Raw genomic sequence first — 115,343 nt, forward strand, 5'->3', positions numbered from 1 at the left:
ATGGCTGCAGCAAACACCGGTGCAAAATTACGATAATCTCCAAATTCAGCAAAGAACAGGACCAGCATGGCAGCTAAGACCGTTCCCCCTGAGAAAAAAACCGGCATACCAGTTTCTTTCATCGCATGTTTCATTGCATCAAATTTGCTTTCAAATCTCTTCAATTCTTCTCGGTAGCGTGAGAAGACAAATAGGGAATAATCGATGACCGCTGCATACAAAAGAATCGTCATAATTGAAAACGTTTGGCTGCTAATGAGCAAGCCAGCCTTCCCCATCAAACCTAATATCTGATTCACAACCTGGTAGACAAATGCTGCTGCAAACAGCGGAATCAAAGCCAATAATGGAGAACGGTAAATCACGATTAATAAGATTAAGATTAATCCAACAGTTGAAAATAATAAAACTAAATCAGCACGGGAAAAGAGATTAAGAGAATCCACCGCAATTCCTGCTGGACCGGTAGTATATAATGTTAAGTCTGTATTTTTCTCAACAATTTCATCAATTTGTTCTAGCGATGTTCTGATTTCCTTTGACTCCAATGAAGATTCAAACGTTAATGGAAGGATCAAAGTACTTTGATCTTTAGAGAAAAAACTTGCGGTAGCTTGTGGCGGCAATTTAGTTAAAGGAACATATTCTTTTACCCCTTCAACTTGATCTAATTTTTCAAATAATGGGTTTAAATCTGATATTTGCACTTTATCGTCATCAGATTGAAAAACCAGTATGGCTGGTATTCCTTCATTATTTTTAAAATATTCATCGACCTTATTCTGAGCAATGATAGATTTTGCATCTGCAGGAATAGTGTCAATACTTGATACTTCGTATTCTTTAGCACTTGGGGCTAGGACAGACAACAGTATGGTTACTAAAAGCCAGATTCCAAGTGTAATCCACATTCCCTTTTTTGAGGTAACCCGGTCTGTTACTGGCTGTAAGAATGAATTCATGCTTTCGTTCTCCTTCACTTGAGTATAAGTGACACATTTGTAACTTTAGACAAAAAAATAACTGACACAATATCACTTTCATTATCTTTCAAAGTTACACTTGTGTCAATTACTTGTTCATGAACATTCCATGACTAATAACTTCCTTTATTGAATCAATCCAATCTGCCTTCGAAATTCCAAAATGATTGGGAATTGCTACTGTTTGAAGAATAAATCCAATAATTAATCCATCAGGGATATGTTTTTTTAATTTTCCTTCTTCCTTACCTAATAGGATAAATCTTTGTAAAAATTTGTACATGTCTAAAGGCAGCTTCTCCAGCTTTTCTTTATTTGTAAGGGTCGCCTCCATCCTTGCCATAACGTGCTGCGCAGCTCTGATTAATTCGTGTACTTCCGTCTTTTTGAAAATAAGATCAATCAGAAAGTCGAATTGCCTTTCAAAACCTTCAAGATTTTCAATTTCTTTTAATTCATGAAGAAATTCTTCCATTTCGTAAATCATAAAGTCTGTAATTAACTCTTCTTTATTGTCGTAGTATTTATATAAAGCAGCTCTCGAAACCTCCATCCGGTCCGCCAAAAGACTGAATGTAAATCCGTCATATCCATGCTGAAGGAGCAGCTGCTTCGCCTCATGAAATAACTCTACTGTATTAAATTTCCGTTCACGCGCCATCCATTTACCCCCTGAGATACTATGTGAGAATAGTATAACATATTGAATAAAAATTTTATGCTAAGTCAATGCAAGAGGCCTATTGACCTATGATATATATTTGTTATACTCGGAGTGAGTAATCACTCATTTTAGAGAGGATTGATTAACCATGTCATCAACTATAGTCATAAATGAAGTGAGTAAACGTTTCGGAAAAAAGTTAGTTCTCAATCAAATTAGCTTAACCATTGTGCCGGGACAAATTTTTGGACTCATTGGGCCTTCCGGTTCAGGCAAAACAACCTTGGTAAAGATTATCACGGGCATGGATTCTCCCAGCCAAGGTGACGTTCAAGTATTGAATACACCTGTTCCAAATTTAAAACTATTGCAGAGAATCGGCTACATGGCCCAAACTGATGCCTTATACACTGATTTAACGGGAGAAGAAAATCTCGCTTTCTTTTCCTCCCTTTTTAAACTAAAAAAGGATGTCCAAAAAGAACGGATTACCTATGCAGCAGATTTAGTGAATCTTACGGCAGATTTGAAAAAGAAGGTCCAAAACTACTCAGGAGGTATGAAACGACGGTTATCTCTTGCAGTGGCATTAATACAAGATCCTGAGGTCCTTATTCTAGATGAGCCGACTGTCGGAATTGACCCCGAGCTAAGACAGTCCATTTGGGCTGAGTTATATCGTTTAAAAAATGAAGGGAAAACCATTTTAGTAACAACTCATGTTATGGATGAAGCAGAAAAGTGCGACTGTCTCGCTATGGTACGTGATGGAGAAATTATCACAAGCGGATCACCTTCGGAATTGAAAAACCAATATGGGATTACAAGTTTAGAAGAGGTATTTTTAAAAGCAGGGGGTAACCAGCAATGAGAATAACAGCCATGGTAAAACGGATATTTCACCAAATGTTACGTGATAAACGGGCTTTAGCATTGATGATGGTCGCCCCATTACTCGTTTTAACTCTGCTGAATTATCTGCTTTCTGGAAATACAGTTGATCCCCGACTTGGTGTAATCAATGCAGATGATAAACTAGCAGAGAGATTAAAGGATAGCGATATTACCGTATTCCAAGTTGAAGAGAACACAAAAGACATCTTACTTGAAAAAGACTTAGATGGGGTTCTTCATTTTGATGGCGAAGACTTTTCTTTGACCCTTACAAATGACCAGCCTAATACGGCAAAGACTTTACAAGCAAAAGTTCTACAAGCAATTTCAGCTGAAAAGTCAGAAGAACAAGCGTTGAATTTTTCCACATTCATGAAAGATATTCAGAGTAAGCTGCCAATGGATCCGGTAAAGATGAAGATAATAAAAGCACCTGAACTGAATACCTCTTATATCTATGGAAATGAAGATACCATCTTTTTTGACCAGTTAAGCCCGATACTAGTTGGATTCTTTGTCTTCTTCTTCGTTTTCTTAATTTCTGGGATTGCTTTGCTGCGGGAACGTACTACTGGTACCCTTGAACGATTACTGGCCACACCTATCCAAAGAAGGGATATTGTTTTTGGTTATTTGGTGGGATACGGTTTATTTGCATTGGTGCAAACCATTATTGTGGTAACGTATGCAGTTAAAGTATTAGATATTACGCTGGCAGGTTCATTCTGGAATGTTGTGATCATTAACTTAACCCTTGCCCTTGTCGCGTTGTCCCTTGGTATTCTTTTATCAGCATTTGCTAATTCAGAGTTTCAGATGATGCAATTTATTCCGATTGCGATTATCCCTCAGGTCTTTTTTGCTGGTATCTTCCCGTTTGAGTCCATGGCTGGCTGGATGCAGATTCTTGCTAAATGCATGCCGATGTATTATGGTGGCAACGCGTTAGTGGAGGTTATGTATAAAGGTTCAGGATTAAGCGAAATCACAAACGACCTTCTGGTCTTGTTAGGCTTTGCCCTTGTCTTCATTGTTTTAAATGTAGTAGCATTGAAGAAATATAGAAAGATTTAATATGGTTCATTTTGTGATGTATAAAGGAGTATATAATGACTGAAGAAGAATTAATGCTGCAGCAGTTATTTGATGAAGATAAATTGACAGATAAGCAGAAGAAAATCATTGTAGCCGCGATTGAAACCTTTTCTGAAAAAGGCTATGCGGCTTCTTCTACAAGTGAAATTGCTAAAAAGGCAGGAGTAGCGGAAGGAACCATCTTTCGGCATTATAAAACGAAGAAGGAATTGTTGGTTTCGATTGTTGCACCGCTGATGACAAAGTTTATAGCTCCATTAGTGGTAAAGGACTTTAATAAAGTACTAGATCGGGAATTTGAAACAGTAGAGGAGTTTCTGCGGGCAACGATAGACAATAGAAGAGACCTTCTCATCCGAATGCTTCCTGTGGTGAAAATCATGTTTCAAGAGATCCCTTTTCAGCAGGAACTGCGGGAACAATTTCTTGATCTCGTCGTAAAAAATATCTTTAACCGCGTTGAGAGAGTTATTATAGGCTATCAGGAAAAAGGGCTTTTGATTGATATGCCTCCGGAAAGTATCGCAAGGTTAACCATTACCAATATACTTGGCTTTTTATTCTCACGTTATATTCTTTTTCCGCAATTGGAATGGGATGATGAACTTGAAATTGAGCGGACCATTCATTTTATCATGCATGGAGTAGGGAAAAAGAATTAAGTACAAGAGAAAGTCCCCCCAATGGTAAGATTGAGGGGACTTTCTTTTGTGTGGTGTATTTTTTATCCTTTTAACAGGAACTCATTACCGTCTTCGTCATTGAACTGTACAAAGGTTCCCCATTGCATTTCCTGGGGCTCACCTTTGAAATTGACTCCATTGGCTTTCATTTTCTCGTAACTTCCCTTTACATCTTCACAAGCAAAAACAATGGAAGCCATTCTGTTCTCATGACCCTGCATCATTGACTTAGGGTAGATAACTAGATGTGTTTGTGCATTTGGGGGTGCTACCTCAAGCCAGTGTGCATTTGGCCCCATAGGATATTCCGCGTACACCTCAAAACCAACCTTGTTTGTCCAAAATTCCTTTGCTTTTTGCTGATCCTCTACATAAACTGCAACAGTTGCGATATTAGTAATCATATGTATATCCTCCTTAAACATCTTTCAAAACCTATGATATCAGTAATTCAAAGTAATACCAAGACTTCCCTAACCTTTTAATCAAACGTTTGATTAGTTTATTAACCGATTTAATCAAACGTTTAATTAGTTTTCATGGAAGGGTATTATTTTATAATAAAACCCACTATTCCCAAGGGTTGAAGACCATTTAATCAATCGTTTGATTAGTTTACCTCCCAATCTAATCAAACGTTTAATTAGTTTTTAACCCATAAAAAAAACTGGATAGCCCAATCGGCCATCCAGTAAATCCCAAAGTGTCCATACCACACGGACTGTGTCCACGAGTGGTGCCTGTCACCAGGGTGACACCTAAAGGTGTTCACCTTGGTGACACCTAAAGGTGTTCACCTTGGTGACACCTAAAGGTGTTCACCTTGGTGACACCTAAAGGTTGTTCATCTTGGTGACACTTTTTTCATCCTTTTTATGCTTCAACAATATTTGGTTGTTGATATACTTCTTTATCGAATTCACCTGTTGCTTTGCTTGTTAAGACTCCGGATGTGATAGATCCACTAACGTTTAGGGCTGTACGTCCCATGTCGATTAGCGGCTCAACTGAGATTAGGAGACCCACGATGGCAACTGGAAGGTTCATAACAGATAGAACGATTAACGCTGCGAATGTTGCTCCGCCGCCCACTCCTGCTACACCGAATGAACTAATGGCTACAACAAGAATCAATGAAATAATAAATCCAGGGCTTAGCGGATCAATTCCTGCTGCTGGTGCAACCATAACCGCTAACATGGCTGGATACACCCCAGCACATCCATTTTGACCGATTGTTAATCCAAATGAACCTGCAAAGTTTGCAATCCCTTCAGAAACACCTAGGTCTTTCGTTTGCGTTTTAATCGTTAAAGGCAGTGTTCCTGCACTTGAACGCGAAGTGAAGGCAAATGTTAAAGTTGGTAAAGCCTTCTTCACAAAATTAACTGGGTTAATTTTTGCGATTGCTAATAACAATAAATGAACAATAAACACAAGAATAAGTGCTACATAAGAAGCGATAACAAACTTTCCTAATTTTACAATCGCGTCATAGTTACTTGTTGCTGCAACCTTTGTAATAATCGCTAAAATGCCATATGGCGTTAAACGAAGGATTAACGTAACAATTCTCATAGTAACCACGTATAGAGAATCAATAATCTTTGCGAAAAGTTCAGCATGTTCTGGCTCTTTACGTTTTACTCCAAGGTAAGCAACGCCGATAAAAGCCGCAAAGATAACAACAGCAATCGTTGAAGTTGCACGAGCACCTGTTAAATCACTGAATGGATTAGCAGGGAAAAACTCAAGAATTTGTTGAGGAATAGTCATTGATTCGACCGTAACGATTCTTTCCTCTAAGGCAGCATTTCGTGCGGCTTCTTCTTCACCTTCAGTCAGTTCTATACCATCAAGACCAAATCCTAATGATGTACCAATACCGATTGCTGCAGAAATAGCAGTGGTTCCAAGTAATATTCCAATTACAAGGATGCTGATTTTTCCGATATTCTTGGTTAATTTTAATTTTGTAAAAGCTCCTACAATTGAAATGAATACAAGCGGCATAACCACCATTTGTAGTAACTTAACGTAACCTGATCCTACAATAGTAAACCATGCAATTGATTCCGTTGTAACCTCGGAATCAGTACCATAAATTAAATGAATAATAAAACCAAAAATAAGACCTAAACCTAAACCAGTGAATACACGTTTTGAGAATGATACATGTTTCTTTGCCATCATGCGTAAACCGACCATGAGTAAAAGCAATACTGCAACATTCACAATAATAAGAAATGCATTCATCTTGTTCCCCCCTTATGTTATATATATTTCATGTTGCGTAAATTAGTCTATGAAAATATTAGTATATATATTCCTATCAGTCAAGTCGGAATAATATGTTTTTTATTCTAACACTTTGATGAAAACCTCCTCCTAACTATTAAAAACAGAGGGAGATTTAAACACCTATCACCTAATAATAAAAATATGCCTGCTCCTTAAGAAGGATCAGGCATTTTTCATTCGGAACTGTCCGCCTCAGGTGGAAAGTCTCCACGAGCGGTGGACACCTTTTAGGTGTCACCTTGGTGACAGGCACCATTATTTTTTAGCGGAATTCGAATGGTAAATTCTGTTCCAAGTCCGATTTCACTCGAAATGTTGATTGTTCCTTCATGTGTTTCTACAATCCATTTGGCAATGGATAGTCCCAATCCATGCCCTCCCATTTGCCGTGAACGGGATTTGTCTGCTCGGTAGAAACGTTCAAAAACGCGATGGTAATCCTCTTTTTTAATTCCGATACCCGTATCCTTTACTCTGATACACAGTTCCTGCCCTTCCCTTGAAAGTAAGAGCCACACTTCGCCTTTATTCGGTGTGTATTTAATGGCATTGTCCAATAGAATATACAGCAGTTGAGATAATCTTTGCGGGTCTCCCATTGCAACAAGTGAATCGGGAGCTTCTAAATGCAATCTAATTTGTTTTGATTCTGCCAATGACTGGACAGATTCAATCGCTTTCTCCGCATGAGGAAGAAAGTCAAACGTCTCGGTTCTCCGTTCGATGATATTTGAATCTGAACGTGCTAATGTTAACAAGTCACTTACCAAATTTGTCATCCGCTTCACTTCCTGCCTCATATTGGAAAGCAGTTTACCGGCAAATTCCTCCTTCTTCGTATCAATCGTCATTTCAATGGCGTCGAGAGAAGATAACAGCACACTTAAAGGAGTTCGCAGCTCGTGCGATGCATCTGCAACAAACTCCCGCTGTCTCGTAAAAGCTCTGCTAATCGGATTCATAGCTTTTTTGGACATGGCTGCACTAATGAAAAGCGCAACCCCTACAAACACAAATCCAATTATTAAAAGAATAATCAAAAGCCAATGGAAAAGCTGGTAAGCAAAGGTAATATCCTTGCCAATAAACAATTTACCAACAAAACGGCCATTATTAAATATCGACTGGCTGGCAATGATTAGGCGGATATCTCTCTCGGGCTCACGCTGAAAAAATTCGCCCGGTTTTCCTCTGCCCTTCTCGTTTCCTTCTAGATGTAGTGTCTCCTTAAGAATCTCTCCATCTTTGAGGCCTCTTCGATTCAAAATATCTAGCACTGCAGATCGTATTCGCTGATCTGCTTCGTTTCCCATAATCAATTCTCCATTTGAATTCACAACATAATAAAAAAGCTGGTTTACTCCGGCAAACACGACCTCTTGGTTTTCAATCCCGCGAAAATCACTTTTTTCATTAGTTGTTAAATAATCCTCTAGGAAACCTGCTTCCTGCTTCACTAATGTTTCAAGTTCAGTCTCCTGATTCCTAAGAATACTAAAATAAAGGACTGAATAAACAATCATAATAAACAGGATCAGAAATAGAATAAGCAATCCGCTATAAATACGGGTAAGCCGGCCTTGAGTACTTTTGAAAACATCTTTCTCACCAAGGTTTGTTAATAAGCGGAAGAATGAAAGCAGATTAGTTTTCAAGCTTATACCCTACCCCTCTTACACTTTGTATTAACTCTTGTTTCCCCGCCTTATCTAATTTTTTCCGGATTAGCTTTACGGTTGCATCAATCGTCTTAGGCGCAACATCAGAATCCAGCCCCCAAATTCGCTCAAGAATCACCTCGCGCGGGATGACTTGTCCTTTATTTTGGACCAATAAGTCTAATAGTTGATACTCGCGAGGACTTAACTGGATTTCTTCGTTCCCGAATCGAACAAATTGGCCGTTTCGATTCAGCACTAGATCCTGTAACTTAATTTCCTCTTCTAATAGAGGTGCATAATTACGCCGTGAAAGAGCCCGCAATCGTGCCTGCAATTCCCCTATTTCAAAAGGCTTAACAAGGTAATCATCAGCTCCGGAATCCAATCCCTTAATTCGGTCTTCTACTGTATCCTTGGCAGTCAACATCAGGATCGCTCCCGGATATCCTTGTTTCCGTAATCGCCGGCAGACATCCACTCCATCGCCGTTGGGCATCATCCAATCCAGGATTAAGACATCATAGTGTGCATTGGAAGCGTAATAATACGCATCCTCCCCTTCCATCACCCACTCTACCTTGTAACCCGTTTTCGTTAGCATATATACAATTAATTCACCTAGCTGCGAATCATCTTCTGCCAATAAGATTTTCATAATCTAGAAACTCCTTTTAATCAGGTGATAAACTTCTCCATTACCTGGATGATCTCTATCAACTCAAATCTTATCATAGCTGCCTTAAAATTTAGAACTTTACTGAAGATAAAATAAGCTGCAAAGAGCGACTGGCCCAGTAAGGCGATTCCACAAATAATAGCTGGTACCCTTGCTATTTTTGCTAAAGCTCCCGGTTTTCCTCCTGTCTTAAAACTTTGTCCTATTACTTGTAAGGCATTAATAATAGCTTGAATGAGAATAAGTGAGGATAAAAAGATACTTATATGCATAATCGCTGCTTCATTTCTGAAATAAAGCGGTACAGCTAATAGCGCGACAAATGATAACGCCCATAATACCCCAAAAAAGTTTCGAATCCAGAGTAAAATAGAGATCATCATTAGACCGATAAAGAAATATATAACCCAATCAAACTTATTAAATGATAGTAAATAAAATAACCCCATGGCTAGTATCAATGTACCCGTATATCCAATATAAACAATCATTACCTTTTTGATTTTCGAGTCGACAATGCTTGTTGTCTCACCTGATCCGTTTTTGTACAATTTAATCTTATTGGATTTTCCTTCTCTCGTAACAACAACTGCTAAAACATGAATGATCTTCTCAATTAGTGTATTACATAGAGAAAAATAAACTCTAAACATAGGAAGCCTGCTAATAGCCAGTGCCGCGGCCAAATATAGCAGTATAAGGCTTGAAGTACTCACGTTGAATTCTCCTTTCCATTTATATAAAGAAAAAGAAGCACCAATCCTGCAAAGAGTGCTTCCTTTCTCTCGTTATCCTTACAACGTCACTTTTTCACGCTTTAGTTTTTCAAGTTCCTTTTCGAGTTCTTCTTCTCTTACATAGTTTTTAAATACAGCGTCATGCTGCGCTAAAGGACTGGAAAATTGACTGCCAGCTTGTACCTGAGCCTCCATCAACATAATACGCTCTTCCGCACGTGCCACTCCTCTTGCAATGTTATCTGTTTGGAAGGAAACAGTCGCTTTTTGAATTTGTTTAATTGACTGAGCCACATTTGCCCGAGAAGCTAATAAAATTTTCTTATGCTGCAATTCATTATAGGTTTCCTTCAATTGGTTCAATTTTTCTATTAAAATTTGAGTCTGTTCTTTGATTGCCTCAAATTGCTGCTGATACAGGTTAAACTGTTTTTCATGAAGTAGTTTTTCCTGAACCGCTAATTTCGCAATTGTATCCTCTTCTTGTTCAATGGCAAGTTTAGCCTGACGCGTTCTTTTTGCTATTAATTCTTCTGTTTCCAGCAGTAAAGCTGCTTGTTTTTTCTCAACAAGGCATTGCTGTGATAAAGCCTTTTGGCCCTTTAGAATTTCCTGCTCCAATTCCCTTGAATATTCATTCAACATTGCAATTGGATCTTCCATCCCATCTAATAATCCATTAATTTCAGCCTTCGTAATTGTTTTTACTCTTTTAAAAATACCCATTTTTACTATTCTCCTTTTTTTGTTATATTTTTTTCCCACTGGTCTAACATGCTTGCATTTTGATTGATGATTGGAATATGTGAACCTACTACAGGTGTATCAATGAACTGTTGCATAGCAGAATTTTTTGCTTTCCTTCTCACCCATTTCACGATTAGAACTAAAACTGCTAGTCCAATAATCAGAAATAATAAAAGTCCAAGCCAAGAAAAATCCCCTCCGTGATGAGGACCCTTCATAAACTGGTGAGGTCCCCTTCCTCCATGGTGCCCCCGCCCTTCAGGTCGAAACCCATTTTGGAACACCACATTGGTTTGATGTCCTCCTAGTAGATGCAGGAAGAAATTAATTACAACCAGTACAGCAGTAATCATTACACCCCAGATAATGGCTAGCTTAACTCTAGTATTCATCGCTATCTTTCCTCCTTTCGTTCTTGATAGTTTGAAGTTTATCGGACAATGGTGAAAACTTGGTGAAAGGAGGACAAGTACTAAAAATTTTTTAAAAAAATTTGTTCCATTGCACATATATAAAAGAAGTTATTCAATTCTATTAACTATTAGATTATGATAGTGATTGGATGAATTTATATTAATAGACTGAGAGGCTTTTGCCTATGTGGAAAAACAGAAATGTTTGGATTATTTTAACAGGGGAATTTATCGCTGGTCTTGGCTTATGGCTTGGGATTATTGGAAATTTAGAGTTCATGCAGGAAAAGATACCGTCTGATTTCTTAAAATCACTTCTTATGGCCACAGGTTTAGTAGCAGGGATAGTTGTTGGCCCTTATGCAGGCAAAATTACCGACGAAAAAAGTAAAAAGACAGTCATGCTATGGTCTGGGTTATTGCGTACTATCAGTGTCGTCTTCATGCTTATTGCGATCGCTACAGGATCTGTTTGGTGGATGCTTGTCTTTTTCGTAACTATTCAGATTTCCGCTGCTTTCTACTTTCCAGCACTGCAAGCTGCGATACCTCTTATTGTAAAAGATAAGGATTTACTCCAGCTCAATGGAGTTCATATGAATGTGTCCACCCTTTCACGGATTATCGGGACTGCCGTTGCAGGGATTCTCTTAGTACTCCTTCCCTTATCCATGCTCTATATTGGTTCTCTTGCGGCCTACCTAGGATTACTTATCCTAACTTGGTTCCTAAACTTTGAGGAAAATAATAATAGTTCTTCAGCAAAGAAGAATACCAATGGAAAAACTAGTTTTAAAGATGTATTACCTGTTATAAAGGGTCTGCCGATTGTCTTCATGACCCTATTGATGACGCTGGTGCCGCTTTTGTTTCTAGGCGGATTCAACCTTTTGGTGATTAACATTAGTGAACTCCAGGATAGTTCTGCTATCAAAGGCTGGATTTATGCGGCAGAAGGAGTTTCCTTTATGATAGGTGCCTTTTTTATTAAAAAAATCAGCGATAATTTCTCGCCTTACAAGATTTTATTTGGCAGCTCACTCCTGGTTGGTTTTTCCCAGATTATGCTTTATTTTGCGGACGTTTTTGCCGTAACCATAGCAGCTTTCCTCGTTTTCGGTTTTTCAGTCGGCTGCTTTTTTCCAACGGCATCGACGATTTTCCAAACAAAAGTGCCAAAGGATTTTCACGGAAGATTTTTCTCATTCCGCAACATGCTGGATCGGATAGGGTTCCAAGTCGTTCTGCTTTTGACTGGATTCCTCCTGGATTTTATTGGCCTGCAGTTAATGTGTGTCCTTTATGGCGGACTAACGGTCATTATTACGATTATCTTTTATTTGAAAAATAAACAGTTTCGTACCACTAAACTTGAGAATTAACGAAGGCACCATCCATTTTGGATGATGCCTTTTATTTATTCCATGTTTTTTAGATTAGCCTTTCGAAAGCCTTGGTAAATATCGATGGCTGCGAATAGAAGGAACGTAACTATCGCTCCCCAGAAGAACCAAGTGTCAACATCACCTGTGATACTGAATAAGTCAGTCATGTACGTAACAAACGCTGGATTAAACAACTGATGGTTACTGATGATGACGATAAATACAATCGAAGATACACCATGCATAACTGTGTTGAGCACTGCAATTTTCCTAGTCCATTGGCCTTTAAGCAATTTATAGGATGCTGCAGCAATTTCCAATCCGATTACAATGACCACCAATGGCCAGTAGGATAACAGAACCTCTTGATTAAAAGTTGGCATTACAAATTCGAGACCATTATCTCCTTTTTCATAGACTCCTAGAAGACTAGACGCATTGAAATAAACACTTGCCCAGATAGCTGTCCAAAGCAGCCCGAGAAACACCTCTGCCTTTGGTATCGCTTTTTCCTTTGGGATATAAGGAATAGTATATAAATCATCAGGCGTCCATTCTTTAAAACATGCCGTTAATGGGATCTGACTATTCTTATGATCTGTTCGCTCAATGATAGCAAACACCATCGTTAACCAGAAAAATACTTGAATACCAGTGCTAAAAATCCCCCAAATTCCCAAACCTATTGCGTCTAATAGTACATTTAAAACGGCTCCCTCTCCAGAGTAGGATATAATCGTTTTGGCTATTGAAGAAATCAAGGAAATCACTGCGGCAATGGGGAGGATTATTTTTAACAGGCTGATATAGATATCAAAGTAGCGTGGACCAATTAAGTGCATAGGGCGGTCTAGATAGCCGCTGGCAAGGATAGCAGGGCTGCCAAGTTTTTCAAGGACAGGCTTAACCTCCTCCTCTGTGTATTCATCCGGAAGCATATCCTCGATTGTCGAGCGCAGTTCGAGTGCAATGTCTTCACGGCTTTTATCAGGGAGCCTGCGGGTAACCTCTTGAATATAAAGGTCAATAATTCTCATCCGTTATCATCTCCTTTTAATAATAAGGAAAGTTCTTGTGAAGTCTTTTCCCATTCTTTCTTAAGCTGCTGGAATATCTCTATTCCATATGTTGTTAACACATAATACCGGCGTGGTCTGCTTTCAGTTGTATCCCAGCTGCTTGTGACTAACTCTTGCTTTTCCAGTCGGCGAAGCAATGGATATAGTGTACTCTGTTCAATCGATATCCCGCACTGCTCTAATAATTGGACAAGAGAATAGCCATATTGAGGTGTACGCAGCTGGCTTAACACCGCTAATGTCAATGTCCCTCTCCTTAGCTCTGTCGTTAATGAGTTTAATAAGGTACTCATCCATCCACCTCCATTGTTTTTTATGCTGTACATCATACACTATGCTCTATACTATGCATCATACACTATTGTTGTTCGAATAATATTTAACAAACGAGATTATTTTTTCATTGCAGTATGACAAGGAATATTTTTTGTGAAGGTGAATATAAACAGTATTGAATGTCTATTTGAGGAGCGTGCTGGTCATGATTACAAATGTAGTGGAGAATCTTACTAAAACGAGGAATAGGTTGTTAAAAGAGATTTCAGGTTTAAGCTATGAACAGCTGAATAAAAAGCCTGACGAGGGTACTTGGAGTATTGCTCAGGTGTGTCATCATTTGTACTTATCCGAAAGTGTCTTTACACAAGCAATCATTTACGGGCTAAATAAAAGCAATGGAAAAAAAGCAGATCCGAAGCCTGTTCAGCTGGCAGTTGACCGCACACAGAAGGCAAAGGCACCTGATATGATTGTCCCGGGCGATGAGCCGTTGGAGTTGGAGAAGATTACGGAGCTTTTAAATCAATCAAGAAACGTATTTTTTGAGTTTTATCATCAGCTTGAAGACAAGTCCATCCTAAAAGAAAAATCCACCAAGCACCCGCTCCTTGGTTACACGCCTTTAGACCAATGGGTTGACTTGATCTATCTTCATGAAGAGCGGCATATCGAACAAATCAGAGAAATTAAATCATTGTTATAAAAAATCGGTGCCTGTCACCGGAAAGGATGGTAACAGGCACCGAAAGTTTATTTTATTCTTCTTTAAGCTCTCTGCAGCGTTTCAGCTAGAATACGTGCCCCAAGGTCAAGAGCAGATTTATCAAACGTCATTTTAGGATGATGTAATCCTGGTTGAAGGTCTGCCCCGACGCCAATCATGGCTGCTTTTAATGTTGGATTCTTAATGGTATAAAAATGGAAATCATCACTACCAGACGTGATAACGGGTGGTGCAAGCGTCTCTCGGCCAGCAACATTCAGAATTGCTTCTTCGGCAATCGACTCCGCTTCAGCAGAAACCTCAGCTCCAGGAGTAAAATCGCTCCAGTTCCATTCGATATCAACTCCATAAAGGTCTTTTAAGCTGTTAATACCGTGGTCGATTTGGTCCTTAAGTTTTGCTAGAACTTCATTTTTTTGTGCCCGGACATCAATGGCAAATTCGGCTGAACCTGGAATAATGTTTAAGCTCTCTCCGCCAGCAATCACTTTTGTAAGCTTTGCAGAATAGGCTTTGAACGGTGATAGATAAATAGATTTGACGAACTGATGCAATCCAACAATCACATCTAGAGCATTTTTGCCTTGGTGCGGCCTGGCACCGTGCGCGTCTTCACCGTGGACTTTACCTTCTAAAAAGATAGCTGCTCCGTGATGAATGGAGGCTGAAACTCGTCCCATAGGAAGCTCTTCAATTGGTCGAAGGTGGATACCGAATAAATGGCTGACGTTTTCGATCGCTCCCCTTTCAATCATTGCAATCGAACCGTTCCCTTTTTCCTCAGCCGGCTGAAATATAAAACGGAGCTTTTTAGTGAGACGCTGATCCTTCAGGTAAAGCAGGGCTCCAAGCACCATCGAGATAATAGCGTCGTGACCACAGGAGTGATTCCCCTGCCAAACTCCATCCACCTCCTGCCATAAAGCGTCTATTTCCGCTCGAACCGCTATCACTTCGTCTCCCTCACCGATTTCCGCTATAAGTCCGGTTACATCAGAAAAGCGACGGTATTCTACGCCAAGATTATCTAAAATATCTGCAATGGCTTGAGTTGTTTTAACCTCTTTCCAGCTAACCTCGGGGTGAGCATGGAAATGTTCAAACCAAGTCAAAATCTGTCTTTCAAAACTTTCCGCCAACTTCAAACACTCCTATCCACAAAAAACTAATAAAGTCATAGTACATCAAAAGAACTTGTTCCTACAATATTTTTTAAAAAGGTAACATTAAAAAGGTGACAGGCACCACAGAAAGACACTGTCCACCCCAGGTGGACAGTTGGTAACATATTTGATAGTTTGTTGGACTATTTAGTATGGTTTTTACTCATTTACGAAAAATTAACATCCTTCTGAAATAGGCGTAAGAAGTCTTTTTGGGATTTGGTATAAATTGTATTGGACAACTTTATGTGAAGCATGTCCCATTACTGCTGCACAAGAATAATTTTTATTCCATAAAATAATATTAAGAATTGTAAGAGTAATTATAAAAACGAAAGGGAAGATGTGGTGTTCTAAATGAAAAATTATCAGGTTTTTGATTATTCGTTTCAGAATCTGCGTGAAAAGAGTATGTCGTTTGAACAGGTTTTCGAACACATTGTAAAATTCATGAATTTAGCACCCAGCGGGAATTTTCGCTTAATGGTCGGAACGGATTCACAGGTTCATAAAAGACATACCATTTTCATTACGGGTATTGTCATTCAAAATGAGGGTAAAGGCGCATGGGCTTGCATTAGGAAGATTGTGATCCCAAGAAAAATGACACATCTGCATGAGCGGATTTCCTTTGAACTGTCACTTACAGAGGACATTGTGGCCTTATTTACGGAGGAAAGAAAAACACGGTTAATCAATATCGTCCTTCCTTTTGTCTATCAAGGCGCAACCTTCACTATGGAAGGCCATATTGATATTGGAGCCGGAAAACGCAACAAAACAAGAGAATTTGTGAAAGAAATGGTAGCCCGAATGGAATCCATGGGGGTGGAGCCAAAGATAAAGCCAAATGCGTTTGTCGCCTCAAGCTATGCCAACCGGTACACAAAATAGGGACCTGAGCCATGTTGCGTTCACTAAAAAACGCACCAGGGCTCAGGTCTTTACTTTATTTTGGCTGGTAAAAGCGCTTATTCCCTGCCAACTATACAAAGTCTTTACACTCTTTTAACACTAGGTTAAGAAAGATTTTAAACTTTTCAGATAAAATGAAACAAACACTATTATTTGGAGGGATAAGATGAGGATTACAGTTGCAGGAGCAGGAAATGTCGGGCTAGTTACAGCAGTTTGTTTCGCAGAAGCAGGTCATCAAGTAACCTGTTTAGACACTCAAAAAGAGAAAATCGAAATGCTCGAAAAAGGATACTTGCCATTCTTTGAGCCTGGTCTGGAACCTTTGTTAGAAAAGAATCTCTCCAACGGACAGCTCCGCTTTTCGACGAACCCAAAACAAGCCTATTGTAATGCTGAAATCATTTTTATTGCAGTTGGAACTCCTGAAAAAAAAGATGGATCTGTTGACTTATCCTATATTTATATCGCTTCCTACCACATTGCTGAAAATATCGAGAATGACGTTATTGTCTGTACAAAGAGTACCGTCCCAGTTGGAACAAATGAAATCATCAAGCAAATTTTTCAGAATCGTAAGCCACGCCACCTAAAAGTGGATGTAGTGTCAAACCCTGAATTTCTTCGCGAGGGTTCAGCAATAATGGACTTCTATTTAGGAGATCGAATCGTCATTGGCGCTGATAACCCTGAGGCAGCTTCCATTATGGAGCAGCTCTATCTTCCATTAAAAATACCGATAGTAGTCACTGATATTAGAAGTGCAGAGATGATTAAATATGCCTCCAATGCCTATCTTGCAACGAAGATAAGCTTTATCAATGAAATTGCCAATCTCTGCGAAAAAGTTGGCGCAAATATTGAAGAAGTCTCTTATGGAATGGGAATGGATAAACGAATTGGGCCTAATTATCTTCAGCCCGGGATTGGTTATGGAGGTTCATGCTTTCCAAAGGACACAAAAGCACTCGTACAACTGGCAGGCAATGTCCAGCATCGATTCGAATTACTTGAATCCGTTATTAAGGTAAATCAGCACCAGCATTCCCTTCTAGTTAGAAAGGCAAAAGAAATGCTCGGACCATTAAAGGGAAAAAAAGCCGCCGTACTGGGGCTTGCTTTTAAACCAGAAACTGATGATATCCGTGAAGCCGTTTCCTTAACGATTATTAAAGAATTACTAGAAGAAGGTTCACTGGTCACTGCATATGACCCCATTGCTATTCCCAATGCCCATAAGCTGATAGGAAATTCAATTGAGTATACAACAAATATTCGTGAAGCGCTAAAAGGGGCTGACTTTGCTGTCATTGCAACAGAGTGGGACCAAATAAAGCACCTTTCATTGGAAACGTATATCACCTATATGAAGGAACCGATTATTTTCGATGGACGAAATTGCTATTCCCTTAAAGACATTCAACGCTATCCGATTACTTATGTATCCATTGGAAGACCAACTATATCGGCTGTAAAGCCCGTCCAACGTCTGTAACATAGAGGGAGACACAATCATGATGAGAATAATCCAATCCTTTTATCATTTCGAATGCATGATTTTTCATGAGATTAATAGCCATTTTGATAAAAAAGTTATTAATCTCTTTTTTCGTACAATTACTGGAATAGGTGGAGCATTGTTTATAAGTGTAACGACCCTGTTACTCATCATTTTTTCAACGGGTACAACCAGACTTACAGCGATATCAAGCGCGGCAGCCTTAGCTCTAAGTCATATACCTGTTCAAGTGGTAAAGAAGCTTTTCCCTCGTAAAAGACCCTATTTATTATTTGAAACAACAAAGATTTTACCAAATCCATTAAAGGATCATTCTTTTCCGTCTGGTCATACAACAGCTGTATTCTCAGTTATTGTTCCATTTGTTATTCTAAACCCTTTTCTAGCAGCGGTTCTGATTCCGTTAGGACTATGTGTAGGCATTTCAAGGATTTATTTAGGTCTGCATTATCCATCGGACGTGATTGCAGGAGGCATTCTCGGGACGTTCTTTGGCATTCTTTGTTCTTATTTTTTAACCTAAAATGAATTGGAAACTGCGTAGGAGGGGTTTATATGAAAATTGCTATTTTTTCTGACACCTTTTATCCGGATATTAACGGGGTTGCCCAAACCCTCAAAAAATTTACAAACTATCTTGAGGAGCAGCATATCTCCTATAAAGTCTTTGCACCTAATCCTGCGTCAACTGAATATGTTTCAGACCATATTCATAGGTTAAAAAGCCTGTCCTTTTTTCTATATCCGGAATGCCGATTAGCGTTCCCAAACTTTATCCAGGTTAAATCAGAAATCGAGCAATTCTCACCTGATTTGATTCATGTAGCAACTCCGTTTACAGTTGGTCTTTGTGGTGTCTACTTTTCGAAAAAATTAAACATCCCAATTGTCGGCTCTTATCACACCGATTTCAATCACTATTTACATTTTTATGACCTTGAGTTCCTTTCTAAGCCTCTTTGGAAATACATGAATTGGTTTCATAGTCCTTTTAAAAAGCTCTTTGTTCCTTCCATTGATACGCTGGAAAAATTGAAAAACCGCGGGTTTAGTAATTTGGAACTTTTTCCTAGAGGCGTTGACTGCCAGCTATACCATCCAAATTATCAAAAAGAGGTTGTTCTTAATCGGTACGGAATTTCTAAAAGATTTCTCCTTACCTATGTTGGCAGGCTGGCACCTGAAAAAGATTTAAAAACGCTTATGAAAATCGCGAACTCACTGCCACCTGAAATAAATAAGCAGGTACATTGGTTAATTGCCGGGGATGGTCCTTTACTTGAAGAACTGCAAATGGCTGCATTGCCAAATATGACCTTTACTGGCTATTTGAAAGGAGTTGGATTAGCTGAGGTCTATTCAGCGACAGACCAATTTATTTTTCCATCACCTACTGAAACGTTTGGAAATGTTGTTCTTGAGGCTCTTGCAAGTGGAACACCGGTAATCGGGGCCAATGCTGGCGGAGTGAAACATATTATTTCAAACGGTATTACCGGACATTTGTGTGAGCCGGGTAATGCAGAAGATTTTGTTAACCGTATTGTTCAGTTGTTTGGAAATGATCATTTTCGGAATCAAATGTCGGTAAATGCTAGGAAGTATGCACTTACTCAAAGGTGGGATCAGATATTTGATAACCTGCTTAACCATTATTCTGCCGTTATCGATGAACCCTCTAAGAAAATATACGCATGAAGTAATATCGGTAAGGAGGAATATGAATGGATACAGTTTCTCACATTATATTCGGCTTGGGCCTAGGTGCTCTTGCTCAAATTGATCCAGTGATATCAAACAATAGTGCGTTATCAACAGCGGTCCTTATTGGAACAGTAGTGGGTTCTAACGCACCGGATTTTGATTTTTTCTTTCGATTTAAGGGCAAAAGTAGTTATTACCGAAATCATCGGGGATGGTCGCACTCAATGCCGGCAATCCCTTTATGGAGCATACTTACCACAGCTGCCATTTTTCCATTCTTCCCAGGCAGCTCTATTGCCCACTTGTTTTTATGGATATTGCTTGCCGTTACCTTACACGTTCTTTTAGATTTGTTTAATGTTAATGGGACTCAAGCTCTTCGCCCATTTTCTACACAATGGCTGTCCTTAGATTTCCTCCCCTTAATCGACCCATATATCATCATGCTTCATATTCTTGGATTTAGCCTGCTTCCTTTTTTTGGAACTGGGAGAGTCTTTACTTTCATTTATCTAGCAATGTTTTTTTACCTGCTGGTTCGGTTCATTTTTACACAATTTACGAAATGGAAGCTTTCACAGCACTTTCAAAATGCGCTCCGGGTAAAAATGATCCCTAAAACATCACCATTCCACTGGAATATTATTATTGAAACCAATCAGGACTTTTTATTTGGTTCTTACTCAATGGGAGAGTTATGGATAGAGCATACTTTTTCCAAAATGGTAGATTACCCTGGGTTAGTAATCGATAGCAGTCAGAATCCTGAAGTAGAAAGCTTTCTAAGAAGTACCCACTTCGCCTACCCTTTTGTTCAAAAGAGAAAAAGCGGTTATTTCATTTATTGGAAAGACCTTCGGTTCCGGTCTAAGAAATTTTTCCCTAAGCTTGCTATTATGTTCATTTCCTTAGATTATCAAAACCAAGTATCCTACACTGGTAAATTAACCTCTATTAAACACTACAAACGGGTAATAAAAAAATTGGAAACCTCCATAAAATAAAGTCCTGAGCCCCCTTTTGATTACCAAATTCAAGGGGGCTCAGGACTATTCTATTATTATGGAAGTTCAGGCTTTGTAAAAATTGGCGGTTCTCCGCCCAAAATTTTTAGAAAGGCTAGTAAATCGGCCTTCTCCTGGTCTGTTAAACCAATCGGATTCATAAATTTTTGGATAAAAAAGCTCTTATTGGGATGGCTATCTCCTCCGCGGTCATAATAGTCGATTACATCCTCAAGCGTTGCAAGACTTCCATCCCGCATATAAGGTGCTGTATGGGTAATTCCATATAGTCCAGGGGTGCGGATCCTGCCTAAATCCCCTTCTTGCCCGGTTACCACTTGGCGGCCTTTTTCCTCTGTATTGAGACCGATATTGTAAAAATTGTTATCAGACAGGTTCGGCCCATTGTGGCAGGTCACACAAAATGCTTTTCCTGTGAACAAACGGAGACCGCTGACTTCTTGTTCCGTTAAATCCTCTGTTTCGCCCTCAAGGAACCTGTCATAAGGTGTATCCTTTACAACAATTTGCCTTTGGAAAGCAGCTAGAGCTTTTGCAATATTTTGTTCTGTAATACCATCGTTAAAAGCTGCTCGAAAACGTTCCTGGTACCCTTGGATGGCGGATAATTCTTTTAAGAGTTCATCAAGAGGCTGATTCATCTCATCTGGATTTTGAATGGGACCAAGCGCTTGCTCCTCTAAGGAAGCAGCACGGCCATCCCAAAAGTTGGACGTGTAATAACCTGAATTAATCACAGTTGGGCTGTTCCTTGCTCCATTGCCGCCGGTAAACTTATCAAACGTAGGCTGATTATCTCCATAACCCATATTCGGGTCATGACAAGTCTGGCAGCTTACCTCATTATTCCCTGATAAACGGGGGTCAAAAAATAACATTTGCCCAAAGCTCAAGGACTTCAGGCTTCATCGGATTATCCGCCGGGATTGGTACATCACCGATTGGTACAAGTGTTGTATGATTTCGAAGGCTGGTGAGCAGCTCCTCTGGATCAATTTCATTCCCTTGTGCTTTACTCTGTTCCTCCGTTGACAAATTCGTTGGCGCCTTCACCTTCTCCTTCTCCCGACAAGCCGACAAACCAATACAGATTATAAGAGTTAAAACCGTGCCCTTCACTAATCTATTCATAAATAAAGTGCTCCTCTGATTTTTATTATCTTATCACCATTATAAAATTGGTTTTAATAAAAAAGAGCACCACATTGTGAAGAAATTAGTAAACGTTTCAGTAGAAACAACCAACTGTCCGCCTGAGGTGGAAAGTGTCCACGGGCGGTGCCTGTCACCTAGGGGTGTCACTATGTGACATCCCTAGGTGACAGGCACCAACCATTGTATCTGCCTCAACGAAGGATATCAAAGATAACTTTGGCGTGGTCAGTGTTGTCGATTTGGCCTTTCAGGCACTCACTTCCTGGGCCGTAGGCATAGACGTTTACGTCTTCGCCGGTGTGTCCACTGGTTGTCCAGCCTGTGTTGGAACGGGCATTTATGATTTCTTCGATGGCATTGTCGATGTTTTTTGCCTTTTGTGTTCTTGCAGCTCTTTCAACATATCTAATTTCATTTTTTGTTAAAGGAAGCTCAATATATTTCGTTAACGTTTCTTTAACTCCAGCTCCTTTGACGATCTCTGCAGCCATATAGTTAGGTGTCCGATTCACTGCTTTTATTACCGAACTAAACCAATTGTATTGTCCTTGCGCCCCTATTGTGAAACCTCCAGTTGAATGGTCTGCAGTAGCGATAACCAATGTATGTCCATCCTTTTTTGCAAAATCAATGGCAACTTTAACGGCTTTCTCGAAATCTTCCATTTCACTCATCACACCCACGATATCATTATCGTGTGCTGCCCAGTCAATCTGACTTCCTTCCACCATTAGAAAAAAGCCGTTGTCGTTCTTATTCAGCCGCTCGATTGCGGAAGTGGTCATGTCTGCAAGAGATGGAATGTCGTTTGAACGATCTATCATTTTCGGCAGCCCTCTTTTTGCAAAAAGACCTAACACCTGAGCACTTTCGTCGTTATTCATCTCATTAACGTTCGTTACATAGCTGTAGCCGTCTTTAACAAACTCATCCACTAGGTTCCTATCTTTGCGGATAAACCACTCTGAACCCCCGCCAAGCAATACATCTATTTTGTGCCTGCCAGTAACTAAATCATCAAAATAATCATCGGCAATGGCGCTCATGCTCTTTCGCTCGACGACATGGGCACCAAATGCAGCAGGAGTGCCATGGGTGATTTGCGCTGTGGCAACCAGCCCAGTCCCTTTCCCTTTTTCCTTAGCCGCTTCGAGGACTGATTTTAATTTCGAGTGGTCGCTGTTAATCCCAATTGCCCCATTATAGGTTTTGACCCCGGTTGCCATAGCTGTTGCCGAAGCCGCAGAATCTGTTACATTATACCTTGGGTCATTCGGGAAGGTCGTCTGCTGGCCAACAAGGTACGGTCCAAACTCTGTGGATTCTAGTTCTAAAGTGGCAGGATTATCTTTCAAATAACGATACCCCGATGTGAATGAAACACCCATGCCATCACCAATCAGAAAAATAATATTTTTAATATCCCCGTTACCTTCATTAACTTCAGCTTCATATTTTTCTATCGGGCTTGATAACATAACGGAAAAGCCAATAAAAATGGAAAAAGTCCACCTCATATGCCATTTAGCGAACATACATATCCCCCTGAAAACACCTGAATTAAATGTAATTATTATGGATATTAAAAAGAAAAATTATCCATCTCCTAGAACTATCTCTAGCAAATTGCACCATTCACACAAAACATATTCAAAATTAAAAGGATTGAGCAAAATGCCCAATCCTCTTTAAATATTAAGAGTGTCCGCCTGAGGTGGAAAGTGTCCACGAGCGGTGCCTGTCACCCACTTTATCTCCATCTTAGATTTGTCTGCAAAAGGCCTCAATATTTCCTGGTGATGTTATCGGTTTGTCTTGTGTTTCTTGTTTTGAGAACCGGCAGGTGTAAAACATTTCTTGCCGATGTTCATTTTCAAATTGGTTTAAGTCTGATCCGGTTTTAAGTTTTTTCTTAAGGTCTTTTGAGTAATAATCTATCTTAATATTATTGTCACTATACTGTCTATCCTTGACGGTTTCCCATAACTGATAAATTCACTGAAACTCTTTCTCTTTATCAAAGGTATCGTCGAAATTTAATATATGGATGCTTTCAAAGCTTTGATGAGGATTCTCATTGTATATTGTTTGATAGCTGTCTTCAACTGGTACCGCTCCTCTATCTCACTATAAAAAGAACCATAAACATAGTATACCCCTGTACCCTGAAATATGGGTTCAATGATGGGAATCATTTCTTTCCTAAATTGTGCTGACCAATTACTTTCTTTATAGCTGTCCCTTATCACTTGATACTTCTCAGTAGTGTCTACCCCGAAAGTAATATCCGGACTTGCCGCTGGGTGCACAGAAAGGCTATAATCTCCCCCGTCATCACCTAAGATTTTATTGTACTCCACCTCGTCAATTACAAATCGCTCTCCATACTTTTCTTCCAAATATTCTAATGCAGCCTTCTCCGCTTTATCATCATTTGCTTCATAATAGACAAAATCTAAAGCATAAACTCCTAATAGTAAAAATGGTGATATAACGACCAGTCCAGCTAGTATCCCAATAATGATTAGAACTTTTTTCATATATTTCCCCGAATTTATCAATTTTTTTAATGACAATCCTGTATTATCATATCTAAATCTTTAAAAAAATCAAAATAAAACATCTACTAACTAGGAAAAAAATTGTTTTGATTTATTTGTTCTCTTTTAACTACTATTGGAGGATTTTTTTATAGACAGAAACACGGCTTTTTAACCAGCATTTAAGGAATGGCATTATAGCGGATTCCACTGCTATGGCTATTCAACACCATATGTCGCCAAATTTTGAATAGGAAATGTCAAAAAGCCTGGTCAATAGTAGACCAGGCTTTGCTCGTATTATTTATCAAAAATAGCATTGGATAGAAGTCTGAACAGGTAGTCTGTGTGGTCACGGAATCCTGCTTCTAAGCCAATAAGGGTGACGTCTTTATTTTCTTCTTTTACGATTACCGCCTGACCCTTAGCATCGGCCTTTTTATTAATCCAGTGGCCAGCTACAAAGAAGTCGTCCGTGTTAAACAAAGTTGCTCCGACCTCATCATTTCCGTTCACACCATACCATGCCGGGCGATAGACAAAACCAAGATCGTCCCCGTCATAGCCGGCTGTTAATCCTGTACCAGCATAATCGACCTTTACGATACCGTTACTGTTTGATCCAGCACTATTTATTACATTATCAGTCAATTCCAATGTTCTTGTTGCATTGGATGCCCCTGCTCCGACTGCAATATATTTGCCGCCTTGGTCTACAAACTTCGTAACATTATTCTTAAAAGCTGAGAATTGGTCAGCATTTTGGAAGCCAAATTCTTTGTTTGCTTCTGATAGTTTTGTAGAAATAAGGTTCTCTGTTCCACTGTAAACAAATACATCAAAGCCCTCTATACCTTTTTCTGCAACTTCAACAGGCGTTACTTCGGTTACTTCGAATCCTAATCTCTTCAAGGCAAGCTTTGTCCCGCTGTGAGACTGAACCTTCCCCATACCTCCATCCTTTAATATGGCTACCTGTAAACTTGATACCTCGGCAGCATCCCCGGGTACACTTGCAACCGATCCGATCTGGAGACCAGATTCTTTCACAGCTGCTGAGATTTTATTGGCTGAAGTAGCCGTATAAAAATCGCCCGATTCACTGCGAGATACTGCAACTCCCTGTTTAAGCAAGTTATTTACTAATTCAATCGCTTTTACAGAACTATTTGGAATCAAGTAAGGGCCTTTCCCTGTCACAGTCCCTTGAACAGTTACTTGGTTAACCTGTTTAGCTGTAACGTCTACCGGACTGTATGTCTCAACTGCTTCAAAGCCCCAAAGCTCCGGCAGGCTCCATGCAGAAATATCATACATAGCCGGTGTATCATTTGAAATGTCCTCACCATCCCATAGCATTGTATTGGCTAAGCCAGCCTTTGCTTGGTCCAACTGCACTAGATACGTTCCTTTAGGGTAGGTTTTTCCATCAACACTAAATGCTTTCGTTGCTTCTTTTACCTCAATATCGTTATTAAGTAAATGCTTCACAGCCTTAGTTGTTACCGTCGGATCTTTTTCATCAACTGGCAAAATGTAAGCATTAGGGAAGAATCCTTCTTTATGGAAAGGATGATCAAAGTTAATGCCGCGTTTGAACATCTCAATTTGGTCTGTGATCATTGCCTGCTTATTTTCAGTGGCAAAATTCAAGGCACCCATGATGGCATTATACATCCAGCGTACTCCATCCAAGTCATTTGTTGGAGCTTCTAACGTGTGACCGTAAGCACCATGGTACATCGCATACATTGGAGTGAAAATTGGCGGATAGTCATCCCAGCCAGCAGCGTCATCACGCTGTGGCACGTAAACTCCCCCCATACTTTTATACAAATTGCCTGTAAAACTATCCTTGTCTCCCATAATTTCTGCTTCCATTGCTTTTGCCTGATCCACTGCCCACTTATTATAAAGGTCATACTCATAGTTAGGATTATGAGGCGGCGTACATGGTTCAATTAACCCCTGCAGGTTAGGTCCATAATTCTTTACATAACCATGGGTATCAAGGAATACCATTGGATTCCACTCTTTAATCAATTCCACCGTTTCTTGGGTTTCAGGCTGAGACTGTGTGATAAAGTCACGATTCAAATCGATACCTTCCCCGTTAAATCGTGTGGCATCCACGCGGCCATCAGGGTTTTGCACGACGTTAAAAATAAGAATATTATTCTCTAAAATATTTTTTGTTTCTGCATCATTTTGTGTTGCAAAGCGTTCGATTAATTGGATAACCGCGTCACTTCCTACAAACTCGGTACCATGAATCGAGCCATTAATCATAATCGGCACTTTAAAATCAGGATTATTCGCAATCCAATCCTGAGCCTTTTCAGGATTCTTGAACATTTGTTTTCTAAGGGATTGTATTTTTCCAAACTTTCCTTGTGTAGTTGGATCTGCAATTGTAACAACATAAAGAGGATGACCATCAGCAGATGTCCCGCGTACTTCTACCTTTACACGATTGGATTGCTTTTCAATCGCCGTCAATTTAGCCCCAACTTGTGAGAATTTCATAAATTCATAGTTTTCACTATTAAACTTGCTGCCATCCTGCTCCTCATATACATTTACGTTTGTCCATTTCGGTCCCTCAGCAAATCCTGTAGAAAAGGGAACAGCCGTAAGTAAACTTACTGCTAATAAACCTGCAATTTTTTTCTTCTTCATAAAATAACCCCCATAACCATATGTATTTTTATTAACTATTATGTATTTTTATAACGTAAAATTATTTTAATATTGCTGGAAATAAATTACTATCCAACCATTTTCCCGAAAAAACGAATAAATAATATTCTTTTATAGGAATAAAGTTATACATTACACCCTGAGAAATACTATTTAACAAAAGAGAAGGGCTTCCCACAACGATGGGGATGCCCTGTTCTCTTTATTGCTCAACCGATATATTTTCTACTACTACATTACCTCTTGATTTCTTTAATACCTCTATTCCAAACCACATAAAAGGAATACCCCAAGCAAGGACTGAAAAATCACCAACCACTGGAATAAAGTTTAGAATCGGCGCAAGTATAATCAAAATAGCAGGTACTTTAGAAAATACTTTCGTCTTTAACACCGTAATACCAAGTAATATCATAGAAAGCATGACTGAGAGCATCATCAATGGACTAGCAATTAAAATTGGCAGCGGCGGCATATCCATTTGTAAAACTTTCGGGTCATACACAGCAAATACTAAGCTAGTAAATACCATTCCCATCAGGACAAAGCTTCCAAAGGCATAAAGGATAAACGCTGTGAACCCCAGTTTTCCAAACTCCTTATGAGCAGAGAAGTACAATCCGAAAATACCTAATCCCATAAATAACGTTCCAAGGACTCCTGCTGTTAATTCTTGCGTGCTGTTCATCCCCCATACTAATGCCAGCGGGCACATAAGAGCGCGGAAAAAACCTCCAATGATACTAAAAATGGCTAACAAACGAATCACCTTGTTTAGGTTCATTACTATCAACTTCCTTTCGTTTTATTAACCTAACTGTATCAATCCCGGCGTCCCGGCGTCTTGTGACCACAGTCCCGCCCATGTCGGGAAGTTTTTTTTATAAAAAAGAACCCTTAAAAAGGGCTCCTTAACGACTTATTTGCCATCTTTCCCTAATCCAGCTTCCCTTGCCATGATAATCGCATGTGCACGGTCGCTGGCGTGCAATTTACTCAAGATGTTGGAAACGTGATTTCGGACCGTTTTTTGATTTAATCCTAAAACGCTGGCAATTTCAGCATTATTCTCCCCTCTGGCAATATGATTTAACACCTCTCGTTCTCTTTCCGTTAGCTGCGGAAAAACATCTACACGTACCTGCTTTGATTTTGCCTCAAAATAGTACATCATTCTTCTCGCAATCGATGGACTAAAGATTGCTTCACCATCCCCCACTGCCTGAATGGCTCGAATGATTTCATTTCGATTGGCCTCTTTCAAAAGATACCCTCTAGCCCCTGCTCTCATGGCTGCAAACACAGAGCTATCATCGTCGTACATGGTTAAAACAAGAATTCCAGTTTCAGGCTGTATGTGGATAATCTGTTTTGTGGCTTCTATTCCGCTCATTTTTGGAAGATTAAGATCCATAAGAATAATGTTTGGTCTCAGCTGCTGCGCCAATTGAACGGCTTCTTCACCGGTTACTGCTGCCCCCACTACCTCAAATTCCTCTACACTTTCTAGCATTCTAGCTAATCCATCCCGAAACATCGGATGATCTTCCACAAGTAATATTCGCATTGCTTACTCTCCTTCCGCCCACAATGGCAAACGGACTTCAATCGTCGTACCCATGCCGCTGTTATTTTTTATAAAAAACTGTCCATCCACTTCCTCTGCACGTTCTCTCATTGAATGGAGACCTATTCCATTTTTCCGGTTGCCTTGGAGACCCACTCCATTATCTTCGATCGTCATGATTAAGGATGAATCGTCTAACCCAAGTGAAACTTTACAAAAGGATCCCTTTGAGTGCTTACCTGCATTCGTAACTGCTTCCTGAACAATCCGATAGGCGGCAACTTCAATGGCAGGATGAAGAGGAAAGTCAATTTCTGAAGCCTCCAACGATACTTTTATTGAACTGCCCTCATATTGCCGGCAAAGCTCATCTAATGCAAAAATCAACCCCAATTCATCTAATGCAGGCGGCCGCAAATTGTAAACTAATTGGCGAATCTCAGCAATGGCGGTGCGAAGATTTCCCTGTAACTCTAGTAATCTATTCTTTACCGCCAGATCTACACCATTTTGAAAAACTACGGTATCCAAACTTAGCGAAATACTTGCAAGGCTGGCACCTAATCCATCATGTAAATCCCGGCGAAGCCTTCTTCGTTCTTCCTCTCTAAAACTAACAAGTTTAATTCTTGAGCGTTTCAGCTCACTTGAAATCCTCACCGTTTGTACCGCCATCGTAACCTGCCTGAGTAAATCATTTAATAAATAGACTTTGTCAGGAGGAAGTGTTTCTTGTAAGGAACGAGCCCCGACGATAAGAATACCTATACATTCCCCTTTTAGTTTTAAAGGGAATTCTGATCCAACCTGTAATTCCTCACCAAATACAGCCACGCGTTCAAAGTTCCCGCCGAGTTCCATTTCAATTGCAGCAAAGGGCAGCTTGAGTGCTTTTGCGACTTCTTCCACGATGGTGTTAAGGACGGAGGAATTTGTCATCGTTAACTCCAATCGTTGTGTTAAGGAGGATAAGATTTTATATGGATCCTCACGGTCTCCATAAACTAAGGTGTTAACAGAATGCTGTATTTTTGTACGTAAGGGCTGGAAAAGAATCGCCACAATCCCGGTTGCTAATAAAGAAATAAAAATATTGTTCTGATCATTTAACAGGAATCCGAGTGAACCAACTATTAGTACGTATACACCCATGACAATCAGTGTTACAAACGAATACACAATGGTTCTGCTGAATACCACAGATAAATGACGCTGCCGCTGCTCCAATATCGCTATTCCGATGGAAAACGGCATAAATAAAAGAGCAAGATAATAGACAAACCACATAGATAATTTTAAAAGACCGTTATCCCCAAAAGTTGAGAAAATTAATAAAGACAACACGGATAGAATAAATCCGCTTAAACTAACTGCGAACCAACGTATCTGCCTTTGCAGCTGCTTATTTTCAGCATGACGATAGCGGTAAATTTGCGAGTAAATGACAAAGCCGTGCAATGAAAGCCAAATTCCCGAGCGAACCGCTATTGGCCATGTCGTAGGGTCTATCATTGAGCCTGGCAGAAAGTAAATACCTATATTCCCCACTAAACCAATTAGTGCCGGATAGAGCAGCCACTTTGGCCGAAACTTTCCATCTGGAAATAGAAAGAAAAAGAATAAATATAAATCCCCTACAAAGCTTTCAACCTTTAAAAAACTATCTAAATGCGTTGCCTCAGAGATAATAGGCGTACTTATACTCATAATCGTTCCAGTCGCGATAAGCAGGATCGACGTATATAAACAAATTTGATCCTTCATCCCGTAAATATAGAGCAGGACACCGACTACAAAAAAAGATAGAAACTGTATGAGCAAAAGGACAACGAGAATCCCGCTATAGAAGGACATGGACATTCCATAGGAGAGTAAACTTTGGGCCTCCTCAGCAGTTAAAAGGAAAAGATCCTGACAGTCATCACCACTGCACACATTAAGGAGCAAATCATATACCTTTGTCTCCGAATAAACAAAAAGGGCCACTGATATAACCGTTATGTACCACCAAGCCCCATGAGACAACAAATGTAACAACCCACTAAACGCTCTCTTCATACCCCCGCCTCATTCACAAAGAATTATCATTCAAAACTTGCTAATCTAATACTATTTAGACATATCCCTATAAATTCCTTTATCATTGATGACAATTTGATGGTGATGGTGACACAGTAATGGTGACAGGCACCGCTCGTGGACACTTTCCACCTAGGGTGGACAGTTGCATTATTAAAAAGTCCTAAGGATACATCCTTAGGAACTTTTACTTGTTGTTATTTAATTCTGCAGTTTTTGCATACTTTGATGGTTTGGCTGCTTTCTGTTTTAAACGGATATAACAGTTTTATTCTTGTTCTCCCACACAAAGGACATGTTCCACGCCCTCTTGATGGCAGGTAGTTGATTGTTTTCCCTCTGTTCCTTTTCGCCATTTTCAACCCATCCCTATCGATATTAATCTTGTCTCTTTATCTAATGATGGACTGGCTGAAAGATTGTTAGGCATTTAATTGTTTTTGTAACAAAATTTAAAGATTTCTAATCCACCTATTTTCAATTTCTTCATACATAGTGGACTTCCGGTGGTTCATATAATGGTCGATGGAGGTGGGGTTATGGTGAGGCGAGTGTTGGCAGCTGCTGTGTTTGGCCTTTTGCTTGTTCTAGCTGGCTGTGGGGGAGCGGTTCAGGATGACATTTTAAATTATATAAATGAGGAGATGAAAACGGCACAAACCCTGGAGGATAAGGCTGTTTCAGCTTATGAAGGGGTTGCGGGGGTCAATTATACGGATGATCAAACAATGTATGACGCCTTGGTAAACGAGGTCATTCCAAACTATACGGATTTAATTTCTGAACTTGAGACCGTCAGTATTGAAAGTGATGAACTGAAGGAGGTCCATGAGATTTACCTTTCGGGTGCAAAACTCCAATTTAGTGCGTTTGAAAAAATAATGGAAGCCCTCGAAAAACAAGATGCCAGTTTGGTTGAAGAAGCCAATCAGCTTCTAGAAGAAGGACGTCTGCAAATCGAAGACTATAATGATAAACTGGATGAACTGGCAAAAGAACATAACGTAGAAATCGAAAAAGATTAATCAAAAGAGGCTGACACGTTTCGTTCACACCAAGTGAGCATTCGCGTCAGCCTCTCTCTATTTAAACTTAACCCTTTACATAGTAAAGGTCATGACTGGATTCAACAATATAATCAGGCTTCTCTGCCTTAGGCTTCGCCTTATGGCCGGCAATATGTTCAGGGCTCTTCTCCCAATTTTTCCAATCCTCTTCAGATTCCCATTGAACCATAACCATAACTTCCTCTTCGCCACGGCGAACCTTCTTAACCAAAATCTGTCTGCCAATATATCCAGGACGCTGAGCCAATAAACCTCCTCGGTTTGAAAAGTTCGCGACCACCTGATCGCTAAATCCCTCTTTAACTACAATTCTTCTCACTTGATAGAACATAAATATCCCTCCCTAAGAGTAAAGCCAGGCAGGAAACCTGGCTCGTAATTTTATAACGCCGCTTCAATTTCTTCAGCCATTAGTTTTACAGATTTTAAGCCGCCGCCACTTAGGTACCAAGTATCTGGATCTAAGTAAATAATCTTATCTTCTTTGAAGGAAGTTGTCTTTTTAACAAGCTCATTTTCGATTACTTTTTCAGCACCGGCTTCACCGCCTACTGCTGTGTTACGGTCAATAACAAACAATACCTCTGGATTTGTTTCCATAATGTATTCCATGGTAATGCTTTGACCATGCGTTGATACTTCAATTTTCTCATCTGCTGCAGCAAAACCATACACGTCATGGATAATACCAAAACGGGAGCTTGGTCCGTAAGCACTTACTTTTCCTTCATTCGCTAGGACGATTAATCCTTTTTTACCATTTTCAGAAGCCTTTTTATTTACCTCTTCAACGGTTGTGTTGATTTCTTCTAATGCACTTGCTACTTCTTCTTTTTTATCAAAAATTTCACCAACGAGGTTCATATTTTTCTCAAATGACTCCATGTATTTGGTATAATCTAATTCTACAAATACAGTTGGAGCAATTTCTGCAAACTGTTCATATAATTCTGCTTGACGGCCGCTGATGAAAATAACATCAGGCTGCATCGCATGAATCGCTTCAAAATCAGGCTCTTTTAAACTTCCTAGGTTTGTATATTTCTCACCAGCATATTTTTCTAAATATGGAGGAATAGCTGCTTGCGGAACACCAGTTACTTCGACACCTAATTCATCCAATGTATCAAGAATACCAAAGTCAAAAACAACTACTTTTTCTGGATTTTTATCGATTTCTACGTTCCCATACTTATGTTCAATGGTGATTTTTTCAGCTGCTGCCGGCTTTGCATCTGCTGGCTCTGCCTTACTCTCTTCCTTAGACCCGCATGCTGCTAATACTAAAATGATTGAAACCATTAAAACTAGAAAACTCCACTTTTTCATTCCTAAATCTCTCCTTTTATTATGAGCTAAAATATACACAAATTCTGCATCCATCCATTTTCTGAATGGGGATATCCATATCGTAAATCTCTTTTAATGCCGATGATTCGATAATTTCTTCCGTAGGTCCATCTTTCACGACCTTACCATCCTTCATTGCTACAATGCGGTCCGAATAAACCGAAGCAAAGTTGATATCATGCAACACGATGACAACTGTTTTTCCAAGTTCATCAACAAGCCGGCGCAGGATTTTCATAATTTGAACGGAATGCTTCATATCTAAATTGTTCAATGGTTCATCAAGCAAAATGTACTCTGTATCCTGAGCAATAACCATTGCGATAAACGCACGCTGCCTTTGACCACCAGATAATTCATCTAAAAAACTGTCCTGCATATCGGTGAGGTGCATATATTCAAGCGATTGGTCAACAATCCGTTCGTCTTCCTCCGTTAACCTCCCCTTCGAATAGGGAAAGCGTCCGAAGGATACGAGTTCGCGAATCGTCAGGCGGACATTAATATAATTGGACTGTTTAAGGATTGATACCTTCTTAGCAAAATCATTGGACTTCATCTTTTTTACATCAGATTTATCAATCAGCACTTCACCTGTATCCGAATCAAGAAGACGGCTCACCATTGATAGCAGAGTCGATTTACCTGCCCCATTTGGACCGATAAAGCTCGTAATTTTCCGCGGCTGAATATCCACGGTAACATCCTCAACAACCGACTTTTTACCATATAACTTTGACAAAGCTCGGACTTGTATCATACAGCTTTCCTCTCCTTCAGCAGTAAGTAGATGAAATACACTCCACCGATAAAATTAATAATCACACTTAACGTTGTCGAAAAAGTAAAGACCCGTTCGACCACCCATTGCCCTCCAACAAGAGCGATAATACTCATGAGGATTGCGCCTGTGATCAGTGTATTGTGTTTGTATGTTTTGAAAAATTGATACGATAGATTGGCCACAATTAAGCCAAAAAAGGTAATCGGCCCAACTAGAGCAGTCGAGATTGAAATGAAAACAGCTACGACGATAAGCATGTTTTTGACGATCGAATCATATGGAACCCCTAAATTGATCGCTGTATCACGGCCTAATGACAGGACGTCTAAATACTTTAAAAAACGCCATGCATAAACCATCACAAGAGCAACGATGACAATCGCCAGCCAAACTAAGTCTGAATTGATATTATTAAAACTCGCAAACATGCGGTCTTGAACGATTTGGAATTCATTCGGGTCAATCAGTACCTGGAAAAACGTTGAGATACTGGAGAAAAATGTACCCACAATGATTCCGACAAGCAATAAAAAGTAGATTGGCTGATTGCCCTTTTTAAATAAAAACTTGTATAAAAGAAGGGCAAAAACAATCATTACAACAACTGAAAGTAGGAAATTCACCTGTTTATTGACGATAATCATGTGCCCTGAGCCTAAAAAGAAAATAATTAAGGTTTGCAGGAGCATGTAAAGTGAATCTAACCCCATAATGCTCGGTGTCAAAATTTTGTTATGTGTTATCGTCTGGAAAACAACTGTTGCATAAGCGATTGTGACTCCGGTTAAAACCATCGCCAGTACTTTTATGGTTCGTTTTGGAAGAGCATATCCAAAACTCCCGTTTAATTCATGGAATAAATAGATGGCACACACTCCGGCAGCAATTAAGGCAAAGACAAGTAGTTTGATTGAGTTACGCATATGCCTTCCTCCGGAACAGTAAGTATAAGAAAATTCCGCTTCCAATTACCCCAACCATAAGACTGATTGAAATTTCGTATGGATAAATGAGCACTCTGCCCAAAATATCGCAAATCAGAAGGAAGATGGCCCCAAGGAGTGCTGTATGCGGCAATGTTTTTTGTAAGTGATCGCCTTTAAAAATCGATATGATATTTGGAATAATTAAGCCTAAAAACGGAATAATTCCGACGGTCAGAACTACCGTTGTCGTTACCAGTGCAACCAGGATAAGACCAATATTCACTATACGGCGATACGCAAGTCCAAGATTTTTTGAAAAATCCTCACCCATTCCAGCCACTGTAAAGCGGTTCGCATAGAAATAAGCAATAATTAAAATCGGAATACTTATGTAGAGCAATTCGTATCTGCCCTTCATAATCATTGAAAAATCTCCCTGCAGCCAAGCAGACATATTTTGAATGACGTCAGCACGATACGCGAAAAAAGTCGTCACTGAGGAAAGTATATTTCCGAACATCAAACCTACAAGCGGTATGAAAATGGCGTCCTTAAATTTAATTCGATCGAGAATTTGCATAAAAACAAATGTACCAGCAAGCGCGAAAACAAAGGCTACTGCCATTTTTTCAAGCATGGTTGCATTTGCAAACAACAGCATCGAAACAAGGATACCAAGACGCGTTGCGTCTAGTGTTCCAGCGGTAGTCGGTGAAACAAATTTGTTCCTGCTGAGCTGCTGCATAATCAAACCTGCAATACTCATCCCAGCTCCTGCAAGTAGGATTGCTACTAGCCTTGGCATTCGGCTGATAAGGAAAATCTGTGTCTCCTCTGATTGGAAATCTAACAAATCCAAGGGAGATATACTGCTAACCCCAACAAATAAGGAAGCAGCAGATAAGACGATTAATCCTAGTAGTAAATATCTTTTCTTCATCATTGCAGTCCCCAACATTTCTATTTTTCTATCATTCTCATTTTTAATGAGAATCCTTATCACTCAGAAACAAAAATAAATGACATTGAAAATCATTATCAACGTCTTATACATTTGATTATAAACAGTGTAATTTGTCTAGTCAATAAACAATCAAGAACTATTTTCACTGATTTCTGAATAATTTGTGACATAAACATGGTGTTTACCCCGTAAATCTAATATATGATTCCTAAGTTATCCACCTTTTGGCGGAGGATAACTCCATTCTATGGAGAATAGTAAATAGTATAAGAGACTTATAGAACGTTAGGTAAAATAAAAAGGAGTCGCTTACATGAAGAATCAGCAGCCAAAAAAGATATCATTGTTAAGCCTCCTATTATTCCTTCCAATCTACTATGCTTCTACCTCTCCGATTGAAACGAGCGCAGAATATACAGCTGCGGTTCATGTAGATCGGACAGTAGTTGTATATCAAAAGGAGCCCATTATGAAAGAAAGTATCCTATTAACTGTTCCAGTGCTGCAGCAATTCCCTGAGCTGCCAAGGGGATGTGAAGTAACCAGTTTGGCAATGTTACTTAATTTTGCTGGCGTTTCTGTTGATAAACTTACTCTGGCAGACGAGATTCCTAAGGTGCCTTATTTCAGTGATGGATACTTCGGAAATCCTCATCAGGGATTTGTCGGGAATATGTATACCTATAATCAGCCTGGATTAGGCGTTTACCACGAGGTAATTGAAGACCTTGCAGACAAATACCTCCCTAGCCAAATCGATAATCTTACTGGAGATCATTTTTCTTCTGTGCAAAAAAAGCTAAACGCAGGTAAACCTGTTTGGGTAATTGTCGGCAGTACATTTGCTTTTTTACCGGAAGAGCAATGGGAAACATGGAATACCAAAGAAGGAGAAATCAATATTACTCGCAGAATGCATTCTGTACTCGTCACCGGCTATGATGAAAACAACGTATACTTTAATGATCCATTTTTTCCAGACCAGAATAAATCAGCCAATTTTCAAGACTTTGTTATAAGCTGGACCCAATTTGGAAGCCAGGCGATATCCTATTAAGAATGGTGCCAGGCACCATTTTTTTTGTGTAATTTTTTAGAAAGATGGAAATCCTAGCAAAGGATATTGTTTCATGAATGGAGGAGTTATCTTGGAATCAACCTTGACGGTTGGGGATGCAGCCCCTGATTTTTCATTACCTGCAACAACAAAGGACCCCCTCGCTCTTTCGGATTATCTGGGAAAGACGAACGTGGTTATCGCCTTTTATGGGATGGATTTTACTCCCGGCTGAATTAAAGAAATAGCCTCTTGGAAAGAGGATTACAAGCGATTTGAACAGTTAGGTGCAGAAGTTATCGCAATCAGTGCGGATAGTATTCACTCGCACAGAGTTTTTGCTGCCAGTATGGCGACATTGCCTTATCCATTAGCCTCTGATTGGCAAAGGCAGACGATTAAGGACTATAAGGTGTATAACGAAAAAGGCGGCGTTGCGATCCGCTCCGTGTTTGTTGTCAATCGAGATGGAATTATTACTTATATGAACACCTCGTTTAAAGCCGACAAAAAAGAAGATTACGAAGCAGTATTTTCAGAGCTCGAAAAGCTAGCCTAGGCATAAAAGAAAACATCTTCCGATTATTCGAGAGATGTTTTCTTTATTTAATGAACGAGCTTCAAACCCACTACTGAAAATATAATACCAAGGATACACGCCATACGAAGCCGGCTTTTTGATTCTTTAAAGAAAACCATCCCTACTACTGCAGCTCCCACCGTTCCAATCCCTGTCCATACGGCATAGGCGGTTGATAATGGAATCGTCTCCATCGCCCGGACCAGAAGCTGAAAGCTCATGATGAAGCCGCCTATTAAAATGAAATAATTGATCCAGTTATTTTTTTCGGCGGTCCGTTTAAGACCTATTACTCCAACGACTTCAAAACATCCTCCTAGAATTAACATCAGCCAATCCATTAAACTTCGCCCTCCTTATTTGTTAATTTCAAGCCAATAATACAAGCCAAAAGTAATAAAATAAGGGCAACTCTAATTGGACTAACGGAGCCATTTTCAAACACAATCTCGACTATAACTGTTCCTATGGTGCCAATACCGGCAAATACAGCGTATACCGTCCCAACCGGTATCACTTTTGTCGCTCTTATAATTAATTCAAAACTTAATAAGATCGCGATAAGCACAACAAGAGAAGGAACTTCTTCATATTTAAAACCGCTTGCCCAGACAATCTCAAGAAGCCCCGCTAATATCACGTATAACCATGCTTTTGATTCATTCTTTGCCTTTGAATCAATTAACACTTTTGAATGACTCATCTTTATTATTCCTCTCTTTCCATTACTGCTCTATCTTACCAAATTATCATTTGCATATCATTCCTTATGAACGTATGATTGCTTATGAAAATCATTCTTTTCATATAGAGATTGGAGTCATAATAAATGAAGCAAAACAAGGATGGTTTAAAACCATTTATCTCTCTTATTTTATCTGCTAACATCCCAAAAACTGCGTTAGTTATCGGATTATCTGCAAGTCTTATTACGACACTTGCGGGTCTGCTTGTTCCAGTATTAACGAAAAACTTAGTAGATGGGTTCTCTGTAGCCTCGCTAAGTGTTCCACTCATGATTGGGATTGGCGCTGCATTCATATTCCAAGCAATCATCAGCGGAGTTTCTATTTACCTGTTAAGTTTTGTCGGGCAAAAAATTGTCGCCCGGCTCCGTGAAAAGATGTGGGTAAAATTAATTCGTTTACCAGTCAGTTATTTTGATAAACAATCCAGCGGTGAAACCGTCAGCCGGATTGTAAATGATACAAGTGTCGTTCGCGATTTAATTTCAAATCATTTTCCACAATTCATCTCAGGGATTATCTCCATAATCGGAGCAATCGTTATTCTATTGATAATGGATTGGAAAATGACACTGATGATGTTAATATCTGTTCCTCTCACGTTTAGTATTATGATGCCGCTCGGAAGGAAGATGGCAAAAATCTCCCGCGGCCTGCAGGATGAAACGGCCGCCTTTACAGGAAACATTCAACAAACACTAAGTGAAATACGTTTAATGAAGGCATCAACCGCAGAACCGCATGAACAGACAAAAGGAGTAACAGGCATCGGCAATTTGCTCGGTTTTGGTTTAAAAGAAGCACGAATCACCGCGTTAATCGCTCCCATCATGTACTTGGTTGTCATGATTGTCATCGTGATGATTATTGGGTACGGGGGCATGCGGGTGGCCAACGGAACGATGTCCACTGGTTCACTGGTTGCGTTCTTACTTTACCTTTTTCAAATCATTTTTCCGATTACAAGTTTCGCCATGTTCTTTACCCAGTTACAAAAGGCAAAAGGAGCTACCGAGCGGATTATCGATATCTTAAACCTGCCTCTAGAAGAAGGGCAGGAAGGGCTGGAACTAGACATCACGAATAAACCTATTCTCGTCAGCCATGTTTCATTTGCCTATAGCGATGATGAACCGGTTCTTGAAGATGTATCGTTTGAGGCACAGCCAGGCGAAATGATTGCCTTTGCTGGTCCTAGCGGCGGCGGAAAAACGACCATGTTCGGCTTAATTGAACGCTTTTACGAGCCCACCTCTGGAAAAATAATGGCAGGTGATATACCGATTACAGATTTATCCGTTCAAGCATGGCGCAGTCAGATTGGTTATGTTTCACAGGAAAGTGCGATGATGGCGGGAACCATCCGTGAAAATTTATGTTATGGGCTGCCAAATGGTCAATCGATTTCAGATGACCAGCTGTGGAAAGTGGCAGAGATGGCGTATGCAAGTGAATTTATTAGATCCTTTTCGGAAGGATTGGACACAGAGGTTGGCGAGCGCGGAGTAAAGCTTTCAGGCGGTCAAAGGCAGCGTATTGCGATTGCACGTGCCTTTTTACGTGACCCCAAGATACTAATGATGGACGAAGCAACGGCAAGCCTTGACAGCCAATCAGAAGGAATTGTTCAGCAGGCATTATCCCGGTTAATGGAAGGCCGTACTACCTTTGTAATTGCTCATCGCTTATCAACGATTGTAGACGCTGATAAAATCATTTTCATCGAGAAAGGGCGAGTCACCGGAATCGGGACTCATCTAGAATTAACTCAGTCACATAAATTATATCGTGAATTCGCAGAGCAGCAATTAACAAGCGGAGATCAAGAAAGTCAAAAAAAAGGTGCAGTAAGCTGAGCTTAATGCACCTTTTTATTTTCTAAGCCTGTGGCTGCTTCTCTGCGATTGAGAGGTTTGCCCCCTCCTCTTTTACGTTGAAAAGCGGAACAACCAGTAAGGACCCAATCAGAAATAATACACCAGAAATGGTATAAACACCAGATAATGTCAGCGGGATTTTCACAACACCCGCAGCCGACATTCCAATCACCATCATCCCCATAAACAACGGGCTCAGAACACCATTCACACGCCCTATGAATGCTTCTTCTGAATATTTTAGTATGATGGTGTTAATCCCAATATGAATACATGGAAAGAATATACCATTCAAAACTTGTAATACAAGTGTTACCGTAAAGCTTGTTGACCAGCCAATACTAACTGTAAACACCATGCTTGCGAAAATCCCAATTGCAAGAAGCTTTTGAGGTGAGATTTTCTTGGAAAAGGCCATGACAATACCACCGCCAGCTAGCATACCAATGCCGTTTGCCATTAACAGCCATTGCAGAGATTCCTTAGGCATTCCGAGTTTTTCAATGGTAATAAAAATCATTAACGGTGAAATCAACCCAACGGCTAAACCACAAACAGCAAAAATACCGCCCATTGATTTCAGTACTTTTTTTGACATTACATAACGGAAACCATCTGCTAGTTCTTTTTTAAAGTTGTTTTGAACTTCTGCTTTTTCTTTCTCCAAATCACGTGGCAGGAACATTAACACCAGTCCTGATAGTAAGAACATCGCACCCATAACACCAATCGAAATGTAAATTCCATATTTTTGATAAACAAGTGTTCCAATTACAGGACCGATGACCATGAATATTGCCATCAACGATTGGAATATGGCCATAACGGATTGCAGCTGTTCACCTGGTACATGCTGCTTTAGTAGTTTCATTGCGGAAGGCATGGAAAATTGAGATAAAATAGCTGAAATTAGCGTTGCTAAGAATATTGCCTGCCATGAGCCAAAAAGCAGGGCCAACAGTACCAGTCCGATCGATAAAGCGGACAACATATCGCACCAAACCATTGTCAATTTAGGCTTCCATCTGTCAGCAAAAGTCCCGCCAATAAATGAAAAAATAAATATCGGGGTAAACTCTACAACCGATATCAATGAAACATAAACCGGATCATTATCGGTAATATCGGTCACGTATAGTAAAATCGCAAAATTCCTTATCCAGATTCCTAACTGGAGTAAAAAGTTTGAAGACATAATGGCTAATACAATTCGATTTGAAAATATATTCCCAGTAGAAATGGATGACGTGCCTTGATTGTTAACCTCCATCGTATTCCTCCCTTTAATTCTTTATAAAGTTATTTTTGCCAAAATTCTGCATAATCATATCATATTGGAAAATTTATTTCAGCGGATAACCAAGGTTTCAGAAAATTAATTATTTATTTCCTATTATTAGTTGATAGTATTGTAGAAGTTTTGATAAGTTTAAGAGAGAAGAGTATCTTTTTGAGGTGTTTTCTATGAATAAGATTTCGAGTGCTGGTTTCCATCATCCAATTGTATTGCTATTGTTTGTTTTGTTTATAAAAATTTACGCCTTCCAGGTTGTGGTTTTTGAAAACATATCGTTTTTTCATGTGTTAGTTGTTGAGTTTCCAATGTGGGCTCTTGTTTTATCGGTCCTCATGCTATTTTTCAAAAAACGGACTTGGTTAGCCATATGGCTTTATAGCTTAATCCTGTCAGTTCTGTTCATTGTCGTTGTTTATTATACACGGTATTTTTCAACAGTACCATCTTATTATGATGTCAAACAAATTTATCAATCCAACTCAGTTGGAGGCACAGTTGCCTTGCTTGGCAGTCCTTATGACTTTTTATTTTTCTTAGATACGGTCTTAATCGTCCCACTTATTTGGTTTTTCAAGAAAAAGTCCACGTCCTTTGCCTCAGCAAAGAGATGGGCAGTGAGTTTTGGCTGTATCGGACTGATCATGACTGTTATCGCTTTTTGCTATCCGTTAATTGATGTATCCTATTTTGCAAAGAAGCATGGCTATATCCAATCTCAATTCGTTCAAGCGTATGAAAACAGCGTTGGGACAGCCTTAGCCAGCCAGGAGTACATGTCTGAAAAAGAACTTGAAAGTTTAAAAGGCAATACCTATGTCCCAGCTGCTGAACACAGCACATTTGGTCTTGCCAAAAACCGCCATGTTTTTATTATCCAATGGGAGTCGTTACAGGAATTCACCATTAATCAAAGGATTAATGGTCAGGAAATCACACCACATTTAAATGCACTCTTAAAAGAAAGTGCCTATTTCGATAATGTTTATCAGCAAATTGGGGCAGGTAACACATCTGACGCTGAATGGCTCATGCATACCTCCTTATACCCAGAAGGCATGGATCCAACGGTCAATACCCTTGAGGGTGAAGAGATTCCTTCACTAGTTTGGACTCTAAAAAAGAATGGCTACGGCGCTGCAACCTATCATGCCGATGATATTACCTATTGGAGTCGTGATAAGTTATATCCCGCACTGGGATTTGATTATATCTACACTAGTAATGAGATTCCAAACGAAAAAGAAATCGGCTTTGGTCCCGCAGATGAAGTGCTGTTTAACTTTGTGGACGAACAGCTGAAAAAACAGTTGAAGACTCACGAGAAAATGTATTCGAATATTATTACGCTGACAAGCCATACACCATTTGAAATGCCTGAAGAATACGCGTTTCTAGACTTACCAGAAAACTATAAAGAAACGTATGTAGGGAACTATTTTCAATCAGTTCGTTATACGGATGAACAAATTGGCTTATTCATCAAACAGCTAAAAAAGCTTGGAATCTATGATGAATCGGTTATTCTGATTTATGGTGATCACTCTGGGCTTCATGGTGCACCTGTTACCGAAAAAGATAAAACCCTATTAAAAGAGGTGTTAGGTCATGAATATACTATGCAGGACCGCTTTGTTGTACCCGTGTTATTTACGGTTCCTGGTCTCTTTACTGGTGAAAAATATTCCCACCTCGGCGGGCAAATTGACCTAATGCCGACCCTATTAAACTTACTCGGCATAGAACACGATACCCAGATGATTGGCCACAATCTTTTTCACTATAAAAAGAACCTGCTTGGAATGCGCTATTACCTGCCAGGAGGATCGTTTATTAGTGATAAAACTTTTTACACAGCACCAAGTGCGAAGCATCCTGCCTCCATCTATGACCGAAAAACTATGAAGAAAACAAAAAACACCAATCGACTTCAAGAAAGAATCGATAACACCTTATCCATCATGGAGTATTCCGATTATATCCGCAAAGAACAAACAGAAGATAAGTAAAGGACCTGCATGATGACATGCGGGTCCTTCTTTTTAATGTACCTCTTTTACTCGTCTCCTCAATGGAGGAACCTCTAAATACGTGACAACACGCCAAATCCACTCTAATGGTCCAAATTGGAAGAAACGCAGCCAGATCGAGCTAAAGGTAAGCTGGATAATATAAATGGTTAAACAAACGAAAAGAGATTGAAGATAAGTTAATGACTCAAACAAGTTGAATACATAGCCTGCTGCATAGATAAAGACAGTTTGAAATATATAGTTTGTCAGTGCCATCCGCCCATAGCTCTTCAAAGGGGATAACAGCTTCTGAACAGTCTGGAATTGCAAAAGCAGCATTAGCACCCTAACATATAAAGCAGAAACAAGTGGTCCAATCATAATTCCTATACTTAAAAATTGATAAGTAGCTTCATCTACTCCTGTATAAAATCCAAATGGATATGCCGGCACAAGTTGATACTGATAAATAAGTCCCGTTATACTAACGATTAACAAAAGTGCAGTAAAGATTACCGCCTTTTTTACCTTCCCTGCCACTCCTTCAAACAGGCGATATTGACCAGCAGTAATCCCCAGCAGCATTAGCGGTACAACCATAAACAGTTTCGAAGCCATTATACTTAGGACGATTAGCAGGATTAAGCCAATGGCAAGATTAATTTCTTTTTTCAATTTGTAAAATGGGATTAAAAGCAGCCCAGTTACCGCATAAACGGTCAATGCCTCACCCGGGTGGAATTTAACATGAAACCAGCCTAAGATAAAAAGCGCTGCCACCCGTCGTAAGAATAAAACATAGCCATTTTTCCCCTTCGCATTCGCTCTTGAGATAAATAGAAAAAAGCCTACACCGAACAAAAAAGAAAAAAGCGTATAAAATCGGCCCTCAACAAATAAAAAGAGAAACCTTTGATAGTAAGCATCGCCTGTGCCTTGTTCAGGCATTTTAACAGCCAACAGCGGCAAGATATTTACTAAGATTATTCCCAGCAGGGCAAACCCCCGTAAATAATCGAGAACTTCTATTCGTTCAGTACTTTCCGTCGGCTTCAACAAACTCACCTCCATTAAATTGGAATGAACATATGTACAAGGAAGACTAAAAAAAAGATCAAAGCTGTTGTGAGATGGAATTTCCGTCTAAATCCGGAAGACCTTTTAACTGCTGTTGTTCTTAAATGATATATCTGAGTTAATTGCAATATATCTACGTAAATTGAATTATATCTGCGATGCGCAAAATTTAATATTTTACTAAACTCATACCTTCATTCGTTTTTGGAAAGTATGTATCAATTAACTGTAAATACTCATTCGATAATTTCAGTTCTAATGCCTCAAGATTACTCTTAATATGTGCAATGTTTTTGGCTTTCGGGATTGTAATGAGACCCTCATGTCTTAGGATCCAGTTCAATGCCACTTGGTAAGCTGTTGCTCCATATTTTCCACCAATCTCATCTAACACCTGCCGTCCCTTCGTGCCCTGTTCTGGGAATCCAGCTCCGCCAAAAAACTGTGGAGCATAACCAAATGGAGAGTAGCCCATAACAGTCACCTCATTCTTCTGACAGTATGGAATAACATCGTTCTCAACCCTACGGTCGTTCAAATGATAGCCCACTTGATTGCACGAAAGAACATGATGACCTATGACATTTTGTGCCTCCATCATCAATTCAGGTGTGAAATTACTAACTCCAATGTATTTAACTAACCCATTTTCAACCAAATACGTCATAGCCCTCATCGTCTCTTCTACTTCATGTTCTTTACTTGGCCAATGCTGCAAATAGAGGTCTATATAGTTGGTGTTTAACCTTTCCAGACTCCTTTCAGCAGCTTCAATCACACCCTTATAGGAACAGTTTTTAGCTGAGACCTTCGTTGTCAAAAAAATATCCTCCCGGCAATCCTTAATGACCTCTGCCACTATTCGTTCTGCCCCGCCTTTCGCATATTCCTCAGCTGTATCTATTAACGTAAGTCCGTTTTCGATTCCATAGCTTAAAGCCTTTATTTCTTCTAACGCTTCACTTTTATTTTCTCCATAGGTCCAGGTCCCCTGTCCTATGAGTGGTATCTTTTCATTTGTTGTCCCTAAGCTCCGATATTTCATTACACTCCCCCTTAACAACATTTTTATCTTTGAACCTGAACAAAATAAATGATCAAATCATAATTTATTACTAAAATAAGTATAACAAAAAAAAACCGCAGACCACCTAATACCACGGTTCAACTTTATCGCGCTGGAGCGAAGAATAATCCATCCTTGTCAGCCAAACAAGCTTGGATTATTTTTTGTGTTCATTTTTCACTGGGTACTACTCCTTTACATTTAATATTGATTGCGTTATCACCTTTCCTTCACGCGAAATGTATTGTTTTTACATGCTCTAAATTGCGGTATACGATATCTCTTTCTGCTGTAATAAGTGTTAATTGGTTATTCCAGACTTTCTGAAGTAAGCCTATTTTTTCACTGCTATCACCACCATCAATAACCACCAGCTGATTTTCTAATTTTTTGCACTGATCTTCAAAACTTCTCGCTAATGGAATGGAGGCAGGAGCTGCAGGCAAAGTCTGATTGTTGATGGAATAGGGAGTACTATGTTCTGGATAGGGGATTAACCATTTAACATGGTCCATCGAAATGAACACTGTTTTGTACACGGGTGAGTAAAACACAAAGTGATTATTCATGATACTCGTCAAATAGCCGTGAATGGATTTATTACCTGTTACATATACCTCTACAAACCTTCCCCTGGCATTCGTCAATATTCCACGAAATGAAATAGTATGGGAATCAGGCTCAATCGGTTTCTCTGAAGGAAGGTCATACACAACCGAATTTTGGTCCTGTTTTTCTTCTTTCACACGTTGAATATGCACGGCTGGAATATAAAGGAACCTTTGACTTCTACCCACATATAAAACAAGAATATCCAATCCAGAATCAACTAAAGTCCCCGACTGAAAATTCCCCCCGGAAATCTCTATCTCAATATTTTTTCCAATTAATTCTTTAAACACAATCATGTACATTCTCCTTTGTTCGTTTCTTTTCTTTACTGAAGTGCTCCGCCAAATAACCATGAAACCCAATAATATAAGACAACTAATGTAAACAATGTCGCAGGGGGAATGACAACAAATGTGATTTTTACATATTCCCACCATGTGATTATGACTTTTCCTTTTCTAACGATGTGCATCCACATTAACGTTGCAAGTGTTCCCATTGGCAGTAATAATGACCCCATATCACTTCCAATCACATTGGCTAAATAGGAGACTTTTAATACTAGCGGGCTAAGGTCCATGTTCATTAACGTAAGTGTTCCGACCATGAGTGCCGGATGATTATTAAAGATGTTAGAGAGAACCGTTAATAGTGCTCCCATCATCACACTCGCTTGGAGGAGGCTTCCTGATACTATTGGTCGCATAAAATTAATAAGCAAATCTGTCAAACCAATATTATGCAGACCGTAAATAATGACATACATACTAAAGGCGAAAACAAGAATATACCATGGAGTTTTTTTTAGCATATCGACCGGTGTAATTTTTAAATAAGCCCATCTCCAGCCTAAAAGAACAAGAGACCCAATAACGGCCATTAACGAAACAGGGATGGCAAAGTATGATGCGGCAAAGAGACTAAGGCGTACAGCAAACACGAACAGAAGGACATTTCGCATAAACCGAGACCGTTCTTTTTCAGTGGAATAAGCAGGACTAGGTTTTAGTGGATGATAAGAACTTTGAGTCAATCCGGATACTTTAATTGGAACAGTTTTCGGGATTACCTTTTTAAAGCGAAGGAAAAGGAGTCCTACTAGTAACAAAAGACCGAGCGTTGCAGGTACAAACATCATCGCCGTATGCAAATACAAATCCATATCTACTATTTTTAAAGCAATGAGGTTGACGATGTTGCTTACACCAATCGGAGCGCTCGAGGCTGTAGCAATTAACCCTCCTGATAATAAATAGGGTATCTTTTGATGATTTTTCAACCCCATATTGTTTAACAACATAACAAGGATGGGAGTAGTGATTAAAATACTTCCATCATTATTGAAAAAAAGTGTCATTAAAAAGCATAAAAGGTTTACATACCAGAATAAGCGGATACCTGACCCCTTTGCTTTAGCAGCGAGCTTCTCTGCTACCCAATTAAAAAAACCAAAACTTTCTAAAACAATAGCCATTACGATGGTGGCCATAATGGTAATGGCTGCACCCGAGATGGTTTCGGTAATAACTCCAAGGTCTGTAAGAGAAACACTTCCACTGATTAATACAAAAATCGCACCAATTGTGGCAGGAATGGCTTCATTTATTCCTCTAGGTCTCCAAAGTATAAAGATGAAGGTAGCTGTAAAAGCGAAAATTGTCATCCAAACCATAGGTTGAATCATATTTTTCTCCTTCCAATCTAACTAGTTCTTCATGATGTGTCATGAGATGACTCTACCTCCTCATTGGCCCAAGTCCGCTCATGTCCCCCCCTTCCATCTATCCCTATTGTCAAAGTGTACTTTATTTATATGTATCCTCACTGTTACTGGCATTGGGTTTGTACCCTTTTCCTCAATAAATCCACTAGAATCTATGGACAACTATCTTTCATGAAACAACCCAAGCATTAGAAATTTTATTAATTTTTGCAAAAAAAGACAGCAATGAGAATGTCTCATTACTGTCTGTAAGAAATTGCAATACCTTTGAACAAGGTATTTATCGATTGTAAAAAAATAAGCGATTATAAGTTTCTATTAATTACTGATAAAATGTTCCTTAATTCGGTGACAGGCACCTGACCTGGAGCGGAAGCTTTCTTGGCAGCGCCAAATGTTAATGCAGACCCAAATATTTCACCTGCTAAACGGCTGATCACTCCCTTACCTGCCATTGACATTGTAATGATCGGTCTATCTGCGTATTGCTCATACATAGTATTGGTTGCCTCCAATAAGGTCAACACGTCTGCAGCGTTCCTCGGCATAACAGCAATTTTTGGTATATCTCCGCCTAACTCCTGAGCCCTGCGTAAACGAGAGACAATCTCTTCCTTTGCTGGCGTCTTGTCAAAATCATGATTCGAAATAATGACATACACATTACTATTATGTGATGCAGAAACTAGCTTTTTTATCTCTTCTTCATCATTGAATAATTCAATATCAACAATGTCTACCTGACCGCTTTCTGCCATTGCCTTATTTAATTCGAAATAGTATGCTGGGCTAACTTCCTTTTCTCCGCCTTCTTTTGCACTACGGAATGTAAAAACGAGCGGTGTATCAAGCAGAATGGATCGTATTGCATTCAATGCCTCTTTTACTTTCTCTATATCCTCCACATGCTCAAAAAAATCAACACGCCACTCCACAACATCTAAGTCAATTGTTTTAAGAAATGAGGCTTCTTCTAATAATTCCGTGATGGTTTCCCCAACCATTGGAACACATATTTTGGGTGCACCTTCGCCTATTGTTAATCCTCTAACCGTAACGTTTTTTTTCATCGTCTCCACTCCACTCGAACCTTTTACTTGGTTTCGTGCAACTCCCAAGATAATTTCAGGGTTTTTACAATGCTCTCAGCTAATTCATCCATATCTTGATTACTTATTTCAATCGTTGAGTGATAGTTATTCTTATAAATTACTTTTCTTTTGTAAAATAACTCTTCTATTTCTGCCATTGACTTACCTTGCAGGACAGGGCGGCTGTCAATAATCGAACCTAACCGATTCTTCCATGCATCCCAGGTAATATCTAAATAAAATACAATACTAGAAGACAGGCATACCTTTCGGATTTCTTCTTGAAGGAATGCTCCCCCTCCAACAGAGATAATCTTTAGCTTATAGTCACATAGATTTTGAATTAATTCTTTTTCCTTTTCTCTAAAGGCTTTCTCACCAATTTCAGCAAATATTTTCGGTATTGGCATATTGTACTCTTTTTCAATTTCTTCATCGATATCAATAAAATCTCGATAAAGTTTTTTAGCTACCAGCTTGCCAATGGTTGTTTTTCCCGCACCCATAAAACCAATAAATACGATATTTTTTTCTCTCAATGAACTGTTTGACAACGGCTTCCATCTCCCAAGGACAAATAATATTGATACCATTAATTATAAGCCTTCCAATGCATAAAACCAATCATATGTATTCTGAGTTGATGAGCACCCAATATAAAGAAGCTATGTATGAAATATCGAAACAGGACGAATGGAAAACCTACAGGGATGCCTTTAGGGATTTGCTCAATAAAGGAGCCACGCTTGTAGCTGACCGCGGAAACTTGCATATTAATCAGAAACTCGACGAACCCATACCGGAGGATGCCCAGCTATTTGTTATCTGCGATAAAGAGACACTTCTAAAGATAAACCCTGATTACAAGCCCGCTAAATAATAAAAAGGTCCTATCGATTAGATAGAACCTATTTTTATTGGATACTTAACCTAATTTAATTTTATCTTGCGGCTCATCAAGTTTCATACGTTCCAGCTCTAGTCTCATTCTTTCCGTTTCAATCAAATAATTTTCATGTTTAAGTTTCTCAAGCTCTAATTCCCCTTGAATCATTTTGTATTTAATTTTATTTTGCTTTTGAAAATGGGTTGTTAAAATAGCAATGATTGGAATTGAGAATACCATAATAACTGCAATTGTCCCCGTCATATTACTTCCTCCTTTACATCAAGAAGCTATGTACATTATCCTTAAGATAAATAATACCAAATTTTAGCAACAGTTTGTACAGAATTATCAAAAAATAAAACCCGCAAATAATTGCTTACCTTTAATATTTCTCTAAAAATTTGAGCTCCTTTTCTTTTTTCTAAATAAACTTTCTCTTTGACAAAAGCATGTATGGCTATATAAGATAGTAAGCAGTGAAAAATTTTACACTATAGATATAGGTGTAATTCTTTGTATGAAAGGTGGCTTCTTGATGACAGGAGATCAACGAAAGAAAATCACCATGTTGATGATTAACATGTTTATAGCAATTGGGAGTTTTGGTATCATCATTCCCATTTTACCAGCCTATTTGGAGTCCATTAATCAAGGCGGAACGGCTGCAGGCCTGTTCATAGCCATCTTTGCCGGAGCTCAGTTCATCTTTTCTCCGATTGCAGGTAAATGGACAGATCAATATGGCCGCAGAAAGATGATTATATACGGATTAGCAGGTTTAACCCTGTCGATGTTTATTTTTTACGCGTCCAACTCAATCTGGGTACTATATGCTTCCCGTGCAGTTGGCGGAATCGGCTGTGCTATGCTTGTTCCAGCCATTTTTGCTTATATCGCAGACATTACCACGATGGAGCAACGGGCAAAAGGGAATAGCTTAGTTTCGGCTGCTATGTCTCTTGGTATTGTTGTCGGTCCTGGAATTGGTGGATTCTTAGCAGGGTTTGGCTTAAAATTTCCTATTTTAGTATCAGCACTTGTTTCTCTAGTCTCCGTATTGTTTTCCGTTCTCCTTTTAAAAGAGAGTAAAACAGCTCCTACCGGAGAATCGGCTGAAATGCCCCCTGATGAGTCCATGGTACGCAAAATAGCCCGTTCAGTGACAATGCCTTATTTCATTCCACTTATTATTACCCTTGTAATGAGTTTTGGATTAATTGCCTACGAATCGGTTATAGGTTTATACCTTGATAACCAATTTCAATCATCCGCGAAAGATATTGCCATAATGGTTACGGCAACCGGGGTTGTCAGTGTTATTGTTCAGCTGTTTGTGGTCGATAGAATTGTAAATCGTTACGGTGAAAAATCTGTATTAAATGTATTTATTGCTGTAGCTGCAGCTGGATTTTTATTTTCACTGTTCGCTTCAAGCTACTCACTATTCTTTATCATTTCACTTTTTATTTTCCTATCCACCTCTATACTCCGCCCTGTGTTGAATACGTTGATTTCCAAGCTGGCAGGAAACGAACAGGGCTTTGCGATGGGAATGAATAATGCTTATATGAGTATTGGTAACGTCCTTGGACCAACACTTGCAGGATTACTATATGACGTCAAAATCACCTATCCTTTCATATTGGGGTTTGTATTATTAGTCATAACACTGTTCATTACCTTCACATGGCAAAAGAAATCACTAAAAACAAAAGCGGTTTTATAGTAAAAAAACTGATGCAGAAGCCTGCATCAGTTTTTTTACTATTTAATTGCTTTTTTATATTTATACATCTTCCATTGATAATGAATAAAACAGCCTATGCAAAATCCGAGGATTGCCACTAATGCCGCGGTGGCAACGATAATGGTGAACACATACCCCACTGTATTCCAGCCAAGCAGAAAACTTATGAACCCAGCAGCCAAACAAAATACAGCTATTTTTTGATTAAATTGCTGCTGCTCCCAGTCCTCCGGGATATACTCTTCTGGTTTTTTCCTTAGAAAAAGTTTTGCGATATTCATGATCGGATTATATTTAAAAACAATTCCTGATATTCCTGCAAGTAATGGGATTATTAAAAACCATCCCTCACCGAAAACCAGTGTTAATACGGCACTAATGACAATCACCCATTGGTTTGTTTTCACAAGCGGTCTTGGTATAGATCGTACTTTATCAGACAAACATAACCCACCTTTCTTATAGGAGTTATTGGTAATTTATCTTTTAGTTTACCTGCTTTAAGCTGTTTTGTATAGCTTTGTTTTTAAAAGGTAGACCCATTTTGTTTTAAAATGTAAGATGGTAGTAATAGCGTAACAAGGAGCTGTGGTTTCGTGAAAATAAAAAAAATCCTCAATAACAATGCTGTTGTAGTTTTAGACAACAATGAAGAAAAGATAGCCATTGGTGCGGGTATTGCCTATGAAAAAAGGAAGAATGACATCATCAATCCAAGTAAAATTGAAAAGCTATTTGTTATGAAGGAAAATGAGAAATTCCAACAGCTTCTTCAGCAAATACCTGAGGAACACTTTTCTATCTCTGAAGACATTATCTCCTATGCAGAAGATAATTTGGGATTAAAATTAAACGAGCATATTCATATTGGGCTAACAGATCACTTGTCTTTTGCTATTGAAAGAGCAACAGAGGGAATTCACCTAAAAAATAAACTTTTTGATGAAATAAAGATCCTTTATAAAAAAGAATTTGATATTGGCATGTGGGCAATAAGACATATTGAAAAAATAACAGGAGTAAAAATGCCAGTGGATGAAGCAGCCTACATTGCCCTGCACATTCATACCTCGAAGCCCCAAAGCAACGATATGAAACAAACACTACGGCAGACTGCTATCATTGGTGAAATGATTCAGACCATTAAAAATTCACTTAGCATATCAATAGAAGAAGATGACCTTTCTTATCAGCGTTTAATGACTCATCTGAGATTTACTCTATCCAGAGTAAATGATGAATCCCAGCCAATAATGGATGATGAAATGCTCGCGATGCTGAAGAAAAAATTCGCACTCTCCTACAATGTTTCACAGAAAGTTGCCAAGCTTCTTGCGGAAAACCATGGTATCCACCTCCCTGAACAAGAACTCGGATATATCACCATACATATAGAAAGAATTAGAAATAGATAAGTTGAAAAACCGCTTGAACCAAATGGTCCAAGCGGTATTTTCTTTAATCCTATTTTCCCTTACGGATTTTTGCAATTTCATCCGCTACAAATTGAACATTAGTACCGACAATAACCTGAATGCTGTTTTTACCAACAATATTTATTCCTGGTACCCCAGTTGATTTAATCTTCTTTTGGTCTACTGCATCCATATCCTTCACTTCTAAACGCAGGCGTGTTACACAATTGTCTACAGATGTAACGTTTGCGTCTCCGCCTAAGCCTTCATAAATCTTAGCAGCCATTGCAGCAAACTTATTACCACCTGATTGCACATCCTCCGACACTTCATCAATATCATCTTCACGACCAGGTGTCGTTAAGTTGAACTTTGTAATGATAAAGCGGAATAAGAAATAGTAGATTACAGCAAATACTAGACCTTGAACAAGTAACATATATGGCTGGTTCGCAATTGGAATTTTTAAACTTAACACGAAGTCAACCAATCCTGCGCTAAAGCCAAATCCTGCTGTCCATTGGAACGCAGCTGCAATCGTTAATGAAAGACCTGTTAATACAGCATGTGTTACATAAAGTGCAGGAGCAGCGAACATAAACGCAAATTCAAGAGGTTCTGTAACCCCAGTGAAAAATGAGGCTACACCTGCAGCCATCATTAAGGCAGCTACTGTTTTTTTCTTCGAAGATTTAGCAGTATGGTACATTGCTAATGCAGCTGCTGGTAAACCAAACATCATAACTGGGAAGAATCCAGCCTGATACCTGCCAGTGATACCCTGTTCACCCTTACTAGACCAGAAATTACCAATATCATTAATTCCAGCCACATCAAACCAGAATACAGAGTTTAAGGCATGGTGTAAACCGATTGGAATTAATAAACGGTTGAAGAAACCATATATACCTGCACCGATTGCACCTAGATCACTAATCCCTTTACCAAAAGAAACAAGTCCAGAAAAAACAACTGGCCAAACAAAGAACATGACTAATGATACTGCTAACATCGCTACGGAAGTCATAATAGGAACAAGTCGTTTCCCACTAAAGAAAGATAACGCATCTGGTAACTTCACATGACTGAAACGATTATACATAATTGCGGCGATAATACCGGAAAGAATCCCTGTAAATTGTGTTCCAATTTTTGCGAATGCTGGGTTAACAGCTTCGGGATCAACTCCTTGAAGCAAAGCCACTGAGTTTGTTGATAACACAGTAGTAATAACTAAATAAGCGACCAATCCGCTTATTGCAGCTGAACCATCTTTGTCTTTTGACATACCCAGCGCTACCCCAACCGCAAAAAGGATAGCCATGTTATCGATAATGGATCCACCTGCTTTAATTAAGAAAGCAGCGACTGGACTTTCAGCTCCCCAGCCTGTAGGATCTATCCAGTACCCTATTCCCATCAATATTGCGGCAGCAGGTAAAACTGCTACTGGCAGCATTAAGGAACGGCCTAGTCTTTGAAGATATTTCATCATTGTTTATTCCCCCTATCTTTTTATAAAACAAATAACAGCTTTCTTGTCCCGTTTGACTCCAGGCGCTTTTATCAGATTGAATGGTTTCCTCCCTGCTTTAGACAGTGTAAAAATAAGGAATAATTGCTTTGCGGTATGGAAATCACAAAAGTCAATCTTTATAGCAGATTGGGATCACTGGGAAAATTCTTACACTTTATTTTTAGCTCAACCACCCCCTTTAATAGAAGATTACATCAGGAACCTGAGATAATTACCGTTTTTCCTTGTACGGCTTTTTTCTCCTCTGTAAGAGTATATTGTTTGTTTCTAGCTTCACTATTTGTAATAACAATGGGTGTTATCGTGCTTTTTGCATTTGTACTAATATATTCCCAATCAACCTCCATTATCATTCGGCCAACTGAAATCTTATCTCCTTCTTTGACTGCTGCTCTAAAGCCCTTTCCATTTAAAGATACCGTTTCTAACCCTACATGGATTAGGATTTCTGTCCCATCATTAGCCCGAATGCCGACAGCATGCTTTGTGGCAGCAACGAGGATAACGGTTCCGTCTACTGGGGAATAAATATTTCCCTCTTTCGGCAGTATGGCTATCCCTTCTCCCATCATCTTTTGACTGAATACCGGATCTGGAACCTCCTCTAATGACCTAATGTCTCCATTAACCGGTGCATATATTTGTAGTTTCGCTTTTTTAAATATACTAAATACCATACCAATACCCCTTTACTTTCAGAATTAATAAAAAAAGGCATGGGGGTACAATAAAAGTGCAGAATTCGCCTTTTATTTACCACCATGCCTGTTCGTATCAGTAACATGTGATCATTATTTTACTTTTATTACAATCATACCATGAAATGAGTAAAAAACAAGAGAAAGCGGTATCATTTATGATGAAAATATCACCAATTTTTCTGTATATATTTTTTGCAATAATTCGTTTTATCTAAATAGAACTATTATTTCAAAAAAACTTTCTTTTCACCTGACTAATTTCAATATTCCCGTTATAACAATGTTTCTAATCATTTGATTCCCACTTGCCAAAAATAGTTTTTGACAATTGAAAACAATCGAAAGTATTATAATATAATAAAGGGAGGTAGAATTATGTCGAATTATAATAGGCAGAAAATTGTGGATAGTGTCCCTCAGAAGGGTTTCTTTGGACATCCAAAAGGCTTATTCACACTTTTCTTTACAGAATTCTGGGAGCGTTTCTCTTATTACGGAATGAGAGCCATCCTAGTTTACTATATGTACTATGAGGTCTCAAAAGGCGGATTAGGGCTCGATGAAAACTTAGCTCTTTCCATCATGTCCATTTATGGGTCACTCGTTTATATGTCCGGTATTATTGGAGGCTGGTTAGCTGACCGGATATTCGGTACATCGAAAGCGGTATTCTACGGCGGAGTATTAATTATGCTCGGTCATATTGTCCTTGCAGTACCTGGAAGCGTAGCAATGTTCTTTGTATCCATGGTATTAATCGTTCTTGGTACAGGGATGCTTAAACCGAATGTTTCAACTGTCGTTGGTGAAATGTATAGTGAAACTGATGATCGTCGTGACGCAGGTTTCACCATCTTCTATATGGGAATTAACGCAGGGGCCTTCCTAGCGCCATTAATTGTTGGAAGTGTTATGGACTATAGCTTCCACCTTGGTTTTGGTATTGCTGCTGTTGGTATGTTCCTTGGACTTGTCATGTTTGTATTGACTAAAAAGAAAAATCTTGGTCTTGCAGGTACTACGGTTCCAAATCCTCTTTCAAAGGCAGAAAAGAAAAAGACATTTACTTTCATTGGATTAGGCGTAATTGTTCTTGCGGTTTTATGTGCTGTTTTAATCCCAATGGGAGTCTTAACGTTTGCAAGCTTTATTAATATCGTTACACTCCTTGGTATTATCATTCCAACTATTTATTTCGTTGTTATGTACCGAAGCCCTAAAACTACAACTGTGGAACGTTCACGTATTATTGCCTATATTCCATTATTTATTGCGGCTGTTATGTTCTGGTCGATTCAGGAACAAGGTTCAACAATTCTTGCAAGTTACGCGGACAAACGTACTCAATTAGATTGGATGGGAATCGACATTTCTCCAGCATGGTTCCAATCTTTAAACCCATTATTTATTATCATCTTTGCTCCTATATTTGCGGGGTTATGGGTTAAATTAGGAAAACGCCAGCCAACGGTTCCTCAAAAGTTCTCATTAGCTTTATTATTTGCCGGGCTGTCATTCCTAGTTATCCTTTTACCTGCTTATCTTGGCGGCACAGATACTTTAGTAAGCCCAATGTGGCTTGTTCTTAGCTATTTAATTGTTGTATTTGGTGAATTATGTATATCACCTGTTGGTTTATCCGCAACAACAAAATTAGCACCTGCAGCCTTCTCAGCACAAACCATGAGTTTATGGTTCTTAGCAAGTGCTGCGGCACAAGCACTAAATGCGCAAGTTGTTAAGTTTTATTCACCTGCGAATGAGATGGCGTATTTTGGTGTTATCGGCGGAGCTGCAATCGTACTAAGTATTATCCTTTTTGCATTAGCTCCAAGAATTCAGGGTCTAATGAAAGGCATTCGTTAATAAGTGTAAATAGTGCAGTATCCCATCGTTAGTGGGATACTGCTTTTTTATTGTTCTTGTTTTCTTAAACTAAATCGTGTATGATTAAATCATACGCGATTAATATATATATAACTTTCACCACACAGGAGGAATTACAATGAAAACTGTATATGATTACAATGTGAAAATGACAAATGGTGAAGAAAAGTCTCTTGAGGATTATAAAGGCAAACCCTTACTTATAGTTAATACCGCCAGCAAATGTGGGCTTACCCCCCAATTTAAAGGGCTACAAGAATTATATGAAAATTATAAAGATCAGGGATTAGAAATCCTAGGTTTCCCTTGCGACCAATTTAATAACCAAGAATTTGATAATATTGATGAAACGACTCAGTTTTGTCAATTAAACTACGGTGTATCCTTTCCGATGTTTTCGAAAGTAGATGTAAATGGAGATCATGCGGATCCTTTGTTTACTTTTCTAAAGGAACAGAAAAAGGGGTTACTCTCTAAAAATATTAAATGGAACTTCACCAAATTCCTTGTAGACAAGAATGGTCAGGTTGTTGAGCGTTATGCACCAACCACTGAACCAGCTAAAATAAAGATTGACTTAGAAAAGTTATTCTCTTAATTAGGCCAATAATATGGAAGATTTTATGACATTAGAAAAACAACTCTGCTTTGCCGTCTATGAAACGGCCGGTGAATTTAATAAATTATATACCAGTGTCCTTCAGCCTTTTGGTTTAACCTATCCCCAATATTTAGTCCTGCTAGCTTTATGGAAAGAAGATGGCGTTACATTAAAGGAATTAGGCACTAAATTGAACTTAGGGACTGGAACCTTAACTCCTATGATTTCTCGTATGGAAGCAAATGGTTGGCTAAGAAAAGAACGATCAAAAGAGGACGAAAGAAAGGTTTACATCTATTTACGGGAGAAAGCTGTCTCTGAAAGACAACCAATTACAAGCAAGGTTGCAGAAGTTATATTATCCTGCCAGATAGAACTTGAGGAATATGAACAGTTACTGCAGCAGTTGAATACTTTGCAGAATAAATTAAAAGAGCGAAGGCCGTAATAATGAGTTACCTGCGCAAAAAAGCTGTCCATTAACTTGGACAGCTTTTCTAATATATCAAAAGAATTAAATTAAAGTGCAATAAGTAATGGCAGAATCATTATCCGAACATTTCTAATAATACATACTACTCATACCCAACCCGTTTCAAGTAAATAGTAACATTATTAAGCAGAAGGAGGTTCGCGGATGATCGATCGAAATAATAATGGTAATAATATGTTACCCTTTACGAATGTAGATAGTAATTCTAATAGTAGTGTAAAATTAAATGAGGACCAATATGAGGTTTATGTGAATGGGACCTTTATTGGGCGCAAAACACTTAAAACCCAAGGCGAAGATTTATCTGATATTGACGACTTTTTGCAAAATCAGGGATTCAGTGATTTTACCACATCCGTTGATGGTGACCATTATAAAATTCACGTCGATCACAAAGACGATGATATGGCAAACGCCTTGTCTGTCAACTTTAATAATCGGTAAACATTCCGCTCTATATCTATGAGAGTCCTTCTTCATGAAAGACTCTTCTTTTATTGGTATCATTAAGGAAACCATTGTAAGGGGAATTCATTATGTTAAAGAGTAAGATAACAGCTCCTGGTAAAAGTCAAAAGTTACTGCTAACCGCCATAGCATTAGGCGTTATATTAAATCCATTAAATACGACCATGATTACGGTTGCTATACCTGATATAAAAAGTGAATTTCTTCTAACATCTAAAGATATTTCATGGTTAATTGCCTCCTACTTTATGGTAAGCGCGATTTTTTTACCACTAATAGGAAAGCTAAGCGACTACTATGGCCGAAAAAAAATCTTTATCGTAGGACTGCTATTAGTAGCAATCTCTTCATTTACCGCTCCATTGTCTCCGAATATGGAGTTTCTACTGGGAATGAGAACGATTCAAGCAATAGGAACATCCGCACTTTATCCCGCTGGAATTGGTATTGTTCGTTCGTATATTGAAACAAATCAAAACAGAGTGATTGGTACATTATCTGTATTTGCCACTACCTCTGCTGCCTTTGGACCTACCATTAGTGGATTGTTAATACAACAGGGCGGCTGGCCAATTATCTTTTATGTTAATTTTCCCATAATCGCAACCTCAGCTATTTTGGGTTTCCTATTTATCCCTGCAGATACAAAAAACTCCCAAAAAACCTTTAAATGGGATGGGATAGGCATTATTTTATTTGGTTCATTAATATTCTTATGGATGTTCTTCCTTCAGTCATTAGAAAATGGAGGAAATTACTTGTCGTTAGCTGTCGCCATACTAGTATCATACGTATTTTATAAATTCGAAAATAAGAAATCTGAACCTTTTATTAATGTTAATTTTTTTAAGAAAAACATTAATATAACATTAATTTATTCGTTATATTCAGGAACCACGATTATCTTTTTCTCCATGCTGCTCTCAATGCCGATTTATTTGCAGCTTGTGCTGAACCTAACATCCAAATTAACCGGAATCATTATGCTTTCTATTTCAATATTTGCCATGTTCATTACACCGATTGCCGTACGTTGGATGGAAAAGTCCGGTTACAGATACCCTTTGCTTTCTGGTGGAATTGCAGGATTAATTGGAGTCGTATTATTATTATCCATAAATCATAATTCCCCCCTATTTTGGATTTTTAGTGTTTTATCCCTCTTGGGTTTAAGCAATGGAATAGTAAATATTGGTTTACAGAACCTGCTTTATTCATTTGTTTCTAAATCTGAAAGCGGAATAGCCTCAGGCTTATTTATGACATCAAGATTTATTGGAAACATCCTCGCCTCTAGTATCTTTGGAGTGATGTTTGCAACAGGAATTAATGATGCTAACCAAAATTCGATGTCCATTATATTAGTAATTGTGTCTTTAGCACTTATTCCGGGAATGCTTTATATTACAAGAACCAAACCTTCTCCAAGAAACGGACGGGGGTTACCTAGGAATTCAAGATAAAAGCCATTATTGATTTATCTTCTTTAAAATTCCAGTCTATAAAAATATCCCTGACTGGTTTATGAAAGATGTCTTCAAATCTGCCATATCGGTGAAAGTAACCTTTCTCCAATTCATCCTTGGTGTATTTAAGCTCGTTTTCAAATCCTTTATCAATTAATGCCTTTTCTATTTGAATAAGAATACCTTTTCTTTCAATAAGGAAGATGGTTGGAGAAATCGGGCAGATATTGATTTTATCTGGTACTTTTTCTACCAGTAAGCTGATCCGGCCTACTTCCAATTCTAATCTTTGGATATCAATATCGCTTTTGATTTTCTGATCAGTCTCCGTATCTAAAACAAAAATAAGGATGCCTGAGTTATTAGGTAAATCCCAATCGTGGTAGTATTCTTCAACTTCAAAGTCAAAAGTAATTTGTATTACTCCTTTTATTTCATCCAGCAGGTGAGTAATAATCACGTTTCTTGCATGGTCAACGTACTTGTTCTGTCCATGCTGCAGCATAATATCCTCCATCGGTGATAAAAAACCACCTACATATGTGACAAGATAATTACTGGTAACTGTGGTGTGACAGTTCCGAGGGCCCCTGCCAAAATTTTTTCTTAACAATTTGCTTATGTAACTGCTAATATACTCTTCCTTTTTTAATTCAATCATATATCTTAACTCCTTACTTTCCTTTATTGGAAGGTGACTGTTTATCCAATTAGTATGTACGAAAGCATGCTATGTTAAAATAAGGACATAAAAAAACACATTGTATTTTAGGAAATCCCCCTTACAACATGTTTTTTCATACTAATTCATTGTATATAATCTGTTAAAGATGAAAACAAGAAAATTTCTATTATTTTTATAATCCCACATCATAAACATATCCTCGATTAAACGATTAAAGATACCTTCAAATTGACCTTTGTTTTCCCAGTAACCTTTTTTGATCTCCCGAGCCTGACGGAGCAGTAATTCGAAATTCCCTTTTTCATAAACCAATCTCTCGAGGGGCAGCAGTACCTCGTTAGATTCAATTGCACAAATATTTTGGGTGAACTTTATAACTTTTAAGCTAGCAGGTTTTTTATAGTAACTAGACCCAACATTCTCTATTAAGGCAAAAAGATTACTTTCAAAAGTATTATCTAGATTTTCTTCATGGTCCGATTGGGAATGATCAAACAGAAGGATTCCTGTGTTTTTATCATAATTCCAGTCATGAAAGAAATGATCAAAGGTTATCCCTAAAACCTTCGACACTTCCGTTAAGTAATCCTCCGTTACTGCATTGATGATTGAAGAACGAAAATCCACTGCCAACTCTAACTTGTCCTGTTTAATCAATACCTCCTCAGCAGGGGTAATAAAGTTTCGCATATACACGTAAAATCTATTGCCTTTTAAGAAGACATTACAGGTTTCTGGGCCTTTCCCAAAGCTCCGTTTGAGCAATTTGCTAAATGTACTGCTAAGATATACCAGATTTTCATGATTAGATTTAATACGTACTCCCTCCTTACTAAAATAAAAATGGCCTAACTTCAAAAAGAAGTTAGGCCACGGTTCAGACGACTATTTTAATAGTTTCTTCCATTTACCACACAGATTACGAGTATTGTTGTTTTTATGTAAAATATAAAGACTGCAAAACTAATGACTGCAAGACATTAGACTCTCTTATTTTACCATTATTTTCACTATACTGCAATTGTTTATCCAGTGGTCGGTACTATCACTTCGATACATGTCCCTTCCGTATTACTGGTTATATTTATCTTTCCACGATGCTCCTCAATGATTTCATTGCTTACAAGCATTCCAAGGCCCGTCCCATGTTCTTTGGTTGTAAAAAAAGGTTCACTTATACGTTTCAGAATATCCGGCGGCATTCCACTGCCTTGATCGATAATTCGAATATGGGCGCTTTCATTTAGTCCGATCCCTTCGATGATTAGCTTTCCTCCATTTGGCATTGCTTCGATAGCATTTTTTATATAGTTTATAAACACTTGTTTCAATTGATTTTCGTCCCCTACAATCCTTACCTCTAGTGCATGGAATTTTTTTATAACTTCAATATTATTTAATAAGGTTTGCGATTCCATAAGTGTCAGAACCTTGTCTAAAAGAAGGCGTAAATCCAGTTCTTGATAATTTATTTTTGTTGGCTTTGCAAGAACCATGAGTTCTTTAAGAATCATTTCAACGCGGTCAATCTCTGATTCTACAATTTTAAAGTACGTCGTTTCCCCTTTATGCTCTCCCATCATTAGTTGCAGAAAACCTTTAATCGCGGTAATTGGATTTCGAATCTCATGTGCAATCCCTGCAGCCAGTTGACCTGCGGCTGCTTGTTTTTCTGAAAGCAGCTGCCTCTCTCTCTTAATTAATGTTATATCTTTTAAAACCACATAGCTTCCTACTACTTCATCATTAAATAGGATTGGGAAAGTCGTTACATTAACATCAATCATATTTCCAGGTCTCAAACTGATCTTAGAATCAAAATTCAAAAGCTGTTCACGATTTTTATCAATAAAAAACGTTTGCGTATCGCTTAACACAGATGAGATGAAAAGATTGCCCAGTTTCATGTTTACTAGATCATCTCTAGAACACTGCAAAAGTTCTTCACAGACTTCATTCACATAAATCAGTTGACCCGACATATTCAAAATAAAGAATGGATCAATGTTTTTTGAAAGGACTGAGAAATCTTTATCAACATTCACATCCACATATATTTCAAGTAAAAAATTTAAGCGCTTCATTTCATCATTATCCATTTTTGATACCTCCCGTTTTTAAAATTATATAAATAAGAAAAGCCAAAATAAGCGTAGATTTCCCTACGACTTATTTTGGCTTAAGTTCTAGCGTCTACATATCTAGAAAATCATTACCGAATAATAATAATATATGAAACTCAACATAATAAGAGCTAATAAGTAGTATAGAGCATATATCCCTATATCCACCTTAATAATATACTATATTCATAGAATATTCAAACAGTTTATTTGTTAATCATTTACCTATAAACGCATAAAACTCTTTAGTAACATAAACTTTCCCAAAATAGGAAACACTACGATATGGTCTCTTCCAAAAAAGGAGAAAGTAGTATGTTTAATCTTTTTAGAAACAAAAATGTTGAAAGAGAAAGTTTAGATAAGATTTTAGCGAAATCTGAGGACTTTAAATGCATTGAATTTTTTAACAACAAATCAAACATTACTTTTTCTTTGAAATTTATTGCTACCCTTGTGGATGAAAAAACCATCCAAGAAAGTGTCCTTCCCTATTTATTAGAAGAAAATTTCAAACAAATAGAAGATGTGAAACAAATTATACCACTGGCTGACGTACAGCTTTCAGACGATCTCTCACTAATAGAACAAAAGCTTTTTAATGGGTCTGTCTTATTAACTGTAAACGGTAAAGATAATATGTTTTGTTTTTTGGGAGCTAGGAAAGAAGTCGGACGAAATGTGAGTCTCCCAGAGGTTGAATTCAGTGTAATCGGACCTAAGGAATCCTTTGTAGAATCCATTGATCAGAATTTAAATCTGATTCGAAAAAGAATTCCTGTTAAAGAATTAATCATGGAGAAATTAACGGTTGGGTCGCTTTCTAAAACTAAAGTAGCCATTCTTTACATTGATGGTATTGCGAATCCTGAAAATGTAAATACGGTCCGCCAGCGGATTAAAGGTATTGAATTTGATGAAATTACAGATAGCTCCTATATCGTACAAATTATTTCTGATAATCAAAATTCGCCATTTCCACAGCTTCTTGATACTGAACGGCCAGACCGAATTTCTGCCATTCTCGCCGAAGGCAAAGTAGCGGTATTTGTTGATGGGTCTCCCCATGCATTAATCGGACCTACTACACTTGTTGAGTTTTTTAGCTCATTTGAGGATTATTATTTAAACTGGATCCTTTCTTCCTTTTTTCGCTTGATTCGACTGTTTGCCGTTGTGTTTTCTGTTTTGGTTACACCCGTATATGTGGCAACACTTAGCTATCATTATGAATTAATACCGCAAGACTTAATGAGTACCTTAGTAGCTTCCCGAAGGGCCATACCCTTCCCCCCTTTTCTGGAAGCATTATTTCTTGAATTAACGATTGAACTTTTACGAGAGGCTGGGGCTAGATTGCCGACAAAGGTCGGTCAGACCATTGGTATCGTTGGAGGGATTGTTATTGGAACGGCTAGTGTCGAAGCTGGGCTTACGAGTAACATTCTATTAATTTTCATTGCGTTAGCAGCACTCGCTTCCTTTACAACCCCGGTCTACAGAATAGGCAATACGATTCGGTTACTGCGCTTTCCCTTTTTACTTTTTGCAGAGTTATGGGGACTGCTGGGGATAATAGTCTGCTTTTGTTTTTTATTGACCCATCTTATTCGTCTTACTTCACTAGGAAGGCCCTATTTAGAACCTTTGTACCCTCCTAGGATGCAAGACCTTAAAGATGCTTTTATACGGCTATCTTTTGATAAACAAAGAAAAAGACCATTCCTGCTGAAAACAAAGCAACCCAACCGTTTCCCTAAAAAGGCAGCAAAGGAAAAGAAAGATATAGAAGATGAATAGAGGGACCAGTATGAATTCTAACGTTCCAGATAGTAAAAAGATATCTCCTTTTCTCGTATTTTTTCTTATTCATACCATGCAGGTAGGGGTAGGTATTCTCGGATTTCAAAGATTTATTGCTAAAACCGCAGGATATGATGCTTGGATTTCCATCATTCTAACGGGTTTGGTTATCCATATACTTTTGTGGATGATGTTTAAAATGCTAAAAACAGCAAATGGCGATATGACTTCGATTCATACATTTGTACTTGGAAAAAAAATCGGGAAAATCTTTAGCAGCTTTTTTATTCTTTACTTTAGTTTATTTTCCGTAACCGTCCTGCGCAGCTATATAGAAGTGGTTCAAGTATGGATGTTTCCAGAACTAAGAACTTTTTGGTTTGCACTTGCCTTTCTTATTTTAGTTATCTATATAGTGTTTGGGGGTTTTAGGACGGTTGCAGGGATTGCCTTTTTTTCGATCATATTACCATTCTACATTGCTGGATTGTTTGTTATTATCATTCCGTATGCGGACTTTACCAACCTCCTTCCCATTTTCGATCATTCAATAAAGGAGCTGCTGCTTGCTAGTCATGATATGACGTTTACCGTCTTAGGATTTGAAACCTTATTATTTTTTTATCCGTTTATACAAAACCCAGAAAGGAGCAAGAAGTGGGCACACTTTGGTGCATTATATACAACCATGATTTGTATCTATTTGGCTATTCTAGCCTTTGGCTTTTTTTCGGAGGCACAATTGCAAAAAAACCTATGGCCAACATTAACAATGTGGAAAGTTATTAAATTACCCTTTGTTGAACGCTTTGAATATATTGGAATTGCGAACTGGGGTATAGTGATATTACCCAATGTATGTGTTTCATTATGGTGTGCAAGTCGATTAGCAAAGCAGCTTTTTTCAGTTCGTCAAAAAATGTCGGTGCCGGCCATTGCCACTCTTTGTTTAATAGCCACCAGTTTGATATCAACAAGAGATCAAATTAATATACTGACTGATATTACAGCAAAGGTTGGTTTTTACTTTAATTTCATTTACATTCCCTTATTGTTTGCAGGTACGTTAATAGCAAAGAAGGTGAGAAATCGTGAGACACATACTTAAATTATTCGCTTCTATTTTCCTAGCATTTATCCTAATTGGCTGTGTCGAGAAAGAGATATTAGATGATGTTAGCTTAATGGAAGGGATAGGCTTCGACTATATCGATAAAAAAAACATCCTTGGCACTGTTATCGTCCCCGTTTACCTGCCTGACCAGCCACCTAAAAGTAATACCTTCTCCGCGAAAGCTGAGATTAAAAAGTCAATTCTACAGGAGATTCAACGGCAAACCGCTGACCCGGTTGTAACGGGAAGCCTTGAGGTCGTCTTATTCAGTAAGACATTATCAGAAAAGGTAGGAATTCTCCCTTTGGTAGATCCCTTTCAAAGGGATCCAGGTGTGGGGTCTGGTCTATACTTAGCTGTGGTAGATGGAGAAACGAAGGAATTACTATCAGGGAACTATGGTATAAGGGGTAATGCCACCTACATCTCTGATTTAATGGAACATAATATCAAAAATGAAGATCTTCCAAAAACGAATTTACAACTGTTTCTTGCTGATTTTTATCAAGAAGGAAAAACCCCCTTTATACCGCAGCTAAAACAAATTGGAAAAGATAAATTACAAATTAATGGGATTGCCCTCCTTAAACATGGAAAAATGGTTGATCTGATTGCACCCGAAGAAATGTTTTTTTTCAAGCTGCTAGTAGACAAATACAGTGAAGGTATGCACCAGGTCAAAATAGATAGTGGTGAAGCAGCCGTCCGAAGCATTCATTCTTCCCATAATTTTAAATTGACTAAAAGAAATCCAACTGAAATCATGATTCATATCAAAGTTGATGGAATTATCAATGAATTTACCGGTCAAGAACTCACACCAAAAACGGTAAAGGCATTACAAAAACAATTCGAAAAGGACATTCAGCAGGAATCCCTTAAACTGATAAAGCGTTTCAAAGATAAGCAAATAGATCCTATGGGATTTGGTCATTTTGTAAAAACACAGACAAGAAATTTCGATTTTAAAAACTGGAGAGAGAATCAATCTAAAGATCTTGTCGTAAAGATAAAAACGGATGTCAAAATCTCAGAATCTGGTGTAATTGAATAAAAAAAAAGCAAGTAGACTCGTCCGGTATAAGACTTGATCTACTTGCTAGAAATTGTCCTTAAATTATGCCCGTTAACAGATAAACGGCAATGATGAAGAAAGCAGCGATGGTTTTAATTATTGTTATCGCAAAAATATCTCGATAAGATTGCTTATGTGTTAAACCAGTTATCGCCAATAAGGTAATTACCGCCCCATTATGCGGCAGTGTATCCATACCGCCTGAAGCCATGGAGATAACACGGTGCATAACTTCGAGTGGAATATCGAATTGATTTGCTAATTCAATATATTTCTCTGCCATCATCCCAAGAGTGATGGCAATACCGGCAGAAGCTGAACCGGAGATAGCAGATAGAATATTGGTTGTAACAGCTCCGTTTAGTAATGGATGACCAAATACTTTAGCAATCCCATCTCTTGCGATAGAAAAACCAGGTAAATTTGAAATAACTGCTCCAAATCCATATTCTGTTGCTGAGTTCATAATAGCAAGAAGCGCACCTGCTACTCCGACTCTCATTCCATCTTTGAAATTCATGATAACAGGTTTGCGATTATAAAGAATAGTAGCGATAATACCGACTAAAAGGGCGATTTCAACAGACCAAATTCCGATAACTTTTGAAGTTTCAATGCTCGGAAAACTCATTCCAATGGATTCAAAGTCGAAACCATTTGGATACCATTGTGGAATAACCGTTGTAAATACTTTGTTTAAAACAGCTACCAATAAAACAGGAACAAAAGCAAAAATCTTACGGCCGATACTTTCTTGTTCCTCTAAATTAATGATTACTTCATTTTCTTCTTTGATTGTTCCAAAGCTATCATAACCTTCTCCAGCTTTTTCTGCTTTAATACGACGAGAGTTTAAATACCACATGCCGAGTACGAAGATAAAAATGGCTCCGATAATCCCAAGCGTAGGTGCAGCATAAAGATCTGTTTTAAAGAAGCTTGTTGGAATTACGTTTTGTACTTGTGGTGAACCAGGCAATGCATCCATTGTAAAGGTGAATGCACCAAGTGCAATTGTACCCGGAATTAAACGCTTTGGAATATTTGATTGTCTGAAAAGATGTGCGGCAAATGGATAAACTGCGAACGATACCACCACTAAGCTAACTCCACTATATGTTAAGATAGCAGCAAGTAAAACGATGGCTAACATTCCTCTTTTTTGACCAACGACTTGAACGATGGTAGAAGCAATAGATTTAGCAAGTCCTGACATTTCTACTACTTTACCAAAAATGGCTCCTAATAAGAAGATTGGAAAATAAAGCTGAATATATTCAACCATTTTCCCCATAAATACATTAGAGTAAAAAGGTAGAATCCATCCGGGTTCTGTTAACAGTACGGCAAATAACGCACAAATAGGTGCAAAAATGATAACGGTAAATCCTCGATATGCAATAAACATCAACATTCCGAGTGCTAATAGTATAATGACTAATTCCATGTTATTTCTCCTAACTCTTAGATGTCTAATTCTATGAAGGAACTGTTTGAATCAACTCTAAAACGTTTTCAAATAAAACAAAAGTTAAGTGAAGCAAGAAAGAAAGCAAGTTCTCACTTCACTTAACTTTTCATTGTCTTTTGTTCCTCAACCAATCTACTAATCTATTTTTAACGACTCTTGCTTTTGGCGATTTCAGCAGCCACTTCTACGATCATATCCTCTTGACCGCCTACTACTTTGCGCTTTCCTAATTCAATTAATATATCACGAGAATCTACGCCAAATTTCTCAGCTGCACGCTTTGAATGAAGAGCAAAGCTTGAGTAAACACCTGCATACCCTAGCGTTAAGCTGTCTTTTGTAATTTCTTGCGGTACTGGTAAAAGTGGTGCAATGATGTCTTCTGATAAGTCCATCATTTTATATAAATCTACCCCAGTTTTAATCCCCATTCGTTCACAAACGGCTACAAGTACTTCCGTTTGGGTATTACCAGCACCTGCTCCTAAGCAGCGTACACTTCCATCAATTCGAGTAGCTCCTTCTTCAATGGCTACAAGTGTATTAGCCATCGCCAGCGATAAGTTGTTATGACCATGGAACCCAATGTTGACGCCGACAGACTGCTTAAGTGCCCGTATTCTTTCGCGAACTTGACCTGGCAGCAGGTAACCGGCTGAGTCAACTACATATACCGTATCCGCTCCATAGCTTTCCATTAATTTTGCTTGTTCTACTAGTTTATCGACAGGAGCCATATGATTCATCATTAAGAATCCTACAGTTTCCATACCTAATTCTTTTGCATAAGCAATATGCTGTGGAGCTACGTCTGCCTCCGTTACATGTGTTGCGATACGAGCCATCTTTGCGCCTAAATTTGCTGCTTCTTTCAATTCATGCAGCGTACCAATACCTGGCAATAATAGGACAGCAATTTTTGACTTATCTGCAACAGATACTGCAGCCTCGATTAATTCCATTTCATTTGTATGGGAAAGACCATATTGCAAGGATGATCCAGCTAAACCGTCTCCATGAGATACTTCAATATATGGAACATTTGCGTCATTCAATGCTTTAGCCACTTTTAGTACTTGATCCACTGTATATTGGTGAGAGACTGCATGACTTCCATCTCGTAAGGCAACCTCAGTGATTAGAATATCTCTTTCGTTTGTCATTTTATTTACCCCTTTCTACAGCCTAAACTGTTTCTTTCTTTAATAGATTTTTAGCAAATTCTTCGGCAATTTTAACACCTGCAGCGGTCATGATATCAAGGTTTCCTGAATATTTTGGCAGGTAATCACCGGCACCTTCTACTTGAATAAAGATGGTGATTTTATTTCCATCAAAAATAGGTTCCGTACGGAGCTGGTAGCCTGGAACATATGATTGAACCACTTCTGTCATATCAGCAATTGATTTTCTAATACCTTCCTCGTCCATTGTTCCTTCCTCTACAAGCGTATACACAGTATCACGCATGATGATTGGAGGTTCAGCTGGGTTTAAAATAATAATCGCCTTGCCTTTTTTCGCTCCGCCCACTACTTCAATCGCACGTGAAGTTGTTTCAGTAAATTCATCGATGTTAGCACGAGTTCCTGGTCCAGCACTCTTACTTGAAATGGTCGCAACGATTTCAGCATACTCTACAGGACTTACGCGGTTTACCGCATGAACCATCGGAATGGTCGCCTGTCCGCCGCATGTAATTAAATTGATATTGTCTTTTTCTAAATGCTCGTCAATGTTTACGGCCGCACATACATAAGGACCAACAGCGGCTGGAGTCATATCGATTACTTTAATACCCGCTTCTTTTAACACCTTTGCATTATAGAGATGAGCTTTTGCTGAAGTGGCGTCAAATACGATATCCGCTTCTAATTCAGGATCTGCTAGAAAACCATCAATTCCAGTAGCAACCCCTGCATAGCCTAATTCTCTTGCACGTCTTAAACCATCTGACTGTGGGTCAATACCAATCACGGCAGTCAGCTCTAGTAATTCAGAGCGACCAAGTTTAATCATTAAATCTGTACCAATGTTTCCTGAGCCAAGAATAGCTACTTTTACCTTTGACAATATAATTCTCCTCCTAGAAATTAATTTTTTATATGTTTTTTACACGAGCTGATTTTTTATAAGACGTTCCCTTTAAAACCTAAAGATCTTGAAATCTCAGTTGCAGCTCTCTTAATCCCCGCTATTACTTTAGGAAGCTTTTCTTCATCAAGTCTCATTTTAGGTGCAGCACAGCTTATTGAAGCGATTACATTTCCTTTATGGTTAAATATCGGCGCGGCAATACATTTGAGTCCTAGCTCGATTTCTTCATCATCTACTGCATACCCTGTCTCACGAACAGAAACTAAATGTTTTTTAATTTCATGGACATCGGTCATCGTGTACTCTGTAAATGCTTCTAAACTTGCTGCTGATAACAGTCTATCAACCTCTTTTTCGCTTAAGTGAGCAAGTATTGCCTTCCCCACACCTGTACAATGAACCGGTGCTCTTTTTCCAATATGGGAGTATATCGTAAGAGCCCTTGGACCTTCTACTTTTTCAATATAAATAACTTCATCACGCTGTAATGTAACTAAGTGAACGGTTTCATTTACTTCGTCGGCTAATTCTCTAATAATCGGTCTGGCTATGTTTCCAATATCAAGATGTTTACCCACGAAGTTGCCCAATATGAAAAGTTTTATCCCGAGCTTATACTTCAAATCCTCTGGATTCTGTTGAAGATATCCTCTATGTTCCAAGGTCTTAATGATTCCATGGACGGTGCTTTTGGATAATTGCAGCTCATCACTGATCTCTTTAACACTTAGTTCCGGGCTTGTGGTCAAAAACAATTCAAGGACATCAGCTGCCCTTTCAATCGATTGAATTAAACGTTCAGACATTACCATCCTTCTTTCATTCGCCATTATCGAACGGCGTTCGTAAATAACTAATCGATGTATTTATACTACCTTGCAACTACTAGTATGTCAATAAAATTGAATACACTATTCGTAAGGCGTGCTTCCATTCTATTGCAAAATAAAAAAAAGAGCTCATCCTTTTTTAGAATGAACACTTTTTGGTTTAAAGAATATTAAATGACTTCAAACTGTTTAAAACCTGTTTGATCCGGTATGAAATCCAGTTTTTTATTACGAAAATAATGACATTCACCTTTATCGATGATGAAGTGCAGGTCATCTAATACTATTTCACTATCATTAACTTTCATCGTTTCTTCTAAAGTTAATTTCACTTTCATGAAACAGCTTTTACGCATTTGTATTCGGATAAACTTAGCAGAATTTGATAATTCCAGCCGATTTTGTATTTCAGTTTTTGCAGCCTCTGTTAAAATAAACACTGTTTGCCCACCTTTACTCTACATATCAAAAAAACTGCTTAGTAAATAAGAAATCCATTTGGTTTGAGGATGATTGCGAATATTTTCTAGTAATCCCTTCAGAATTGCCCGTCCAAATGTTGGTTCATGCAGCTGCTGTTTTAACAGTATCAATGATTCCTTTTCTACTGACTCTTCTATTTCTTCAATTTCTTGATCCATTAGTACGAGAATTTGTTCTTTTGTTAAATCCTCTAATGCCGGTTCTTCAAACACTTCGATCAGCCCTTTTGAAATAAAGGGAACGGTGGAGTGTCTTGCAAGCAGATTTGTTTTTTCCACCAATGATTTTGACAACAAATCCAAATCTAATGGGACGTTATAAAACAAAAATAACTGAGAATACATACTCATAAAACCTTTGATACAAAACACTAAGTCATATTTTATCTCTTTAACTTCATCATCTCCATATAAACGCTCTACCATCGAAAGAATGGTTTTATCCATTAATCTGTCGTAGTAACGCATTTTTATGATGAAATCCTCATTAAAAGAACGAGATTGCTCCTTAATAAGTATTTTCCCAAAATCTGAATGCTTTTGAAATGAGCTGAATATCGCAAAGTAAAAATTATATAAAAGATTTTCTCCGTCCTTTGCGTTTCTGACTATATAGTCAACTTCAGAGGTGAATTGAATCATAAAGTGATCGATTATCTCAATAATTAATTCATCTTTAGACTTAAAAGACAGATAAAAAGCCCCTTTGGAAATGCCGCAATGCTCTGTGATCTGTTGGACAGATGTGGCTTCAAAACCCTGTTTAGCAAAGAGTTCTATCGCTTTTTCCATAATCAATTGTTTTTTCATCGTTCATTCTTCACTCCTTAGTTCAATCATTGACAGATGACCGGTTAGTCAGTATTATAAGTAAATGGGTTAGATAAGTCAATTAAGGGCAGGTGTAAGTGTGAAAGGTTTAGTCAACTTTGTACTCGGAAATAAACTAGCAGTATGGTTACTTACAATTATTATAACGGTATCTGGTATTTATTCAGGTACACGAATGAATATGGAGACCATTCCAGATATTTCAATACCATACTTAATGGTCATGGATGTATATCCTGGGGCAACTCCAGAGCAGGTGATGGAAGACGTATCCAAACCTTTAGAGAAAGCAATCGAAAATCTTAAAGGTGTAAAATCCGTTTATTCCAATTCAAATGCAAATATGGCAAGTCTTCAAGTGGAATATGAATACGGTGAAGATATGGACGAAGCAAATCGTGCATTAAAATCTGCCTTAGAGGCAGTGAAGCTGCCAGAAAATGCACAAGAACCAATTATTACAGCAATTAGTATGAACATGATGCCAGTTGCTGCACTTAGTATAAGCAGTACAACAGAGGATATCATTGAATTAACGTCAACCGTTGAGGATATTATCCTTCCAAAAATCGAGAAAATTGATGGTGTTGCCTCTGCAACCATTACAGGTCAACATATTGAAGAAGTTCAGCTTACTTATGACGAAGCAAAAATGGCTCAATATGGCTTAAAAGAAGATACTGTAAAACAAATGATTCAAGCAAGTGACCTAGCGGTTTCATTAGGCCTTTACGAATTTGAAGAAGGCGAACAAGCTGTAGCAATAGATGGGAAGTTTATGACAGCGGATGAATTAAAGGAAATGCTAATTCCTGTAACACCATCTGCAGACCAGCCTTTACCATTTGTGAAGCTTAGCGACATCGCTGAGATTAAAGTCGTTGGTAAAGTACAATCGATTTCACGTACCAATGGTGAAAACGCGATTGCCATTCAAATTGTCAAAGGACAACAAGCAAACACTGTTGATGTTGTAAACAGTGTGAAGGATTTGATCGAGGAACAAAAGGAAAAAATAGATGGTCTGGTCATCGATGTATCACTCGACCAAGGTGCACCAATTGAAGAATCAGTTAAAACGATGGTTGAAAAAGCACTATTTGGCGGTTTAATTGCCGTATTAATTATTCTTTTATTCTTGCGTGATTTTAAATCAACCATTATTTCGATCGTGTCGATTCCAGTATCCATTTTCATGGCATTATTACTGCTGAACTGGATGGAGATTACCCTCAATATTATGACGCTCGGTGCTGTTACAGTTGCCATCGGCCGTGTAATCGATGACTCCATCGTAGTAGTTGAAAATATTTATCGACGTCTTCATTTAAAAGAAGAAAAATTATCAGGGCGTGCGCTTGTCCGTGAAGCGACAATCGAAATGTTCAAACCAATCCTGTCATCAACATTAGTAACGGTAGCAGTTTTTGCACCGCTTATCTTCGTTGGCGGTATGGTCGGCGAGCTATTCATGCCGTTTGCATTAACGATGACATTTGCTCTTGGCGCTTCGTTAGTAGTTGCGATTACGATTGTTCCTGCGTTGTCTCACTTCTTATTTAAGAAAAAATTATATGGTGAGAAGACTGAAAGCAGTCATAAAGAAGTTGGTAAATTAGCGAACTGGTACAAAGGTGTCCTTGGCTGGACGCTGAACCATAAAATTATTACCTCCGTTATTGCAGTTGTTTTATTAGCTGGCAGTTTAGGTTTAACTCCATTAATCGGGTTTAGCTTTATGGGCAGTGAAGAAGAAAAGGTTATGTACTTAACGTACACACCAAAAGCTGGTGAACTAAAGGATGAAACATTAGCAAACGTTGAAGCCGTAGAAGAAGAAATGCTTAAACGTGATGATATCGACATTGTTCAGATTTCTGTAACGGAAAGCGGAGATCCGATGGCTGCGATGATGGGCGGCGGCGGAGATGGTGCGTTAATGTACCTTATTTTTGACCCAGAAATGGAAAACTTCCCGGAAGTCCGTGAAGAAATTGAAGAATATGTGTTTAATATCGGGCAGTCAGGCGAATGGAAGTCACAAAACTTCGCACCAACATCAATGGCTTCAAATGAAGTCAGCTACACGTTCTACAGTGAAGATTTAGATAAACTAAACGAAGCTGTAAAAATGGTAGAAGGCGTTCTGAGTAAAAATGACCGCTTAGAAGATGTTTCTTCAAGCGCTGAGGAAGCCTACGTTGAATACACATTCAAAGTGGAACAAGATGAATTACTGCAGTATGGTTTAACAACTGGTCAAATCGTGATGATGTTAAACCCAACAAAAACTCAAGATGTATTAACAACGGTTGAAAAGGACGGTAACGAATTAGAAGTAATCGTTCAGCAGGAACAAGCTGCAGAGCCAAAATCAATTGACGATATTTTAGCAACACAAGTACCAACAGCACTTGGTACAACAATGCCTCTTTCTGAACTCGTTACAGTTGAAAAAGGTACAACATTAAATACACTTGCACGCAGTAAAGGTGAATACTATGCAACTGTTTCTGGTACGATCCTTGATGAGGATATTTCAAAAGCAACAGCTGAAGTTGATAAAGAAATTGATAAATTAGATTTACCGATAGGTGTTACCATTGGCGTTGCCGGTGTCCAGGCAGATATGACTGAGACGTTCACACAGCTAGGTATGGCTATGCTTGCAGCCATTGCGATTGTATACTTTATCCTAGTTGTAACCTTCCGTGAAGGTGTCGCACCGTTTGCGATCCTATTCTCATTACCATTTGCAGTAATTGGTTCTTTTGTTGGTTTATTAATCGCAGGTGAAACGATTTCTGTATCAGTTATGATGGGACTATTGATGTTAATTGGTATCGTTGTTACGAATGCTATTGTACTGGTTGACCGGATTATTCATATGGAACGTGATGGCATGACGATGCGTGAAGCTGTACTTGAAGCTGGAGCAACACGTCTACGTCCAATCCTAATGACAGCTATCGCAACAATCGGTGCGTTAATCCCATTAGCAATCGGCCAAGGCGGCGGCGGTTTAATCTCGAAGGGTCTTGGTATTACCGTAATCGGCGGTTTAACAAGTTCAACATTATTAACACTCATTGTTGTTCCAATCGTTTATGAAGTATTATCTAAGATGTTTAAGAAAAACCGTAAAGATATTATAGAAGACTAATTTTAAAAGCCCTGCAAGGTCATATAAACCTGGCAGGGCTTGTTTTTTTGTTATTTGTTTTAAAAGGATAAAAAATCGCATTAAATCGTTTCTATTTTTACTTGCAGAGGTGAACAGCCTTCCTCATCAAAAATAATCAATTCGTTTTCCTGGTTTAAAATACTTGCAGGGATTTTATATTCTTCTTGAGGTCCGATTTGCCAGTATCGGCCTAAACAAAAACCATTCACCCAGAAAGTACCTTTCGATAACCCATCCAAACGGATCTTCACTTTTACATCATCAGTAGATTGTAATGATGTTGTAAAGGTGGTTTTATACCAACATGGTTTGACCTTTTCCGTACTAAATCTATGATCAAACTTTTGCCAATCCTTCGGTTGGTTTAAAAGTGCAGCACTTTGTATTGTCCAATTTTCAATCTGTTTTGTTTCCTTATATAAATAAAGCTTTAATTTCGAAATTCCCTTGAGCCCCTGCCCATCAAATTCAAATTCATTAAAGCCATCATTTAAGAGATGACCTGCATCAGCCACTCCATATGGTGCATCAAAACGATTCCAAGCCGTTTCATTCGTTATGAGCATGACTGGAACTCCGTCATTCAAGCGCAATCTTTGAAGTCCTTCTCCAACAAGGATGGCTTTATCGAAGCCTTGATCATTGACAAATTCCTTTAAAAACGAAATTCTTCCCTCGATTTCCGGAACATTTCTTAATGAATGTGTTTTACCGATACCTTCCACTTTCCAGCCATCTAATAAGTCAACAACACGTCCATCAAGACTAGGAGCCTCACTTATTCCCTTCGGTTCCCCTAAAGCTTGTGTGAAATTGTATCGGCCCATATTTTGAACCAAGAAGCGGATGCTATTATTGCCTTTTTCAACAGGAAGCTCGATAGAAGCTGCCCCTAAATCATTGACAAGTCCGATATATTGATTGTTTAGGAATACTTGTGCTGGATCTTCAATTCTTGGGAAAATTAACGTTTTTTGACCCGTTTCGTTCGATTCAAACTGTGCCGTATACGATAAATATCCACTCCATTGTCCAAATGAACTAAAGTCCAGCGGTTTAACAGATTCCTTGCTCATCGATTCATCCATTTTTTCTGGCGCCTGATACCAATCTGCTAATGAAAATGTAACCTCCCCTTCGGCAGCAATGATTTCATCATTATTCTCTACTGTCTTTCGATCGGTCACAATGATTTCAAAACACTCATTTTTACAATCCTTAATGGAAATTACCTGCGGTTTTGACCCGTGAAATAATGTGAATTGCAATTCCCCACTGCTTAGCTTTTCAAAACGCTGCGGATATCGGCAGGAAATCGAAAGTTCATCAACATCTTTTACTTGTAAAACGAGTGAGGATTGCTGCCCCGTTTCATGGTAGACAGCACCAACATTATTTGAAAAACCTGTTGAGTATGCAGTTAATGCCGAAATCTTCACTGTTTTGCCCGCTAATCTTCCTGCTTTTACATTCTTTACGACAGGTAAAATTCCATCTGGCTCAATTGTAATACTGAGTTGATATTGTTCCTCTGGGCTATAAAGTTTGTGAATGGCACGCTCCGATTTCGAATTGGTAAGAAACGCAATACTTCCAGCTTTACTCTGTACTGTTTTGCCTTGCAGCCCTTCAGGCAGTGCGGTACACTCTTCAATATTAACAGGATTTGTTAATACCGGTTCGACCCAATCAATAAAGCTGTGAACTCGTTTTATTACCTGATACTTCGGTGTTTCTTGTAAATATTCCGTTAGGGGTGCATCATAATCATACGATGTGATCATAAATGTATGTTCACCAATCGTCCGCCCGCCCCAATGGTCGAAATTCGTTCCTCCGAAAAACATATAATAGTTAATTGCTGTGAACCCTTCTCGCAGCAATTCATATAAAGCTTTTTCTAACATCCCAGCTGTTTTTTGATTAGCTTTCGGTCCGCCCCATTGTTCAAACCAACCAACCCAGAATTCAAGAACTCCTTTTGGCTGGCCTTCGAATCTCTCATCTAATATTTTTGCATGTTCATTTGCATGAGACCAAAAGTTCCGGAACTCAACCGCTCCCTCTACGCCTCCATAACAGGTTACTAATGGAACATTAATCCCTCTTGTAATGAGTCCGTCACGTAAATATTCCATATACTTTTTATCTGGTTTTCCAAGTGCTTGAAACTCATTTTCAACTTGAACCATAATGACTGTACCTGAATTCGTGATCAAATGAGGAAGAATCCGTGGAACTAATTCGTCAAAATACCGATCTACATAGTGTAAAAATGGTTCATGATAACAACGGTATTTCATGTTTTCCTTGGAACTCAGCCACCATGGCAGTCCACCGAAATCCCACTCCGCACAAATGTATGGCCCTGGCCGTAAAATGACATACAGGTTTCTTTCTTCACACTTCTTTAGGAATGTTCCCAAATCTTTATCGTTTGCAAAGTCCCATACACCTTCTGCCTCTTCATGCCAATTCCAAGGAATATAGGTTTCAATACAATTACAGCCTGCTTTTTTTACTTTATCTAGCAGTTCATCCCACTCTGCACGAGGCAGGCGGAAATAGTGAACAGCCGCTGACTTGATGAAAACCCGATTCCCATCAATAATCCAGCTATTTTTATCAAATTGAATACTCGCCATATTGGCTCTCCCCTTCTAATACCTCTTTTTGTTCTTCTACATGAGCAAAAACCTTCAAAGCTGTTTTCGTTACAATAAAACAATACAAGCTGCCGCTAAAGAAAAATAATGAGCCAGGAAGCAGCAATAAGATGAATCCGATGACCGCACCGGAAGTAATCATGATGAATGTTTGGATTGGGTGTGTAAAAGTTAATAAGAATGCTGTTTTTATATATTGAAAGAATGATAAGTTATAATGAACATAGAGTGGTATGAAATATAGGACAACAGCTAAAGATACCAGCAATAATCCGGCAGATAGGATTGACAGAAAGATAAATGGCCATCCATCTAAGGATTGAAATAACATTACATCCAGTAAAAAAACAGCAGCAACAAGTAATAATAAGTAACCGTAAAGATTTGCTTTCACAAATTCTTGCTTATATTTATTCCAAAACAAATTAAAAATTGGTACCTCTTCTTCATCTTCCATAATCAGCTTCCTCATGACGGCAAACATGGCAGCAGTTGCAGGCATGATACCAATTAGGACAAACCCGAGCAGTGAAAACAAGATCCATAAAATGTTTGTATAGGCAATCATCATGACTTTCTCTGAAACTCGATATATTCCTGAAAGCATTCCCTTCGTTTCCATCATTCATACCAGTAGCCTTTATGATTTTTCTCTAAACGCATTAAAGCCTCAAGATAAAAGTAATCTCCCCAAATCATATAATCATCGATTGCGAGATCACCACGAACATGATAGGAGCCATGCTTTAGAAGGCCTTCGGCATCTTTTTCCTTGACCGTTGAATAATTTTCTACAAGGGAATTCATCATTTTAATGACAGCCTCTTCAAAGTATTTTCGATCGATATCGTCTTCATTTAAATGGCTGATTATTTCAAGTAATCCACATGCTGCAATGGCGGTCGCTGAACTGTCACGAGGTGTATCTTCATTTACTTGTGCATTAAAGTCCCAATAGGAGACAAAGTCATCTGGTAAATGTTCAATAAAGTATTTCGCCACTCTTTTTGCTGTATCCAAATAAGTTGAGTTTTTTGTAGAGTGATAAGAAAGGGCAAATCCATAGATTCCCCATGCCTGGCCACGTGTCCATGTCGACCCATTTGTATAACCTTGATGGGTTGCTCCACCGATAGGCTCACCCGTTTCTTGGTTAAAGAAAAACGTATGATAAGAACTGTCATCACCGCGAACAAGATAGCGCCTGCTTTTTTCCGCTTGAGCTTCAGCTACATCCCGATATTTAGGTTCTCCTGTTTGTTCACTCGCCCAATAGAGAATCGGAAGATTAAGCAGACAATCAATAATGATTCTTCCGCCTTCTTTTTCATCGTTTTTTGGCCCCCACGCTTGCAGATATTGACCTTTTTCACGCCAACGGCTAAGCAGCTTATCTGCAGCCTGCAAAGTTAGTTCTCTTGCTGCCTCGTTTTTTTCGATCATCCATTGCGCTTTAGAAGAAAGCGAATACAAAAATCCAATGTCATGATGATCGAGAACAATATTTTTATTTAAGCGATTTTGAAAGCTTTCAACCGTTCTTTGGGCCTTTTCTTTAAAAATTGGATCATTAGAATATTCATAACACAGCCATAACATCCCTGACCAAAAGCCATCGGTCCAATCGTCATTATCGTTCAACTCATATTTTTTGCCATTCATGCTGACATGGGGGAATAAATCACCAAAACGGTCAATATTATTTCTCGTTTTTTCGACTGCATCTTCAATCGCAAATTTCCACATGAATACATTCTCCTAACATTTCAACTTAGATCAAAACTTTTTTCTGCTGACCTTTTATACAAAGTGTAATGGGAAACGAGGTTATGTAATATGTGAGATTTACAGAAAAATGTGCACTATTTTTACCTATGAAATGATTTATGAGTTTTGCCAAAAAGGAGGAGAGAGACATTTCGTGTCTCCCCCCTCGAGTTAATACTAATTGCGATATTCAAATGGGTCTACCAAAGTGATCATAAAAGCAAAATTCATCTAGGAATGTTAAGGAAATTAGAAATATCTTCAAGCAGCAATTTTGCAAAGGTTGTATCAATCTTTTTACCGGATAGTGCTCGAATTTGATTTTCCAATGCATTTAAACTACTTTGTGTTTGTTGATCTTCAATCTTTCCATTTTGGATGTTGTTTACCTTTGATAGAAGACTAGTAGCTATCCCTTCATCAGTAATCCATTCCTTCTCCCTTCCATAATTAATCGCCTCATCTAAATGATCAATATCCATTTTAACCTTTAGCCTAATAGTTTCGTTCGTAACATTTCCAGCTCGATCGGCTGCGGTAACCTCAATAGTATGATCTCCTATAGATAGTGAAAACGGTTGTATTTCTGGAGTATTTACCACCACTCCATCTAACTTGAATTCTTTACTAGATACACCGCTAAAGGAATCAGAAATCTCAAGCTCTGGATTGACTGAATCTGTACGATATAATTCTATTAATTCTGGTGCTAGTACGGTAGGGGATGTTTTATCCACGAATTTGATGGAATGTGTTTTCCCTATCGAACCGGCAACATTCACTTCAACCTTTAGTGTTGGAGATGTTTGCAGAACTGTAATTGTGTCATCCTTTTTATCTACTTCAATGCCTGTTTTGTTTAATTCAACGATAACTTTATCTTGTTTTTGCGTTGGATCAGATACAGAAAGAGTCAATCCATTACCATCTTCTTGTACCATGACAGATGCAGGGTTTTGTACGGTAATAAAGTCTACAGTTTCTGCTTGATAAAAGTTTGCCGCTGTTATCCCAAGTGTCTTTTCTCTTACTGCTTGAACTGCTGATGTATTTTCAAGGACAATTATATTAGCATTACTACTGTATCTTTCTGTTTGGGTAACATCTTTATTCGGGAGAAGTACATACGAATAGGAAGCATTTGTAGGCATTTTCCCATGATCAAACGCTAAACTTAAATAGTTTCTTGTAATAGGTTCAGTGGATCCGCCATTATTAATCTCGTTCCAAGTCCCTGTTCTCGATTCACGTAATCCATACAGACTAGTTGATTCAGGGAAATAATAGCCTATATCTGAGCTTTGAACATTTCCCTCTAAGTGAGCCCATTTAACACTGTTTAAGGTCTCAGAATTACCGAGCTGATTTAGCTTCTCTTCCCCATTAACGATCAGCTTATTGTCTCCATTATTATTCAATTGTCGATTTTCAATAATTGTTTCTACCTTAGACTCATCTGAGCTCGAAATACTTGCACCTAAGGCAACAATCTCATCATCGAACATAAACCAGGATTTTTTTCCTTGTAATGAACTGCCAGTCAGTTTTTCAAGGGAGAAATCCATTCCAGCAGTACCATAAATTCCATCCAGAGTAGAACCCCCAACCCATGTTCTTGGGTTATAGTAACTTTCCCAATCCTTCAATGTTCCTTTTGATTGATCAGTTGTTGTACCCGGTAATCGATAACTGTCTACGGTTGGCCAATAAGCATTGCTGAATTGCTTTAGGTCATTGTTATATAAATAAGTCGCACCAGCTCCTGTATACCAACCTTTTTTATTTTCTCCATTACCATACTCAAAACCTGAAATTCTATCAGAAAACATACCAATCCCAAAACCCAATCCAGGACGAAGATGAACGACCCGATCCATTCCTGCAAAGACTTGATTCTTTACTAACTCTCCCCTAGGCTCAATCGCAGGATCACTCATTAAAGAATTCAAAAGATTGATTTGATAAATCGATAAACCATTAGCATAATTGGTAAATGTGGTATCTTTTTGAATCCACTCTTTGACCATTCGTTTAATAGCGACTGCCTTCTCAACAGGAGCAGCATCAGCCAAACGAAGTAAACTTAAAATTGTTGCTCTGCCAGTTGCATGTTCATTCGTGCTTTGCCTTGAAATACCTCTTCCCGAAACCATGTCCATCATGGCGCCATTATAAATAAGTGGTTCAAAGGAATCGGTTACCCAGTTAAACACATTACTAACAGTCGGGTCTTTGACATCCCATGGCGAATCTTTTAACAAATACAACATATCAGCTGTACGACCAAGCCAAGTTGCTCCGTATCCGCCCGTATACGCAATATTATAGTGTTGAACAAGAGAACCGTCCCTGTAAACACCGTCCCCGCTATTCACGTAAAGATATTCTTTACTAATTGAATCACGCCCCTGCAACACTTTCGCACTATTTTTTCCAATTACTCCGCGAACAGATACAACAAGAGCCTTATCCAAAAGGTTGGCACCTGTTTCACGGAAGTCTGGATTATTAAGAGAAGCTCGTGTAGTAGGATCCGGAACAAACCTATCAATTGCGCTTATATACTTATGAACTTGAGTGGAAGATAAATCGTGATACATTAACACAACTATATCGTTCAACGCTTGAGGGGTTCCAATTTCCCAATCCCACCAATTTCCATATACATTTTTATTTTCATTGTAACGATAGGTATACAACCAATCCAATCCACTAAGAATATCTTCCTTTAACGTTTGATTACCATACAAAGATGAACCTTCGATAGAATATGCAAGAGCCATATCTTTTAATCGTTGGTAGGAATTAGTAATTTGAGATGAATCCGTTGTACTTGCTCGATCATTCCACAAGGACGTGCGATTATCTGACTTATTCATCGTATCCCATAAACCTGTTCCAGCGTCGTTTGTAACTTTTTCTACTAAACTGCGAATATAGTTGACCGCAACCTGATCGTTAGGATTATATTGTTGGTTGCCCGTTAGTTTATTAAACCAATTGACTCGGAGCTCTTCATAAAATTCTATATCCTCAGCAGAATCTACGCTTACTAGACACTCTGCAATAAATCCGCCATCTTTTGATGTTGCCTTAATCGTTGTAACCCCTGGGGCTGCTGCTGTAACATGGCCCGTTTCGTTAACCCCTGCAACATCAGGGTTGGAAGATGTCCAAAAAACGGTTTTGTCCGTCACATCGGCAGGTGTAAATACCGGAGTTAAACTCATTGTTTTCCCTATTTCTAACGTAACCGCATTTTGTTGTAACGTAAAATCAGTCACTTTTTTTACTGTTTCCTTCATTGTTACACCATCAATCCATGCTTTACCTTTTGCCGTTTCAAAAAATAGCTCTATTCGTACCTTACTTGCACTTTGTGGAATAGCTAAATTTAATTCCTTTAAGCTCCAGTCATGTGTTCCTTTTATTTTTTCAGTGGCTGGTCCATCACTGACTTTTTTTCCATTACTATCAAAATACTGTGTTCGGACAAACAGTCCTCCCCATGATGCTTCAATATTTTCTGTTTTGAACCAAAATGATATTTGATAGTTTTGGCCTGATTTGACGGCAACATCTTGTAAAACATCCGCTCTGCTTATCTGAGAAGCATTGATCGAAATGGACTTCCCACCCTCATGATAGACCTCAGAATCAATCGTTAACACTGGATTACCACTCGGAATCCAAATATCCCAATTTGCAGGCCCAATATTATTTGCCCAATTATTGTTACTAGTTGCTATCTCAAACCCACCGTTTTGTATTAAATTCATTTTTTGTGTTTCTTCAGCTGCAACTTTTTTCACAGGTAAAACCGAACTTATAATAAAGAAAATAGTCAAACAAATACTCATTGCTTTATGCACCTTTTTCCCCTCCGCTCTAGAATTAAGTGTGATTACTAGTTTCACACTCTCCAGCAGTAACCGCTTACAATTAAAATTCTCCTTTCTTTTTTTCTAAAGTTTACTATTGAAAAACAGGGGGAAGGTGTAATATTCTTTGGATTTTAGGGAAAATTTTGACTCTTTTCTTTAACTTATCTTTTTCTATCGAAATATAATTAGATCTTAACTAATAACCTACTTTTGATCGGTACTCCCTCGGCGTCATTTTCGTATATTTTTTAAATACTTTCGAAAAATAAGTTCGATCTGAATAGCCGCATTTTATTGCGACCTCTTCTACTGATTCTCCCGTTTGCTCAAGGATTTTTATGGCGACACCGATTTTAAAACGATGAACATAATCGGTAAAATTTTCGCCCGTCAATCGTTTAAAATAACGGGAGAAGTAACTTGGGTTCATATATAAATGAGCGGCCACATCTGTGGATGTAACATTCTCAGAAAGATTCTGAACAATGTACTGATCAATTTCTTGTAACTTAGGCTCTCTGCTGCTTGCTCCGTCCATTTTTCCATTCCATTGAATAAGCTGTGTAAGCTTGTTTTCTACAAGTTTTACTACATCACTTAGTCTTGAGCATTCCTCAAGAAACGAATAAAACTCTTCATTTCCCGTTTCAATATACTGTAATTCAATTAAACGGATTCTCCGTGCAATAACCTTTTTCAATTCTTCAGGGTCAAGATTCTTTTCCGATGCAGTTTGAGTGATAACTGTTAATATATCTTTTACTCTTTTACTGCCTTTTTCTTTTACAGCGATAACAAGTTCACTCATCTCTTTGTCTAGAAGACGGCTAATCGGGCAAAAAGCGCTTTGGTTGGTCTGCTTATCCCAATTCAAAATCAGTTCAGTATGATAAAAAAAACGATATCGATTGTGAATCATGTGTTGGAAAACAAACCCAACATTTTTTATATCAGAGGATTGGCGGCCATAGATAAAAGAAATCTCCAGACCTAACAATTCAAAAATTTTCTCTTGTATCTCTATTAATAAAGATTGAATGTACTGATGATGATCAAATTTTATATTTTGACGATAGTTGTAAACAAAAACAATGGATTCTTCCTCATTAAAAAATGTAATTCCGTGATATTTTTTAGCGACATCACAAGAAATATTATAAAATCCGTATTTAATTATGGATAGATCTTGATAGGAATACTTTTCCATAAATGTTGATAAGGATATGTGACCCGTTCCTAAAATAAACGAAGGATACTGCCAACTAATATCAAGTTTTTTTGCAAACTGAATTAACATTTCAGGCTCATCTCTTTTAATAAGACGGTCGAATAACGAATGTTTCAGTATTTCAATATTCCGGTTGAGTATTTCCTTATAGGATAAACCTTCTAAGCTAACAGAGGTTTCGTTAATTTTATTAATCGAATCTTTCAACCTTTCTTCGAGCTGCTCTTTTGTTAGCTCATCCTTAATCAAATAACTATCGGCATTTAGCTGAATGGCTTTTTGTGCATAATGGAAATCCTCATGACAGGTTAAAAAAATCATTCTCACATCTGATTTGATTTGTTTAAGTTCCGAGGCTAGTTCAAGTCCATTCATTTGTGGTAATCCAATATCTGTAATAACTAAATCTGGTTTAAACTGTTTAAACATCTCTAAGGCTTTTATACTCGAGTAGGATGTTCCCACAACATTTAAGCCAAGTTCTTCCCAATTGATTAGTTGGCGCAAATATTTAATCATTGGTACATCATCATCAACCAGCATAATGTTAATCATCTATTTTTCACCTCTCTTACCATCAAACGGAATTTGAATAACAATCGTTATGCCGCCATTTTCATTTTGCTGAAGTTCAATATGTGTATTAGAACCGTAATAAAGCTTTAGTCTCTTAGCAATATTCATTAAACCAACTCGATTATAGGAGGTTTCTTCAAAGTCACTCTTTAACATGCGGTTTAGCTCAAAAAGTTGATTTTCACTCATTCCTTTTCCATTGTCACTTATCATGATAAAGATTGATTGATCCATTTTATTGGCTCGGATGGTTATTTCTCCAACTGTTTTTTCAGAAAACCCATGTACAATGGCATTTTCTATAAAGGGTTGTAGTAATAATTTCGGTAAACTAATATCTTTAACTTGATCCTGCATTTCAACTTTCAATTCTACATTCACTTCCGTTCTCATCCTCATGATTTCTATATAATGAGATAACAGTTTGCATTCACTTTCAATCGTGGCAGGTTCATCTATTTTCATATAAGCTCTTAGTAAACTCATTAAGGCGTTAATTTTATCAGCATGTTTATAATCATTATTAATAAATAAACTACATTTGATAGAATTTAAGGTGTTAATCAAAAAATGCGGCCTAATTTGTGCGAATAATGCCTGCAGCTCAATGGCCCGCTTCTCGTTTTGTTCATGCTCTATTTTTTCAATCAACCCATTTATTTCATCTAACATGTGGTTAATTGTCCTTCCCAATTCATTGATTTCATCTCTGCCCTCAGGTAAAAAACGAACATCATGTTTTCCTTTACCAAACTGGGTAGCAACGTGGGTCAATTTTTGAATGGGACGATGCAATCTTTTTGCAATTAAAAGTGAAATCAACAAAAAGATAAAAAAGAAAATAGCTATTAATACTGAACTTAGTAAAAAGTTTTTTGTAATTTGTCCTGTTACTTCTTCATTCGAGGTTTCATGAATAAGCTTCCATTTTGAAATCGGAATTAACACTTCGTCCCTTATTTCTCGATTTCGCTTATCTTCATCCATGAAAGATATTGCAGGATCCCCTGCAATCAACTTTCCATTCTCATCAAATAATGCAAGCTTCCCTGACTTAGCAGATTCAAATAATCTTTTAAAATATTCATTCGAGATTCCTATATTTAATGTAGCTAATGGCCTTCCCTTTTCAGGGTGATTAATTACTCGACTAAAGTAGTAATAGGAATTTTCCTCTTGGTTCAAATAATTAACCAGTCCTAATGCTTGTAAATGACTTGACTGATCAACATTTATTCGATTTTGCAAGCGGTTCCAATGATCTTTTAAAACAGTTAAGGAAGCATTTCTAACTGAGATACCGTTATTATAAGGAACGATAAACCCTTTATTATTAATCAGAAACATATGAATATCGGCATTTAACATTTTTATCGATATATAGTCAAAAGAAGAAATTACCTTATGATAATTTTGATAATCCCGATACCTTTTTATTTTTTCTGTTTCACTAAAATCGTTCAATGTTTGAATCGTCTCTTCGTTTTTCACGTAAAAATGAGTAACATAATACAAATCATCGACTAATTTTGTAATATCTTTGGAAACTAAATTTAATACAGAACGATTTGATAGTTCTATTTTTTCAACCACGTTGTCCTTTGTTGTTTTGTAGGACAATATCGATACGATTAATATTGGGAGCAAGATTAGTAGAATAAATGATGACTGTATTTTTTGATAGTAGCTTAATTTGTTCATAATAAATCACTGCCACCCTTTTTAGACTTTGATTTCAACGTTTGCTATTATTCTACTATAAAAATTCGCTACATGTTGGTTCAAAATTTACCACTTACTTTAATCTGGTAAATGGAACAAAAGGCACCCTTTTCATAGGCGCCTTTTTGCACATTACATTCTATTTTGTGTTTTCTTTAATTACTTTATTTGCTTCATCAGCCATCCACTGTTGAACTTCTTTTGCGGATTTGTCTTCAAGGATAAACTGACTAAATCCATCGCCTAAAATTTTATCTAATTGTGCTGCATAAGTGATGGAGACATCTGATGCTGGTAAAGCTTCCTGACTGTCAAATAAAGTATACATTAGTGAATCGACATCATATAACTCTTCTTTACCCTCGATCCATTTTTCTACTAAAGGCTGCGCTTCTCCATTTTTCCAACCTGGTAACTCTGTTCTTGCATCTGTTAAGTTAGTAGAAACAAAGCGCGCAAATTTAAAGGCAGCTTCTTTATTTTTTGAACTTTCACCGATTGCTAAATAGTGTCCGCCCGTGAAGATATCGGTTTTATCCCCTTTTTTCATAACAGGCACTGGTGCAAACGCTGTTTTGAAATCATGTGGATTGTTTTGAACATTACCGGTCTCGCCAATCATCCAAGTACCAGTTAATAACATCGCCGCGTCACCATTAAAGAATTCTGTACGGTAGTTTAGTTTTGCACCAATTACGTCAGCGTAAGGTTTAATGGATTTATCCGTTTTCTCCATTTGACGTCTTAGATTAAAGAAATACTCATAGGAAGGATCTTTAAAATTTGTTTTACCGTCTTCCGTCATAAATGGATGCTTAAGGTGTACTTGAGCGATTGGATTCGCATATAATCCCCAGTTATGGAAGTATGCACCATATTGTTTTTCAGTGCCTTCTCCCTTTGTTAATTTTTTAGCATATTCACTAAATTCATCCCATGTCCAACCAGCTTTAGGAACTTCAAGACCCGCCTCGTCTAACGCATCTTTATTAAGAAGCACAAAATTGGTAGTAATATTAGTTAAAATTCCATAATTTCTTCCTTTATAGATAGGATTAACCAAGTATTCCTCTTCTGGTTTTAAATTATTTTCTTTATATAAGTCATCTAGTGGTGCAATAACCCCCTGTGCTGCGCGCTGGTAGATATGATCAATAGCCGGGGTCATAAAAACGTCAATTTCCTCACCGGATGCCGTTAATACATCAAGCTTTTTAAGCGATTCAAGTGAATTACCTGGCACAAGCGGTACATGTTCAACATTAATATTTGGATTCTCTTTTTCAAACTGCTCAATATATTTTGCTGTTGAAGCCTGCATTACCTCGTTATCCCAGTTGTAATACTTAATTGTTACTTTTTCTTCCTCTTTAGGCTTTTCACTCTTACTTGAACTTGACTCTGAACCACCTGCACAAGCTGATAGTAGAGACATTGCTAGAAACGCCGTACTTAAAGCTAAAGTTGCTTTCTTTTTAAACATCATTTGGATCCCCCTCTTTTTTTGTTAATCGCTTACATTTCACATTATACCTACTGTTCGTTTTATTGAAGGTGCACAATTTGATACTGTTTGTGCACTTTTTTTACTAGTTTTAATCTCCCTCAACCTTTTACACCGCCAAGAGCAATACCTTTAATCACTTGCTTTTGCATGATGATGAAGACAATAACAAGCGGAATAATAGCAGAGAGTGAAGCCATCATTAGAACAGCAAAGTTATCTGCATAATCGTCTTTAAATAACTGTAACCCTAGTGTAATGGGATAAAGTTCTTTATCAAGTAAAAAGATTAGTGGTCCCTGATAATCATTCCAAATCCAAATAAACTTAATAATACCAGCAGTTGCAAGAATCGGTTTACATAACGGTATAATGATTTTCCAAAAGATTTTGAAGTAGCCTGCCCCATCTAATTTTGCAGCTTCGATATACTCATTGGAAATTCCAAGCATGTATTGCCTCATTAGGAAGGTAAAGTAGATAGAAAATAACCCCATCAAGATTAACGCTTCATGTGTATTATAAAGTCCGAGCCATTTTATCAATATAAACCTAGGTACCAAAGTTCCTTGTTCCGGTATAATCATAAAACTAAGGACAAGGGCAAAAACGAAATCCCTACCTTTAAACTGAAGCTTACTAAAGGCGAATGCCGCCATTGCAGAAAATATCAGTGTCGCCAATGTTTGAATAACCGCTAGTTTAATTGAGTTGAAATAGAATTTATAAAAAGGAATTTCGCTCATCCAAACCGCTTTGAAGTTTTCAACTATATTCCAATCTTTCGGAATCCACTGAATTGGAAATACCATTACATCTTTTTCAAATTTAAATGCTGCTGACAACATCCAAATTAATGGAACTAGGAAAAAGAGTGATAATACTAACATACCAATTGTGAATAAAATTTTACTAATATCAAGCTTTTTTTTCATTTTAATTCACCCCCATCAAGAATGTACAAACCGTTTTTGCAGTTTCCAGCTAATTAAGGTAATAATTCCAACAATGATAAATAATAACCATGAAATCGCGGATGCATAACCCATATTGAATTGTTGGAACCCTTCTTCATATATCCGGAATACTATAACTGTTGAAGAGTTATTTGGACCACCTTGCGTTAAAAAGGCAATTAAATCAAATACCTTAAATGAACCAATCAGTAATGTTATAAATAAAAAGACATTTGTTGGTCCAAGCAATGGAAGAGTAATTTTAAAGAACTGTTGCATCTGGGATGCACCATCAATACTTGCTGCTTCATATAATTCTTCAGGTATACTTGATAATGAAGAAAGGTAAATAATAATTTGGTAACCAATTCCCGCCCAGATCGTAATAATAATAATTGAAATGATAGAGGTCTTCGGACTTGCTAACCACATTGGCGGATTCTCAATCCCTAACCCAACTAAAAATTGATTAATGGGTCCAAGTGATGGATGGAAGAGTGCACTCCATACAGCGCCAATTGCAATAATGGAGGAAATATAAGGAATAAAAAACGCAATTTTAAAATAGCTTGACATGTAAACCTTCGTATGAATAATGACCGCTAGTACAATCGCAAGGAACATTCCAATTGGAACAGTAAAAATAGTAAAAATGAAATTATTTTTTAAAGCCAGCAGTACCTTTTCATCTTCAAATAATTTAATGAAATTATCAAACCCTGCAAAATGTATTGCTTGTAATCCCCCAACTAAATTCCATTCAGAAAAGCTAAGGACAAGTGAAAATACTAGAGGAAATACATAAAGTAGCAAGATTCCAATTATTTCAGGTAATAAAAACAGCCAACCAAATAAAGCTTCTTTTTTATTATTTGTCCAAAATGTTTTTTTGTGTACATAATTAACCGGTAAACTCGTTTTGATCACTTTATTATCCATGGACCATACCTCCTTTTTTATTTATAATTTCACTATAATGGAAAGGCGTTCTTTGTTTGATTAACGATTCTGACAATAATGTGCACTATTTTTACCTCTCTGTATTTCTATGCACAGAACAAAATTGTTGAAAAGATAGTAGATCTCATAGGATTAATAAAGAAACCCCCTAAAATTAGGGGGTCTCATCTACTCTGATTTACTATTAAAATTGCTTTGGCAGTCCTTTATCCTCTATATTTTAAAGCTAATCCTTTTAAGAAATTTCTAGCGTATTTATCAAGGCACTGCTTATAATTCTTATGGCCTTCTTTCCTAAGCATGGCGCTCAATTCACCTTTTGTTACCGTAATTCCTGCTTTTTCAAAGATATCGAGCATATCTTCACTGGTTAACGCCAGTGCGATCTTCACCTTCTTTAATAGCTGGTTATTAATACTTTCTTTACTCTTTGAAGGTACTGGTGTATCAGGCTGTCCTGGTTTTGGTTCTTGCTTACCTCTTTTAAAAGTAATAAAGCCATTTAAAAATGACTCCAGCATACTATTCGTGCATTTAATATGTTCCTCATCTTCAGCTACATCATCTTCATAATAATCTTCGTCATCGTAACTGTCCTTTGGTTTTGTAAGGATTTTTAGCACTTCTTCTTTTGTTACTTCAACTCCGCCAAATTTAAAAATCTCAACCATATCTGTATCTTTTATATCTAGCGCATATCGTAAACGAATTAATATATCATTATTCTCCATTTATAAACCTCCAATAAGATTGCTATTTGCATAGCACAAGTATATCCGTTTCAAATGTTAAACAGTCATTTTCCAACTGGATAACGCTAACCAGTTCTCCTGTTGTTTATATTCGGGAAGTATTTTACCAACAAGCCGCCAAAAGGAACGATCATGATTCAGATGGACCATATGGCACATTTCGTGGACGACTACATAGTCAATCACACTCTGCGGCGCCATCGCCAGCCTCCAATTAAAGGTTAATTGCTGTCTCGAATCACAGGTTCCCCAATTCGTCTTATTATCTGTAATCCGGATAGACCGTGGCTTTGATTTAAAATTGCTCTGATAAGTTTTTATACTTCTCTCGACTACCATTTTACATTGTTGATAGTAAAACCGTTTTAAAGCTTGTTTTATTTTTTCATCCTCAAGATGTTTCACATAAATATGTAACTTTTCCTCTTCAAACATTACATAGTCTTGCTGGATATTTAAATCATGAGAAATCTGAATAGGATATTCGTTGCCTAAATAAAGAAAGCTTTCACCATGTTCATATGTTTTTACCGTTGGTCCGAGGGTTCTATCCTTCATTTCTTTTAGTTTTTGCTGGATCCACTCCCATTTTTCCTCTAAAGCCTGAATGACGCGTTCATCGGAAATTCCTTTAGGCGCCTGAACTTCAACATTTCCATACAAATCGATAGAAATGCTCATCGATGTACGCTTTTTATACTTTATTTCAAAACGAATCGTCTGCCCTAAATAATTATGAATCATTTCAACACCTCTTATGAAAAAAAACAAAACTTAAAAGAATTAATTCCCCTCAGAATCATACTTTGTTTTTTTCCTGCCGGCAACTAGACAGAATATTTAATTTCTTAAGTTTTATCTTTAGTTTGTTATGGTTAATTATTTGGGGTACCAAGCTAGAATTATAGAATGAGAGGAGGTTTGTCTTTTTTAAGCGCTTTACCCGTTATAGTTAAAAATCTTTTATGGGGGAATGCAGAAAATGAAGAGAGTGTTGAAAAGAATTATTTCATTACTTCTTGCAGCTATTTTGATAATACCGTCAGGCTGGATTACACAGGCTGCAGCAGCCGAAACAAACAAAGATATACCAGTGCTACTGTACCACCGAATTGTTGAAAATCCTACTAATGAATGGACGGATACCAGCGTTGTAAAGTTTGAACAGACTATGCAGTATCTTAGTGAAAACGGTTACAACACCTTGTCTGCAGAACAATATGTGAGCATCATGGAAGGAAAGGAAACGGCTCCAGCAAAACCGATACTATTAACCTTTGATGATGCTACTCCTGACTTCATTACCAACGCTCTTCCGGTATTGAATCGGTATAACATGAACTCTGTTTTGTTTGTTGTCAGTGACTGGATTGGCAAAGGGTACAGTATGTCGGAAGAACAATTGAAAAGCCTCACGAATGAACCTAGTGTCAGCCTCCAGAATCATTCCAAAACTCATGAACAAAGCTTGGTTTGGAACTCTAATATAACTATGGATCAAGCCTCATCAGAAATTTCAGCAGCAAACGAATACTTAAAGTCTATTTCAAGTAAAGCTCCAGTCCTTATGGCTTACCCATATGGTGCATATAACGCAAACGCAGAAGCAGCAAATCAAGTGAATGGCATCAAGTACGCATTTAAAGTTGGATATCCTAATTCTGGGAACTACGCTATGGGGCGCCATTATATAATGATGGGTACAACTCTAGAACAAATCGCTTCGTGGATTGGCGGGCCAGCACCGGCACCAGTCGACGAGCCGGGAACAGAAACGGTTTTTCATGAAACCTTTGGAAATGGTTTAGGTGTTGCAATGCAAGCGGGCAATGCACAGGTTAACCACGTTTCTGATAAGGATTTTGCTGGCAATGACGATGGAAAAGCCATCTCCGTTAGCGGAAGGACGAACAACTGGGACGGCGTTGATATCCCATTCAGCAATGTCGGTATGGAAAACGGCAAAACGTATACGATTACAGTTACTGGTTTTGTTGATAGCAGCGTGAGTGTTCCAGCAGGCGCACAAGCGTTGCTTCAGAATGTAGACAGCTATAACGGCTTGTATGCAGCGGGAGATTTGATAGCAGGTCAAACATTTACTTTAACGGGTCAATATACCGTTGATACGAGCAAAGATAGAGCCCTCCGCATTCAATCAAATGATGCAGGAAAAACAGTTCCCTTCTATATCGGAGATATTCTGATCACCGAGAAGGCAGCCTCTGGCGACGGCGGGAACGAAGAAAGACCCCCTGCACAAACCTTCACACCGATTACTTTTGAAAATCAAACCACAAGTGGATTTGAAGGCAGAGCCGGTAGTGAAACACTGACAGTTACTAATGAAGCCAACCATACTGAAGGCGGCTCCTATGCTTTGAAAGTTGAAAACAGATCAAATACTTGGCATGGTCCTACATTAAGGGTAGAGAAATATGTTGACAAGGGTTCGGAATATAAAATTTCTGTCTGGGTCAAGCTAATTTCACCAGAAACTTCACAGCTTCAGCTTTCCACACAGGTTGGCAACGGTGGAAGCGCCAGTTATAATAACCTTCAAGGAAAAACAGTCAGCACCGAAGACGGCTGGGTTCAGTTCGAGGGAACTTACCGTTATAGCAGTGTAGGCGATGAATTTTTGACCATTTATGTGGAAAGCTCAAATAACAGTACAGCATCATTATATATAGATGATATTAAATTTGAACCTACTGGTTCGGGACCAATTGAAGTTCAGGATTTAACACCGATAAAAAATGTTTATAAAGACGATTTCTTAATTGGAAACGCTGTCTCAGCTTCTGATCTTGAAGGCAATAGACTTAAGCTTCTCAACATGCATCACAATATTGTTACAGCCGAGAATGCAATGAAGCCAGATCAAGCGTATAATGCCGAAAAACAATTTGACTTTACTGATGAGAATGCGCTTGTCGACAAAGTTTTGGTTCAGGGATTGCAGATGCATGGACACGTGCTTGTATGGCATCAGCAGACGCCGGAATGGTTATTTACAGCTGAAAACGGCGAGCCTTTGAGCCGTGAGGCAGCACTAGCAAATTTAAGGACCCATGTTAAAACAGTCGTAGAAAATTACGGTGACAAGGTAATTTCATGGGACGTGGTAAACGAAGCCATCATCGATAACCCGCCGAACCCAACGGATTGGAAAGCATCACTGCGTCAATCCGGCTGGTACAAATCGATTGGTCCAGACTTTATAGAGCAGGCCTTCCTTGCAGCGAAAGAGGTTCTAAAGGAAAAAGGCCTGGATATCAAGCTTTATTACAATGACTACAACGATGATAATCAGAGCAAGGCTCAAGCGATATACCAAATGGTGAAAGAAATCAATGAGAAGTATGAAGCAGAGCATGATGGGGATCTTCTTATTGACGGAATTGGCATGCAGGCTCACTACAATAAAAACACCAACTCAGATAATGTTAGACTCTCCCTGGAGAAGTTTATTTCCTTAGGTGTAGAAGTAAGTGTGACTGAACTTGACATTACCGCTGGAACCAATAACGTACTTACTGAGCAGGAAGCAATTACCCAGGGTTATTTATACGCTCAATTGTTCAAGATTTACAGAGAACACGCAGAGCATATCTCTCGTGTAACGTTCTGGGGACTAAATGATGCAACCAGCTGGAGAGCTGCACAAAGTCCATTGTTGTTTGATAAAGACTTGCAAGCAAAACCAGCTTACTATGCTGTTATCAATCCAGAAAAATTTATTGCAGAAAATCAACCTGAGGTAAGAGAGGCTAATCAAGGAAGTGCTGTTTCCGGCACACCAGTGATTGATGGAACTGTAGATGGCGTTTGGAGCAATGCAACGGAACTGCCGATTAACCGCTTCCAAATGGCTTGGCAGGGAGCAAACGGCGTATCCAAGGTCCTCTGGGATAATGAAAACCTGTATGTTTTAATTCAAGTAAGTGACTCTCAGCTTGACAAATCGAGCCCAAATCCATGGGAACAGGATTCCATTGAAGTCTTTGTCGACGAGAATAATGCAAAGACGTCTTCCTACGAAGATGGTGATGGACAATATAGAGTAAACTTTGACAATGAAACTTCCTTTAACCCTGTCCGAGTTGGAGAAGGTTTCGAATCTGCAACCAAAACATCAGGTATTGGCTATACCGTTGAAGTAAAGATTCCTTTCAAAACCATTACACCAGATAACCATTCTAAAATCGGTTTTGATGTACAGGTTAATGACGGTAAAGATGGTGCTCGTCAAAGTGCTGCAACATGGAACGATTTAACTGGTCTGGGATATCAGGACACTTCTGTGTTCGGGGTCCTGACACTTATGAAGACTGACACCACTGCGCCTGTTACAACCGATAACGCACCAGAAGATTGGGTTAATAAAGATGTTTCGATTACTTTCAGTGCAAATGATAATGACACTGGTGTGGCGGCAACCTATTATAGTATTGATAATGGAGTCGTACAAAACGGTAATTCAGTTACTATTTCTGAAGAGGGTGTCCACATTCTAAAATATTGGAGTGTAGACAAAGCTGGGAATATCGAGCAGGTTCATACAAAAACAATTAAACTTGATAAGACCGGACCACTCTTAGATATTAAACTCGACAAATCAACATTATCACCAGTTAATCATAAGATGGTGCCAATAACGGCTGCTATTAATGCTTCTGATGCCGCTTCAGGAATTCATTCAGTAGCGTTAACTTCAATTACTAGCAATGAACCTATCCAACCTGATGATATTCAGAATGCCAATTATAATAAACCTATTTCTGGTACGACTGATTCCTTTAAACTTCGTGCTGAAAGATTAGGGAACGGTAATGGCCGTGTTTACACCATTACTTATACGGCCACAGATAAAGTTGGTAATGTGACAACAAAGAGTATTGAAGTTTCCGTTCCACACGACAAATCAAAAAAATAAATTTACCGTTACGAAATACCCTGAATATTTTCATTCAGGGTGTTTTGTTGTTAAATAATAAGCAGATTAAAACCTATATTTCCACAAAGTTCATTTGGATTTTCATTAATTAAACGTTTGATTAAAACATCATAAATCCGCTTCATAACTAAATTAAACTTAATATAAAAGCAAAAAACTTGTCGACTAACCTTCCATTTAAGCAACATCACTTTTATTAAAACATTAAATTCTACATCAATTGTTATAATTCAACTTATTTTCAAATGAAATTCATTAATTAAACGTTTAATTAAAAACATGCCAATCTCTGCTTTTAAACAGTTCCAAGCTAATTTCCCATGCAATAATTGTCGAGGAAATAATTACTTTTTTATTAGACAACCGATGCTTCTCCCAGTAAAAACCAGAAAACAACATTACTTACAAATATCCGACAACTTTGATGTCAATTAAACGTTTGATTAATTATACAAGTAACCCTTATATATCAATGGTTAATAAATAAAAAAGCTGCAGAATTTAGCGAAATTGAGACCGCCGTGAACTTTTAATCCCTAAGCATTTGACCAGCAAGAATACGCATCGGAGATTGCCTTGAGTGTATATAGTTTTTCTTGATGATTTGATAAAAAAGGCCGACTCTTTTTCCTGATATTTCGGAAGGAGGAGTCGGCTGTTTACCTTTATTTATACTCTAAGTATTCATTTCACTGTCTCTTTAAGAGTTGTAAAAATCAAGCTAGAAATAAGTCAGAGGACAGATATCGTTCTCCCGTGTCCGGAGCTAAGCAAAGGACTCTAGCTGAAGATGGCAGATTTTTTGCTACCTCGACTGCAAAATACGCGGAAGAGGCCCCTGATGCACCTACAAAGATCCCTTCTTCTGCAGCAAGCCGGCGTGCCGTCACTTGGGCATCTTCATCCTTAATAAGCAAAATTTCATCATAAATCGTACGATTTAAAATCGTAGGAATAAAACCAGGTCCAGTTCCTGGGATTTTGTGCGGCCCCGGCTCACCACCTGATAACACAGGAGATCCAAACGGTTCTACTACATAAATTTTTAAGTTGGGAATATGCTTTTTGAGCTCTTCCCCTACCCCTGTTACCGTTCCACCTGTTCCAGCTGTCAGCACAAGGGCATCCAAATTCCCTTCAAAAGCTTCTAGTATTTCAACTGCAGTAGTTTCACGATGCGCATCGGCATTTGCAGTATTCTCAAATTGCATGGGAATAAAACTATCAGAATTTAATTCGGCTAATTGGTTTGCTTTATCAATAGCACCTTGCATCCGCAAACTTGCAGGAGTTAGGTGGACTTCCGCTCCATATGCTTTGAGAATCTTCACACGCTCAAGGGTCGCGTTATCAGGCATCGTAATAATACAACGATACCCTTTTACTGCACATACCATGGCAATTCCAATCCCAGTATTACCAGAAGTTGGCTCAATAACGGTACTCTTCCCTGGAATTAATTTACCCTCTTTTTCTGCACGTTCAATCATATTAATGGACGCACGGTCTTTGACACTTCCACCTGGGTTGAATGATTCTAATTTAATATATACTTCCCCGCCTGTTGGGTCGGGTAATTTATTTAATTTTACGATTGGAGTTTTTCCAATTAAATCAAGAACTGAACTGTAAAGTTTCAATGTTTCTCCACCTTTCGATTAAGTTTCAAAATAATCCCCATAGCCCCCAACCCAAACAAATCATTTAATTCCTATTAATTCACTGTGTATTGTACGTTATTTTATTATACTTCCTTTTAAAAAACAACCATCTAATCGGAATATCCGAACTGTATAACTCACAGATATTTCTTATTTATTATTTCTTATTAGATTGTTCCTAGTAATACAATTAGAAAGCAATAACAGTCAACTATATGCGATAATCACGCAGTTTTGGAGAATGTTTTTTATTATTTAAGAGCTTAAAATAGAATGTAGTCAATGTTAGCGCTTACTTTAAATAATGTCATTTGTTTGGATGACAACCCGAAAAAGAATGATTCATCCAATTCTGCAAATGCCGATAGTCTTTTGTACACTAAGGAGAGATACCATGAATAAATCACTAAAAAAGACTCATCGTCCACCGTATGGGATTCTTGCTGTTCTTATGATCGGCACATTTATTACATTTTTAAATAATACTTTATTAAATATTGCACTGCCTTCGATCATGGAGGACTTAGATATTGACACAGCAACCGTTCAATGGTTAACGACAGTCTTTATGTTAGTGAACGGAGTTTTGATTCCAACAACTGCATTTTTATTTCAAAAATTTTCAGTCCGGCAATTATTCTTGGCAGCAATGAGCATATTTGCATTAGGGACGATTATTGCTGGCAGTACCGATTTCTTTTCCATTTTATTAATTGGACGGATTCTTCAAGCTTCTGGAGCAGCCATCATGATGCCGGTATTAATGAATGTCATGCTAGTGAGCTTCCCGATTGAAAAGCGCGGGGCAGCAATGGGAGTGTTTGGTTTAATTATCATGTTCGCACCAGCAATAGGACCTACTTTATCAGGGTGGATCATTGAACACTATCACTGGAGAATGCTTTTCCACTTTATTACACCTATCGCTATTGCTGTTATTTTGATTGGCTTTTTCTCGCTCAAAGACAAAAAGGATAAAACAGATAGTAAACTTGATTTATTTTCGCTTTTGTTATCAAGCATTGGTTTTGGAGGGATGCTATTCGGTTTTAGTTCTGCCGGCAGTAAAGGCTGGAATAGTTCGCTCGTGTATATGCCGCTTATCGTTGGAGTTTTCTCCTTAATATGGTTTATCTTACGGCAAACAAAGCAGGAGTTTCCCATGCTTAATTTTAGCGTGTTTAAATACCCAATGTTTTCGCTGTCTGCAACGATTACAGTTGTGCTTAATATGGCAATGTTTTCAGGGTTTTTACTTCTGCCTATCTATGTCCAAACAATACGTGGTATATCTCCTTTGGACACCGGATTATTACTGCTTCCAGGAGCGCTATTGATGGCCATTATGTCTCCGATTATAGGAAGATTATTTGATAAGTTTGGGGGGCGTGCGTTAGCGATAGTCGGCCTAATGATCACAACGATTACAACCTATTATTTCAGCAAGTTAACTTTTACAACACCCTACAATTACTTAGTGATTTTACATGCAGTAAGGATGTTAGGCATATCAATGGTGATGATGCCAGTTTCAACAAATGGTTTAAATCAGCTGCCAGCTAGTCTCTATCCACACGGTACGGCCATGAACAACACAATAAATCAGGTATCCGCGGCCATCGGTACTGCCCTTTTGGTCACAGCTATGTCTAATTATTCGAAATCATACGCCGGTCAATTAACGGAAGAAGCTTTAAAAACTACACCAGAAACAGGGATGGCTGAAATACAGGCGCAAATTGCCATGAAAGCCATGCTTGAAGGAATCAATTATACTTTCTTTTTGTCAACCTTAATTGCTTGTTTTGCCCTCCTTCTTTCCTTCTTTATTAAACGGGCATTACAGGCAGAGGATCAGATAGAAGGAAAAACATCTAAAAAAAGGATTACACGTAAATTGGCTTAGAATTCACTTTCCTAATGCAAGAAAAAAAGTCCCAAGTGAAGAGAAATCACTTGAGACTTTTTCCATTTCAGAGTATAAGCTATCTTAATTATTTTTCGTTACTAGTTTCAATGGAGCAGCGATTATTTTATCGACCTTTTTACCCTGCAAAACATCTCTGGCAGCATCCACAGCAAGCTTACCAATCAATTCTGGCTGTTGGGCAACTGTCGCTTCCATGCCTCCTGATTTAATTGCATTTAGGGCATCGTCATTCCCATCGAATCCAATGACCATAACTTCCTTACCAGAGCTATTAATTGCCTCAATAGCCCCCAATGCCATTTCATCATTATGAGCAAATACAGCTTTAATATCAGGATTTGCTTGTAGAAGATTTTCCATTACCGTTAATCCTTTTGTACGATCAAAATCAGCTGCTTGTTTAGCAATTACATTCAATTTTTCATCTGCTACATTATGAAATCCCTGACCTCTTTCACGTGTGGCCGATGCCCCTGGAACTCCCTCTAATTCAATAACTTGTGTATTTTCACCAAGCTTTTCAATAATATAATTGGCAGCCATTTCCCCGCCTTTTATATTATCTGAAGCAACTAGTGCTTCTACTTTCCCTTTATCGGCTGAACGATCCAACGTAACGACAGGTATGCCAATATTATTTGCTGATTGAACAGCGGTTGAAATGGCAGCGGAATCAGTTGGGTTAATGAGCAGAGCATCTACACCCTGCTGAATTAAATCATCTACGTCATTCACTTGTTTTGCCGAGTCATTTTGTGCATCTACGATAATAACATCCATGCCCAAGGCTTCTACTTCTTTAACCACTCCATCCTTTAAAGAAACAAAAAACGGGTTATTTAATGTGGAAACAGATAAACCAATTTTAATATCTTTTAAACTTTCTTTTTTATCCGGTTTTGCCCAGCCAGGCGGCTGCATGGAACAAGCACTTAGGAGCAAAAGTGTTAGTGATAGACATATAGCTATTAATTTTTTCATCGTGATCTCTCCCTATACTACTTTTTACGGTCAAGTAATACTGCAATTAATATAACAATCCCCTTAACCACCATTTGATAAAAAGAGGATACTCCAAGAAGATTCAAGCCGTTATTTAAGGTTCCGATAATTAAAGCACCAATCAATGTCCCAAATATTCTTCCTTTTCCCCCTGATAAGCTTGTCCCTCCTAACACAACTGCTGCAATCGCATCAAGCTCATATGAAGTACCCGCAGTAGGCTGTGCTGAGTTTAAACGAGATGTTAAGATCGCACCTGCCAGAGCTGCAAGCATGCCTGAAAGACTATAAATCATGATTTTTACTTTTGGTACTTTAATCCCTGAAATTAATGCTGCTTTTTCATTTCCACCAATCGCATATGTTTTTCGGCCGAATGGAGTTTTATGAAGAATAATGAATAAAACAACAAATGTAAGAACCATTGTAACCGCTGGTACAGGTATTCCTAGAAAATAACCACGGCCAAATAACTGAAACAGATAGTTATCACCTAGGCCAGTAATCGGGTTTCCCCCAGTATAAACAAGTGTTAGTCCTCTGAAGATCGTCATTGTTGCTAATGTAGCAATAAATGGTGCCATTTTTCCTTTGGTAATGAACAATCCGTTTACCATTCCCATCAAGCCGCCAAGAATACATCCAATTATGATCGCAAGAATCGGGTCTATACCAGATACCATCATTCCCGCTGTCAATGCACTGGATAATGCAAGAATAGCCCCGACAGATAAATCAATTCCACCTGTTAAAATAACAAACGTCATACCAAACGCAATAAGTGCATTAATAGCAACTTGCCTTAATAAATTTAATATATTCAAAGGTTCAAGAAAACTCGGATTTAATATCGATACAATCACTACTAATATAATTAAACCAAGTAGTGGACCTAACTTTTGGGTGATTGCATTCATCATATTTGTCTTACTAGGTTTTGTCACTGCATTAATTGAATTCATCCTACTGACCTCCTGTTGCCAATGTCATAATTTTTTCTTGGGTCGCATCTGCTTTCAATAATTCACCATTTATTTTTCCTTCATGAACGACGAGGATTCGATCGCTCATTCCTAGGACCTCAGGTAACTCTGAAGATACCATGATGATCGCTACACCCCGATCTGTTAATTCATTCATTAATTGATAAATTTCTCTCTTAGCACCAACGTCTACCCCTCTAGTTGGTTCATCTAAAATAAGTAGTTTCGGCCCTATTCCGACCCATTTGGCAATAACCACTTTTTGCTGATTTCCCCCTGATAGCTTTCCAACGGCAATATCTGGGGATTCCGTTTTAACTGTCAAGCGTTTGATTAGCATATTAACAAAGTCTGTCTCACTTTTTTCATTAATGATCCCTTTTGGAGCGAAGCTATAGAGGGTTGGCAAAACCATATTATCTCTTATAGAGAAATCTAGGATTAATCCCTCATCTTTGCGGTCCTCTGTAATGAATCCGATTCCTGCCTTGACAGCCTGTTCCGGTGATTTGATTGTCACTTTCTCACCTTTCAGCCAAACTTCACCGCTATCAAAACCATCAAGGCCAAAAATTGCCCTCATGATTTCTGTTCTGCCGGCTCCCATCAAGCCTGAAACCCCGACTATTTCCCCAGCACGAACAGAAAAATTCACATCTTCAAAATGACCTTTTTTTGTTAAACCCTTTACTTGAAGAACGGTTTCACCCTGGTTAGGATTTCGTTTAGGAAATCGGTCGGTTAATTCCCTGCCAACCATTTTCCTGACGACCTCATCAAAATTCGTTTCGGGAATCGCCTTCGTGTCAACGGTTTTCCCATCACGCATTACGGTAATCCTGTCACAGATGGAAAAAATCTCCTCCATTCGATGAGAAATATATACAATCGATACTCCTGCTTTTTTTAATGAAGAAATAACATCAAAAAGTTTGCTGATTTCCCGATCTGTCAATGCAGCAGTAGGTTCATCCATAATAATCACTTTTGCTTCTGTCATTAAAGCTTTAGCAATTTCAATCATTTGCTGTTCCCCAACAGAACAACTTCCCGCCTCTTTATCTAATGGAATCGATACTGCTAATCTATCAAACTGTTTTGTTGCTAACGCTTTCATTTCATTTATTTTTAAAAGACCAAATGAATTCTTTAGTTCCTTGCCAATAAATAAGTTTTCTAGAACAGTCATATCAGGCCAAATATTCAATTCCTGATGAATAAAGGTGATTCCACTTTGCTCTGCTTCTTTTGGGTTCTTAAAATAGGTCTCTTTCCCATCAATTGTAATGACCCCTTTATCTCGGGAATGCAGTCCTGTAAGTACGTTCATCATCGTTGATTTCCCTGCACCATTTTCCCCCATTAGGGCATGTACTTCTCCATCTAATAAATCAAAATCAACACCTGTTAAAACTTGATTGGTTCCAAATGCTTTATAGATGTTTTCCATCGTAATTCGCATGTTTATCACCTCATCTATTAGAAAAATACTCCAGATTGTAAAATACAGTTTGCATATGGTGTAATTTCAGCAGTACGAATTACTGCTTTAGCTTGTTTTGTTAATTGTTTAAACTCCTCATGAGAAACCATTTCTATTTTCCTATCAGCAAATTTATCTTTTATATAGTCAGCATGATTAGGATTTTCTACTTCTATTTCAGAGGCTATCATCACTTTCTCGATAACCATATCCTCTTCAACGGCATTCACAACGTCTATAAATGAAGGCATGCCTGTTTTGACTGCTAAATCAATCTTTATAACACCCTCTGGGATAGGCAGACCAGCATCCGCTATCACAATATAATCGGTATGACCAAGATCAGCTAATACCTTTGATATATGGCTGTTTAATATTCCATAACGTTTCATTTCTATAAACTCCCTTCTACTTCTTCTCTTGTCGGCATACCACCCTGCGCACCAAACTTTGTTATAGACAATGAGGCAGCCCGATTTGCAAAACGAACGCTCTCTTTTATGCTTTTACCCTCGGCAACCGCAACTGCAAATGCGGCATTAAATGTATCACCTGCACCTGTTGTATCAACGGCTTCAACTACATAAGCCGGGACTAGCACCTCATTCTCGCCATCATAATAACGAACTCCGTTTTTACCTTCTGTAACCAATAATTTATTTGGGTACTCTTTGAACGCTTCATGGATATCCTTGTTTTCAAAAAGAACAGAAGCTTCCCATTCATTTGGTGTAATAAATGTTGCCTTCTCAATCACAGTTTTACTAATGGGTCTTGCGGGTGCTGGATTTAGTAATAAGGGTACATCGTTTGCAAAGCATATTTCCGTTACATATTCCACTGTTTCCTCAGGAATCTCTTGCTGAATTAGTACAATATCTGATTTACGTATTACGTCTAATGCCTTTTCAACAAATTCAGGGGTGACATAATCATTTGCACCTTTAACCACAATAATGCTGTTATCGCCATCAGCAAGAGTAATATGAGCGGTTCCTGTTTTTGAGTGTGTAACCGGTTCCATATAGGTTGTAACAACACCATTAGAAATGAAATTGTTAACGACTTTCTCGCCAAACCCATCGTCACCTACACAGCCCACCATATACACTTCAGCACCGAGCCTGGCAGCCGCGACAGCCTGGTTAGCACCTTTGCCGCCAGGGACTGTCTTAAAACTCTCTCCTAGAATCGTTTCCCCTTTTTCGGGCCGTTTTGAAGCGGTTACAACCAAATCAATAGAAGAACTGCCAATTACCGTCATTTTAATCATTTATATCAACCTTTCTTGTTGTTTGTCTCTCAATAAATGTAACAGGCATTTGAATATTCTTTTGCTCTAACGGTTTTTCATGAATAATTTTCATTAATAATTTTCCTGCTTCTCTTCCCATATCATAGGCTGGCTGCCTAATAGTAGAAAGCGGCGGAAACAGCAGCTTGCTAAGCGGTATATCATCATATCCGATTATTTGTAAGTCATCCGGGATTGATCTTCCTATTCGCAGCGCCTCATGTAATATGGCTGCTGCACTAAGATCGTTGCTGGCAATAATCCCATCTGTTTCAGGAAATTTCTCAAATAATGTTTTAGCCATTTTTTCTGCATCGTGAAAACTAAACGATGACGTAATAACCTGAAAATCCACATTAGCATTACACAGCTCATCCACTGCACCTTTGAATCTGTCTTGGGCTGTCCTTAATTCAATAGGCCCTCTAAGTAAAGCAATGCGCTTACTTCCCCTTTTAATTATTTCATGTGCTGCTTTTTTTCCCCCATCCAATCCATCTGCATAAACGGAAGGATGACTATTTGTTATCCGATCTAGAAATACGACTGGAATAGATAAGTTTTCGTAAAGTTCTGTTTCAGCTTGATTTGTTGCTGAAATAATCCCTATTACATTATTTTGTTTAAACGTCTGTATATAATCTATTTCTTTTTCAGGTTTTTCATCGGAATTTCCAATAATTAAATGGAGTCCTTGTTCTTGCATTTCATCCTCTACACCACGAGCTAATTCAGGAAAGAAGGGATTCCGAATATCCGGCAGCAATAATCCAATTAATCTAGATTTCTTTTTATAAAGAGATCTTGCCACTTCATTTGGTTTGTAGTTTAATTCTTTAATTGCGTCGTTTACTAACTTCCTAGTATCTTCATGTGAATAACCTTTATTGTTTAATACTCTCGAAACGGTCGCCACTGATACTCCAGCTTTTTTAGCGACATCACGTATAGTAGCCATCGATTTCACCTCTTGTATGTAACCGGTTACACATATAGTAACATAATCTTTTTTCACTTGCAACATGATTTATCTAGAAAAAAGCATCAACACATTTTGTGCAGATGCTCTTTTTTCCACAATCTCCTTTATTAAACAAAGATAATTTCTGCTGTTGCTCTGTACTCCCTTGGAGAAAGGCCGACATACTTTTTAAAGGTGCCGCTGAAATAATTTGGCGTATTGAAACCAAGTTCTTCAGCGATCCATTCAATTGTATGATTCGTATGACGTAAAAGCCACACTGCACGCTGCAAACGGACAAAGGTGACATATTCAACAAAATTGCGTCCTGTTTCTAGTTTAAATATCCGGCTGAAGTACGGTACACTTAGATTAATTTGATCAGCTACCCGTTTTATTGAAAGGTCTTCGATACAATACCGAGCAATATAGTCTGCACATTTCTGAATCTGAACATCCTTTGTAATCTCTTCAAAATAACGCAACGATGGCCTGTTATACGGTGTAGTACGCCTAGCCTTGCATGCTTCACGATAGGAATGGTGCAAGAGGAGCGGTTCACGGTAGATAGAGCCTACACCTATATATAGATAAATTCCAAACTCTTTTTCCAATGCTTGAATAGTATCTAGGATCCTGTTCTCCCCTTCTCTCCAGCGCATTAAAGAGATGTACTCGGAAGGCACCTGGATAAGCATAAGCAAATGTTTTCGGTAGGAAAGAAAAGTAAGTTGATACCCTTGAAAACGCTCTCTAAAAAACTCCTGAATCCTCCTCGGTGCCAAGCCTTCTTGTTCCTTGCTTCTAGGGGATCGTACAAATCCCTGAATAAAACAGACTACGTTTGGTATCGCTTCTCCTGGAAGTAAAAAACAAGATTGAATTAATTCCTCTTCAGTTGTTTTATCGCCCGCCAGTAAACGGCGCAAAAATACCTCTTGAAATGGTAACGTATTGCGTTCCGTCTTATGTTCCTGATGAATCTGATAAATTAATTCATCATCATCAATGGAGGATATACTATTCGTCATTGAAAGATCCCTGATGGCCCGTTTCAAGGTACGAAGAAATAGATGTTTTTTCACGGATTTCAACAGCAAGTACTCTAGTTTGAACTCAACGGCAAGCGGTGAAGTATTCAATAAAGATGGGTCTAGTAATGGAATAATCCTGCATTTTTTATTCCGTTTGCGAAATCGGTGAATTTTCACCCAATCGAGCCATTTTCTTACTTCGATAACAGCTATATGTACATCTTGCTGTTGAAACTCAGCTTCTGCCAGTACACATTTCTCCATAAGTTCTTCATTAATCCAGTCCGCCAGCTTTTCATATTCCAGTTCGTCTTCAACTGCTAGACTAATTGAATACACTCTATGTTCTCCCCTCCTTTATAAAATGTGGCATTTAAAGTTATATTCTTATAGTTAATTATAGTATAAAAATTAGATTATAGTAAATATTTGTACATTTCTGACAATTAATCGTAAGGTATATGTCCTGCTTATCACGTAAAATCATTTTTATAGTATCTTGCCGCACTATGAAGGGTACTAGACAACGGCGGAAGCCTAAATACCATTAAGGAGGAGTAACATATGGCTGGAGAGTATACTGAGTACAACTATGTTGCAGCAGATACCATCGACGTTAGCGAACTAAAGCCGCTCGATCCCGAAACTAGGAAAATCATGAAAGGTGAATTTAGTACGGGTCTTAAACTTACGGTTTTCTACTATATCTTTATTCTTACAATTCCAATATTAAATTGGTTCGCAGGTGATTTTATGTTTTCCCGTATGTGGGGCGGAATGACATATAGCTGGTTTTTGACGAGTGTGGTTGCAATGGCAATGGCCTTTATCATTGCCTACGTTCATACTGCTCTTTATGAAAAACGTTTAAAGAACTATCAAAAGAATTCCGGTTCCGCTGAAGAAAGGAGAATTATTTGATGGCCATGTTATTTGAACCTAAAATGCTTTTAACGATCCTCCTCATGGGAACGATTGTTTATATCACCTATTTATCAAAAAGAAGTGCGACTGCATCTGATTATTTCGTTGGCGGACGAAGCTTCGGCTGGTTTACAAACGGTTCAGCAATCGGCGGAGACTATTTAAGTGCCGCGACCTTTCTTGGTATTGCCGGTCTAACGTATCAGCTCGGTTATGATGGCGCTTACTATGCCTTCTGCTTCTCTATTGGTCTGACTCTTCTTGCTATGTTCGTTGCAGGCCCCCTCCGCCGATTCGGTGCCTACACAGTAGCAGACTTTTTAGCCTATCGGTTTCACAGCAAACGGGCCCGCCTCGCTGCTGTCGCTGTAGTACTTGCGATTTCAGGTTTCTATGCAGCGCCTCAGTTACTGGGTGCAGCCCAAATTTTAAGCATGTTCTTTGGTACGAGCTATGAATTTGGTATTATCTTTACCTGTACTGTCATGATTTTTTATGTTGGTGTCGGTGGAATGAAGGGTACTACTCTCAACCAAGCGCTTGAATTATGGATTCGTCTTGGTGCCTTTCTTCTCATGGTGGGCGCTGCCATTTATGGCGGACTTCATTATCATGAGATTCTAGCAGCTATTAATGAATTTAAAGGCAGTATTACTGGTACTTCAGCGTTTACTGTTGACGGAAAGGATGTTCCATTTGATGGGTCTGTGTGGACCGGTACCGGCAACTACTTCCCATCTTTCTGGCAAACAATTTCGATGACAATCGGGCTTTCACTCGGTACGATTGGACTTCCTCACATTCTGCTTCGCTTCTATACGAATCCAAGTGCAAAAGCAGCGCGTAAGTCCGCTCTTATGGCAATAGGAATTGCAAGCGTGTTCTTTTTCTTCGCAGTATATCTTGGAGTAGTTGGCCGTTCTATTTTCCTTAGCGGCAATGTAGATTCAGGTGTTATGAAGGATCTTATCGCAGGCGGAAACAATATGGTTGTTCCATCTACTGCACAGGCACTAGGTGGAGAATGGCTGCTTGGACTTGTAATCGCGGGCGCATTTGCAGCTGTCTTCTCGAATCTTTCAGGATTATTCATTGCAAGTTCTGGTGCCTTAGCCCATGACTTGTATGCAACTTTCTTCCGTAAGAACATTACAGAGAAGGAGCGTGTAATCGCAGGTAAAGTTTCCATTGTAATCCTTGGTATTTTATACGGTGTTCTCGGACTCATGGTAAAAGGAGCTTCCATTGGCCATCTGGTTGCACTAGCGTTCACCGTTGCTGCCAGTACGTTTACACCAATCTTTATCTTGGGCATTTGGTGGAGAGGAATGACAGAGAAAGGAGCAATTGCCGGGCTCGTTACTGGCCTTATTGCTTCCATGTACATGATTTTCTTTAAGACGACTCTTCCTGAATTCCTACAATTCAATGTACCAGGATTAATTACAGTGCCAATAGGATTCCTATCTGTCTATATCGTCTCAAAGCTTGATCGCAGAGTCCCTGCAGATGTAAACGACTTTATGAAAAAAGTTCACTCTAAAGAATCGGAAGTAGCATAGGAAAGGATTTGCACCCTATCGCGAAGCGTGCTGCCACACACACAAGTCCCAAGTGAAAAGAAATCACTTGGGACTTTGTCCGTTTCGTACCCTCCCTGAATCCAACCTTCATATTCTAAAGTACTAGAATAAAAAGCATCCCTACAGAGATGCTCTAAAATACTATTAATAATTAGTGATGTAATGGTGTTTACCCAATTTTGAGACGTTTTTCAGTTCTCTCTTCTTTTTCATTTTGTTTTGTAAATATGCCAAATGGTTTACCTACTGGTAAAACAACTTGCCCAAATTGTGTATTTAAAACAGCTGCAGCTGAACCATAAAATGATAGTAAAGCAATGAGCAGTTCAGAGATTGCTGCGAGCATACGTGAAAATTCATACATAATATCAAATGAGCTTAGGGACAAACCGATAAATAAGAAATCAATTAGTACAAAAATAAAAAATAGTACTTTATGGGTTTCCATTGCACCGATCGTCATAAATAAGCTAAAGATTAGATAACCGACGAATGCAACACCTAGCTGTTTCGAATCCGCATTAGCAAGGACCTTTTCACCTAAAGCACCTATTTGAATCAACCATGTTGTTCCGACACCAAACCAAAATAATCCAAATGCTCCAAATGCCGTTGTTCCAAATACATTATTCTTTTTTGAATCTAGGAAGCTTGCAATCAATTGTGCAAGACCACCTAAAAAGAAAGCCCATGGAAGGATTAAAGCAGTACCTTCTGTCAGTCCTAATTTTTGTGATGATGCTACAAGCGTAACCATTGCTAAACCAAACAGCCCAAGTGCAGATGGATCTGCCGTAATAATTTTTACTGAGGTATGATTTTGATTATTCAATGATGTCTAATTCCTCCTTAGTAATATGCCTTCCTTAAGATACAGAAAATCATCTGTTTTGTCTATATTAAAATGTATTATTTACGACCCGCAGTTTTGGTAAAAATTCCATTTCCCCGCCTTTGAGAAAACAGCAGCCCAAATCTAAAACATTATATAAAAAAGAACCAATCCAATAAAAAAGGTTGGCTCTCTGTTGCCCAATACGAATAATCATTTTCCTAACAAACTATAACCTTTCGCCTATGGAGAACTTTTTTGGCTTGTTGAAACAAGAAATGTATTATGGAGAAGCACTGTGTACATATGAGGAATTAAAAAAGAGAATTGAAGAATATATGATTTACTATAATAACAAGCGTATAAAGCAAAAATTGGCAGGCATGAGTCCGGTCCAATACCGTATCCATACCAGCCAATTAGCTGCATAATATAAAACTCTAACTTTCGGGGGTCACATCAATGGGTTAGTTGCCTTCTCTTAAAATGAGTTGATGTGATTCATTTTTTCTCTAACTTTTTGAGAGTTGCATCATTCCACTGTCCCCGTCCCATCAACTTTCTTTTTCAAAGTTATCAAGCAATGCACGCACTTCATCTGTTGATTTCGTGTTCATCAATTGATTTCTTAAATCTGCGGCTCCAGGGAATCCTTTGACATAAATTTTGAAAAAGCGATGAAGCCCTGTGATTGAACGCGGCAGTAGTTCCGCATATTGATCTTGAAGATCAAGCTGCAGTCTTAAAAGATCAAGATATTCTTTACTGCTATGCTCTTTTGGCTCTTTTTCAAAAGCAAAAGGATTTTTAAAAATACCTCGCCCGATCATAACGCCATCAACACCATATTGTTCCGCAAGCTGCAGCCCCGTTTGACGGTCAGGAATATCTCCATTGATTGTTAACAATGTATTGGGTGCGATACGGTCACGTAAGTTTTTGATCTCCGGAATTAGCTCCCAATGCGCATCTACTTGGCTCATTTCCTTTCTTGTACGTAAATGAATAGAAAGGTTCGCAATATCCTGTTTTAAAATATGCGTTAGCCATTCCTCCCACTCCTGAACCTCCTTATAGCCAAGTCGTGTTTTTACACTGACAGGCAGTCCGCCTGCTTTTGCAGCTTGAATAAGTTCTGCCGCAACGTCTGGACGCAGAATAAGACCGCTGCCTTTCCCTCTCGATGCCACATTCGGTACAGGGCAGCCCATATTAATATCGATGCCTTTAAATCCCAGCTCTGCCATGCCAATACTCATTTGCCGGAAATATTCAGGATTATCCCCCCAAATATGTGCCACCATTGGCTGTTCATCTTCTGTAAAAGTCAAACGGCCACGCACACTTTTCATGCCGTCTGGATGACAATAGCTATCCGAGTTTGTAAACTCTGTGAAAAATACATCCGGTCGACCGGCTGCACTTACTACGTGACGAAAAACAACATCTGTCACATCTTCCATTGGTGCAAGTACAAAAAATGGCCGCGGTAAATCACGCCAAAAATTATCTATCATTTTAAACTCAAATCCTCTCACTATGGATACAACTTCAAACTCTCGGTTAAAAAATATTATTCCTAATGTTCCACTTCTTTTACACTTATATCATGCTTAATTACTTATTATCAAACACAAGTACATTTGGATATTTATAATTTGTGAAACACTATTGTGAAAATCCGCAATGTTTATTTTAACGAAAATCGGTCCTGAATGGTATTTTTTATAAACAAAAAAGCAGGTGGTATAGATTTTTTCTATATCAACTGCTTTTCTATTATACCAACTCCAACCACGCGACCGCCACACAGTGTGCCAAGTGTTGATTTTAGAAATAAAAAAATAAATTGTTATACGCCAAATAAATATAATTCAATAATCTCATTTATTAAGGAAAGGCAGACTTCAATTCCAATTTACCCCAAAAATCAAATTATATTTTTCGCAACAAATAACTTTAAGATAGAAAATGCAGCCAAAATCTAGTAAGATATCCACAAGTGACATTAGATAAGGAGTTAAAAAATGAGCGTATTAAATGTACAAAATTTAAGTCACGGTTTCGGTGATCGTGCGATTTTTAATAATGTGTCTTTTCGACTTTTAAAAGGTGAACACGTTGGACTAGTTGGGGCAAATGGTGAGGGTAAGTCTACTTTCATGAATATTGTTACTGGGATGTTGCAACCCGATGAGGGGAAAGTTGAGTGGTCACGAAAAGTTCGGGTTGGTTATTTAGATCAGCATGCTGTACTTCAAAAAGGTACTACGATGCGTGACGCTTTGAGTACTGCTTTTCAATATCTTTTTGATGCTGAAGCAGAGATCAATGAACTTTATGCAAAAATGGGTGATGAAGGTGCTGATATCGATTCATTACTTACAGAAGTTGGAGAGCTACAAGAATCTTTAGATAGTAATGATTTCTATCAAATTAATTCAAAAGTTGAGGAAGTTGCTCGTGGTCTAGGATTAGACGATGTTGGACTCGATCGAGATGTAGATGATCTTAGTGGTGGGCAACGTACGAAAGTTTTGCTAGCTAAGCTTTTGCTAGAAAAGCCTGAAATCCTATTACTAGACGAGCCTACAAACTATTTGGATGAACAGCATATTGAATGGTTGAAGCGCTATTTGCAGGAATACGAGAATGCATTTATCTTGATTTCACATGATATTCCATTCTTGAACAATGTTGTTAACTTGATCTATCACATGGAAAACCAAGAGTTGAATCGCTATGTTGGCGACTATGATAACTTCCTAAATATTTATGAAATGAAGAAGCAGCAGCTAGAGTCTGCTTACAAGCGTCAACAACAAGAAATTGCTGATTTGAAAGATTTCGTTGCTCGTAACAAGGCAAGTGTTGCGACTCGTAATATGGCGATGTCTCGTCAGAAGAAGCTCGACAAAATGGAAGTTATTGAATTGGGGAGAGAGAAGCCAAAACCAGAGTTTATTTTCAAAGAAGCTCGTGCAGCTAGTCGTTGGATTTTTACGACTGAGGATCTTGTTATTGGTTACAATGAACCACTTTCTCGCCCTCTGAATTTAAAAATGGAACGCGGACAAAAAATTGCATTCGTGGGTGCAAACGGTATTGGTAAGTCTACTCTTTTAAAAAGTATTCTTGGGTTGATTGATCCAATTTCTGGTAAAGTGGAACGTGGTGAGTATCAATACGTCGGTTACTTTGAGCAGGAAGTTAAACAGTCCAACTACAACACTTGTATTGAAGAGATTTGGAGCGAGTTTCCAAGTATGAATCAGGCTGAAGTCCGTGCTGCTCTTGCAAAATGTGGATTAACGACGAAACACATTGAAAGTAAAGTCGAAGTCCTTTCTGGTGGCGAAAAAGCCAAAGTTCGATTGTGTAAAATTTTAAACACAGAAACGAATTTATTAATTCTAGACGAACCTACCAATCACTTGGATGTAGACGCAAAAGAAGAATTAAAGCGTGCTTTAAAGGCATATCGCGGAAGTATCTTGATGGTATCCCACGAACCTGATTTCTATCGTGAAATTGCGACCGATATTTGGAATTGTGAGGATTGGACTACGAAAGTGTTTTAAATATAGATTAAGGGGTACCCAATGAGTAAAATTTCAATTGGGTGCCCCTTTTTATAAACCATCCAAAATTTTTAATAAAAATGCTTTAGATTTCTTAAAAAAGCTAATCCAAACTAAAGTTAAAATGAGCTTCTATCTATTTCAATATTAATTTTGCAACAGCTTCAACGTGTGTTGACTGTTGGTGACTACATTTTTTCTAAAAAGAAAGGGGGTTTGCGAACCGAAAATGAACATTTACTTCTTTTTCACTTGTTATCTCGATTCGCTCAATTACCCTATGCAATAGTTCTTCATTTAAGTCGTTTAATTGTAGTATTTCATCTATTACCTTTTGATACTTAACAAGGTCATTATTACCTTCTTGGTGGTCATGTAGCCGCTCGGTAATATCAAGTTTGTTTTGTTGTAACTCGATAATTATTCTTCTATTGAATTCCGTTGTTTCTTTGTATTCAGATTCGGTAATAATCTTTCGGGCAAGTAACTTTATTAGTTCCTTATTCTCTTCTTTAAGCTGCAAAACTTCATCATCAATCTTTTTGAGTTTCTTCTTTTCACCTGTCATTGTTTTATTAACTTTGTTTACTAAGGATTCAACCATATCATTGCTATTAATAACATTATTTATCAATGCACGTAGTTCAGTAAGAATTGCATTTTTTAGCCCATCTTCTTTAACAAAATGACTAGTACATGCATTTTTCCCATGCTTTCGGTAACGTCCACATACATATCCTTTTCTATCTTGCATATACCACAATGAAGTACCACAATCAGAACAATATATAACATTAGTAAACAAATGCTTTTTTGCTTTTGGACGTTTTTTATACCTGCTTTTCAGCATATCCTGTACTGCTTCAAAGTCTTCCCTAGATATGATTGGCTCATGTGAATTAGGAATAACAATCCATTCACCCGTTGGTATGTCATCCCTAGTTTTATCAACTACACTTCTTACTTTACTTCTTCCTTGAACTAAATCTCCAACATAGTGTGGATTTTTTAAGATTAATTTAACCGAAGTTCCTTGCCAATATTGACCGGCATTTTTCTTACCAGCTATATGTGCTGGTGTTGGGTATCCTAAACTATCAAGGTGTCTTGCAATTGCTTCAATACCCTTTCCTTGTAGATATAAATAGAAAATCAATTTAATTACATCAACGGTTTCATCTTTTCTGACAACAAGTTTTTTATCAATAACTTCATAACCATAGGGAGCGTTTGAGCCTTTATACTCTCCCCTTTTTGCTTTTTGTTTAAGAGCAGTTTGTATTCTCC

Annotated in this window: 101 protein-coding genes and 1 pseudogene (2 of these 102 running past the window's edge); 33 read left to right on the top strand and 69 right to left on the bottom strand. The window is 38.3% G+C overall.

Features of this window, described 5'->3' with window-relative positions:
- Positions 1-962, bottom strand: the beginning of a protein-coding gene (locus tag ACIQAA_RS21115; protein ID WP_402623243.1) for an MMPL family transporter. Its footprint begins 1,147 nt before the window's first position; 962 of the gene's 2,109 nt are visible here — the first part of the coding sequence; the start codon lies at positions 960-962; the stop codon falls past the left edge of the window.
- 109 nt (positions 963-1,071) lie between these two features.
- Positions 1,072-1,644 (bottom strand): TetR/AcrR family transcriptional regulator, encoded by a 573-nt coding sequence (locus ACIQAA_RS21120; protein ID WP_402623246.1) that lies wholly within the window; start codon positions 1,642-1,644, stop codon positions 1,072-1,074.
- Between the two features lie 151 nt (positions 1,645-1,795).
- On the opposite strand from ACIQAA_RS21120, the gene ACIQAA_RS21125 reads away from it, so the two are divergent.
- The 3 genes from ACIQAA_RS21125 to ACIQAA_RS21135 are packed head-to-tail and all read left to right on the top strand — an operon-like array spanning position 1,796 to position 4,298.
- Positions 1,796-2,518: an ABC transporter ATP-binding protein gene (locus ACIQAA_RS21125; RefSeq protein ID WP_402623249.1), complete on the top strand. Its 723-nt coding sequence runs from the start codon at positions 1,796-1,798 to the stop codon at positions 2,516-2,518.
- Entirely contained in the window at positions 2,515-3,615 is a 1,101-nt protein-coding gene (locus ACIQAA_RS21130) for an ABC transporter permease (protein ID WP_402623252.1), read from the top strand. Before ACIQAA_RS21125 ends, ACIQAA_RS21130 begins: the two co-directional genes overlap by 4 nt.
- Positions 3,616-3,650: 35 nt before the next feature.
- Positions 3,651-4,298, top strand: a complete 648-nt coding sequence (locus tag ACIQAA_RS21135) for a TetR/AcrR family transcriptional regulator (protein WP_402623255.1) — start codon at positions 3,651-3,653, stop codon at positions 4,296-4,298.
- 62 nt (positions 4,299-4,360) lie between these two features.
- Here ACIQAA_RS21135 and ACIQAA_RS21140 read toward each other — a convergent pair whose 3' ends face one another.
- From ACIQAA_RS21140 to ACIQAA_RS21170, 7 genes are all read right to left on the bottom strand, one after another.
- Complete coding sequence (locus tag ACIQAA_RS21140; protein ID WP_402623257.1) at positions 4,361-4,723, bottom strand: VOC family protein; 363 nt, start codon at positions 4,721-4,723, stop codon at positions 4,361-4,363.
- A 469-nt stretch (positions 4,724-5,192) separates the two neighbouring features.
- Positions 5,193-6,575: an L-cystine transporter gene (locus ACIQAA_RS21145; RefSeq protein WP_402623259.1), complete on the bottom strand. Its 1,383-nt coding sequence runs from the start codon at positions 6,573-6,575 to the stop codon at positions 5,193-5,195.
- Between the two features lie 272 nt (positions 6,576-6,847).
- On the bottom strand, positions 6,848-8,275 hold the full coding sequence (locus ACIQAA_RS21150; protein ID WP_402623262.1) for a sensor histidine kinase: 1,428 nt from the start codon (positions 8,273-8,275) through the stop codon (positions 6,848-6,850).
- Positions 8,265-8,936, bottom strand: a complete 672-nt coding sequence (locus tag ACIQAA_RS21155; RefSeq protein WP_402623265.1) for a response regulator transcription factor — start codon at positions 8,934-8,936, stop codon at positions 8,265-8,267. The genes ACIQAA_RS21150 and ACIQAA_RS21155 overlap by 11 nt, the downstream gene beginning before the upstream one ends.
- Positions 8,937-8,956: 20 nt before the next feature.
- The gene (locus ACIQAA_RS21160) at positions 8,957-9,673 is read right to left on the bottom strand and encodes a M50 family metallopeptidase (RefSeq protein WP_402623267.1); all 717 of its coding nucleotides are present in this window, start codon (positions 9,671-9,673) and stop codon (positions 8,957-8,959) included.
- A gap of 78 nt (positions 9,674-9,751) precedes the next feature.
- Positions 9,752-10,420: a PspA/IM30 family protein gene (locus ACIQAA_RS21165; protein WP_402623270.1), complete on the bottom strand. Its 669-nt coding sequence runs from the start codon at positions 10,418-10,420 to the stop codon at positions 9,752-9,754.
- Positions 10,421-10,425: 5 nt separating this feature from the next.
- Positions 10,426-10,833: a hypothetical protein gene (locus tag ACIQAA_RS21170; protein WP_402623273.1), complete on the bottom strand. Its 408-nt coding sequence runs from the start codon at positions 10,831-10,833 to the stop codon at positions 10,426-10,428.
- A 206-nt stretch (positions 10,834-11,039) separates the two neighbouring features.
- Between ACIQAA_RS21170 and ACIQAA_RS21175 the strand changes: the two genes are divergently transcribed.
- Entirely contained in the window at positions 11,040-12,236 is a 1,197-nt protein-coding gene (locus tag ACIQAA_RS21175) for an MFS transporter (RefSeq protein ID WP_402623276.1), read from the top strand.
- 35 nt (positions 12,237-12,271) lie between these two features.
- Here the strand turns inward: ACIQAA_RS21175 and ACIQAA_RS21180 are convergent, their stop codons facing one another.
- Positions 12,272-13,276 carry an HAAS signaling domain-containing protein gene (locus ACIQAA_RS21180; RefSeq protein WP_402623279.1) on the bottom strand — a complete coding sequence of 335 codons (1,005 nt, stop codon included), beginning with the start codon at positions 13,274-13,276 and terminating at the stop codon, positions 12,272-12,274.
- A complete protein-coding gene (locus tag ACIQAA_RS21185; protein ID WP_402623282.1) occupies positions 13,273-13,611 on the bottom strand; it encodes a PadR family transcriptional regulator in 339 nt (112 codons plus the stop codon). The genes ACIQAA_RS21180 and ACIQAA_RS21185 overlap by 4 nt, the downstream gene beginning before the upstream one ends.
- A gap of 188 nt (positions 13,612-13,799) precedes the next feature.
- Between ACIQAA_RS21185 and ACIQAA_RS21190 the strand changes: the two genes are divergently transcribed.
- Entirely contained in the window at positions 13,800-14,300 is a 501-nt protein-coding gene (locus ACIQAA_RS21190) for a DinB family protein (RefSeq protein WP_402623285.1), read from the top strand.
- Positions 14,301-14,362: 62 nt separating this feature from the next.
- On the opposite strand, the gene ACIQAA_RS21195 is transcribed toward ACIQAA_RS21190, so the two are convergent.
- Positions 14,363-15,466, bottom strand: coding sequence for an amidohydrolase (locus ACIQAA_RS21195; RefSeq protein ID WP_402623288.1), 1,104 nt, complete (start codon positions 15,464-15,466; stop codon positions 14,363-14,365).
- 375 nt (positions 15,467-15,841) lie between these two features.
- Here ACIQAA_RS21195 and ACIQAA_RS21200 point away from each other — a divergent pair, with 375 nt between their 5' ends.
- The 5 genes from ACIQAA_RS21200 to ACIQAA_RS21220 all read left to right on the top strand — a co-directional run bounded on the left by ACIQAA_RS21200 (position 15,842) and on the right by ACIQAA_RS21220 (position 20,626).
- Positions 15,842-16,378 (top strand): ribonuclease H-like YkuK family protein, encoded by a 537-nt coding sequence (locus ACIQAA_RS21200; protein WP_307197260.1) that lies wholly within the window; start codon positions 15,842-15,844, stop codon positions 16,376-16,378.
- Between the two features lie 187 nt (positions 16,379-16,565).
- On the top strand, positions 16,566-17,894 hold the full coding sequence (locus ACIQAA_RS21205; RefSeq protein ID WP_402623292.1) for a UDP-glucose dehydrogenase family protein: 1,329 nt from the start codon (positions 16,566-16,568) through the stop codon (positions 17,892-17,894).
- A 19-nt stretch (positions 17,895-17,913) separates the two neighbouring features.
- Entirely contained in the window at positions 17,914-18,441 is a 528-nt protein-coding gene (locus ACIQAA_RS21210) for a phosphatase PAP2 family protein (protein ID WP_402623295.1), read from the top strand.
- A 32-nt stretch (positions 18,442-18,473) separates the two neighbouring features.
- Entirely contained in the window at positions 18,474-19,616 is a 1,143-nt protein-coding gene (locus ACIQAA_RS21215) for a glycosyltransferase family 4 protein (protein ID WP_402623298.1), read from the top strand.
- Between the two features lie 26 nt (positions 19,617-19,642).
- Positions 19,643-20,626 carry a metal-dependent hydrolase gene (locus ACIQAA_RS21220; RefSeq protein WP_402623301.1) on the top strand — a complete coding sequence of 328 codons (984 nt, stop codon included), beginning with the start codon at positions 19,643-19,645 and terminating at the stop codon, positions 20,624-20,626.
- Positions 20,627-20,682: 56 nt separating this feature from the next.
- On the opposite strand, the gene ACIQAA_RS21225 is transcribed toward ACIQAA_RS21220, so the two are convergent.
- From ACIQAA_RS21225 to ACIQAA_RS21260, 8 genes are all read right to left on the bottom strand, one after another.
- Entirely contained in the window at positions 20,683-21,525 is an 843-nt protein-coding gene (locus ACIQAA_RS21225) for a cytochrome-c peroxidase (protein ID WP_402623304.1), read from the bottom strand.
- Complete coding sequence (locus tag ACIQAA_RS21230; protein ID WP_402623307.1) at positions 21,512-21,778, bottom strand: hypothetical protein; 267 nt, start codon at positions 21,776-21,778, stop codon at positions 21,512-21,514. The genes ACIQAA_RS21225 and ACIQAA_RS21230 overlap by 14 nt, the downstream gene beginning before the upstream one ends.
- A 215-nt stretch (positions 21,779-21,993) precedes the next feature.
- Complete coding sequence (locus ACIQAA_RS21235; protein ID WP_402623550.1) at positions 21,994-23,280, bottom strand: alkaline phosphatase; 1,287 nt, start codon at positions 23,278-23,280, stop codon at positions 21,994-21,996.
- Between the two features lie 558 nt (positions 23,281-23,838).
- Complete coding sequence (locus ACIQAA_RS21240; protein WP_402623309.1) at positions 23,839-24,342, bottom strand: hypothetical protein; 504 nt, start codon at positions 24,340-24,342, stop codon at positions 23,839-23,841.
- A 300-nt stretch (positions 24,343-24,642) separates the two neighbouring features.
- Positions 24,643-27,021, bottom strand: coding sequence for a M14 family zinc carboxypeptidase (locus ACIQAA_RS21245; RefSeq protein ID WP_402623312.1), 2,379 nt, complete (start codon positions 27,019-27,021; stop codon positions 24,643-24,645).
- Positions 27,022-27,244: 223 nt separating this feature from the next.
- Positions 27,245-27,826, bottom strand: coding sequence for a hypothetical protein (locus ACIQAA_RS21250; RefSeq protein ID WP_402623315.1), 582 nt, complete (start codon positions 27,824-27,826; stop codon positions 27,245-27,247).
- Between the two features lie 135 nt (positions 27,827-27,961).
- Positions 27,962-28,609: a response regulator transcription factor gene (locus ACIQAA_RS21255; RefSeq protein WP_402623318.1), complete on the bottom strand. Its 648-nt coding sequence runs from the start codon at positions 28,607-28,609 to the stop codon at positions 27,962-27,964.
- A gap of 3 nt (positions 28,610-28,612) precedes the next feature.
- Positions 28,613-30,667: a sensor histidine kinase gene (locus tag ACIQAA_RS21260; protein WP_402623321.1), complete on the bottom strand. Its 2,055-nt coding sequence runs from the start codon at positions 30,665-30,667 to the stop codon at positions 28,613-28,615.
- A 560-nt stretch (positions 30,668-31,227) separates the two neighbouring features.
- Here ACIQAA_RS21260 and ACIQAA_RS21265 point away from each other — a divergent pair.
- A complete protein-coding gene (locus ACIQAA_RS21265; RefSeq protein WP_402623324.1) occupies positions 31,228-31,713 on the top strand; it encodes a hypothetical protein in 486 nt (161 codons plus the stop codon).
- 67 nt (positions 31,714-31,780) lie between these two features.
- Here ACIQAA_RS21265 and ACIQAA_RS21270 read toward each other — a convergent pair whose 3' ends face one another.
- From ACIQAA_RS21270 to ACIQAA_RS21290, 5 genes are read right to left on the bottom strand one after another with little or no spacing between them, the layout of a single operon-like run.
- On the bottom strand, positions 31,781-32,086 hold the full coding sequence (locus tag ACIQAA_RS21270) for an antibiotic biosynthesis monooxygenase family protein (RefSeq protein ID WP_402623327.1): 306 nt from the start codon (positions 32,084-32,086) through the stop codon (positions 31,781-31,783).
- 50 nt (positions 32,087-32,136) lie between these two features.
- On the bottom strand, positions 32,137-33,084 hold the full coding sequence (locus tag ACIQAA_RS21275) for a siderophore ABC transporter substrate-binding protein (RefSeq protein ID WP_402623329.1): 948 nt from the start codon (positions 33,082-33,084) through the stop codon (positions 32,137-32,139).
- A gap of 19 nt (positions 33,085-33,103) precedes the next feature.
- A complete protein-coding gene (locus ACIQAA_RS21280; protein WP_402623331.1) occupies positions 33,104-33,865 on the bottom strand; it encodes an iron ABC transporter ATP-binding protein in 762 nt (253 codons plus the stop codon).
- Positions 33,862-34,812 (bottom strand): iron chelate uptake ABC transporter family permease subunit, encoded by a 951-nt coding sequence (locus ACIQAA_RS21285; protein WP_402623334.1) that lies wholly within the window; start codon positions 34,810-34,812, stop codon positions 33,862-33,864. The genes ACIQAA_RS21280 and ACIQAA_RS21285 overlap by 4 nt, the downstream gene beginning before the upstream one ends.
- The gene (locus ACIQAA_RS21290; protein ID WP_402623336.1) at positions 34,805-35,755 is read right to left on the bottom strand and encodes an ABC transporter permease; all 951 of its coding nucleotides are present in this window, start codon (positions 35,753-35,755) and stop codon (positions 34,805-34,807) included. The genes ACIQAA_RS21285 and ACIQAA_RS21290 overlap by 8 nt, the downstream gene beginning before the upstream one ends.
- Before the next feature lie 337 nt (positions 35,756-36,092).
- Here ACIQAA_RS21290 and ACIQAA_RS21295 point away from each other — a divergent pair, with 337 nt between their 5' ends.
- On the top strand, positions 36,093-36,836 hold the full coding sequence (locus ACIQAA_RS21295; RefSeq protein WP_402623338.1) for a C39 family peptidase: 744 nt from the start codon (positions 36,093-36,095) through the stop codon (positions 36,834-36,836).
- 73 nt (positions 36,837-36,909) lie between these two features.
- Positions 36,910-37,395: a redoxin domain-containing protein gene (locus tag ACIQAA_RS21300; protein ID WP_402623340.1), complete on the top strand. Its 486-nt coding sequence runs from the start codon at positions 36,910-36,912 to the stop codon at positions 37,393-37,395.
- A 47-nt stretch (positions 37,396-37,442) separates the two neighbouring features.
- Here the strand turns inward: ACIQAA_RS21300 and ACIQAA_RS21305 are convergent, their stop codons facing one another.
- Positions 37,443-37,757, bottom strand: a complete 315-nt coding sequence (locus ACIQAA_RS21305; RefSeq protein WP_402623343.1) for a DMT family transporter — start codon at positions 37,755-37,757, stop codon at positions 37,443-37,445.
- Positions 37,757-38,119 (bottom strand): DMT family transporter, encoded by a 363-nt coding sequence (locus tag ACIQAA_RS21310; RefSeq protein ID WP_402623344.1) that lies wholly within the window; start codon positions 38,117-38,119, stop codon positions 37,757-37,759. The genes ACIQAA_RS21305 and ACIQAA_RS21310 overlap by 1 nt, the downstream gene beginning before the upstream one ends.
- 126 nt (positions 38,120-38,245) lie before the next feature.
- Here ACIQAA_RS21310 and ACIQAA_RS21315 point away from each other — a divergent pair, with 126 nt between their 5' ends.
- Positions 38,246-40,018 carry an ABC transporter ATP-binding protein gene (locus ACIQAA_RS21315; RefSeq protein WP_402623346.1) on the top strand — a complete coding sequence of 591 codons (1,773 nt, stop codon included), beginning with the start codon at positions 38,246-38,248 and terminating at the stop codon, positions 40,016-40,018.
- A 22-nt stretch (positions 40,019-40,040) separates the two neighbouring features.
- Here ACIQAA_RS21315 and ACIQAA_RS21320 read toward each other — a convergent pair whose 3' ends face one another.
- On the bottom strand, positions 40,041-41,309 hold the full coding sequence (locus ACIQAA_RS21320; RefSeq protein WP_402623349.1) for an MFS transporter: 1,269 nt from the start codon (positions 41,307-41,309) through the stop codon (positions 40,041-40,043).
- 194 nt (positions 41,310-41,503) lie between these two features.
- Between ACIQAA_RS21320 and ACIQAA_RS21325 the strand changes: the two genes are divergently transcribed.
- Positions 41,504-43,342, top strand: coding sequence for an LTA synthase family protein (locus ACIQAA_RS21325; protein ID WP_402623351.1), 1,839 nt, complete (start codon positions 41,504-41,506; stop codon positions 43,340-43,342).
- Between the two features lie 33 nt (positions 43,343-43,375).
- Here ACIQAA_RS21325 and ACIQAA_RS21330 read toward each other — a convergent pair whose 3' ends face one another.
- The 6 genes from ACIQAA_RS21330 to ACIQAA_RS21355 all read right to left on the bottom strand — a co-directional run bounded on the left by ACIQAA_RS21330 (position 43,376) and on the right by ACIQAA_RS21355 (position 49,420).
- Positions 43,376-44,416, bottom strand: a complete 1,041-nt coding sequence (locus ACIQAA_RS21330) for a DUF418 domain-containing protein (protein ID WP_402623354.1) — start codon at positions 44,414-44,416, stop codon at positions 43,376-43,378.
- 175 nt (positions 44,417-44,591) lie between these two features.
- On the bottom strand, positions 44,592-45,467 hold the full coding sequence (locus tag ACIQAA_RS21335; RefSeq protein ID WP_402623357.1) for an aldo/keto reductase: 876 nt from the start codon (positions 45,465-45,467) through the stop codon (positions 44,592-44,594).
- Between the two features lie 251 nt (positions 45,468-45,718).
- Positions 45,719-46,396, bottom strand: a complete 678-nt coding sequence (locus ACIQAA_RS21340; protein WP_402623359.1) for a DUF2642 domain-containing protein — start codon at positions 46,394-46,396, stop codon at positions 45,719-45,721.
- Positions 46,397-46,425: 29 nt separating this feature from the next.
- On the bottom strand, positions 46,426-47,784 hold the full coding sequence (locus ACIQAA_RS21345; protein ID WP_402623362.1) for an arsenic transporter: 1,359 nt from the start codon (positions 47,782-47,784) through the stop codon (positions 46,426-46,428).
- 344 nt (positions 47,785-48,128) lie between these two features.
- Entirely contained in the window at positions 48,129-48,893 is a 765-nt protein-coding gene (aroD, locus tag ACIQAA_RS21350; RefSeq protein WP_402623365.1) for a type I 3-dehydroquinate dehydratase, read from the bottom strand.
- 23 nt (positions 48,894-48,916) lie between these two features.
- Positions 48,917-49,420: a shikimate kinase gene (locus ACIQAA_RS21355; RefSeq protein WP_402623553.1), complete on the bottom strand. Its 504-nt coding sequence runs from the start codon at positions 49,418-49,420 to the stop codon at positions 48,917-48,919.
- Between the two features lie 77 nt (positions 49,421-49,497).
- On the opposite strand from ACIQAA_RS21355, the gene ACIQAA_RS21360 reads away from it, so the two are divergent.
- A complete protein-coding gene (locus ACIQAA_RS21360; RefSeq protein WP_402623368.1) occupies positions 49,498-49,794 on the top strand; it encodes a hypothetical protein in 297 nt (98 codons plus the stop codon).
- A gap of 45 nt (positions 49,795-49,839) precedes the next feature.
- On the opposite strand, the gene ACIQAA_RS21365 is transcribed toward ACIQAA_RS21360, so the two are convergent.
- Positions 49,840-50,064 (bottom strand): hypothetical protein, encoded by a 225-nt coding sequence (locus ACIQAA_RS21365; RefSeq protein ID WP_402623371.1) that lies wholly within the window; start codon positions 50,062-50,064, stop codon positions 49,840-49,842.
- A gap of 274 nt (positions 50,065-50,338) precedes the next feature.
- Between ACIQAA_RS21365 and ACIQAA_RS21370 the strand changes: the two genes are divergently transcribed.
- Positions 50,339-51,529 carry an MFS transporter gene (locus ACIQAA_RS21370; protein ID WP_402623374.1) on the top strand — a complete coding sequence of 397 codons (1,191 nt, stop codon included), beginning with the start codon at positions 50,339-50,341 and terminating at the stop codon, positions 51,527-51,529.
- A 38-nt stretch (positions 51,530-51,567) separates the two neighbouring features.
- Here the strand turns inward: ACIQAA_RS21370 and ACIQAA_RS21375 are convergent, their stop codons facing one another.
- Positions 51,568-51,993, bottom strand: coding sequence for a DUF4395 domain-containing protein (locus ACIQAA_RS21375; RefSeq protein ID WP_402623377.1), 426 nt, complete (start codon positions 51,991-51,993; stop codon positions 51,568-51,570).
- 153 nt (positions 51,994-52,146) lie between these two features.
- On the opposite strand from ACIQAA_RS21375, the gene ACIQAA_RS21380 reads away from it, so the two are divergent.
- On the top strand, positions 52,147-52,965 hold the full coding sequence (locus tag ACIQAA_RS21380; RefSeq protein ID WP_402623379.1) for a PRD domain-containing protein: 819 nt from the start codon (positions 52,147-52,149) through the stop codon (positions 52,963-52,965).
- Positions 52,966-53,014: 49 nt separating this feature from the next.
- Here ACIQAA_RS21380 and nagE read toward each other — a convergent pair whose 3' ends face one another.
- On the bottom strand, positions 53,015-54,460 hold the full coding sequence (nagE, locus tag ACIQAA_RS21385) for an N-acetylglucosamine-specific PTS transporter subunit IIBC (RefSeq protein ID WP_402623382.1): 1,446 nt from the start codon (positions 54,458-54,460) through the stop codon (positions 53,015-53,017).
- 236 nt (positions 54,461-54,696) lie between these two features.
- Positions 54,697-55,179, bottom strand: a complete 483-nt coding sequence (locus tag ACIQAA_RS21390; protein WP_402623385.1) for a PTS sugar transporter subunit IIA — start codon at positions 55,177-55,179, stop codon at positions 54,697-54,699.
- Between the two features lie 399 nt (positions 55,180-55,578).
- Between ACIQAA_RS21390 and ACIQAA_RS21395 the strand changes: the two genes are divergently transcribed.
- The 5 genes from ACIQAA_RS21395 to ACIQAA_RS21415 all read left to right on the top strand — a co-directional run bounded on the left by ACIQAA_RS21395 (position 55,579) and on the right by ACIQAA_RS21415 (position 60,115).
- Entirely contained in the window at positions 55,579-57,069 is a 1,491-nt protein-coding gene (locus ACIQAA_RS21395; RefSeq protein WP_402623388.1) for a peptide MFS transporter, read from the top strand.
- A gap of 139 nt (positions 57,070-57,208) precedes the next feature.
- Positions 57,209-57,688 (top strand): glutathione peroxidase, encoded by a 480-nt coding sequence (locus ACIQAA_RS21400; RefSeq protein WP_402623391.1) that lies wholly within the window; start codon positions 57,209-57,211, stop codon positions 57,686-57,688.
- Positions 57,689-57,713: 25 nt separating this feature from the next.
- Positions 57,714-58,139 (top strand): MarR family winged helix-turn-helix transcriptional regulator, encoded by a 426-nt coding sequence (locus ACIQAA_RS21405; protein ID WP_402623393.1) that lies wholly within the window; start codon positions 57,714-57,716, stop codon positions 58,137-58,139.
- A gap of 189 nt (positions 58,140-58,328) precedes the next feature.
- A complete protein-coding gene (locus tag ACIQAA_RS21410) occupies positions 58,329-58,628 on the top strand; it encodes a hypothetical protein (protein ID WP_402623396.1) in 300 nt (99 codons plus the stop codon).
- A 92-nt stretch (positions 58,629-58,720) separates the two neighbouring features.
- Positions 58,721-60,115 (top strand): MFS transporter, encoded by a 1,395-nt coding sequence (locus ACIQAA_RS21415; protein ID WP_402623399.1) that lies wholly within the window; start codon positions 58,721-58,723, stop codon positions 60,113-60,115.
- On the opposite strand, the gene ACIQAA_RS21420 is transcribed toward ACIQAA_RS21415, so the two are convergent.
- The 3 genes from ACIQAA_RS21420 to ACIQAA_RS21430 form a co-directional block, all read right to left on the bottom strand.
- Positions 60,099-60,779, bottom strand: a complete 681-nt coding sequence (locus ACIQAA_RS21420; protein ID WP_402623402.1) for a Na-translocating system protein MpsC family protein — start codon at positions 60,777-60,779, stop codon at positions 60,099-60,101. The genes ACIQAA_RS21415 and ACIQAA_RS21420 overlap by 17 nt on opposite strands.
- A gap of 141 nt (positions 60,780-60,920) precedes the next feature.
- On the bottom strand, positions 60,921-61,661 hold the full coding sequence (locus ACIQAA_RS21425) for a Na-translocating system protein MpsC family protein (protein ID WP_402623405.1): 741 nt from the start codon (positions 61,659-61,661) through the stop codon (positions 60,921-60,923).
- 167 nt (positions 61,662-61,828) lie between these two features.
- Positions 61,829-62,902 carry an ATP-binding protein gene (locus ACIQAA_RS21430; protein WP_402623407.1) on the bottom strand — a complete coding sequence of 358 codons (1,074 nt, stop codon included), beginning with the start codon at positions 62,900-62,902 and terminating at the stop codon, positions 61,829-61,831.
- Between the two features lie 339 nt (positions 62,903-63,241).
- Here ACIQAA_RS21430 and ACIQAA_RS21435 point away from each other — a divergent pair, with 339 nt between their 5' ends.
- From ACIQAA_RS21435 to ACIQAA_RS21445, 3 genes are read left to right on the top strand one after another with little or no spacing between them, the layout of a single operon-like run.
- Positions 63,242-64,726, top strand: a complete 1,485-nt coding sequence (locus ACIQAA_RS21435) for a spore germination protein (RefSeq protein WP_402623410.1) — start codon at positions 63,242-63,244, stop codon at positions 64,724-64,726.
- A 10-nt stretch (positions 64,727-64,736) separates the two neighbouring features.
- Positions 64,737-65,837, top strand: coding sequence for a GerAB/ArcD/ProY family transporter (locus ACIQAA_RS21440; RefSeq protein WP_402623413.1), 1,101 nt, complete (start codon positions 64,737-64,739; stop codon positions 65,835-65,837).
- Complete coding sequence (locus ACIQAA_RS21445) at positions 65,821-66,897, top strand: Ger(x)C family spore germination protein (protein WP_402623415.1); 1,077 nt, start codon at positions 65,821-65,823, stop codon at positions 66,895-66,897. The genes ACIQAA_RS21440 and ACIQAA_RS21445 overlap by 17 nt, the downstream gene beginning before the upstream one ends.
- A 58-nt stretch (positions 66,898-66,955) precedes the next feature.
- Here ACIQAA_RS21445 and ACIQAA_RS21450 read toward each other — a convergent pair whose 3' ends face one another.
- The 6 genes from ACIQAA_RS21450 to ACIQAA_RS21475 all read right to left on the bottom strand — a co-directional run bounded on the left by ACIQAA_RS21450 (position 66,956) and on the right by ACIQAA_RS21475 (position 72,608).
- Positions 66,956-68,365 (bottom strand): GntP family permease, encoded by a 1,410-nt coding sequence (locus tag ACIQAA_RS21450; protein ID WP_402623417.1) that lies wholly within the window; start codon positions 68,363-68,365, stop codon positions 66,956-66,958.
- Positions 68,366-68,535: 170 nt separating this feature from the next.
- A complete protein-coding gene (gene dmpG, locus ACIQAA_RS21455; RefSeq protein ID WP_402623420.1) occupies positions 68,536-69,552 on the bottom strand; it encodes a 4-hydroxy-2-oxovalerate aldolase in 1,017 nt (338 codons plus the stop codon).
- A 22-nt stretch (positions 69,553-69,574) separates the two neighbouring features.
- Positions 69,575-70,462, bottom strand: a complete 888-nt coding sequence (locus tag ACIQAA_RS21460; RefSeq protein ID WP_402623423.1) for an acetaldehyde dehydrogenase (acetylating) — start codon at positions 70,460-70,462, stop codon at positions 69,575-69,577.
- Between the two features lie 56 nt (positions 70,463-70,518).
- Positions 70,519-71,292, bottom strand: coding sequence for an IclR family transcriptional regulator (locus ACIQAA_RS21465; protein ID WP_402623426.1), 774 nt, complete (start codon positions 71,290-71,292; stop codon positions 70,519-70,521).
- Between the two features lie 194 nt (positions 71,293-71,486).
- Positions 71,487-71,756, bottom strand: a complete 270-nt coding sequence (locus tag ACIQAA_RS21470) for an iron-sulfur cluster biosynthesis (RefSeq protein ID WP_402623429.1) — start codon at positions 71,754-71,756, stop codon at positions 71,487-71,489.
- A gap of 18 nt (positions 71,757-71,774) precedes the next feature.
- Positions 71,775-72,608 carry a TetR/AcrR family transcriptional regulator gene (locus tag ACIQAA_RS21475; protein ID WP_402623431.1) on the bottom strand — a complete coding sequence of 278 codons (834 nt, stop codon included), beginning with the start codon at positions 72,606-72,608 and terminating at the stop codon, positions 71,775-71,777.
- 100 nt (positions 72,609-72,708) lie between these two features.
- On the opposite strand from ACIQAA_RS21475, the gene ACIQAA_RS21480 reads away from it, so the two are divergent.
- Positions 72,709-75,792, top strand: coding sequence for an efflux RND transporter permease subunit (locus tag ACIQAA_RS21480; protein WP_402623434.1), 3,084 nt, complete (start codon positions 72,709-72,711; stop codon positions 75,790-75,792).
- Positions 75,793-75,872: 80 nt separating this feature from the next.
- Here ACIQAA_RS21480 and ACIQAA_RS21485 read toward each other — a convergent pair whose 3' ends face one another.
- The 11 genes from ACIQAA_RS21485 to ACIQAA_RS21535 all read right to left on the bottom strand — a co-directional run bounded on the left by ACIQAA_RS21485 (position 75,873) and on the right by ACIQAA_RS21535 (position 92,572).
- Positions 75,873-78,458: a beta-galactosidase gene (locus ACIQAA_RS21485; RefSeq protein ID WP_402623437.1), complete on the bottom strand. Its 2,586-nt coding sequence runs from the start codon at positions 78,456-78,458 to the stop codon at positions 75,873-75,875.
- Positions 78,439-79,104, bottom strand: coding sequence for a YesL family protein (locus tag ACIQAA_RS21490; protein WP_402623440.1), 666 nt, complete (start codon positions 79,102-79,104; stop codon positions 78,439-78,441). Before ACIQAA_RS21490 ends, ACIQAA_RS21485 begins: the two co-directional genes overlap by 20 nt.
- The gene (locus tag ACIQAA_RS21495) at positions 79,101-80,225 is read right to left on the bottom strand and encodes a glycoside hydrolase family 88 protein (RefSeq protein WP_402623442.1); all 1,125 of its coding nucleotides are present in this window, start codon (positions 80,223-80,225) and stop codon (positions 79,101-79,103) included. Before ACIQAA_RS21495 ends, ACIQAA_RS21490 begins: the two co-directional genes overlap by 4 nt.
- 248 nt (positions 80,226-80,473) lie before the next feature.
- Positions 80,474-84,118 (bottom strand): polysaccharide lyase family 8 super-sandwich domain-containing protein, encoded by a 3,645-nt coding sequence (locus tag ACIQAA_RS21500; protein WP_402623444.1) that lies wholly within the window; start codon positions 84,116-84,118, stop codon positions 80,474-80,476.
- Positions 84,119-84,326: 208 nt separating this feature from the next.
- On the bottom strand, positions 84,327-85,913 hold the full coding sequence (locus tag ACIQAA_RS21505; RefSeq protein ID WP_402623447.1) for a response regulator transcription factor: 1,587 nt from the start codon (positions 85,911-85,913) through the stop codon (positions 84,327-84,329).
- Positions 85,914-87,635, bottom strand: coding sequence for a sensor histidine kinase (locus tag ACIQAA_RS21510; RefSeq protein ID WP_402623450.1), 1,722 nt, complete (start codon positions 87,633-87,635; stop codon positions 85,914-85,916).
- Positions 87,636-87,795: 160 nt separating this feature from the next.
- Positions 87,796-89,142 (bottom strand): ABC transporter substrate-binding protein, encoded by a 1,347-nt coding sequence (locus ACIQAA_RS21515; protein WP_402623452.1) that lies wholly within the window; start codon positions 89,140-89,142, stop codon positions 87,796-87,798.
- Positions 89,143-89,261: 119 nt separating this feature from the next.
- Positions 89,262-90,095 carry a carbohydrate ABC transporter permease gene (locus ACIQAA_RS21520; protein WP_402623454.1) on the bottom strand — a complete coding sequence of 278 codons (834 nt, stop codon included), beginning with the start codon at positions 90,093-90,095 and terminating at the stop codon, positions 89,262-89,264.
- 15 nt (positions 90,096-90,110) lie between these two features.
- Complete coding sequence (locus ACIQAA_RS21525) at positions 90,111-91,055, bottom strand: carbohydrate ABC transporter permease (RefSeq protein WP_402623457.1); 945 nt, start codon at positions 91,053-91,055, stop codon at positions 90,111-90,113.
- A 227-nt stretch (positions 91,056-91,282) separates the two neighbouring features.
- A complete protein-coding gene (locus tag ACIQAA_RS21530; protein WP_402623459.1) occupies positions 91,283-91,807 on the bottom strand; it encodes a YehS family protein in 525 nt (174 codons plus the stop codon).
- Positions 91,808-91,864: 57 nt separating this feature from the next.
- Entirely contained in the window at positions 91,865-92,572 is a 708-nt protein-coding gene (locus ACIQAA_RS21535; RefSeq protein WP_402623462.1) for a M48 family metallopeptidase, read from the bottom strand.
- Positions 92,573-92,810: 238 nt separating this feature from the next.
- Between ACIQAA_RS21535 and ACIQAA_RS21540 the strand changes: the two genes are divergently transcribed.
- Positions 92,811-96,767 (top strand): endo-1,4-beta-xylanase, encoded by a 3,957-nt coding sequence (locus ACIQAA_RS21540; RefSeq protein ID WP_402623463.1) that lies wholly within the window; start codon positions 92,811-92,813, stop codon positions 96,765-96,767.
- Between the two features lie 737 nt (positions 96,768-97,504).
- Here the strand turns inward: ACIQAA_RS21540 and cysK are convergent.
- Entirely contained in the window at positions 97,505-98,428 is a 924-nt protein-coding gene (gene cysK, locus ACIQAA_RS21545; RefSeq protein WP_402623466.1) for a cysteine synthase A, read from the bottom strand.
- Between the two features lie 415 nt (positions 98,429-98,843).
- On the opposite strand from cysK, the gene ACIQAA_RS21550 reads away from it, so the two are divergent.
- Entirely contained in the window at positions 98,844-100,355 is a 1,512-nt protein-coding gene (locus ACIQAA_RS21550) for a DHA2 family efflux MFS transporter permease subunit (RefSeq protein ID WP_402623469.1), read from the top strand.
- 84 nt (positions 100,356-100,439) lie between these two features.
- On the opposite strand, the gene rbsB is transcribed toward ACIQAA_RS21550, so the two are convergent.
- The 7 genes from rbsB to ACIQAA_RS21585 form a co-directional block, all read right to left on the bottom strand.
- Positions 100,440-101,360 (bottom strand): ribose ABC transporter substrate-binding protein RbsB, encoded by a 921-nt coding sequence (gene rbsB / locus ACIQAA_RS21555; protein WP_402623472.1) that lies wholly within the window; start codon positions 101,358-101,360, stop codon positions 100,440-100,442.
- Positions 101,361-101,377: 17 nt separating this feature from the next.
- Entirely contained in the window at positions 101,378-102,343 is a 966-nt protein-coding gene (rbsC, locus tag ACIQAA_RS21560) for a ribose ABC transporter permease RbsC (protein WP_402623475.1), read from the bottom strand.
- Between the two features lies 1 nt (position 102,344).
- Positions 102,345-103,826 (bottom strand): sugar ABC transporter ATP-binding protein, encoded by a 1,482-nt coding sequence (locus ACIQAA_RS21565; protein WP_402623478.1) that lies wholly within the window; start codon positions 103,824-103,826, stop codon positions 102,345-102,347.
- Positions 103,827-103,843: 17 nt separating this feature from the next.
- A complete protein-coding gene (gene rbsD, locus ACIQAA_RS21570; RefSeq protein WP_402623480.1) occupies positions 103,844-104,239 on the bottom strand; it encodes a D-ribose pyranase in 396 nt (131 codons plus the stop codon).
- 2 nt (positions 104,240-104,241) lie between these two features.
- On the bottom strand, positions 104,242-105,120 hold the full coding sequence (gene rbsK / locus ACIQAA_RS21575) for a ribokinase (protein ID WP_402623482.1): 879 nt from the start codon (positions 105,118-105,120) through the stop codon (positions 104,242-104,244).
- Positions 105,113-106,099 (bottom strand): LacI family DNA-binding transcriptional regulator, encoded by a 987-nt coding sequence (locus ACIQAA_RS21580; protein ID WP_402623485.1) that lies wholly within the window; start codon positions 106,097-106,099, stop codon positions 105,113-105,115. The genes rbsK and ACIQAA_RS21580 overlap by 8 nt, the downstream gene beginning before the upstream one ends.
- 131 nt (positions 106,100-106,230) lie before the next feature.
- Positions 106,231-107,475: a helix-turn-helix transcriptional regulator gene (locus ACIQAA_RS21585; RefSeq protein ID WP_402623487.1), complete on the bottom strand. Its 1,245-nt coding sequence runs from the start codon at positions 107,473-107,475 to the stop codon at positions 106,231-106,233.
- 225 nt (positions 107,476-107,700) lie between these two features.
- Between ACIQAA_RS21585 and ACIQAA_RS21590 the strand changes: the two genes are divergently transcribed.
- Together ACIQAA_RS21590 and ACIQAA_RS21595 are read left to right on the top strand one after the other, a co-directional pair.
- A complete protein-coding gene (locus ACIQAA_RS21590; RefSeq protein WP_402623490.1) occupies positions 107,701-108,057 on the top strand; it encodes a hypothetical protein in 357 nt (118 codons plus the stop codon).
- Positions 108,057-109,622, top strand: a complete 1,566-nt coding sequence (locus ACIQAA_RS21595) for a sodium/solute symporter (protein WP_402623492.1) — start codon at positions 108,057-108,059, stop codon at positions 109,620-109,622. Before ACIQAA_RS21590 ends, ACIQAA_RS21595 begins: the two co-directional genes overlap by 1 nt.
- Positions 109,623-109,812: 190 nt before the next feature.
- Here the strand turns inward: ACIQAA_RS21595 and ACIQAA_RS21600 are convergent, their stop codons facing one another.
- On the bottom strand, positions 109,813-110,475 hold the full coding sequence (locus ACIQAA_RS21600; protein ID WP_402623495.1) for an acetate uptake transporter: 663 nt from the start codon (positions 110,473-110,475) through the stop codon (positions 109,813-109,815).
- 245 nt (positions 110,476-110,720) lie between these two features.
- Between ACIQAA_RS21600 and ACIQAA_RS21605 the strand changes: the two are divergent.
- Positions 110,721-110,906, top strand: a pseudogene (locus tag ACIQAA_RS21605) (IS3 family transposase); the annotation flags it as partial.
- Positions 110,907-111,029: 123 nt separating this feature from the next.
- Here ACIQAA_RS21605 and ACIQAA_RS21610 read toward each other — a convergent pair.
- A complete protein-coding gene (locus tag ACIQAA_RS21610; RefSeq protein ID WP_402623498.1) occupies positions 111,030-112,013 on the bottom strand; it encodes a tRNA dihydrouridine synthase in 984 nt (327 codons plus the stop codon).
- A 489-nt stretch (positions 112,014-112,502) separates the two neighbouring features.
- Here ACIQAA_RS21610 and ACIQAA_RS21615 point away from each other — a divergent pair, with 489 nt between their 5' ends.
- Positions 112,503-114,056, top strand: coding sequence for an ABC-F family ATP-binding cassette domain-containing protein (locus ACIQAA_RS21615; RefSeq protein WP_402623500.1), 1,554 nt, complete (start codon positions 112,503-112,505; stop codon positions 114,054-114,056).
- Positions 114,057-114,255: 199 nt separating this feature from the next.
- Here ACIQAA_RS21615 and ACIQAA_RS21620 read toward each other — a convergent pair whose 3' ends face one another.
- Positions 114,256-115,343: the 3' portion of a recombinase family protein gene (locus ACIQAA_RS21620; protein ID WP_402623503.1), read on the bottom strand. Its footprint extends 415 nt past the window's final position; 1,088 of the gene's 1,503 nt are visible here — the last part of the coding sequence; the start codon falls outside the window, past its right edge — the gene reads right to left on this strand; the stop codon is at positions 114,256-114,258.

It is taken from the genome of Neobacillus sp. NPDC093182 (genome assembly GCF_044754045.1).

Coding starts and splice junctions, on each gene's coding strand:
- ACIQAA_RS21335 (WP_402623357.1), bottom strand. CDS start 45,467: ATGAAATATCGGAGCTTAGGGACAACAAATGAAAAGATACCACTCATA.
- ACIQAA_RS21240 (WP_402623309.1), bottom strand. CDS start 24,342: ATGAAAAAAGTTCTAATCATTATTGGGATACTAGCTGGACTGGTCGTT.
- ACIQAA_RS21615 (WP_402623500.1), top strand. CDS start 112,503: ATGAGCGTATTAAATGTACAAAATTTAAGTCACGGTTTCGGTGATCGT.
- ACIQAA_RS21515 (WP_402623452.1), bottom strand. CDS start 89,142: ATGATGTTTAAAAAGAAAGCAACTTTAGCTTTAAGTACGGCGTTTCTA.
- ACIQAA_RS21120 (WP_402623246.1), bottom strand. CDS start 1,644: ATGGCGCGTGAACGGAAATTTAATACAGTAGAGTTATTTCATGAGGCG.
- rbsD (WP_402623480.1), bottom strand. CDS start 104,239: ATGAAACGTTATGGAATATTAAACAGCCATATATCAAAGGTATTAGCT.
- ACIQAA_RS21355 (WP_402623553.1), bottom strand. CDS start 49,420: ATGGGTGCGGGAAAAACAACCATTGGCAAGCTGGTAGCTAAAAAACTT.
- ACIQAA_RS21210 (WP_402623295.1), top strand. CDS start 17,914: ATGATGAGAATAATCCAATCCTTTTATCATTTCGAATGCATGATTTTT.
- ACIQAA_RS21330 (WP_402623354.1), bottom strand. CDS start 44,416: ATGGAGGTGAGTTTGTTGAAGCCGACGGAAAGTACTGAACGAATAGAA.
- ACIQAA_RS21520 (WP_402623454.1), bottom strand. CDS start 90,095: ATGAAAAAAAAGCTTGATATTAGTAAAATTTTATTCACAATTGGTATG.
- ACIQAA_RS21510 (WP_402623450.1), bottom strand. CDS start 87,635: ATGAACAAATTAAGCTACTATCAAAAAATACAGTCATCATTTATTCTA.
- ACIQAA_RS21260 (WP_402623321.1), bottom strand. CDS start 30,667: ATGAAGAGAGCGTTTAGTGGGTTGTTACATTTGTTGTCTCATGGGGCT.
- ACIQAA_RS21145 (WP_402623259.1), bottom strand. CDS start 6,575: ATGAATGCATTTCTTATTATTGTGAATGTTGCAGTATTGCTTTTACTC.
- ACIQAA_RS21285 (WP_402623334.1), bottom strand. CDS start 34,812: ATGCGTAACTCAATCAAACTACTTGTCTTTGCCTTAATTGCTGCCGGA.
- ACIQAA_RS21390 (WP_402623385.1), bottom strand. CDS start 55,179: ATGGTATTTAGTATATTTAAAAAAGCGAAACTACAAATATATGCACCG.
- ACIQAA_RS21345 (WP_402623362.1), bottom strand. CDS start 47,784: ATGATTCAACCTATGGTTTGGATGACAATTTTCGCTTTTACAGCTACC.
- ACIQAA_RS21140 (WP_402623257.1), bottom strand. CDS start 4,723: ATGATTACTAATATCGCAACTGTTGCAGTTTATGTAGAGGATCAGCAA.
- ACIQAA_RS21235 (WP_402623550.1), bottom strand. CDS start 23,280: ATGTTATCAAGCCCGATAGAAAAATATGAAGCTGAAGTTAATGAAGGT.
- rbsK (WP_402623482.1), bottom strand. CDS start 105,120: ATGATTAAAATGACGGTAATTGGCAGTTCTTCTATTGATTTGGTTGTA.
- ACIQAA_RS21265 (WP_402623324.1), top strand. CDS start 31,228: ATGGTGAGGCGAGTGTTGGCAGCTGCTGTGTTTGGCCTTTTGCTTGTT.
- ACIQAA_RS21200 (WP_307197260.1), top strand. CDS start 15,842: ATGAAAAATTATCAGGTTTTTGATTATTCGTTTCAGAATCTGCGTGAA.
- ACIQAA_RS21125 (WP_402623249.1), top strand. CDS start 1,796: ATGTCATCAACTATAGTCATAAATGAAGTGAGTAAACGTTTCGGAAAA.
- ACIQAA_RS21465 (WP_402623426.1), bottom strand. CDS start 71,292: ATGTCTGAACGTTTAATTCAATCGATTGAAAGGGCAGCTGATGTCCTT.
- ACIQAA_RS21590 (WP_402623490.1), top strand. CDS start 107,701: ATGGCTGGAGAGTATACTGAGTACAACTATGTTGCAGCAGATACCATC.
- aroD (WP_402623365.1), bottom strand. CDS start 48,893: ATGAAAAAAAACGTTACGGTTAGAGGATTAACAATAGGCGAAGGTGCA.
- ACIQAA_RS21540 (WP_402623463.1), top strand. CDS start 92,811: ATGAAGAGAGTGTTGAAAAGAATTATTTCATTACTTCTTGCAGCTATT.
- dmpG (WP_402623420.1), bottom strand. CDS start 69,552: ATGACAAACGAAAGAGATATTCTAATCACTGAGGTTGCCTTACGAGAT.
- ACIQAA_RS21190 (WP_402623285.1), top strand. CDS start 13,800: ATGATTACAAATGTAGTGGAGAATCTTACTAAAACGAGGAATAGGTTG.
- ACIQAA_RS21205 (WP_402623292.1), top strand. CDS start 16,566: ATGAGGATTACAGTTGCAGGAGCAGGAAATGTCGGGCTAGTTACAGCA.
- ACIQAA_RS21230 (WP_402623307.1), bottom strand. CDS start 21,778: ATGAATAGATTAGTGAAGGGCACGGTTTTAACTCTTATAATCTGTATT.
- ACIQAA_RS21290 (WP_402623336.1), bottom strand. CDS start 35,755: ATGAAGAAAAGATATTTACTACTAGGATTAATCGTCTTATCTGCTGCT.
- ACIQAA_RS21535 (WP_402623462.1), bottom strand. CDS start 92,572: ATGATTCATAATTATTTAGGGCAGACGATTCGTTTTGAAATAAAGTAT.
- ACIQAA_RS21395 (WP_402623388.1), top strand. CDS start 55,579: ATGTCGAATTATAATAGGCAGAAAATTGTGGATAGTGTCCCTCAGAAG.
- ACIQAA_RS21420 (WP_402623402.1), bottom strand. CDS start 60,779: ATGATTGAATTAAAAAAGGAAGAGTATATTAGCAGTTACATAAGCAAA.
- nagE (WP_402623382.1), bottom strand. CDS start 54,460: ATGATGAAATATCTTCAAAGACTAGGCCGTTCCTTAATGCTGCCAGTA.
- ACIQAA_RS21430 (WP_402623407.1), bottom strand. CDS start 62,902: ATGGATAATGATGAAATGAAGCGCTTAAATTTTTTACTTGAAATATAT.
- ACIQAA_RS21180 (WP_402623279.1), bottom strand. CDS start 13,276: ATGAGAATTATTGACCTTTATATTCAAGAGGTTACCCGCAGGCTCCCT.
- ACIQAA_RS21170 (WP_402623273.1), bottom strand. CDS start 10,833: ATGAATACTAGAGTTAAGCTAGCCATTATCTGGGGTGTAATGATTACT.
- ACIQAA_RS21565 (WP_402623478.1), bottom strand. CDS start 103,826: ATGCGAATTACGATGGAAAACATCTATAAAGCATTTGGAACCAATCAA.
- ACIQAA_RS21365 (WP_402623371.1), bottom strand. CDS start 50,064: ATGACGGGGACAATTGCAGTTATTATGGTATTCTCAATTCCAATCATT.
- ACIQAA_RS21245 (WP_402623312.1), bottom strand. CDS start 27,021: ATGAAGAAGAAAAAAATTGCAGGTTTATTAGCAGTAAGTTTACTTACG.
- ACIQAA_RS21490 (WP_402623440.1), bottom strand. CDS start 79,104: ATGATGGAAACGAAGGGAATGCTTTCAGGAATATATCGAGTTTCAGAG.
- ACIQAA_RS21340 (WP_402623359.1), bottom strand. CDS start 46,396: ATGATTGTGTTTAAAGAATTAATTGGAAAAAATATTGAGATAGAGATT.
- ACIQAA_RS21495 (WP_402623442.1), bottom strand. CDS start 80,225: ATGTGGAAATTTGCGATTGAAGATGCAGTCGAAAAAACGAGAAATAAT.
- ACIQAA_RS21415 (WP_402623399.1), top strand. CDS start 58,721: ATGTTAAAGAGTAAGATAACAGCTCCTGGTAAAAGTCAAAAGTTACTG.
- ACIQAA_RS21410 (WP_402623396.1), top strand. CDS start 58,329: ATGATCGATCGAAATAATAATGGTAATAATATGTTACCCTTTACGAAT.
- ACIQAA_RS21320 (WP_402623349.1), bottom strand. CDS start 41,309: ATGGAGGTTAACAATCAAGGCACGTCATCCATTTCTACTGGGAATATA.
- ACIQAA_RS21275 (WP_402623329.1), bottom strand. CDS start 33,084: ATGAAAAAGTGGAGTTTTCTAGTTTTAATGGTTTCAATCATTTTAGTA.
- ACIQAA_RS21130 (WP_402623252.1), top strand. CDS start 2,515: ATGAGAATAACAGCCATGGTAAAACGGATATTTCACCAAATGTTACGT.
- ACIQAA_RS21305 (WP_402623343.1), bottom strand. CDS start 37,757: ATGGATTGGCTGATGTTAATTCTAGGAGGATGTTTTGAAGTCGTTGGA.
- ACIQAA_RS21315 (WP_402623346.1), top strand. CDS start 38,246: ATGAAGCAAAACAAGGATGGTTTAAAACCATTTATCTCTCTTATTTTA.
- ACIQAA_RS21250 (WP_402623315.1), bottom strand. CDS start 27,826: ATGAACCTAAACAAGGTGATTCGTTTGTTAGCCATTTTTAGTATCATT.
- ACIQAA_RS21450 (WP_402623417.1), bottom strand. CDS start 68,365: ATGGAATTAGTCATTATACTATTAGCACTCGGAATGTTGATGTTTATT.
- ACIQAA_RS21400 (WP_402623391.1), top strand. CDS start 57,209: ATGAAAACTGTATATGATTACAATGTGAAAATGACAAATGGTGAAGAA.
- ACIQAA_RS21255 (WP_402623318.1), bottom strand. CDS start 28,609: ATGCGAATATTACTTGTGGAAGATCATCCGATGTTTCGGGATGGATTA.
- ACIQAA_RS21440 (WP_402623413.1), top strand. CDS start 64,737: ATGAATTCTAACGTTCCAGATAGTAAAAAGATATCTCCTTTTCTCGTA.
- ACIQAA_RS21295 (WP_402623338.1), top strand. CDS start 36,093: ATGAAGAATCAGCAGCCAAAAAAGATATCATTGTTAAGCCTCCTATTA.
- ACIQAA_RS21550 (WP_402623469.1), top strand. CDS start 98,844: ATGAATAAATCACTAAAAAAGACTCATCGTCCACCGTATGGGATTCTT.
- ACIQAA_RS21310 (WP_402623344.1), bottom strand. CDS start 38,119: ATGAGTCATTCAAAAGTGTTAATTGATTCAAAGGCAAAGAATGAATCA.
- ACIQAA_RS21270 (WP_402623327.1), bottom strand. CDS start 32,086: ATGTTCTATCAAGTGAGAAGAATTGTAGTTAAAGAGGGATTTAGCGAT.
- ACIQAA_RS21325 (WP_402623351.1), top strand. CDS start 41,504: ATGAATAAGATTTCGAGTGCTGGTTTCCATCATCCAATTGTATTGCTA.
- rbsC (WP_402623475.1), bottom strand. CDS start 102,343: ATGAATTCAATTAATGCAGTGACAAAACCTAGTAAGACAAATATGATG.
- ACIQAA_RS21215 (WP_402623298.1), top strand. CDS start 18,474: ATGAAAATTGCTATTTTTTCTGACACCTTTTATCCGGATATTAACGGG.
- ACIQAA_RS21280 (WP_402623331.1), bottom strand. CDS start 33,865: ATGATACAAGTCCGAGCTTTGTCAAAGTTATATGGTAAAAAGTCGGTT.
- ACIQAA_RS21175 (WP_402623276.1), top strand. CDS start 11,040: ATGTGGAAAAACAGAAATGTTTGGATTATTTTAACAGGGGAATTTATC.
- rbsB (WP_402623472.1), bottom strand. CDS start 101,360: ATGAAAAAATTAATAGCTATATGTCTATCACTAACACTTTTGCTCCTA.
- ACIQAA_RS21405 (WP_402623393.1), top strand. CDS start 57,714: ATGACATTAGAAAAACAACTCTGCTTTGCCGTCTATGAAACGGCCGGT.
- ACIQAA_RS21185 (WP_402623282.1), bottom strand. CDS start 13,611: ATGAGTACCTTATTAAACTCATTAACGACAGAGCTAAGGAGAGGGACA.
- ACIQAA_RS21435 (WP_402623410.1), top strand. CDS start 63,242: ATGTTTAATCTTTTTAGAAACAAAAATGTTGAAAGAGAAAGTTTAGAT.
- ACIQAA_RS21580 (WP_402623485.1), bottom strand. CDS start 106,099: ATGGCTACTATACGTGATGTCGCTAAAAAAGCTGGAGTATCAGTGGCG.
- ACIQAA_RS21595 (WP_402623492.1), top strand. CDS start 108,057: ATGGCCATGTTATTTGAACCTAAAATGCTTTTAACGATCCTCCTCATG.
- ACIQAA_RS21530 (WP_402623459.1), bottom strand. CDS start 91,807: ATGGAGAATAATGATATATTAATTCGTTTACGATATGCGCTAGATATA.
- ACIQAA_RS21370 (WP_402623374.1), top strand. CDS start 50,339: ATGACAGGAGATCAACGAAAGAAAATCACCATGTTGATGATTAACATG.
- ACIQAA_RS21155 (WP_402623265.1), bottom strand. CDS start 8,936: ATGAAAATCTTATTGGCAGAAGATGATTCGCAGCTAGGTGAATTAATT.
- ACIQAA_RS21505 (WP_402623447.1), bottom strand. CDS start 85,913: ATGATTAACATTATGCTGGTTGATGATGATGTACCAATGATTAAATAT.
- ACIQAA_RS21165 (WP_402623270.1), bottom strand. CDS start 10,420: ATGGGTATTTTTAAAAGAGTAAAAACAATTACGAAGGCTGAAATTAAT.
- ACIQAA_RS21485 (WP_402623437.1), bottom strand. CDS start 78,458: ATGGCGAGTATTCAATTTGATAAAAATAGCTGGATTATTGATGGGAAT.
- ACIQAA_RS21225 (WP_402623304.1), bottom strand. CDS start 21,525: ATGTTATTTTTTGACCCCCGTTTATCAGGGAATAATGAGGTAAGCTGC.
- ACIQAA_RS21220 (WP_402623301.1), top strand. CDS start 19,643: ATGGATACAGTTTCTCACATTATATTCGGCTTGGGCCTAGGTGCTCTT.
- ACIQAA_RS21135 (WP_402623255.1), top strand. CDS start 3,651: ATGACTGAAGAAGAATTAATGCTGCAGCAGTTATTTGATGAAGATAAA.
- ACIQAA_RS21475 (WP_402623431.1), bottom strand. CDS start 72,608: ATGAAAAAACAATTGATTATGGAAAAAGCGATAGAACTCTTTGCTAAA.
- ACIQAA_RS21525 (WP_402623457.1), bottom strand. CDS start 91,055: ATGGATAATAAAGTGATCAAAACGAGTTTACCGGTTAATTATGTACAC.